The organism is Enterobacter cloacae complex sp. ECL414 (assembly GCF_021869685.1).
In the GTDB taxonomy this organism is placed as follows: domain Bacteria; phylum Pseudomonadota; class Gammaproteobacteria; order Enterobacterales; family Enterobacteriaceae; genus Enterobacter; species Enterobacter kobei.
The window spans coordinates 863,934-979,276 of sequence record NZ_CP091481.1 but is presented as its reverse complement, the minus strand read 5'-3'; the positions used below and the strand labels follow the sequence as shown (position 1 = coordinate 979,276).

Annotated in this window: 90 protein-coding genes, 5 tRNA genes, 3 rRNA genes and 3 pseudogenes (2 of these 101 cut by a window edge); 48 read left to right on the top strand and 53 right to left on the bottom strand. The window is 55.0% G+C overall.

Features of this window, described 5'->3' with window-relative positions; genetic code table 11:
• Positions 1-769 carry the 3' portion of an SAM-dependent methyltransferase gene (locus L3068_RS04490; protein ID WP_032637381.1) on the top strand. The gene continues 2 nt to the left of window position 1, outside the view, so 769 of the gene's 771 nt are visible here — the last part of the coding sequence; its start codon straddles the left edge of the window (only 1 of its three bases is visible, at position 1); it ends in the stop codon at positions 767-769.
• 120 nt (positions 770-889) lie between these two features.
• Here the strand turns inward: L3068_RS04490 and L3068_RS04485 are convergent, their stop codons facing one another.
• Complete coding sequence (locus L3068_RS04485) at positions 890-4,174, bottom strand: response regulator (protein WP_117581183.1); 3,285 nt, start codon at positions 4,172-4,174, stop codon at positions 890-892.
• Between the two features lie 4 nt (positions 4,175-4,178).
• Positions 4,179-4,802, bottom strand: coding sequence for a response regulator (locus L3068_RS04480; protein ID WP_045134698.1), 624 nt, complete (start codon positions 4,800-4,802; stop codon positions 4,179-4,181).
• A gap of 657 nt (positions 4,803-5,459) precedes the next feature.
• Here L3068_RS04480 and L3068_RS04475 point away from each other — a divergent pair.
• The 5 genes from L3068_RS04475 to L3068_RS04455 all read left to right on the top strand — a co-directional run bounded on the left by L3068_RS04475 (position 5,460) and on the right by L3068_RS04455 (position 11,393).
• Positions 5,460-5,987, top strand: coding sequence for a fimbrial protein (locus L3068_RS04475; RefSeq protein WP_045134696.1), 528 nt, complete (start codon positions 5,460-5,462; stop codon positions 5,985-5,987).
• A 73-nt stretch (positions 5,988-6,060) separates the two neighbouring features.
• Complete coding sequence (locus L3068_RS04470) at positions 6,061-6,744, top strand: fimbrial biogenesis chaperone (protein WP_087529057.1); 684 nt, start codon at positions 6,061-6,063, stop codon at positions 6,742-6,744.
• A 30-nt stretch (positions 6,745-6,774) separates the two neighbouring features.
• Positions 6,775-9,315: a fimbria/pilus outer membrane usher protein gene (locus tag L3068_RS04465; RefSeq protein ID WP_117581185.1), complete on the top strand. Its 2,541-nt coding sequence runs from the start codon at positions 6,775-6,777 to the stop codon at positions 9,313-9,315.
• Between the two features lie 24 nt (positions 9,316-9,339).
• Positions 9,340-10,365: a fimbrial protein gene (locus tag L3068_RS04460; RefSeq protein WP_087529055.1), complete on the top strand. Its 1,026-nt coding sequence runs from the start codon at positions 9,340-9,342 to the stop codon at positions 10,363-10,365.
• A 23-nt stretch (positions 10,366-10,388) separates the two neighbouring features.
• Positions 10,389-11,393 carry a fimbrial protein gene (locus tag L3068_RS04455; protein WP_232947936.1) on the top strand — a complete coding sequence of 335 codons (1,005 nt, stop codon included), beginning with the start codon at positions 10,389-10,391 and terminating at the stop codon, positions 11,391-11,393.
• A 45-nt stretch (positions 11,394-11,438) separates the two neighbouring features.
• On the opposite strand, the gene L3068_RS04450 is transcribed toward L3068_RS04455, so the two are convergent.
• The gene (locus L3068_RS04450) at positions 11,439-12,062 is read right to left on the bottom strand and encodes a response regulator transcription factor (protein WP_158236410.1); all 624 of its coding nucleotides are present in this window, start codon (positions 12,060-12,062) and stop codon (positions 11,439-11,441) included.
• Between the two features lie 15 nt (positions 12,063-12,077).
• Entirely contained in the window at positions 12,078-15,350 is a 3,273-nt protein-coding gene (locus tag L3068_RS04445; protein ID WP_117581187.1) for an ATP-binding protein, read from the bottom strand.
• 245 nt (positions 15,351-15,595) lie between these two features.
• On the opposite strand from L3068_RS04445, the gene L3068_RS04440 reads away from it, so the two are divergent.
• Positions 15,596-16,246 (top strand): helix-turn-helix domain-containing protein, encoded by a 651-nt coding sequence (locus L3068_RS04440; RefSeq protein ID WP_069601767.1) that lies wholly within the window; start codon positions 15,596-15,598, stop codon positions 16,244-16,246.
• Between the two features lie 115 nt (positions 16,247-16,361).
• On the opposite strand, the gene L3068_RS04435 is transcribed toward L3068_RS04440, so the two are convergent.
• From L3068_RS04435 to L3068_RS04425, 3 genes are all read right to left on the bottom strand, one after another.
• A protein-coding gene (locus tag L3068_RS04435; RefSeq protein WP_087451024.1) for an IS3-like element ISSen4 family transposase occupies positions 16,362-17,482 on the bottom strand; the annotation gives its coding sequence in 2 pieces (ribosomal slippage) (positions 16,362-17,224 and positions 17,224-17,482; 1,122 coding nt in all).
• Between the two features lie 49 nt (positions 17,483-17,531).
• Positions 17,532-18,104, bottom strand: coding sequence for a hypothetical protein (locus tag L3068_RS04430; RefSeq protein ID WP_117582344.1), 573 nt, complete (start codon positions 18,102-18,104; stop codon positions 17,532-17,534).
• A gap of 68 nt (positions 18,105-18,172) precedes the next feature.
• Positions 18,173-19,387, bottom strand: a complete 1,215-nt coding sequence (locus L3068_RS04425) for a tyrosine-type recombinase/integrase (RefSeq protein ID WP_117582342.1) — start codon at positions 19,385-19,387, stop codon at positions 18,173-18,175.
• Positions 19,388-19,710: 323 nt separating this feature from the next.
• Between L3068_RS04425 and L3068_RS04420 the strand changes: the two are divergent.
• The 3 genes and pseudogenes from L3068_RS04420 to L3068_RS04410 all read left to right on the top strand — a co-directional run bounded on the left by L3068_RS04420 (position 19,711) and on the right by L3068_RS04410 (position 23,832).
• Positions 19,711-21,105: pseudogene (locus L3068_RS04420) on the top strand (tyrosine-type recombinase/integrase).
• An 880-nt stretch (positions 21,106-21,985) separates the two neighbouring features.
• The gene (locus L3068_RS04415; protein WP_016246899.1) at positions 21,986-22,750 is read left to right on the top strand and encodes a YagM family protein; all 765 of its coding nucleotides are present in this window, start codon (positions 21,986-21,988) and stop codon (positions 22,748-22,750) included.
• A 461-nt stretch (positions 22,751-23,211) separates the two neighbouring features.
• The gene (locus L3068_RS04410; RefSeq protein ID WP_023305544.1) at positions 23,212-23,832 is read left to right on the top strand and encodes an inovirus Gp2 family protein; all 621 of its coding nucleotides are present in this window, start codon (positions 23,212-23,214) and stop codon (positions 23,830-23,832) included.
• A 73-nt stretch (positions 23,833-23,905) separates the two neighbouring features.
• Here the strand turns inward: L3068_RS04410 and L3068_RS04405 are convergent, their stop codons facing one another.
• From L3068_RS04405 to L3068_RS04385, 5 genes are read right to left on the bottom strand one after another with little or no spacing between them, the layout of a single operon-like run.
• Entirely contained in the window at positions 23,906-24,400 is a 495-nt protein-coding gene (locus tag L3068_RS04405) for a helix-turn-helix transcriptional regulator (RefSeq protein WP_006809979.1), read from the bottom strand.
• 34 nt (positions 24,401-24,434) lie between these two features.
• Complete coding sequence (locus L3068_RS04400; protein ID WP_023305543.1) at positions 24,435-27,566, bottom strand: type I restriction endonuclease subunit R; 3,132 nt, start codon at positions 27,564-27,566, stop codon at positions 24,435-24,437.
• The gene (locus L3068_RS04395; RefSeq protein WP_001581473.1) at positions 27,566-28,741 is read right to left on the bottom strand and encodes a DUF4268 domain-containing protein; all 1,176 of its coding nucleotides are present in this window, start codon (positions 28,739-28,741) and stop codon (positions 27,566-27,568) included. Before L3068_RS04395 ends, L3068_RS04400 begins: the two co-directional genes overlap by 1 nt.
• Positions 28,734-30,041 (bottom strand): restriction endonuclease subunit S, encoded by a 1,308-nt coding sequence (locus L3068_RS04390; RefSeq protein WP_032634419.1) that lies wholly within the window; start codon positions 30,039-30,041, stop codon positions 28,734-28,736. Before L3068_RS04390 ends, L3068_RS04395 begins: the two co-directional genes overlap by 8 nt.
• Complete coding sequence (locus tag L3068_RS04385; RefSeq protein WP_236904779.1) at positions 30,031-31,740, bottom strand: class I SAM-dependent DNA methyltransferase; 1,710 nt, start codon at positions 31,738-31,740, stop codon at positions 30,031-30,033. Before L3068_RS04385 ends, L3068_RS04390 begins: the two co-directional genes overlap by 11 nt.
• 217 nt (positions 31,741-31,957) lie before the next feature.
• Here L3068_RS04385 and L3068_RS04380 point away from each other — a divergent pair.
• The 7 genes and pseudogenes from L3068_RS04380 to L3068_RS04350 form a co-directional block, all read left to right on the top strand.
• A protein-coding gene (locus tag L3068_RS04380) for an IS1 family transposase (RefSeq protein ID WP_226856257.1) occupies positions 31,958-32,655 on the top strand; the annotation gives its coding sequence in 2 pieces (ribosomal slippage) (positions 31,958-32,207 and positions 32,207-32,655; 699 coding nt in all).
• 397 nt (positions 32,656-33,052) lie between these two features.
• Positions 33,053-45,859, top strand: a complete 12,807-nt coding sequence (locus L3068_RS04375) for a cadherin-like domain-containing protein (RefSeq protein ID WP_214575360.1) — start codon at positions 33,053-33,055, stop codon at positions 45,857-45,859.
• Positions 45,860-45,935: 76 nt separating this feature from the next.
• Positions 45,936-47,855 carry a TolC family protein gene (locus L3068_RS04370; protein WP_121909183.1) on the top strand — a complete coding sequence of 640 codons (1,920 nt, stop codon included), beginning with the start codon at positions 45,936-45,938 and terminating at the stop codon, positions 47,853-47,855.
• A 14-nt stretch (positions 47,856-47,869) separates the two neighbouring features.
• Positions 47,870-48,751 carry an efflux RND transporter periplasmic adaptor subunit gene (locus L3068_RS04365; RefSeq protein ID WP_001548177.1) on the top strand — a complete coding sequence of 294 codons (882 nt, stop codon included), beginning with the start codon at positions 47,870-47,872 and terminating at the stop codon, positions 48,749-48,751.
• Positions 48,748-50,097, top strand: coding sequence for an efflux RND transporter periplasmic adaptor subunit (locus L3068_RS04360; RefSeq protein WP_001548176.1), 1,350 nt, complete (start codon positions 48,748-48,750; stop codon positions 50,095-50,097). Before L3068_RS04365 ends, L3068_RS04360 begins: the two co-directional genes overlap by 4 nt.
• A 1-nt stretch (position 50,098) precedes the next feature.
• Entirely contained in the window at positions 50,099-52,237 is a 2,139-nt protein-coding gene (locus tag L3068_RS04355) for a site-2 protease family protein (RefSeq protein WP_214575361.1), read from the top strand.
• 378 nt (positions 52,238-52,615) lie between these two features.
• Positions 52,616-52,906, top strand: a pseudogene (locus tag L3068_RS04350) (Tn3 family transposase); the annotation flags it as partial.
• A 148-nt stretch (positions 52,907-53,054) separates the two neighbouring features.
• On the opposite strand, the gene L3068_RS04345 reads toward L3068_RS04350, so the two are convergent.
• On the bottom strand, positions 53,055-54,035 hold the full coding sequence (locus L3068_RS04345; RefSeq protein WP_000019441.1) for an IS5-like element ISKpn26 family transposase: 981 nt from the start codon (positions 54,033-54,035) through the stop codon (positions 53,055-53,057).
• A gap of 91 nt (positions 54,036-54,126) precedes the next feature.
• Here L3068_RS04345 and L3068_RS04340 point away from each other — a divergent pair.
• The 14 genes and pseudogenes from L3068_RS04340 to ykfI all read left to right on the top strand — a co-directional run bounded on the left by L3068_RS04340 (position 54,127) and on the right by ykfI (position 61,962).
• A protein-coding gene (locus L3068_RS04340; protein WP_121909194.1) for an IS3 family transposase occupies positions 54,127-55,334 on the top strand; the annotation gives its coding sequence in 2 pieces (ribosomal slippage) (positions 54,127-54,448 and positions 54,448-55,334; 1,209 coding nt in all).
• Between the two features lie 37 nt (positions 55,335-55,371).
• Positions 55,372-55,437: pseudogene (locus L3068_RS04335) on the top strand (hypothetical protein); the annotation flags it as partial.
• A gap of 328 nt (positions 55,438-55,765) precedes the next feature.
• Positions 55,766-56,629: a GTPase family protein gene (locus L3068_RS04330; protein WP_001065553.1), complete on the top strand. Its 864-nt coding sequence runs from the start codon at positions 55,766-55,768 to the stop codon at positions 56,627-56,629.
• A 91-nt stretch (positions 56,630-56,720) separates the two neighbouring features.
• On the top strand, positions 56,721-57,542 hold the full coding sequence (locus tag L3068_RS04325) for a DUF932 domain-containing protein (RefSeq protein ID WP_000197389.1): 822 nt from the start codon (positions 56,721-56,723) through the stop codon (positions 57,540-57,542).
• 216 nt (positions 57,543-57,758) lie between these two features.
• Positions 57,759-58,460, top strand: a complete 702-nt coding sequence (locus L3068_RS04320; protein WP_117582372.1) for a DeoR family transcriptional regulator — start codon at positions 57,759-57,761, stop codon at positions 58,458-58,460.
• Between the two features lie 40 nt (positions 58,461-58,500).
• Entirely contained in the window at positions 58,501-58,737 is a 237-nt protein-coding gene (ypjK, locus tag L3068_RS04315; protein ID WP_001144031.1) for a protein YpjK, read from the top strand.
• Entirely contained in the window at positions 58,737-59,180 is a 444-nt protein-coding gene (locus L3068_RS04310; protein ID WP_001547764.1) for a YfjS/YafY family lipoprotein, read from the top strand. The genes ypjK and L3068_RS04310 overlap by 1 nt, the downstream gene beginning before the upstream one ends.
• A gap of 22 nt (positions 59,181-59,202) precedes the next feature.
• Positions 59,203-59,670, top strand: a complete 468-nt coding sequence (locus L3068_RS04305) for a YfjT/YkfB family phage-associated protein (RefSeq protein WP_001547765.1) — start codon at positions 59,203-59,205, stop codon at positions 59,668-59,670.
• A 76-nt stretch (positions 59,671-59,746) separates the two neighbouring features.
• On the top strand, positions 59,747-59,986 hold the full coding sequence (locus L3068_RS04300) for a DUF905 domain-containing protein (RefSeq protein WP_180208556.1): 240 nt from the start codon (positions 59,747-59,749) through the stop codon (positions 59,984-59,986).
• Between the two features lie 97 nt (positions 59,987-60,083).
• Entirely contained in the window at positions 60,084-60,542 is a 459-nt protein-coding gene (locus L3068_RS04295; RefSeq protein WP_205920785.1) for an antirestriction protein, read from the top strand.
• A 15-nt stretch (positions 60,543-60,557) separates the two neighbouring features.
• A complete protein-coding gene (locus L3068_RS04290) occupies positions 60,558-61,034 on the top strand; it encodes a JAB domain-containing protein (RefSeq protein ID WP_000811693.1) in 477 nt (158 codons plus the stop codon).
• A gap of 8 nt (positions 61,035-61,042) precedes the next feature.
• Positions 61,043-61,264 carry a DUF987 domain-containing protein gene (locus tag L3068_RS04285; RefSeq protein WP_000691994.1) on the top strand — a complete coding sequence of 74 codons (222 nt, stop codon included), beginning with the start codon at positions 61,043-61,045 and terminating at the stop codon, positions 61,262-61,264.
• 18 nt (positions 61,265-61,282) lie between these two features.
• Positions 61,283-61,600, top strand: coding sequence for a type IV toxin-antitoxin system antitoxin YafW (gene yafW / locus L3068_RS04280; protein ID WP_000070396.1), 318 nt, complete (start codon positions 61,283-61,285; stop codon positions 61,598-61,600).
• 20 nt (positions 61,601-61,620) lie between these two features.
• On the top strand, positions 61,621-61,962 hold the full coding sequence (gene ykfI, locus L3068_RS04275; RefSeq protein ID WP_000854680.1) for a type IV toxin-antitoxin system toxin YkfI: 342 nt from the start codon (positions 61,621-61,623) through the stop codon (positions 61,960-61,962).
• 381 nt (positions 61,963-62,343) lie between these two features.
• Here the strand turns inward: ykfI and L3068_RS04270 are convergent.
• The 3 genes from L3068_RS04270 to proB all read right to left on the bottom strand — a co-directional run bounded on the left by L3068_RS04270 (position 62,344) and on the right by proB (position 64,899).
• A tRNA-Thr gene (locus L3068_RS04270) sits at positions 62,344-62,419 on the bottom strand.
• Between the two features lie 111 nt (positions 62,420-62,530).
• Positions 62,531-63,784, bottom strand: a complete 1,254-nt coding sequence (gene proA, locus L3068_RS04265; protein WP_117582234.1) for a glutamate-5-semialdehyde dehydrogenase — start codon at positions 63,782-63,784, stop codon at positions 62,531-62,533.
• Between the two features lie 11 nt (positions 63,785-63,795).
• Entirely contained in the window at positions 63,796-64,899 is a 1,104-nt protein-coding gene (proB, locus tag L3068_RS04260; protein ID WP_014882684.1) for a glutamate 5-kinase, read from the bottom strand.
• A gap of 305 nt (positions 64,900-65,204) precedes the next feature.
• Between proB and phoE the strand changes: the two genes are divergently transcribed.
• Positions 65,205-66,257 (top strand): phosphoporin PhoE, encoded by a 1,053-nt coding sequence (gene phoE / locus L3068_RS04255; RefSeq protein WP_014882683.1) that lies wholly within the window; start codon positions 65,205-65,207, stop codon positions 66,255-66,257.
• 113 nt (positions 66,258-66,370) lie between these two features.
• On the opposite strand, the gene crl is transcribed toward phoE, so the two are convergent.
• From crl to gpt, 3 genes are all read right to left on the bottom strand, one after another.
• Entirely contained in the window at positions 66,371-66,772 is a 402-nt protein-coding gene (crl, locus tag L3068_RS04250; RefSeq protein WP_117582231.1) for a sigma factor-binding protein Crl, read from the bottom strand.
• 57 nt (positions 66,773-66,829) lie between these two features.
• On the bottom strand, positions 66,830-68,074 hold the full coding sequence (gene frsA / locus L3068_RS04245) for an esterase FrsA (RefSeq protein ID WP_117582229.1): 1,245 nt from the start codon (positions 68,072-68,074) through the stop codon (positions 66,830-66,832).
• A gap of 104 nt (positions 68,075-68,178) precedes the next feature.
• Positions 68,179-68,637 carry a xanthine phosphoribosyltransferase gene (gene gpt, locus L3068_RS04240; protein ID WP_003863205.1) on the bottom strand — a complete coding sequence of 153 codons (459 nt, stop codon included), beginning with the start codon at positions 68,635-68,637 and terminating at the stop codon, positions 68,179-68,181.
• A gap of 260 nt (positions 68,638-68,897) precedes the next feature.
• Here gpt and pepD point away from each other — a divergent pair, with 260 nt between their 5' ends.
• Positions 68,898-70,355, top strand: coding sequence for a cytosol nonspecific dipeptidase (pepD, locus tag L3068_RS04235; RefSeq protein ID WP_117582228.1), 1,458 nt, complete (start codon positions 68,898-68,900; stop codon positions 70,353-70,355).
• A gap of 55 nt (positions 70,356-70,410) precedes the next feature.
• On the opposite strand, the gene dinB is transcribed toward pepD, so the two are convergent.
• From dinB to L3068_RS04195, 8 genes are all read right to left on the bottom strand, one after another.
• Entirely contained in the window at positions 70,411-71,469 is a 1,059-nt protein-coding gene (dinB, locus tag L3068_RS04230; protein WP_023332160.1) for a DNA polymerase IV, read from the bottom strand.
• 107 nt (positions 71,470-71,576) lie between these two features.
• Positions 71,577-71,777, bottom strand: a complete 201-nt coding sequence (gene nqrM, locus L3068_RS04225; protein ID WP_014882678.1) for a (Na+)-NQR maturation NqrM — start codon at positions 71,775-71,777, stop codon at positions 71,577-71,579.
• Between the two features lie 2 nt (positions 71,778-71,779).
• Complete coding sequence (gene nqrF, locus L3068_RS04220) at positions 71,780-73,003, bottom strand: NADH:ubiquinone reductase (Na(+)-transporting) subunit F (RefSeq protein WP_014882677.1); 1,224 nt, start codon at positions 73,001-73,003, stop codon at positions 71,780-71,782.
• A gap of 10 nt (positions 73,004-73,013) precedes the next feature.
• Positions 73,014-73,610, bottom strand: a complete 597-nt coding sequence (nqrE, locus tag L3068_RS04215; protein WP_236904778.1) for an NADH:ubiquinone reductase (Na(+)-transporting) subunit E — start codon at positions 73,608-73,610, stop codon at positions 73,014-73,016.
• 6 nt (positions 73,611-73,616) lie between these two features.
• Entirely contained in the window at positions 73,617-74,255 is a 639-nt protein-coding gene (locus L3068_RS04210; RefSeq protein ID WP_014882676.1) for an NADH:ubiquinone reductase (Na(+)-transporting) subunit D, read from the bottom strand.
• On the bottom strand, positions 74,248-75,042 hold the full coding sequence (locus L3068_RS04205) for a Na(+)-translocating NADH-quinone reductase subunit C (RefSeq protein WP_014882675.1): 795 nt from the start codon (positions 75,040-75,042) through the stop codon (positions 74,248-74,250). Before L3068_RS04205 ends, L3068_RS04210 begins: the two co-directional genes overlap by 8 nt.
• Positions 75,035-76,270: an NADH:ubiquinone reductase (Na(+)-transporting) subunit B gene (locus tag L3068_RS04200; RefSeq protein ID WP_014882674.1), complete on the bottom strand. Its 1,236-nt coding sequence runs from the start codon at positions 76,268-76,270 to the stop codon at positions 75,035-75,037. The genes L3068_RS04205 and L3068_RS04200 overlap by 8 nt, the downstream gene beginning before the upstream one ends.
• A 2-nt stretch (positions 76,271-76,272) precedes the next feature.
• Entirely contained in the window at positions 76,273-77,616 is a 1,344-nt protein-coding gene (locus L3068_RS04195; protein WP_117582226.1) for a Na(+)-translocating NADH-quinone reductase subunit A, read from the bottom strand.
• A 298-nt stretch (positions 77,617-77,914) separates the two neighbouring features.
• Between L3068_RS04195 and dpaA the strand changes: the two genes are divergently transcribed.
• Positions 77,915-78,655 (top strand): peptidoglycan meso-diaminopimelic acid protein amidase, encoded by a 741-nt coding sequence (gene dpaA / locus L3068_RS04190; protein ID WP_014882672.1) that lies wholly within the window; start codon positions 77,915-77,917, stop codon positions 78,653-78,655.
• Here the strand turns inward: dpaA and L3068_RS04185 are convergent.
• On the bottom strand, positions 78,626-79,393 hold the full coding sequence (locus L3068_RS04185) for a class II glutamine amidotransferase (protein WP_014882671.1): 768 nt from the start codon (positions 79,391-79,393) through the stop codon (positions 78,626-78,628). The genes dpaA and L3068_RS04185 overlap by 30 nt on opposite strands.
• Before the next feature lie 57 nt (positions 79,394-79,450).
• Positions 79,451-80,029, bottom strand: a complete 579-nt coding sequence (gene lpcA / locus L3068_RS04180; RefSeq protein WP_032637420.1) for a D-sedoheptulose 7-phosphate isomerase — start codon at positions 80,027-80,029, stop codon at positions 79,451-79,453.
• A gap of 239 nt (positions 80,030-80,268) precedes the next feature.
• Between lpcA and fadE the strand changes: the two genes are divergently transcribed.
• Both fadE and L3068_RS04170 read left to right on the top strand, forming a co-directional pair.
• Positions 80,269-82,713, top strand: a complete 2,445-nt coding sequence (gene fadE, locus L3068_RS04175; protein WP_117582224.1) for an acyl-CoA dehydrogenase FadE — start codon at positions 80,269-80,271, stop codon at positions 82,711-82,713.
• Between the two features lie 108 nt (positions 82,714-82,821).
• Positions 82,822-83,592 (top strand): amidohydrolase, encoded by a 771-nt coding sequence (locus L3068_RS04170; RefSeq protein WP_014882669.1) that lies wholly within the window; start codon positions 82,822-82,824, stop codon positions 83,590-83,592.
• A gap of 54 nt (positions 83,593-83,646) precedes the next feature.
• On the opposite strand, the gene L3068_RS04165 is transcribed toward L3068_RS04170, so the two are convergent.
• The 9 genes from L3068_RS04165 to dnaQ all read right to left on the bottom strand — a co-directional run bounded on the left by L3068_RS04165 (position 83,647) and on the right by dnaQ (position 92,741).
• The gene (locus L3068_RS04165) at positions 83,647-85,248 is read right to left on the bottom strand and encodes a gamma-glutamyltransferase family protein (RefSeq protein WP_032637421.1); all 1,602 of its coding nucleotides are present in this window, start codon (positions 85,246-85,248) and stop codon (positions 83,647-83,649) included.
• A 9-nt stretch (positions 85,249-85,257) separates the two neighbouring features.
• Positions 85,258-86,133: an ABC transporter permease gene (locus tag L3068_RS04160; RefSeq protein ID WP_032637422.1), complete on the bottom strand. Its 876-nt coding sequence runs from the start codon at positions 86,131-86,133 to the stop codon at positions 85,258-85,260.
• Between the two features lie 2 nt (positions 86,134-86,135).
• Complete coding sequence (locus L3068_RS04155) at positions 86,136-87,077, bottom strand: ABC transporter permease (RefSeq protein WP_032637423.1); 942 nt, start codon at positions 87,075-87,077, stop codon at positions 86,136-86,138.
• An 18-nt stretch (positions 87,078-87,095) separates the two neighbouring features.
• Positions 87,096-88,610, bottom strand: coding sequence for an ABC transporter substrate-binding protein (locus L3068_RS04150; RefSeq protein WP_014882665.1), 1,515 nt, complete (start codon positions 88,608-88,610; stop codon positions 87,096-87,098).
• Positions 88,611-88,612: 2 nt separating this feature from the next.
• Positions 88,613-89,695: an ABC transporter ATP-binding protein gene (locus L3068_RS04145; RefSeq protein WP_023332156.1), complete on the bottom strand. Its 1,083-nt coding sequence runs from the start codon at positions 89,693-89,695 to the stop codon at positions 88,613-88,615.
• A complete protein-coding gene (locus L3068_RS04140; protein WP_117582222.1) occupies positions 89,692-90,705 on the bottom strand; it encodes an ABC transporter ATP-binding protein in 1,014 nt (337 codons plus the stop codon). Before L3068_RS04140 ends, L3068_RS04145 begins: the two co-directional genes overlap by 4 nt.
• A complete protein-coding gene (locus tag L3068_RS04135; RefSeq protein WP_014882662.1) occupies positions 90,702-91,421 on the bottom strand; it encodes a FadR/GntR family transcriptional regulator in 720 nt (239 codons plus the stop codon). Before L3068_RS04135 ends, L3068_RS04140 begins: the two co-directional genes overlap by 4 nt.
• Before the next feature lie 379 nt (positions 91,422-91,800).
• Positions 91,801-91,877, bottom strand: a tRNA-Asp gene (locus tag L3068_RS04130).
• A 132-nt stretch (positions 91,878-92,009) separates the two neighbouring features.
• Positions 92,010-92,741 (bottom strand): DNA polymerase III subunit epsilon, encoded by a 732-nt coding sequence (gene dnaQ / locus L3068_RS04125; protein ID WP_032629739.1) that lies wholly within the window; start codon positions 92,739-92,741, stop codon positions 92,010-92,012.
• 63 nt (positions 92,742-92,804) lie between these two features.
• On the opposite strand from dnaQ, the gene rnhA reads away from it, so the two are divergent.
• Positions 92,805-93,272: a ribonuclease HI gene (rnhA, locus tag L3068_RS04120; RefSeq protein ID WP_014882660.1), complete on the top strand. Its 468-nt coding sequence runs from the start codon at positions 92,805-92,807 to the stop codon at positions 93,270-93,272.
• Here the strand turns inward: rnhA and L3068_RS04115 are convergent, their stop codons facing one another.
• Entirely contained in the window at positions 93,273-93,989 is a 717-nt protein-coding gene (locus tag L3068_RS04115; RefSeq protein WP_014882659.1) for a class I SAM-dependent methyltransferase, read from the bottom strand. It lies immediately after the preceding gene.
• Positions 93,990-94,021: 32 nt separating this feature from the next.
• Between L3068_RS04115 and gloB the strand changes: the two genes are divergently transcribed.
• Positions 94,022-94,780: a hydroxyacylglutathione hydrolase gene (gene gloB, locus L3068_RS04110; RefSeq protein ID WP_117582220.1), complete on the top strand. Its 759-nt coding sequence runs from the start codon at positions 94,022-94,024 to the stop codon at positions 94,778-94,780.
• 68 nt (positions 94,781-94,848) lie between these two features.
• Complete coding sequence (gene mltD / locus L3068_RS04105; RefSeq protein ID WP_023336785.1) at positions 94,849-96,213, top strand: murein transglycosylase D; 1,365 nt, start codon at positions 94,849-94,851, stop codon at positions 96,211-96,213.
• A gap of 52 nt (positions 96,214-96,265) precedes the next feature.
• On the opposite strand, the gene L3068_RS04100 is transcribed toward mltD, so the two are convergent.
• From L3068_RS04100 to L3068_RS04090, 3 genes are all read right to left on the bottom strand, one after another.
• Positions 96,266-97,039: a class I SAM-dependent methyltransferase gene (locus L3068_RS04100; protein WP_117582218.1), complete on the bottom strand. Its 774-nt coding sequence runs from the start codon at positions 97,037-97,039 to the stop codon at positions 96,266-96,268.
• Between the two features lie 76 nt (positions 97,040-97,115).
• Entirely contained in the window at positions 97,116-97,916 is an 801-nt protein-coding gene (locus L3068_RS04095) for an endonuclease/exonuclease/phosphatase family protein (protein ID WP_014882655.1), read from the bottom strand.
• Between the two features lie 135 nt (positions 97,917-98,051).
• Positions 98,052-99,227 (bottom strand): MFS transporter, encoded by a 1,176-nt coding sequence (locus L3068_RS04090; RefSeq protein ID WP_050863207.1) that lies wholly within the window; start codon positions 99,225-99,227, stop codon positions 98,052-98,054.
• A gap of 104 nt (positions 99,228-99,331) precedes the next feature.
• Between L3068_RS04090 and yafC the strand changes: the two genes are divergently transcribed.
• Complete coding sequence (gene yafC / locus L3068_RS04085) at positions 99,332-100,237, top strand: DNA-binding transcriptional regulator YafC (RefSeq protein ID WP_045281943.1); 906 nt, start codon at positions 99,332-99,334, stop codon at positions 100,235-100,237.
• A gap of 29 nt (positions 100,238-100,266) precedes the next feature.
• Here the strand turns inward: yafC and dkgB are convergent, their stop codons facing one another.
• The 8 genes from dkgB to gmhB all read right to left on the bottom strand — a co-directional run bounded on the left by dkgB (position 100,267) and on the right by gmhB (position 107,368).
• Complete coding sequence (dkgB, locus tag L3068_RS04080; RefSeq protein WP_023336782.1) at positions 100,267-101,070, bottom strand: 2,5-didehydrogluconate reductase DkgB; 804 nt, start codon at positions 101,068-101,070, stop codon at positions 100,267-100,269.
• Positions 101,071-101,230: 160 nt separating this feature from the next.
• Positions 101,231-101,307, bottom strand: a tRNA-Asp gene (locus L3068_RS04075).
• 56 nt (positions 101,308-101,363) lie between these two features.
• A 5S ribosomal RNA gene (gene rrf, locus L3068_RS04070) occupies positions 101,364-101,479 on the bottom strand.
• Between the two features lie 64 nt (positions 101,480-101,543).
• Positions 101,544-104,447, bottom strand: a 23S ribosomal RNA gene (locus L3068_RS04065).
• Positions 104,448-104,627: 180 nt separating this feature from the next.
• A tRNA-Ala gene (locus tag L3068_RS04060) sits at positions 104,628-104,703 on the bottom strand.
• Between the two features lie 42 nt (positions 104,704-104,745).
• A tRNA-Ile gene (locus tag L3068_RS04055) sits at positions 104,746-104,822 on the bottom strand.
• A 70-nt stretch (positions 104,823-104,892) separates the two neighbouring features.
• Positions 104,893-106,432: ribosomal RNA gene (locus L3068_RS04050) — 16S ribosomal RNA — on the bottom strand.
• Together the 16S, 23S and 5S rRNA genes with 3 tRNA genes alongside form the textbook arrangement of a ribosomal RNA operon.
• 369 nt (positions 106,433-106,801) lie before the next feature.
• Entirely contained in the window at positions 106,802-107,368 is a 567-nt protein-coding gene (gmhB, locus tag L3068_RS04045) for a D-glycero-beta-D-manno-heptose 1,7-bisphosphate 7-phosphatase (RefSeq protein WP_014882651.1), read from the bottom strand.
• A gap of 188 nt (positions 107,369-107,556) precedes the next feature.
• On the opposite strand from gmhB, the gene metN reads away from it, so the two are divergent.
• The 6 genes from metN (at position 107,557) to proS (ending at position 113,136) form a co-directional block, all read left to right on the top strand.
• Entirely contained in the window at positions 107,557-108,588 is a 1,032-nt protein-coding gene (metN, locus tag L3068_RS04040) for a methionine ABC transporter ATP-binding protein MetN (RefSeq protein ID WP_023332146.1), read from the top strand.
• On the top strand, positions 108,581-109,234 hold the full coding sequence (locus L3068_RS04035; RefSeq protein ID WP_003856130.1) for a methionine ABC transporter permease MetI: 654 nt from the start codon (positions 108,581-108,583) through the stop codon (positions 109,232-109,234). Before metN ends, L3068_RS04035 begins: the two co-directional genes overlap by 8 nt.
• A gap of 40 nt (positions 109,235-109,274) precedes the next feature.
• A complete protein-coding gene (gene metQ / locus L3068_RS04030; protein WP_047343994.1) occupies positions 109,275-110,090 on the top strand; it encodes a methionine ABC transporter substrate-binding lipoprotein MetQ in 816 nt (271 codons plus the stop codon).
• Positions 110,091-110,196: 106 nt separating this feature from the next.
• On the top strand, positions 110,197-110,601 hold the full coding sequence (gene rcsF / locus L3068_RS04025) for an envelope stress sensor lipoprotein RcsF (protein WP_008501883.1): 405 nt from the start codon (positions 110,197-110,199) through the stop codon (positions 110,599-110,601).
• Positions 110,598-111,305, top strand: coding sequence for a tRNA (N6-threonylcarbamoyladenosine(37)-N6)-methyltransferase TrmO (gene tsaA, locus L3068_RS04020; protein WP_059372484.1), 708 nt, complete (start codon positions 110,598-110,600; stop codon positions 111,303-111,305). Before rcsF ends, tsaA begins: the two co-directional genes overlap by 4 nt.
• A gap of 112 nt (positions 111,306-111,417) precedes the next feature.
• Positions 111,418-113,136 (top strand): proline--tRNA ligase, encoded by a 1,719-nt coding sequence (gene proS / locus L3068_RS04015; protein ID WP_117580937.1) that lies wholly within the window; start codon positions 111,418-111,420, stop codon positions 113,134-113,136.
• 47 nt (positions 113,137-113,183) lie between these two features.
• Here the strand turns inward: proS and nlpE are convergent, their stop codons facing one another.
• From nlpE to L3068_RS04000, 3 genes are read right to left on the bottom strand one after another with little or no spacing between them, the layout of a single operon-like run.
• Positions 113,184-113,882: an envelope stress response activation lipoprotein NlpE gene (gene nlpE / locus L3068_RS04010; protein ID WP_050861687.1), complete on the bottom strand. Its 699-nt coding sequence runs from the start codon at positions 113,880-113,882 to the stop codon at positions 113,184-113,186.
• A gap of 34 nt (positions 113,883-113,916) precedes the next feature.
• Positions 113,917-114,339 carry an alternative ribosome rescue aminoacyl-tRNA hydrolase ArfB gene (arfB, locus tag L3068_RS04005; RefSeq protein ID WP_014882646.1) on the bottom strand — a complete coding sequence of 141 codons (423 nt, stop codon included), beginning with the start codon at positions 114,337-114,339 and terminating at the stop codon, positions 113,917-113,919.
• The gene (locus L3068_RS04000) at positions 114,336-114,881 is read right to left on the bottom strand and encodes a YaeQ family protein (protein ID WP_023339027.1); all 546 of its coding nucleotides are present in this window, start codon (positions 114,879-114,881) and stop codon (positions 114,336-114,338) included. The genes arfB and L3068_RS04000 overlap by 4 nt, the downstream gene beginning before the upstream one ends.
• A 195-nt stretch (positions 114,882-115,076) precedes the next feature.
• Between L3068_RS04000 and L3068_RS03995 the strand changes: the two genes are divergently transcribed.
• Together L3068_RS03995 and rof are read left to right on the top strand one after the other, a co-directional pair.
• Positions 115,077-115,277 carry a YaeP family protein gene (locus tag L3068_RS03995; protein ID WP_008501889.1) on the top strand — a complete coding sequence of 67 codons (201 nt, stop codon included), beginning with the start codon at positions 115,077-115,079 and terminating at the stop codon, positions 115,275-115,277.
• On the top strand, positions 115,264-115,343 hold the 5' portion of the coding sequence (gene rof / locus L3068_RS03990; RefSeq protein WP_014882644.1) for a Rho-binding antiterminator. The gene runs 181 nt beyond the window's last position; the window shows 80 of its 261 coding nt (coding positions 1-80); the start codon lies at positions 115,264-115,266; the stop codon falls past the right edge of the window. Before L3068_RS03995 ends, rof begins: the two co-directional genes overlap by 14 nt.

The window sequence follows — 115,343 nt, the reverse complement described above, 5'->3', positions numbered from 1 at the left end:
GGATATCCCACGTATTTTTACCGTCAGCGAAAGCGAACACCGCATTCATAACCCCTTTACGCCAGAAAAGTACGCCACGCTGGGCCGCGTGTTACGCATGAAGCCAGACACGCGCATTCTCGATCTCGGCAGCGGCTCGGGAGAGATGCTTTGCACCTGGGCACGTGACCACGGGATTACCGGCACCGGCATCGACATGAGCCCGCTCTTTACTACGCAGGCCAAACTGCGCGCAGAGGAACTGGGCGTTGCCGAACACGTTCAATTTTTTCATAACGACGCGGCAGGTTACGTTGCGGATGAAAAATGTGACGTGGCGGCGTGTATTGGCGCCACATGGATTGCAGGTGGCGTCGCCGGAACGATGAGCCTGCTGGCACAAAGCCTTAAGCGCGGGGGAATCATGCTCATCGGCGAACCTTACTGGCGGCGGCTTCCCGCAACGGATGAGGTGGCTCGGGCCTGTGGCGCCTCGTCCATCGCAGACTTTCTCACCCTGCCCGACCTCGTCGCCTCTTTCGATCGGCAAGGCTATGACCTGGTGGAAATGGTGCTGGCCGACCAGGAAGGCTGGGACCGATACGAAGCCGCGAAATGGATGACACTGCGTCGCTGGCTGGAGCAACACCCTGACGATGACTTTGCGCAGGAGGTGCGAGCGGAGCTGAAAAGCGCGCCTGAACGCCATGTGACCTACACGCGGGAATACCTCGGCTGGGGCGTGTTTGCGTTAATGGCACGACAGGAGGACGTTTGCGGTACCGCCTAAAGGGGAAACCGGATATCTGATTAGCTTACCCGGTATCTGCGATAAATTGACCCGAACCGCGCATTTACCCTACGATCGCCCGGTAGCGCTTCGCTTACCGGGCGGAAAGGATGGAGATATTCAGGGTTCCACTTCAGCCAACCAGCCTCCCACAGCAAGGTTAAACTCCTCCACCGCGTCACAAAGCGCTGACCACAAGGCATGCAGGTGTTCCAGAGCCTGTTCCGGACAAAGACAGGCCATCTCAAGTTCACGACTCGCCCGTTCAATCCGTCTCGCGCCACAAATTTTCGCGGCTCCCGACAGACGATGCATGCAAGCGGCCAGCTCCGGCCAGTCCTGCAGCTCAACCAGGTCTGCCGCATAGCGCAGATCGTCATTATTCGTTTGAACGGTTACCCGCAGCAACTCTCCCAGCATCTGCTCATCAAAGCTGCTGAGCGCCTCCAGCTTCGGGTAATCCACCACTCGGGAGAGAGAAACGGCCTCCCCCCTGGGCGCAGCAATGTTTTTCATCACGTCATTCAACAACGTTTTGAGCTGGGACATCGGAAGAGGTTTGAACAGGCAGTCGTCCATTCCGGCTGCGAGGCATCTGGCCCGCTCTTCAGGCCAGGCATTGGCCGTTAGCCCGAGGATGATCAGGGCGTCACCGGCACGTTCCCGCAGTAGACGCGTCAATGCCAGACCATCCATCCCCGGCATACTGCAGTCGGTAATAACCACATCAAAGCGCGTCTCCTGAAACAATTCCCAGGCTTCCAGGCCATTCTGTGCCTCCTTGACATGGTGACCAAGATGCATGAGCTGGCGGCGTAACAGCATTCGGTTCGCGGGATGATCGTCCACCGCCAGAATGCTCAGAGGACGATGAGGAACCGCTATTGGTTCGACATCTGCCTCCGTTGGACTGACGGGGTTGTCCCGCTGCTGGACTGACACCGTAAAACTGACCTGCGTTCCCTTACCTTTCTCACTCGCGATGGTAATACTGCCGCCCATCATCGTGACCAGCTGCGCGCAAATCGCCAGTCCCAGCCCGGAACCACTCTGGACGGCACCATCCCTCGCCTGGACCCAGGGATCGAAGATATTCTTTTGCTCTTCCGCGGAAATCCCTCGCCCCGTATCCGAAACGCTAATGTGCAGAAGATAGTTTGCCGGTGCCGTTTCACCGTTAAAAAGGGTCATTTCAACGGTGATGCAACCTTTCTCGGTGAATTTAATGGCGTTACTCACCAGGTTTGAGAGCACCTGTCTGAACCGCAGCGGATCGAGAAAAATCTCCTCTGGCAACTCTGGAGGCACCACATATTGCAGACGTAACGCTTTCTGCCTCGCCAGGCCCTCGAAGACCCGCACCACCGGCGGCAGAAGATCCGCCGTTCGGACCCACTGCGGAGTTAATTCAAGTCGACCTGATTCAATCCGGGCCATATCCAGAATATCCCCGATAAGCCCCATTAAGGAGCGGGCAGATTCACAGGCAACCCTGACGGGATCGTCATCTTCCCATGTTTTATCTGCGGCGTTGACCGTCAGTTCAAGCAGCCCAATGATGGCGCTTACTGGCGTCCGTATTTCATGACTCATGGTTGCCAGAAACGTACTTTTTGCGCGGTTAGCCTGTTCGGCGCGTTCCGTTTCTTCTGAAAGCGCACGGGTCAGCGTTTCGTTATAGGCCAGCTGAGACTGAAGATCCTGCTGAGCCAGCTGACGGGCGCCAATTTCGCGCCGCAGGTAATAGATCCAGATAAGTGAGGTCAGAATGACAATCCCGGCCACCCCGGAAACCAGCCAGAAGCGGGTTCTGTACAGCTCCCACGTATTGAGTCTGACATCGGGTCGCGTCTGCCATTTATCGATCACATGAGTGATATCCGCCGGGGAGATATTCTCCAGTGACTTGTTAAGGATGCTCAGAAGTTCGGGCTGATCCCGCGAAACTGCAAACGCAACTTTTGCTGTCAGCTCGCCTATATGACCGCCAATTTTGAGCCGATCGCGAAAATAACGATCGATCATATAGCTGGCCCCAAACAGCGTATGTATCGCCACGTCTGCCTTACCATCGGCGACATTTTGCATCGCAATCGCGGCGTTTTCGGTTTCGATCAGCACGATCCCCGGGCGGGTGCGCCTGAGTTCAGGGATGAGGGCATTTTTCGTCACGATTGCCACGCGCGTTCCCGGCGGCAGGGCTGCGGTGTAATGTTTGTCCGAGGCCTCTACCCACACAAATGGCGACGTAAAATAGGGTCGGGAAAACCGCAGCTGCTTCGTTCGTTCCTCGCTCTGGCTGACCGCGCCCATGAAGAGCGCCTTTTTACCGGCGATCTGGTCCTCCATCCGACGGATTGAATCCGCCGGAACCGGATCAAAATGCAGGCCGGTACGCAGCCGGACCAGACGTAAAATATCGGCGGTAACCCCGTAAAAATTCCCCTTTGCATCAATCATGGTGAAGGGGGCATAGAGGGCATTAACGGAAACCGGCACCGTGGGATTGTCTGCTAACCACTTTTTCTCTGCTGCGGTAAACGCCACTTGTTCCCTGACGCGCCAGCGTGACGAGCCTTCACTCCACTGCTGCAGAATGACCTCCTTCTGGGTACGGGGTATCGAATCAAGCACCCGTCCCACGGACCGTATCAACGCATGGTCTTCCTTGCGCATGACGAAATGGCTTCCGGTATCACGTTCCGGATAGACCTGCTGAAGCACCAGAAAATGCGGGTAGTGGCGTTCAAGTAAATATGATCCTGTCACCAGGTTACCAATATAAAAGTCGTTTTCACCGAACGCCACGGAGGCCATGGCCCGATCGTCGGTGTCAAAATGAATCAGCCTGGCGCCGGGGAAATGGGCCTCTATCCAGCTGTCGTCAACATACCAGCGCGCGATGGCCAACCGCATCCCGGGTTGATAGTGAAACGGTTTTTCAGGGGATTGTTTTCGGTGGACCAGGACAGGATGATCCCGAATGAAATTCGCTGACGCTACCAGTGCAGCATTAACCCCACGGACCTTTGCCGAGGGATCCACCACGATATCCACCTTTTTCTGGGCCAGTGCAGCATAAGCCGAATCGCGATCCTCAAATGCAACGACGTGGATCCGCACGGCCAGATACTCGCCAAGAAGCGCAATATAGTCTGCAATCATGCCTTCCAGCCGACCGTCTTCCGGAAACAGTGACAGCGGAGGGATCTCAGGCTGCCAGACCGCCATCGTCAGCACTCGTTTTTTCCCTAACCAGCGCCAGTCATCGTTGGTGAGCGTAAATTCTTTTGGCGCGTAGCTCTCCCGGCTAATAATCTGCACATCCGCGGGTTCCAGCGCAAGGCTGCGCAGAGGGGCAAGCACCAGATACAATAAGCCAAGGGTAAAAAGAAATTTTTTCAATGCGTTAGTCCAGATGATGGCGACGCGCAAAATCAACCAATCCAATGGTGTGCGTTATCTCAAGCTTGTGCATCAACCGGGTTTTATAGGTGCTGACGGTTTTGTTGCTGATGAACATTTTGTTGGCGATATCATTGATTTTCATACCGCGCGCGACGTAGCGCAGAACCTGAAGCTCGCGGTTTGACAGGGTTTTGATCACATCACTCTCGCGGACAAAGCTGGCGGGTAACCGGTTGGCCTGACGACGCAGAGGAAAATAGGCGTAGCCGCGTTCTACCGCGTTGACGGCATTTCGAAGTTCATCCAGATTATTCCCTTTCCCGACAAATCCATCCGCACCAAACTGAATACATCGGTTAAGGTAATGTTCATCATCCCGACTCGTCAGTACCAGTAACCTGCCAGGAAATTCTGTTTTACGCAGTTTTTCTATTAACTCCACGCCGCTCAAACCGGGAATATCAAGATCGACCACCACGATTTCGGGCTTTATTTTCTGTATCACCTTAAATGCGTCCGTCCCATCACCACTTTCAGCAATGATGATATGGTTATCTTTTTCGAGCAGCATACGTATAGCCAGACGAACCATAGGATGGTCGTCGACAATGAGGATATTAGCCATATCAGCCTCTTTAATTTCCTTTTATTAAAGGCTGTCATAAAAGCCCAGGTAAAATCAATCCAAAAATCTATTTTTTATTTCATTGTCGCGGATATGTTTTTATTTACTGCTTTTTTTTCCGGTTACCCTACGGGGATGACATCTTTTTCCTGACAGATCAGCTTAAATTCTCGACTCAATTATCATGAGAAAACAAATATAAATCATTGATTTTAATTAACTTACAAATCAAAGGAACATTTTCACGACCAGGAGGCTTTCACCGCTTGTAGGCAAAGGACTACAGGTAATGTCGTCTTTGATGACATAAATCAACTCCCAGTCTGAGTGTTTTAATTTACTGCGAGGGTATAGTGGATTACACAAAGCGAGACCAAACAGAAATGCTTTTTGGAATAAGTTTCAAAAACTCGACTGTCACGCATAAACAGTATTCCTCATGCGCAATAGATATTTATAGCCTAATAAAAATGGGCAAATCAAATTTCATTGTCATTGTGAAATACATCGCTTTGAAAATACTTTTATTCGCAAACCCAAAAATGCGCTGTTTTTATCACCTGCAAACAGGAAGCTGCTTGCCGTTTTATCAGCATCATCCAGGCGCAATACGTAAACACAGTGTTAATTGTTACTCACTTACAGGAATAAAACCTGATGAAAAAGCAACTTCACTTTATCGCCATCGCGTCAATCATCAGCGGTGCATCACTGACTGCCGCCCACGCTGCTGACGGCACCATTCAGTTTAACGGCGAAATCATTGATGCCGCCTGTACGGTATCGGCATCCAGCGCCAACCAGACGGTCACCTTAGGCCAGATCAGCGAAAACGCCTTCTCAGCCGCGGGTGATACCGCCGGTGCGACCGCTTTCCAGATTGATCTGACGAGCTGCCCGGCAAGCGTGACCTCCGCAGCGGTGAAATTCGACGGAACGCCTTATCAGGGAGACAACAGCGCGCTCGCACTGACGCCGGTGAATGGCGTCGCAACCGGTGTAGGCATCCAGATCCGTAATGCGGACAACACCGTGCTGCCTCTGTTCACCGAATCTCAGCGCGTCACGCTTTCCCAGGCGGGGACCAATACGCTGAAATTTAACGCTGCTTACGTAGCAAAAGCCGCCACAGTGACCGCAGGTCCAGCGAACGCAACCGCCACCTTCAGCGTTGTTTACAACTGATCCAACGGCAGCGCTTTCTGCCGTTATCCGAAAGCCAGCCCCCGGCTGGCTTTTTCCCAGAGGAGAAACCACAGTGACATTCAAACTCTCATCCTTACTGGTTGCGGGCATGCTCATCGGGTGCGAAATGGCTCACGCCGGCGTAGTCGTGGGCGGCACGCGCATTATCTATGATGGTGACAAAAAAGAGGCGTCAATCAGCGTAGACAATCCCGACGCCACCCCTTATCTCATTCAGTCCTGGATAGAAAATGAACGCGGTCAGAGCGATAAACAGAGCTTTATCGTGACGCCTCCGCTTTTTCGCCTGGATGGAAGCCAGAAAAATACCCTGCGTATTCTGAAAATGGCCCCAAATTTCGCTGCAGATCGGGAGACGATGTTCTGGATGAATATTAAATCCATCCCCGCAGCCGATCCCAGCCGTTCGGACAATACCCTGCAACTGGCCGTCAATACGCGCCTGAAGTTGATTTATCGCCCGTCAGCCCTGAAGGCTTCCTCACCGGATCAGGCCAGCAACAGCCTGAAATGGACGCGTCAGGGACAGCGCCTGTCGGTAAATAACCCGACCCCATACTACATCAACTTTCAGTCAATCAGCCTGAACGGACGTCAACTTGAGAATGTGACCTACGTTGCCCCTCGCGCAACGGCCTTCTTTGACCTTCCGTCTGGTGCTCAGGGCAATCAGGTCGAATGGAAGGTGATCAGTGATTACGGCGCAACTGGCGCTGCTCACAAAGCCTCCCTTTAACGCACCTGTAACGAACCGCTGGAAAGAACCATGTCCCCATTATCACACGCTGCACAAAAACGTCCGGAGTTTCGGCCATCCCTTATGGCCGTGCTAGTCGCCCTCCTTCTGCCTTCCGTTCACGCTGAAGCCAGGGACTACTTTAATCCTGCGCTTTTACAGCAGACAGGTACAGGCGGCACCGTACCTGATCTGTCGGCTTTTGAGAATGGCGGGCAGTTACCGGGTCGTTATCCCGTTGATATCTATCTTAATGACGAACAGGTAGACAGCAGAGACGTCACCTTTTTCCAGACCTCCGAGAACGGCCTTCAGCCTTGTCTGGATGCAGAAACTCTGGCGGGATATGGCGTTCGTACAGAGTTATTTCCTGGATTACAGCCTGAAGGCGAGCAGTGCGTGGATTTTTCAACGATTCCGGACAGCGCAGCTGTCTTCGTATTCGGCGCACATCGTCTGAACATTTCGATCCCGCAGGCGGCGGTTAACCCGCGCATTCGTGGCTATGTTTCACCCACGCAGTGGGATGACGGTATTAACGCCGCACTTCTGCATTACAGCTTCAGCGGCGTGAGCCCTCTGACCGGCGAGGGCAGCAGTCAGTATCTCAATCTGCGTCCGGGTCTGAATCTGGGTGCCTGGCGTTTTCGTAACTACACCACCTGGAACCGCCCCGCCAGCAGTGATAGTGGCGGCGACAAGTGGAACACCGTCTATACCTATGCTCAGCGCAGCATCGTTCCGCTGAAAAGCCAGTTAACGCTGGGGGACAGCCTGTCCCCGTCTGACGTGTTTGACAGCGTGCCTTTCAGAGGTGCGCAGCTGGCATCCGATGACGAAATGATCCCCGACAGTCAGCGCGGCTACGCGCCGGTCGTGCGCGGCATTGCACGCGGTAACAGTGCACAAGTCACCATTCGCCAGAACGGTTACGTCATTTACCAGACAACCGTACCGGCCGGGGCATTCGAAATCACGGATATGTACCCTACCGGCGGCAGCGGCGATTTGTACGTCACCATTAAAGAGGCCGACGGCAGTGAGCAGTCGATGGTCGTGCCTTACGCCTCTCTTCCTGTCCTCCAGCGTGAGGGCAGACTGCAGTTCAGCCTGACGGCCGGTCAGTATCGTGCCTATGACAGCAGTATTGAAAAAACGCCCTTTTCACAGGGAACCCTTCTGTATGGCGTGGGTAAAGGGATGACGTTATATGGCGGCGCACAGCTGGCACAACCTTATCGCGCTTTCGCGGCGGGCGTGGGTCAGAACCTGGGGGGGCTAGGGGCGTTATCGGTAGACGTTACGCAGGCGTGGAGTACGCCACAAAACGATAAAGAACAACAGGGACAATCCTGGCGTCTGCGTTACAGCAAAAGTCTGGCGGAAACGGGAACCCACCTTGCGGTTGCAGGGTATCGCTATTCCACCGAGGGGTTTTACGATCTGGCTGATGTCCTGGAAAGCTATCGCGATAAACCCTCTTCCATGCGCACCGAACGCAAGCGTAATCGCGCGGAACTGACCCTGAGCCAGGATTTAGGCGGCGAACGCGGTTATCTGTCCGTTGGGGCAATCAGTGAAGACTACTGGGATAACCGTCGTAAAACGACCTCGTGGAATATGAGTTACAACAACAGCTGGAACGGCATCAGCTACAGCCTTAACTACGCCATGAATCGTAACACTGCGGGCGGGGGTCAATACAAAGGCGGAAAAAACAGCGAACGCGATGATGTCCTGTCCCTCAACCTGAGCATTCCTCTGGATAAGTGGCTGGGTAAATCCTTTGCCAGCTACAACGTCAGCAGCAGTCCCGCACGAGGGACCGTCAATACCGTGGGACTTAACGGTACGGCACTGGAGGATAACAGCCTTAACTGGAACCTGACGCAAAGCCATGCATCGCAGGAGCAGTCTAACAGCGGCTACGGGAGCGTTAACTATCGGGGGACTTATGGCGAGGTGAATGGTGCCTACAGCCAGAGCGCCGGTCAGCGCAATCTCAGCTACGGCCTCCAGGGCAGTATTGTCGCTCACGCCGGGGGCATAACCGCCGGTCAACCCATGGGCGAAACGTTTGGGCTGGTCAAAGTGCCGGGCGCATCGAACGTAGCTATCCAGAATCAAACCGGTATCAGAACGGATTATCGCGGTTATGCCCTCGTACCAAACCTGATGCCGTACCGCCGCAATGACGTCACGCTGAACACGTCAACGCTGGATGAGGATGTCGATCTGAAACAAACCAGCCGTAGCGTCGTTCCGACCCGGGGAGCGCTGGTGCGGGCAGAATACCGCGCGCAGGTAGGGCAGCGCGTGATGATGACGCTTATCCGCGCTGACGGTAAACCGGTGCCCTTTGGCGCAACCGTTGTGAACGACGCCGACCCGGATGCCGGCAGCAGTATTGTCGGCGATGGTGGACAGGTGTACCTCGCTGGCCTGTCTTCTGAAGGCACGCTGAAGGTGCAGTGGGGAAATGACGCGCAGCGTCAATGTCGGGTGTCCTATCGCCTGAGTAAACCGAAAACGGGCGAAAGCATCCCGGTCATCCAGGGACAGTGTCGCTGAGCGAACATCAATAGAAGGTTAGTAATGAAAACGTTAATCAAACACATATTTCGAAACCGCCTGCTCTCGGCCATCTTGCTGATGGGGGTTTCAAACGGCGCACTCGCCACCTGTAGCTTTATGGACAGTCGCTTTACACCGAATGATGCCGTTCAGCTGAATCTGGGGTCAGTGATCGTTCAACGCGACACGCCCGTCGGGACCGTCGTCTGGAGCGCCACAAACAATACTCTGGGCGGGCGAAATAATTTCATCGAATGCAACGCCACGGGATACCGTACACAGTGGGCTGCAGGTTCCGGGTATGCGCCGGTAGCCTATAGCGGCCAGACGCTGTACCAGTCCGGTGTCCCGGGTCTGGCTTTCAGGATCGTCACTCCAGGGGCAGGAACGACCAGCGGCCGGTATGGAACCGGCCCTCTTCCCCGTCAAATTTCCAACGTCCCCTGCACCAGCTCGTCGACCTGGTGGCGGTTATGCGGGGGAACCTGGGGAAGCTACCAGCTTCAGCTCGTCAAAATTGCCCCCACTACCGGATCGGGCCCCATCACGACCGGCACGATTACCCGGGCGCTGATCGTCGGAGAGACCACTATTTTTGACTATGCCATCGCCAGCGGCACGGTTCAGACGGTGGCCTGCTCGGTAACCAATCCTAATATTACGGTCAACATGGGAACGGCCAAAAACACCGATTTCCGGGGGACGGGAAGCACCAGCGGCAATACCGATTTTGCGATCGCCCTTAACTGCGATGCCTCCACCAATATCAATATGACGCTGACAGCGGGAAGTGCAGGTGCGGCCGACTCAACACAGGGCGTGCTGAACCTCGACAATGCCGGGGCGGCAGACAACGCAACCGGAGTGGGTGTTCAGGTGCTCTATAACAGCAGACCGGTTTCACTGGGCACGCGCATAAACGTAGCCAGAACCACGGCGAATGGCACCTATTCCATACCGTTGCAGGCGCGCTATTACCAGACACAGTCGACGGTAACACCGGGAAAAGCGGATGCTAATGCCACGTTTACCATGACTTATCAGTGATTATTTTAGGAAAACGCTCTCCAGTGAACATACGAATTTTATTCTGCGGCGTACTGCTCCTGACCTCTAAAATGGCGGTGGGTGCCTGCAGCTTTATGGATAACCGGTTTACGGCCAGCGACAATATTAACCTCAATTTTGGTCAGATAATCGTTCAGCGCGACACCCCCATCGGTAGCGTGGTTGCAACCGCCAGTTCTGCCACACTCGCTAACCGGAACGATTTTATCGAATGCACCACCTCCAGGTTCGTCACCCAGTGGGCGCCAGGAAGCGGTAATTTTCAGCCAGTACAGCATAATGCTGAAACTCTCTATCAGTCAGGCGTGGCGGGTCTTGCCTTCAGGGTTGTGACCCCGGGAGCAGGGTCAACGGCCGGGCGCTATGGAACGGGGCCTCTGCCCAGACGCGTCAGTAATATCTGGTGTCGCCTCTCCCCCACCTGGTGGAGGCTCTGTGGCGGCTCCTGGGGGAACTATCAGCTCCAGCTGATCAAAATTGCTCCCGTAACGGGGTCAGGCCGTCTGCAGACCGGATCTATCACGCGGGCAGGCGTTGTGGGTGAAATGGATGTCATGAACGTAAATATCGCGAGTGGAGAAGTACATACGGTGGCCTGTTCCGTAACCACTCCAAACATCTTTGTGAACATGGGAAGCATAAAAAATACCGAGTTTTCGGGGGCTGGAAGCACCTCGCGCGACGTGAGCTTTAACGTCAATTTGAACTGCGACGCGTCTGCTAATATTTACCTGACGCTGGAGGCGGGACGTGCGGGCGTAGCGGATACCAGTAAGGGTATTTTGAATATTGACACAACAGGCTCGGGTGAAACAGCCAGCGGAGTGGGGATACAGGTGCTGTTTAACCACACGCCAGTTATACCGGGAGAACGGCTTAAAATTACCACCACCGCGTCAGACGGTCTGTATGCCCTCCCGCTTGCGGCACGCTACTATCAGACTGGCACCATCCTGACGCCGGGTACGGCTAACGCCACGGCAACGTTTACGACAACGTACCAGTAAATCGCTGAGCGGTCCCCCGAAACGGGTACCGCTAATTCCCTTTAGTCACGCCAGATGATTACGTTTAGCGAATTCGACCAGCTCCAGCGTTTTACTCAGGCCCAGCTTTTCCATAATACGTCGCTTATAGGTACTGACGGATTTGTTGCTGACATGCAGTTTCTCCGCAATCTCCACCAGCAGTTCGCCCCGCGCGATATAGCCAAGAACCTGCAGCTCCCGATTAGACAGGCGGCTCAGCAGGTCCTTCTCCGGCTGTATCCCATCCGGTCGGCCTGACGATGACTGGCGCTGGGGAAAAAACTCGTATCCGTTTAACACGGCCCTGAACGCATCTGCCAGGGCGTCAAGCTGGTTGTTCTTACTGATAAAACCATTGGCGCCTGCGGCCCTGACCCTGTCTACAAAATGCTGATCGCTGTGCGTCGTCAGAACAATAATTCCGCCTGGATAATTCTCTTCGCGCAGCCGTTTTATGACCTCAAGTCCGTCAGGCGGAGGGATATCAATATCAATCACCACCAGATCGGGACGATGGTTACGCAAATAGACTAATGCATCGTGCCCGTTGTCGCAGGTGCCCACAACGTCATATCCCTTCCCGTTCGCCACGACCTGCACGGCAAGTTGAGAAACAGGATGGTCATCAACAATAAAGATTGTGCTCATAAGCATACCCTGCGTTTATTCGTCATCCGCCTTCTTCCCCTGGTGAGAAAACTGTTGGTCTTTAAGGCGATTATTCAGTTGCAGCAGATGGGCCTCCAGTGCGGTGACCAGAGACAGAATGTGAGGCAAGTCTTCTTCTTCCGCTGCGTTTTCCAGCCTCTCGCATATTCCGGCAAGTTCGTGCGCTTCAAGTAATCTCGCCCCTCCGGTCAGGCTGTGCGCCGCGCGTCGAATGCCCGTAAAATCAGCGTCCGCAATCCCCCGTTTAAATGCCGCCCAGTCCTGCGTATTTTGCGATATCGCCGCGTCGATCAGCCTGTCGAATATTTCGGGCTGCGATTGCGCCATCTCCCTCAAACCGAGACGAGTATGACGCTCCCCGGAGGGGGATGCCAGTCGCGTCGTTTCGGGGATATGCTCAAGGAGCCGCGCAAGTTCGACGGGCTTAAACAAGCAGGCCGTCATCCCGGCCTCCTCAGCCAGCGCGACGACTTTCTGCTCGGCCATGGCAGTCAATCCCAGCATCGGCCCGGGAGCCCGATTCAGCTGTTTTTCCTTTTCACGTAGTTGCCGGATGAGTTCAAAGCCGCTCATACCGGGCATATTGCAATCTGTAATCACCATATCAAACGGCGGCGTTTCCTCACCCCATAACTGCAGAGCCTGAACGCCATCTTCTGCCACAACGCACGTATGCCCGGCGACCGTCAGCTGCTGCGACAGTAGCATTCTGCTGGGAGCATGATCGTCCACCACCAGTATGTTACAGGGCGTGGAAACCGCCCCCACGTTCGTAGCCGGTGGCAAATCGGCTTCATCAATGACCGCTGGTGCAGAAAAACGAAAAATAAAGGTGGTACCTTCACCCGGTACGCTCTCTACCGCCAGCTGCCCGTCCAGTAATTCGGCGAGCTGCCGGCAAATCGTCAATCCCAACCCGGTCCCCTGCCGCGCAGAGTGGGCACTGTGAACCTGCACAAAAGGTTCGAAAATAGCGGCTTGCTGGGCTTCCGTTAATCCGGGACCTGAATCACTCACTTCCAGCACATAGCTATTACCGCGTTCAGGGGTTGAGGGGGTCTGATAGATTACAATCTCCACTTCACCGTGAGCGGTAAATTTGATGGCGTTACTCAGTAAATTGGAGGCGATCTGGCTCAGCATCAGGGGATCGCTCATGACCCGATCAACCTCGACGTCCACCTGCGTCAGCAGCGTCAAACCTTTTTTTTCTGCCGTATGATGAAATAACGTACTGACCTGATTAACAATAGCGTTGAGAGAAACCGGTACGGAGCGTACGGCATAGGTACCGGACTCGATTTTCGCCATATCCAGAATATCGCCCACGAGCATGAGCAGGAATTTCGATGATTCATAGGCAACAGCAATATTATTACGCCGTTGCGCCGGGGAGGAGTGGCCGAGATGCTCAAGTTCAAGCAGGCCGATAATGGCATTTAGCGGCGTGCGTATTTCATGGCTCATTTGCGACAGAAACACGCTCTTGGATTCACTCGCCTTTTCAACCTGTTGCTTTGCTACGGTGAGTTCATTTTGCAGTGCTTGCTGTATGGCCAGGTTCTTTTTGAGCCAGCGGTTGCGCCAGAAGTAAAAAGCCAGCATCACCGCGATGACAAACATCACGGCGCAGGCAATTAATATAGCGGTTCGGTAGCGCCCCCAGACTTCAAAGCGCTCAAGGGCATAGCGCATTTGCCAGCCCGTGAGTTCTGCGCCCATTTCACTGGATGTCTGTTCACTGAGCGTTTTGTTAATGATAGAAATCAGATCTTTATTTTCTGCGCTGGTCGCCATGGCAAGCCGAAGGGGGGCGATTGGCAGGGTTAAGGCGATCCGGAAACGATCGTTCAAATAGCTTTTCAGTACAAAACTGGCCGCGGTCTGCGGCACAATGACCCCATCGAGTCGGTGGGTAAAAAGTGAAAGCGCCGTTTCCAGCGAAAAATCATCTTCAACAAATTCCACCTGAGGGAAGCGTTCGCGCAGCTCAGGTAAATAATAAATGCCGGTAAATACCGCCACGCGTTTTCCCTTCATATCAGACAGAGAGCGAATGGCGGGGAATGCGCTACGGGTCACCAGCACCCAGTTAGATATTTGATAGGGCCGGGAGTAGATAATGTCAGGTTCGTGAGTTGCCGATGCATCTGCGGCCGCTATTAACGAGTCAGGCGCGCGTTTCAGCGCATCACGCATCTCCGGCACATTTGAAAACGGAACCCAACTGAACGTTAATCCCGTCTCTTTGGCGATGTTCTGGAGTAATGATACGGCATACCCACTCTGCTGACCGCCATCATTAATGTAAGTTACCGGAACATGCGTGTTTACCACATACACCGCAATCTTAGGATGATGCGCAATCCAGTTTCTTTCCTCAGAAGTAAGAGCGTTTTTAAGGGTCTTTTTTCCCTCTTCCGACAGGCGCGTCAAACCCCACGTCTGGGCTACTTCATTGTAAATGTGGCGGCGACGATCTCTGAGTGCCGTGTTGATGGCATCCTTAAGGGGCATCATGTCCGGACGGATGATAAATCTGGGTCCCTGTTCTGGCAAAAACGTACTGGGGGACAGCGTTAACTGGCTATTGAAATTCTGACGATTAATCTCGGCAGCCGTCACAAAGTTGGTCCAGAATACGGCATTGTCATCATTGGCCACAGACGCCATTGCGCGGTAATCATCTGTAGCGGCAGTCAATGAAGCCTTCGGAAACGCGTTTCTTAGCTGTTCGCGTAACGCATCTCCACCAATATAAAACAGCACTTTTCCACGTAATCCGTCCGCTTCCCGAACCGGTTTTTGGCTCACCAGAACAGCACGATCGGCCAGATAACGGTCGGTCAGAAGCAGGTCGGGATGACGTTCTGTATCGGTAAGGGAACGATCGTCGACGATCATGTCCACCTGTGACGCGGTTAAGGCTTCCAATGCTGCAGAACTGTCAGGGTAACGTAATACCTGGAAATCCACTCCAAGCGTGCGGGACAAACGTTCGAGGTAGTCCGCCGTAATCCCCTCAAAATCCCGATCGGCAATGCTCACCTGATAGGGTGGATGTGCGGATGCGCTCACCCCAACGCGGATTGCTGGATGCTGTTGAAGCCAGCCTTTATCGTCAGGATTAAGTTTGGGAAGGGGCTCAGAAAAATGCGTATGGGCCAGAAGATTTAGCGAAACGGGTTTGGCCGAAATAGCAAAAGCAGGTCCCAGCAGACAAATCAACGCAATAAGACAACCTGACTTATTCCATAACGTTGACATACGCCTCCATTAGCGTGTGCGTCGAAGTTTAGTCGTGAATTCAGTCGAAACACGCCGGAAGTCTGACCCTGAATGTGATGGTCATTAGGTCTCTAAACCTTACTGCTCGCTCAGGCGTGATGAACCGGCTGAACCTGTAGTCCCCTGCCTACAGGATAAGGTGGCGCGGTCTCATATTTCTCCCTGTTCTTTTCCGTTACCGTAAATATACGACAGAAATCTTTCCCAGGCGCAGTGTAAAAAACATGATGAATGACAACCCTATCTTCGATAATCCCCTTATGCCTGACACAAAAAGAGCCCCTCTCCGGCGCGTTCTTATCGGAACGGCATGCCATTTTACGTCGCAGGGGCTTTATACGGTTTTATCGGCAGACGCACAGGCATGCGGTAGGCTGCTCGTAACAAAAATCTCGTCAACTACGCTCCCGCACACCCACTGCAACGCAGATATGGTGATTCTCGACGAGGTCGCCTTAAGGGAGGACAAACTGAATATTTTGTCGGCATGTATTACGACGGACACGACGATAGTGGTCATGACAGACCGTATTTTTCGCGATACTTACAGCCTTGAGCACAATAAGAAAATCATTTTTATTGAGAAATCGGCTCCCGTAAACAGGTTAAAGCGCAGTCTGTTTCATCTTCTGCTGTCTGCTATCCCCGTCCGTAGATCTTCTCGTCCGGAGGGACATCAGCGCGCCAGAATGGTTGAACGCGAAGTGTTATACGCCTTAATGAAGGGGGAAAAACCCGGCGATGTTGCCCGGAGGATGGGAATCAGCTACAACGCGGTAAGTCGATACAAAATGCTGGCCCTAAAACGTGCCGGGTTGAAAAGCCTGAATGCACTGTTAGTAAGAAAAAACAGACATCTTTATCAAAACCTATAGTTCTCCATTGCAGCGTGAGCATTTTAGTTTGCCAGAACAAACTCCCGTTGGTACCAGAAAATCCGGGCCAGAAACCGCACTATCAGTGACCTGCCCCCACGATTAGATACAACACTCAGTTAGTAACGTCGGAATCTTCATTCTCAGAATGACCCTTTCTCCAGCCCGCTGCAAATTCAGACGGTGTCTGATAATTCAGCGTGGAGTGCGGGCGGCATTCGTTATAATCCTGCCGCCAGTCATTAATAATTTTCCTGGCATGAACGATATCGCTGAACCAGTGCTCATTCAAACATTCATCGCGAAATCGTCCGTTAAAGCTCTCAATAAATCCGTTCTGCGTTGGCTTGCCCGGCTGGATTAAGCGCAACTCAACACCATGCTCAAAGGCCCATTGATCCAGTGCACGGCAAGTGAACTCCGGCCCCTGGTCAGTTCTTATCGTCGCCGGATAGCCTCGAAACAGTGCAATGCTGTCCAGAATACGCGTGACCTGAACGCCTGAAATCCCAAAGGCAACAGTGACCGTCAGGCATTCCTTTGTGAAATCATCGACGCAGGTAAGACACTTGATCCTGCGACCGGTGGAAAGTGCGTCCATGACGAAATCCATCGACCAGGTCAGATTGGGCGCCGCCGGACGGAGCAGCGGCAGACGTTCTGTTGCCAGCCCTTTACGACGTCTTCTGCGTTTTACGCCCAGGCCACTGAGGTGATAAAGCCGGTACACGCGCTTATGATTAACATGAAGCCCTTCACGGCGCAGCAACTGCCAAATACGACGGTAGCCAAAACGCCTGCGCTCCAGTGCCAGCTCAGTGATGCGCCCTGATAAATGCGCATCAGCAGCCGGACGGTGAGCCTCATAGCGGCAGGTCGACAGGGATAAACCTGTAAGCCTGCAGGCACGACGTTGCGACAGACCGGTCGCATCACACATCAACATCACGGCTTCCCGCTTCTGGTCTGTCGTCAGTACTTTCGCCCAAGAGCCACCTGAAGCGCCTCTTTATCCAGCATGGCTTCGGCAAGCAGCTTCTTGAGTCTGGCGTTCTCTTCCTCAAGCGACTTCAGGCGCTTAACTTCAGGCACCTCCATACCGCCATACTTCTTACGCCAGGTGTAAAACGTGGCATCGGAAATGGCATGCTTGCGGCAGAGTTCACGGGCGGGTACCCCAGCTTCGGCTTCGCGGAGAATACTGATGATCTGTTCGTCGGAAAAACGCTTCTTCATGGGGATGTCCTCATGTGGCTTATGAAGACATTACTAACATCGGGGTGTACTAATCAACGGGGAGCAGGTCAAATGCCTTATCTGTCACATCGATGCCATCGCCATGTTCCAATATGCTTCTTGAAGCACTCCTAGCAACTTCGGATTTGTTCAAATTTTTACCGCGAACATATTTACCACCTGATTTTTCAAGCGCAATAGCCATTCCAGCGATCAGTTTTAACGCTGTATCTTTACCAGCAAACTCGCCCCACCCGCTTCGTAAAGGCTGGTACTTTTCGCTAGAGCTATCTGGATCACATCCAAACCAACTATCTGTAGCTGATATTTCTTTAACAGCCCAAGGCCAAATATCATTGGAATAAAAATCAGCTCCAGTGATATCTCCGCCAGGTGAGCTAGACCATGTTCTCTTGGGATGTAGTTCTTCTGCGTTTACAGCACTCAAAATTATCCTCAAGTAACTGGAAGCAATGTTGTAGATCTCAGGAGGGAATTTAGCTTTCAACTCATCTAAGCGTGAACAACTGTACACGCCAGCCATAGCCATTGCAGCCTGCTCAGCAGTGACCACACGTTGTCGGCGAAGATGATGGGGCATGTTGAGGATGTTTTCTCGCATAAAAGCTTCCTGCTAACGATAGTCTACAGAAGTCTACTACTGTCAATTAGCACTGTCTATACATACAGTTAAGCGCTTTTCCCAAACGTTCCATGCACGACATTTTCGCCGTTTTCCAACGCTTCCATATAGTCGGCATACCACTGGAGCATTTCTCGGCGACCATCCAGGTACTGCGCATGGTTGTACGTACCTCGAATAGAGTTTTTGTCGACGTGTGCCAGCTGCGTTTCTATCCACGCGGTGTTGTAGCCCTGTTCGTGCAGGATGGTACTCATGGTGTGCCGGAAACCGTGCCCGGTGACTTTTCCGTTATAGCCAATCCGCTTAAAGACTTGGTTTATGCTGGCTTCACTCATTGTTTTTCGCGGATCGTTACGGCCTGGGAACACAAGCGGGTAATTGCCTGTTAGCTCTTGGATCTGACCAATAAGCGTAAGAGCTTGCCTGGACAACGGCACCACATGAGGGCGACGCATTTTCATGCGTGAGGCGGGTATTTCCCAGACCGCCTTACTGATATTGATTTCATCCCAAAATGCCCCACGGAGTTCGCCGGGACGCAATCCGGTGATAATCAGCAGACGAGCAGCCAAAACTACTAACTTGCTTCCTGAATATCCAGACAACGCATTGAAGAAATCAGGCAATTCTTTAGGTATGAGGAAAGGAAAATGATTGGACTCGTGCCCTTGCATCGCGCTGGTGAGATCCGGAGCGGGGTTATACTCAGCACGGCCGGTGACTATTGCGTAACGGAAAACTTCCCCGCAGCGCTGCCTAACTTTTTTGGCCTTTTCTGTAGCGCCGCGCCCCTCAATGCGCCGCAGCACATTCAACAGTTCAAGCGGTTTGATATCGGCTATTGGTTTTTTGCCAATGTAAGGGAACACATCTTTGTTGAAAGCCTCCAGGATGTCTGAAGCATACCCAGCAGACCATTTTTTTAGTTTGCTGCTGTGCCACTCAAGGGCAAGATCTTTGAAGGTATTGTTTAACTGAGTTTCACGGGCAATCTTCTCTTCCCGTTTCGCTTCCATAGGATCGATACCCCCAGCGATACCCCTTTTGGCTTCTTCACGTTTTGACCGAGCATCGGCCAATGTGACTTCAGGATACACGCCAAGCGCTAAAAGCTTCTCTTTACCGGCTACACGATACTTGAGCCGCCAGTATTTGCCGCCATTAGGTTTAATCAGGAGATACAAACCACCACCATCAGCCAGCTTGTAAGGCTTATCTTTAGGTTTGGCGGCATCCACCTGCCGGGCGTTTAGTTTCACTTGGGGGTACCTCCTCTAGACCGAACAGCATATACCCCCATAAGTACCCCCAAACAACCGTAGATTTCAGGGAACTTTAGTAGACGTAGAAATACTAAAAGGGGCTGTAAAGCGCAGAGTATAAGGGGTTTCAGTGAACTTTAGTAGACTTGGGGAGATGTTAGAATGGTGCCGATAATAGGAGTCGAACCTACGACCTTCGCATTACGAATGCGAAGTTTTTATATTTTAACTGCTTGAACAACCATCAGAAATCACAAATTTATCATTTTAAATCATAATATTAAAACAAAAAACCTGTTGATGTAAATTGATGAGTGTTGATGTTTATCCTTTCAATTTACTTACACCAGCCGTTACATTACTGTAAACCGTAATCCCCAACAGGAACCCTAAAAATGGCGCTTTCAAGACAAAAACTAACCTTCGAACGAATTCGAAGATTTACTTTACCTGAAGGGAAAAACCAAGTTTTCCTTTGGGATACGGACGTAACAAGCTTGGCATGTCGAGCAACTCGTGGAGCAAAAGCCTTTGTATTCCAAAGCCTGTATGCGGGAAAAACCCTTCGCATGACCATTGGCAACATTAACGATTGGAGGATTGATGATGCGAGGGCCGAAGCCAGGCGACTGCAAACATTAATCGATACTGGGATAGATCCGCGTATAGCTAAGGCGGAAAAAATTGCTGAAGCGGAATCACAGCAGGCTGAATCTCGTAAAACGAAGGCAACCTTTTCAAGCGCTTGGGAAGATTATCTTGATGAATTGAGAACCGGAATCAGCGCAAAAACTAAACGCCCCTACTCTGCACGCTACATTGCCGATCACGTTAACTTGTCCAGTCGTGGAGGCGAAAGTAAAAAAAGAGGCCGGGGCCCAACCTCACCTGGGCCACTGGCTAGCCTGCTCGACCGACCATTATCAGAACTAACACCAGAGAACATTGCCGAATGGCTAAGTACAGAGAGACAAAATCGGCCTACCGTCACTGCTCATGCCTACCGTCTGTTGCGTGCATTCATCAAATGGGCTAATTACCAGAAAAAATATCAGGGAATAATCGATGGCGATCTTGCACAAGATCATAACGTGAGAAAAATGGTTCCAATATCAGCGAGCAAAGCGGGAGATTGCTTACAAAAAGAACAGCTCAAAAGCTGGTTCAGTGCCGTGCGTAGCCTCAATAATCCCATTGCATCAGCCTATCTCCAAGTGCTTTTGCTCACCGGTGCACGGCGTGAAGAAATTTCCTCACTTCGCTGGTCTGACATAGATTTCAAATGGTCAAGCATGAGAATTAAAGACAAGATCGAAGGCGAGCGAATTATCCCCCTCACTCCCTATGTTTCTGACTTGTTACGCTCACTGATGGAGATCCCCAATCGTGGTACAAACGAGGAGAATTGGGTTTTCAGAAGTAACAGCAAAAGTGGCAAAATTATTGAACCGCGTTCAGCACATAATAGAGCATTAACTCGCGCGGAGTTACCACATATCAGCTTGCACGGATTGCGCCGTAGTTTTGGGACCCTCGCTGAATGGGTCGAAGTACCAACAGGTATTGTTGCGCAGATTATGGGCCATAAGCCTAGCGCTCTTGCTGAAAAGCACTATCGCCGCCGTCCATTAGATTTGCTAAGAAAATGGCATGAAAAAGTTGAATTATGGATCTTAGAAGAAGCAAAAATAAAAAACAACGTTGATAAGCGTTGATTTTATCAAATATCAACAACTTACATAAAATCACATGTGTTGACAGAAATTTTTTTTCAGTTATCTTTTATTACTGCTAACTACATTCACTCACTAAGCAGGAGATTAACTACAGTGACTAACCCAATAACTGTATCAAGAGAAGACCGAAGTGCGGAAATCAGAGCGAGATGGGGTTTACATCCGACTAAAAACAAAAGTTCTAATTTTTGGGAAACAACAATTCAGCGTTTTAATAATAGTAGTACTGACCGAATACTACCTCTTTGGCACCGTGTTTCAAAACTTTTAGTTGCTATTAGGAATGTAGTCAATACTATAACATGCCCTTTTCCACCAAAGGGGAATACTTCCCGCTCACGCCGAAGTTCAACAACGTCATCAAAAAACTCATCATCATCTTCATCGGATGGTAGTAGTAGCGACCCCGATCCCGATAGAGACCCCATATTCACCCCTTTTCATTTCATTCTTTCATCTCTGTTAAAAACAATTATCGTCTTATTTGCCCACATATCAAATGTTGGGGTGATGAAATGAGCGATATCAAACATCAAAAACCCTCTCAGTCACAACTAATTTCTACCCGCGAGTTAGCTAATATTATTGGCTATGAAGTACAAACTATTCGAGCTTGGCTTTGCAAAGACAAACTGCCTAATGGTTTACCGCGACCGAAGAAAATTAAAAACCGACACTATTGGTCACGTAAAGACATTGATAGATACCTATTAACCTTCTCAGTATATAGTAACTAATAGAGGCCTCCCCCGGCTATTCTAAAGAATAGCCGGGTTAGTTAATACAAACCTTCCATTAACAATGGGGGGAGATTAATACTATTTATCACATCTCACATTAACAAAATTCAAGGTCACATATGAAAAAACGCATCACTTTCAGCGTAAACAATAGTTCTACTATTGATGCAATTGACGACTATAGCAATGCAAAAGGATACTCCAGGTCAGAGGTGATATCATTTTTATTAAACGCCACAGTCCCAGCATTGAATAAAATAACATCGCAATATCATATAGCTCAAACTTTGGAGTCAACATTAGGCTGTATTTTTGAAGAGAAGGCCCCGTCAATAGCACGGGGGGAGCCAAAATTAACTTACGAAGAGTTTTTTCATTCCGTCTGGAACACTCACATTCGACACCGGAACGAGGTTATCGACCAGAATTTTTATGCACACAAAATATCTCATGATAAGATGGGGAAGAGTGAAAAAAAATTAATTCATGAAAAGCTCACATACATTATAAAAAGCTTCAATGTAAAAAAAGCAATTTTTATTTACACAGATCGGCGCGTGAACCACAAACATCTAATTGCAGGAGGGTTGTCAAATATCATACTGATAAAGGAAACAGTTTACGATGGTTGTTTTTTTGATTTGAGCAGCATTGTGATTATGCCAATCTTTGAACTTATTACATTTGGAATTGAAGAGGTATTGAAAAGAAATAAAATCCACCATAAACAATCATGCTATTGCTGGATACCAATTTATTACACAAATGATCTAGCGGTAATGGTCCCGGTGATTGCCGAAGGCGATACACCTCAAAAGGCGATGAAAGGAGGAGATGCCATCATTATTAACCCCTTTAACGGTGAAGTAAACCATACTTTCTGATACCAATGTTAAGCATAACCACTTAGTTGCATACATCTCGACAGTATGGAGTTAGTACCTAATAGCTTGATGAGGGTAAAAGATGCCTACTAACAAAGCAAAATCAAAGAAAATTCTAGGAAGGCCTGAAGGAAGTAAATATTACCATTTAATTCAGAGTGAGAAGGCTAAGCATTACTCTCAATCCAAGGTGGCAAAGATCTTAGGAATAAGTATTTCCACGGTAAAAAGACACTGGGATAATGGCATCTTTGGGTGATTATAATTGCAGAGTTGCTTTTTAAGTATTTTACTGCATGGGTAATGGGTTGATAACAAGTTTTATTGTTGGAAAGGTATTATACAACAGTCATTACTATTAATAGTTAATTAATATAACTAACCACAGACATTCAGCTATGTCTGATCATTTTACTGTATACGGCTATCATAAGCCGTAGGGCTAACAACAGGATCGAAGCATGGAATTATATCATGGTTCCCATGGTGAGCATGTGCTCGCCTATAAAAAACATATTGAACGAGTCGTCAATGATGCTATCAGTGAATTCCCCAGAACAATGGCGTTACGTGTTGATGTTCATTATCCACCCATTTTAGACAGAGGTGACACTGTTTGCTGTTTTCCTAATCTAGAGCCTGGTGCTATATCCCGTTTCCGTAATGCGTTAAATGCAATGCTGGAGGCCAATGAGAAAGCCAGAGCAGCTAACGGTAAACGAATTTATCCAAATCGTGTTCGTCATGTTTGGGTAAGGGAGTTTTCCGAAGAGGGGAAATGTCATTTTCATATTGGTCTTTTTTTTAACAAAGATGCTTATTACCATTTAGGTGATTATGAGGCCGAAAGCAATTTAAGGATGATGATTGTAAGAGCATGGTATAGCGCACTGGGATTGGAACTGGATGATTATCCGGGATTGGTTCACTACCCTGAAAATTGTCGTTATATATTAGACGTCAATGATTTTAACTTTGAAGGAGAATACAATAAATTACTGAATCGTCTTGACTACCTGGCTAAACTTGATACAAAAGTATACGGAGATGGCGACCGTAGCTTCGGCTGCAGTCGCTGGTAATTTATTTTTTTACAGAAATGGCCTTTCTTATGGATGGAAAGGCCAAACCCATCAGTTAAAGATGGTTGTTTTACTATAATCCAACGACCTCATCCCCGATATTAGTCAAAATCATTAATTCTTTAATCTCTCGTTGTGCCAACTGTAATTCAAACTGCTCTTGAATTAACATCCACTTCGACCAACTTCCACCGACTACATGCGATAACCGGAGTGCCATAGCTTTCGTCAGTGAAACTGAACCGTTCAACAATTCAACTATCTCTTGCTCGCGACATCCCATGTAAACCGAAAATTTATTCAGTCCTATATTTGATACCGCTAGTATTTCGGCCAGTTTAATGCCGGGATGATCAGGAAGTAAGGTCATGCCGTATTCATCCTGATAAATTCCATAAATAGAACAGCCAGTTTCTCTCAGTTCTCGTAAATTCTTCCCTGCAAACTTCAGCTCGTGTGAAAGCCCGAGAAACTCACCAGTAAATTCATATTCTGCTTCAGGCCTATGGTGGCATTTGATCAATGCAAATGCCGCCCCTACTTTTTCAACTGTTACAGTAACCGACATTGAACCACCTCCGTCAAGATAATCGATGAACGTTTTAGACTGTCCAGCTGTTCGACACCACTTCTGCCTGCTTCAAAATCAGTTCCACGGCGCCCGGCGTTTTGTCCGGCGGATACTTATACTTACGCAGCGTCTGGCGCACCAGAATACGCAATCGGGCACGCACGCTTTCACGCACCTGCCAGTCCACGGTGGTGGACTGCCGCAATTTCAATGTCACTTCGATGGCCAGCTTTCTCAGCGTATCATCGCCCAGTTCACGCACTGCACTTTCATTTTCAGCCAGCGCATCATAGAAGGCGATTTCATCCGGGGTCAGCCCTAACGCATCATCACGCGCCATCGCCTCCTGGAACGCTTTCGCCATCTGGATCAGCTCTTCAATCACCTGCGCGGTCTCAATGGCGCGGTTATTGTATTTGAGCAGCACCGCTTTCAGTCGGTCGGAGTATTTCTTCTGCTGCACCACGTTATTGCCCGAACGGGCATGAATGCCGTCATTGAGCAGTTTTTCCAGCAGTTCCACTGCCAGATTACGCTGCGGCATTTCCCGCACTTCTTCCAAAAACTCATCGGACAGCAAACCTATGTTCGGTTTATCCAGCCCGGCGAGTGCGAAGACATCCTCAACCCCGGTCGCGACAACCGCGTTATCGAGGATCTTGCTCAGAAGAGAGTTTTTTTCTGACTGGCTAAACTTTGCCTTCGGATCGAGCTTGATAAGCCCCACCCTGACCGCCGAAAGAAACGCGAACTCCTCCTGTAAGGGTTTCGCCTCATCCAGCGTATTACACAGTGACCAGGCTTTACTCATCGCCAGCGAAACATCGAGGTAGCGTTTTTTACCGTCATCCAGTCCCAGAATGTAGTTCACGGCATCACGCAAGAAGGCCAGCGGATCGCGGGAGAAGCCCGTGTAATCAAATCCCGGCTTACCCGCCGAACGGGCAAACATCCCATGAATGACATCCATTTTTTCCAGCAGAATCGCAAAGGCTTCCCTGGCATCGACCGTTGTCTGTCCTTTGCCTTTTGAATCGGTATAGGTTTTCAGCGCCTGCTTCAGCTCGTTGGCAATGCCGATATAATCCACCACCAGCCCGCCGGGTTTATCCCGGAACACACGGTTAACGCGGGCAATCGCCTGCATCAAATTATGGCCGCGCATCGGTTTGTCGATATACATGGTGTGACAGCATGGGGCATCAAACCCGGTCAGCCACATATCCCGCACAATCACCAGTTTCAGCGGATCGTTCAGATCTTTAAAGCGGGCTTCCAGGCGTTTTTTGGTCTGTTTGTTGTAAATATGCGATTGCAGGTGATCTTTATCTGACGCCGATCCGGTCATGATGACTTTGATCGCCCCTTGTTCAACGTCTTCACTGTGCCATTCAGGGCGTATCGCCACGATGGCATCGTACAGTTTCACGCAGATCTCGCGGCTCATGGCGACAACCATCGCCTTGCCGTTCATGGCAGTGTTACGTGTTTCAAAATGCTGAACCAGATCGGCGGCGACCTGCTGAATACGTGGCTCTGAACCGACCAGCTTTTCCAGACGGCTCCAGTCACCTTTGGTTTTTTCTTGCTGGCCCGTTTCTTCGTCTTCTACCAGTTCATCGACCTGATCAGAGAGCGTTTCCAGCTCGTCATGGTTCAGATCGAGTTTTGCCAGCCGGGATTCGTAGTAAATCGGCACCGTCGCGCCATCATCAACCGCATCCTGAATATCGTAGATAGAGACATAATCACCGAACACGGCACGGGTATCTTTATCTTCCGAGGCAATCGGCGTACCAGTGAAGCCCATAAACGACGCATTCGGTAGCGCATCGCGCATATGCTTGGCGTAGCCGTATTTATAGGCCCCGGTTTGCCGGTCCAGCGTGGCGCTCAGGCCATATTGGCTGCGGTGCGCTTCATCGGAAATCACCACGATGTTGCTGCGGACGTTAAGTGCCGGATGGCTCTGTTCACTGTCCAGCGGCGCAAACTTCTGCACGGTGGTAAAGATAATGCCGCCGGATTCACGGGCGTTGAGCAGCTCGCGCAGTTCGTCGCGGTCGTTGGCCTGTAACGGCGTTTGCTTGAGTAAATCATGCGCCTGGCAAAACGTGGCGTAGAGCTGCCCGTCAAGATCGTTACGGTCGGTCACCACGACGATGGTCGGATTATTCATCTCTGTTTGTTGCAGCAGCTTTCCGGCGTAACAGCACATGGAGATACTTTTGCCGGAGCCCTGGGTATGCCACACCACGCCCGCTTTTTTACTGCCGGGGGTAATGTTGCTGCGCAGCGGAAGATGTTTACCGGTAGAGGCCACAATCGTTGCCGCAACCGCTTCACGCACCGCGTGGAACTGATGGTAAGCGGCAATCTTTTTGATAAGCCGTTTGCCATCGTTTTCAAACAGCACAAAGAAACGAATGTAATCGAGCAGCAGTTCGCTATTAAAGAAGCCCTGCACTACCGTTTTAAGCTGCCAGTGAAACTGCGGTTTATCATCTTCGTTCGCCACCGTTTTCCACGGCAGAAAACGCTCTTCATCAGCGGTCAGAGAGCCGATACGCGCATTTTGCCCGTCGCTCACTACCAGCGCTTCGTTACAGATAAACAGGTCGCTGAGTTCGTTTTTATAGGTCTGCAGCTGGTTAAACGCAGCCCAGATATCGGCATTGGCATCAATCGGGCTTTTCAGCTCAATCACCGCCACCGGCAGGCCGTTGATATAGCAGATAATATCCGGACGACGAACCTGTTTTATCCCCTGAATAGCCACCTGATTTACGACCATAAAGCGGTTATTGCCGGGATGGTTGAAATCCATCAGCAGGGCTTTATCGTGAACCGTTTTGTCTTCACGCTTGTACTCAACGGGTACGCCGTCGAGCAACAGGTGATGGAATGCTTTGTTGCTGACGACCAGATCCGGGCTTTCGGGGCGGGTAATACGGAGTATCACCTCTTCCAGCACGGAAACAGGGAGATGGGGGTTGATGGTTTGCAGCTGCTCCAGCATCACCGGGCGCAGAAACACATCATGAAATGAAGCACGCAGCGGGTTGTCGCCATCCGGCGCGATATCTGGCCCGTGCAGCACTTCCCAGTCCTGTTCAGCAAACCATTTCAGGCATTGCTGCTCTAAATCGTCTTCGCTCAGCATTACTCTTCCTCTCCCTCGGTGATCATACCGGTCTGTTTCAGCTCAATCGCCAGTTCCAGCAGGCTCGGGCGGATCGCTTTTTCCAGACGGTTCATGCTATCCATCATCCAGTCGATAATGACAGGCCAGATCTCTTTATTGCCGCCGTCAAACGTCTTTGAACAGACGATCTGGCAGCTTTTTCGCTCTGGCAGCAACCGCCAGTCGAGCGGCTCGCCAAACAGCGATTCAATGTGCGTTTTACGTTCCTGAAGGCGTTCAAATAACCAGGTGTTTTCCAGCGCATCTCCGCGCGAAATATTGAGCTGCACGCGAGCGTCTTTCTGGGAAAAGATAAGCTCAAACGGCACGCCGCTAACGCCCGACCCGGCAGCCAGCCAGTGATCGGTTGAGGGAGCGCGGTTGTTAAACAGTGAACAGGGGCTGGTGCGGAATTTTTCCAGCGCCATCGTCCAGAACTCGCGGCGCAGATAGTGACGCTGCTGCAGTTCGCTACTGCTGGAGGTGGACTGCTCTTCCGCCTCTTTTTGCGCCATGCCAATCATGTACGACTCCGCTTCCGGGGTTGGGATAACCTGGCGGATATCGACAAACACGTCTTCACCAAAACGGTAGGGGGTCACTTTGAAGCACTGGGCGCGGATACCAAACTGCATCAACCACAGCGCGGTATTGGTGACCTCTTTGCGGAAATTGGCCGCAACCATGATGACGCGCTGGGTGCCTTTGCGGTTGAGCACCCCTTCTTTCAGGCTTTCCCAGCCCATAAATTCGGCGATGACCTCTGCCGCCTGGCGGTTCTCGTTGGGCTCATACTGATCCAGATAAAGCTGGAAGATCTCCACCACGCTCTCCTGACGCAGGTTGGCGCAGTAGCCGGCATATTTCAGCGCCTGCCAGACGACGTCGCGCCCGGAATCATCAAGCTTATTTTCGATGATGACCAGGTTGCCTTTTTTATCGAGCGCCAGCAGATCGAGACGTTCTTTGGTGTCGTCAAAACCGGCGAACTCTTTCTGGATAATCAGCAACTCATCGTCGTTGTCGCGGGTTAACGCCTGGGGATTCTTTGCCAGCCACTCCTGCAGGTGATCGCGCTCGCGAAAGCCGAGGCTGCTGAACGACACCTCTTGCAGAGAATGCAGACTATTGGTCGGCGTATCGACTTTATACATTTTCCGCCTCACTTACCGCCTGCTCGGCTTCCGGTAGGGTGATTTCACCCGAGAGGAGTTTGGGGAGAAGGGTGTCGCGGAGTAATGCCAAAGATTGAGAGTGTTTTAAATTTACATGTGCACGCTGATGCAAAAGCAAGGCTGATGATTCAAACAAATTTACTAATGCCATAGGGGGGAGTGGATAGCTCAAACTATGTATATGATTACGGTTCAAAGAAGGAACAGCTGAACCTGCATTAAACGCTTTCATATCTAATAGTCGCAGCAACTCATAAGCGTAACAGGGTGTTGCACGTTTGAATTCCTTTACCCAAAGGGTTGTATTCAATGGCCAATAATCTTCAAGCGTTAAATAAACTTTACCAAGCACACCAGAACGACCAGTTATAACGCCCGGAGCTTTAGCCATTGCCACATTATGAGTACCGTTGGGGCCACTGGCGGCAATCAGAGGAAACTCACCATCTTTTCGTGCCGATGAAGGGAGATCAAAACCTCTCTGTAATACCAACAAATCTTGAAGCTTCCCTAACTCCCATGTCACAGGGATATTTCCCAACTCACTATCCTGCATCGCGGACGGAAACAGTTCTGCCGTGGCTTTTAACTCGGCATATTGTTCAGGGTGTTCACGCTCAAAAACCACCAGCGCATCATCATCTTTTCCGGAAATCGCTGTCATAGCGGCAAGCATCGCGTCTTCCTGCGAACCGCCCGCTTCCAGCACTGCCATTTTGGCCTTTACGGGTTCAAAATTAACAAACCAGCTTTTGAACAGGGCTTGTGCCATTTGTTCGAGGGTTTGGTTTATCTGATTATTCGTGAATACTTTCTCTTCCTGCAATTCGATGAGCTTACTAATATTACAAGCATTCTCAACAGGTAAAACACTTACTGGAATATTATTAATAAGGTCTTTGCTAACATTAGGAAAAGTTGATCCTGTCGCAGCTGCCAGCAATTTAGGAAGATAAGTCTCTAATACAGCTTTAACGTAAGGTGTCGGATATCCGTTTCGACCTCTTATTGCAGCAAGACCTCGACCTATACAATATTTTTGATCAGAATAGTTCATCCTGCCGGTTGTTGAACCACGAACACAAAATAAAATATCTCCTGGTAGCGATATTTTTTTTGCATATGCAGTATGCTGCACAGGTGCAGGGTAACGGTCAGTAAACTCTGTAGGTCCATTCAATAAGGGGAGTCCTATCCCCTCATTATTAACCTCTTCGCCTTTAGGGGATTGCCCCATAATAATCTCTGCAATATGAGAGAATGGGATCTCAAAACTCATAACCCAGCCCCCCCAGATTCGCCTTAATCTGTGCTTCTAGGTTCGCGCTCTCTTCCAACTGATCTTTCAGTTGCGTCGTCAATCGTGCCATTTTCTCGGCAAAGGGTTCATCATCTTCGTCTTGCTCGGTAGCACCAACATAGCGCCCAGGGGTCAACACAAAGTCGTTTTTCTGAATATCTTCCAGCGTTGCAGAGAAGCAGAATCCGGCTTCGTCTTCGTACTCTTTATCTGCCTGCCATTTGTGGAAGGTGTCGGCAATTCTGGCGATATCTTCACGAGTAAAGTCACGCAGCACGCGGTCTTTCATAAAGCCAATCTTGCGGGCGTCGATAAACAGCACTTCGCCTTTGCGGTGCGCTTTGCCGTTGCCGCTGGATTTGTCTTTGGTCAGGAACCAGATACAGGCCGGGATTTGGGTGTTGGTAAAGAGCTGGCCCGGTAGCGCCACCATGCACTCGACCAAATCGGCTTTGATCAGGTTACGGCGGATTTCGCCTTCGTTGTTGGTGTTGGAGCTCATCGAACCGTTCGCCAGCAGCAGCGCCATCGAACCTTTTGGCGCAAGGTGATGGATCATGTGCTGCATCCACGCAAAGTTGGCGTTGCCCTGCGGCGGTGTGCCGTATTTCCAGCGCACGTCGTTTTCCAGCTTGGCGTTCCACCACTCCTTCATGTTGAACGGCGGGTTCGCTATCACGAAGTCAGCTCGCAGATCCGGGTGCTGGTCGTCCAGCAGGGTGTCGGCGTTTTTGCTGCCGAAGTTAAAGTCGATACCCCGGATCGCCATATTCATTGCCGCCAGCTTCCAGGTGGTCGGGTTCGACTCCTGGCCGTAAACAGAGATATTGCGCTTCTGCTCGGCGGCGTTGTACTGCTTCTCGCCCACGTGCTCTTCGATAAAACGGTCGCTGGAAACAAAGAACCCGCCGGAACCCATCGCCGGGTCATACACGCGCCCGTTATACGGTTGCAGCATTTCAACAATCAGGGTGACGATACTTTTTGGCGTGTAATACTGGCCGCCCTGCTTACCTTCCGCCAGCGCGAACTGGCCGAGGAAATATTCGTACACGTGACCGAGAATATCTTTGCTCTTTAAGTTGAGCTTCTTGCCGTTATATTCCGGGTTGCTGAAGTTGGCGTCAGAGAAAGTATTAATCAGCCCGGTCAACACTTCGTTGCCCAATTGATACTGGCTGATACGGTTCAGAATACCTTTCAGCTTCGGGTTGGTTTTTTCGATTTCATCGAGCGCGTTATCCACCAGCCAGGACACAGAGCGCAGCGTCACATCCTTGCCGGTGGTTTCATCCACCCACAGCACGGTGCCGGTCGGCAACATGGCTTTGTTTTTCAGCGTGTCCCAGCGCGCGGCTTTCGGCACCCAGAAGATGTTCTTTTCGGTGTAGTAATCTTCCACCTCCAGTTCATCCACAATCGCCTGTGCGTACTCTTCATCAGAGTCGTAACCGTCGCGCGACATGGCATAGATGTTGTCCGGGTTGCCGACATCGCGGAACAAGGTGATTAGCTCCTGCTGACGCGCCTCGAAGGCATCGGACACATACTTGAGGAAGATAAGCCCCAGCACCACGTGCTTGTAGTTGGCGGCATCCATGTTGGCGCGTAGCTTGTCGGCGGCTTTCCAGAATTTGTTATCCAGCTCGTTCAGGAACTGTTGTTCGGCGTTGTTCATGAAAATCCTCAGGGGCGATCGCAGCGATAGTGCAAACATGCCTATCTTAAATTTGGTTTTGGAATGCTAATCGCAAAATGATACCCGGAATGACTAGGTTCATAAACGAGATAGCGCAAAGAAGTGGAAGATGGGCTATGGCTAAGTTGACATTAAGTTCCGGGTAATGGTGCCAACTTACTGATTTAGTGTATGATGGTGTTTTTGAGGTGCTCCCGTGGCTTCCATCTCCATCAGTTGTCCCTCCTGCTCAGCTACTGAAGGCGTGGTGCGTAACGGTAAAAGTACTGCCGGACATCAGCGCTATCTCTGCTCTCACTGCCGTAAAACATGGCAACTGCAGTTCACTTACACCGCTTCTCAACCCGGTACGCACCAGAAAATCATTGATATGGCCATGAATGGCGTTGGATGCCGGGCAACCGCCCGCATTATGGGCGTTGGCCTCAACACGATTTTACGTCACTTAAAAAACTCAGGCCGCAGTCGGTAACCTCGCGCATACAGCCGGGCAGTGATGTGATTGTCTGCGCTGAAATGGACGAACAGTGGGGCTACGTCGGTGCTAAATCACGTCAGCGCTGGCTGTTTTACGCGTATGACAGGATACGGAGGACGGTTGTGGCGCACGTCTTCGGTGAACGCACTCTGGCCACACTGGAGCGTCTTCTGAGCCTGCTGTCGGCCTTTGAGGTCGTGGTATGGATGACGGATGGCTGGCCGCTGTATGAATCCCGCCTGAAGGGAAAGCTGCACGTAATCAGCAAGCGTTACACTCAGCGCATTGAGCGACATAACCTGAATCTGAGACAACATCTGGCAAGGCTGGGACGGAAGTCACTGTCGTTCTCAAAATCGGTGGAGCTGCATGACAAAGTCATCGGGCATTATCTGAACATAAAACGCCATCAGTAAGTTGGAGTCATTACCTAAATACTACTAATATTGAGAGGCCAAGCAGATTTTGCTCTTTTTTTTGCGCAATTTATAAAAATCATAATTCACTAATGCGGTAACGGTAATTAATAAAATAATAACCCGAATTTTTCATAAAGTTAGTATTTAATTCTAATGCGCCGAACTTTTGCTTTACCTTTTCGGTTTTCAGCGTTGCTTAATTGTTACTAAAAGCGAGTTGTTTTAAAAGTATTCAAATGCTAATAATGAAATTAATTATAAAATTTTGCTTACGGTTAAGCCTTTCGTCGTATTGGTTTTTTCAGGGCTGGCGGGGCGACATGGTGTACGCTCCTGGCAACGCTGAACTCAGAATATTTATCCAGTCACTCTATTTTTTAAGAGCAGTAAACCTATGACTACAATAAAGAACCGTCGTTTACGTCCGCGTGCGCATCGCTTTGCTCTTGAGTCTCGCCAGCTTTTTGATGGAGCCGCTCTGGCTGAAACCGCCATCCATGAGGCATCGGCAAGCGATCTGGTGCACCATGAAAGCGCCACCGAACCCGCGAAGGCGCTGGATATTCCCCACGCCGCCACAGCCGACGCCGCAAGCGAAAAACCGGGCAGCGCCGCCAGCGAAGTCTATGTAATAGACCAGCATATCTCCGGCTGGCAGTCGCTGGTGGACCAGGTGCCGCAGGGCAGCCAGGTGGTGATTATCGATGAAAACAGCTCGGGTCTGAGCCAGCTTGCCGACGCGCTGAAAGGCGAAACCAATATTTCCGCCATTCATATTCTGAGCCACGGCGCGTCCGACACCATTACGCTTGGCACCGATGTGCTGACGGCGGACAACCTCTCGGCGTGGTCTTCACAGCTCAGCGCTATCGGCGCAAGCCTTAGCGACAGCGGCGAGATCCTGCTTTATGGCTGCGACGTCTCCGCCCAGGATAACGCCTTTATCACCCGCTTCGCCGAAGTGACTCAGGCGGACGTGGCGGCCTCCAGCGACATGACCGGCAGCGCGGCGCTTTCCGGCGACTGGGTGCTGGAAAACCATACCGGCAGCATTGAAGCGAAAACCTTCGCCTTTGATTACGACGGTCTGCTGGCCGGGCCGGAAGTCACCGCGCCGGAAAAAGGCATCACCGTCGCCGAGCCGAGCAGCCTTAACGCCGCAGGCGCCGATACCGCCACGCTCAGCGGCTGGCAGGTCAGCACCACGGACGCCAGCGAAACCGTCACCGTCACGGTGAGCCTGAGCAACAGCGCCATCGGCAAACTCAGCGACAGCCAGACCAGCAACGCTTCGCTGACCATGACCGGCACTGCCAGCGAAGCGCAGGCCTGGCTTAACAGCATCACCTTTACCTCCGCTGACGTCGAGCTTGGCAACACCGCCGCCAGCGGCAAGCTGGACGTCACGGTGCGCGACAGCGCGGGCGTCAGCACCAGCAAATCCATCGATGTGACCGTGACCCCGTCGAACGACCCGGTAAGCGTGGCCGACGCCACCCAGAACGTGCCGGAGATCGAATCGGGCGGCAGCGTCATCACCACCGTGACCCTTAACGCCATCGATGCGGAAGTAACGGCGGGCACCCAGCAGCCCGTGCAGATTGTCTATGGTCTGACCGACCTGCCGCAGTATGGCTATCTGACGCTGAACGGCGACCGGATGGGCGTCGGCTCTATCTTTACCCAGCAGGATTTGATCGACGGCAAGGTGAAGTATGTCCACACCGCCACGGGCGCAGACCAGAACGCCGCCGACGGCTTTACGGCGGTCATCAACGACGGCGCGACGCCGAAGGCGCAGTCCGATACCGTCCACGTCACGCTGAACATTACCCCGCAGAACCAGGCGCCGACCCTTAGCGGCAGCGGCGTGGTCTTTGAAGGCCAGCCCAACAATGCGGTCAACACCGGCAACGTCGGCCAGTATATAGAGGCGGACGGCGGCGGCGATCCGGGCGACACAACGCTGACTCTCACCATTACCGCCCTGCCGACCCACGGCACGCTCTGGTTTAACGGCGTCGCCGTCACCGTCGGCCAGACCTTTGACTATGCCGATCGCAATCTGCTGACCTATGCTAACGACGGCAGTGAAAACCAGGGCACCGACAGCTTTGGCGTACGCGTCACCGACCAGGGCGGCGGTACCGGCGTGCCGGCCAGCACCGACGGCACCATTACCCTGACCGTGCGCCCGGTGGATGACGACCCGACTCTGGACAACGTAACGCTGCACGCGCAGGTGGACGATCTGGCGAACGCCGTCACCCTTACGTCTGCGATGATCGGCGCAAGCGACGTGGATTCCACCGATAACCACCTCAGCTTTATCGTTGACGACAGCAAGCTCACCCACGGTTACCTGACGCTGGACGGCTACCGCCTGCAAAACGGCGGCACCTTCACCATGCAGGATATCGTCGACGGCAAAGTGCAGTACGTGCAGTACGCCAGCGCCAGCGCGTCGGGTGACACCGACAGCTTCAACTTTGTGGTGGTGGACAACACCGCTGCGCTGCGCTGGAACGCCGACGGCACGACCTACAGCCGCATCGGCGGGGTGTACACGCCGGGCACCGAAACGCTGACCAGCTTTACCTTTACCATCGGCCTTGCGGTGGTCACGGGCGGCGGTCCCGGCACGATCCCGGATCGCGTCACCACCATCACCAACCGCGACTCCACCTGGGCGGGCGTGGACTTCACCTCCGGCAACGCCCGCGGCGAAGTAGAAGAAGGCGGCACCCTCGTGCTGAACGGCACCAGCGGCGACTTCTCCAGCGTGCCGGGCCTGAGCTACACCGCCACGGGCGTGGACGCCTCGCAGGTGGTCTATACCTTCCTCGGTTTCTCGAACGGCGCAAGAGGCGGCGAGCTGCAAAAAAATGTCGGCGGCAGCTGGGTGACGCTCGGCGAATATGCCACCTTTACGCAGGCCGACCTCGACAGCGGCAATATTCGCTTCCAGCACGACGGCGGAGAGACCTTTGTCTACGCCGCGGCGTTCTCTGTCTCGGCGGGTCTGACCACGCTCGATGCCAACGGCAACCCGGTGACCAATATCTGGACGCCGACGCTGAACATCTACGTCACGCCAGTGAACGATCTGCCGGTGGTGACCGGCTCCGGCTCCTCCTCCACCGTCATCGCCGAAGGCGAAACCGCTTACCTGACCACCGGCCAGATAGCGATAAGCGACCCGGACGACGCCAACAGCGGCAACGGGCTGGAAGAGAGCGCGACGATCAAAGACGGCAGCGCCAGCGCCAACAATTACGCCTATAACAACGACGCGACCGGCGCCAACGCCCTGACGTTCACCATCAAAACGCTGCCGGACGGCTGCACGCTGCAATACTACAACGGCTCGCAGTGGGTTGACGTTACCGTCGGCCAGACGCTCAACGCCTCGCTGCTTACCGCCAGCGCCTCGACCACCGGGCTGCGCTTCGTCAGCGACGGCTCGGAAGTGCGCTCCACCACCTTTACCGTATCGGCCACCGACCGCTGGGGCGCCACCTCCGCCAGCGACGCGACGGTGAAAATCCAGATAACTAACGTCAACGACGCGCCGCAGATCGCCAAAGACCCGACCCAGGCCGACCCGACGGTGACCGCAGGCTCGCCGAACCTGATTGGCGGCACGCCAGTCAACAACCCGCTGTACGTCACCGAAGGAAGCTATGGCCAGATAACCAGCGCCATGCTGCAAGCCTACGATTCCGACAGCAGCTCAATGCAGCTGCAGTACACCATCACCGGCGCGCCGACCCACGGCACCCTGGCCTATTCCAAAGATGGTGTGAACTTCAGCCCCATCGGCAAAGGCTCCTCCTTCACCCAGCAGGATGTGGCGAACGGGTACATTTACTACCTGAACGACGGCACCGAAGGCAGCGGCAACAGCGAACCCGCCACCCCGGACGATAAGTTCACCTTCACGATTTCTGACGGCGACAAAGAGCAGACCGGCAACGCGTTCTGGATCTACACCCGCCCGACCGACGACGCGCCGGAAGTGACCGCGCCGTCGGGCATCAAGAACATCGCCAGCGCCACGGCGACGAGCAACGCCCTGCCGGGCTTCTCGGTCAAAGATGGGGATCTGACAGACGGCGTGACCGATGGCGAGAGCGATTATTTGCAGGTGACCGTGCGTCTGCTGCATGCGGACGGCAGCGCCTTCGTGGCCAGCGAATACAGCGACGTGACCCTGGGTTACGCGACCGGCAGCGGCGCGAAGATCTCTACCGCCCACGGCGGCCAGCACGACTATCTGGTCTTGAGCGGCACCCGCGCCCAGGTGAACGCGGCGCTGGCGGGCCTGACGGTGACCTTCAGAACCGACCGCAACGCCACCTATCAGGTGCAGACTATCGCCGATGACCGCCTGCGCGACGCAAGCGGCACGCTGACGGCAGGCGCTAACGGCGGCACGCTGAACCAGCCCGCGACGCCTGGCAGAGGCGCGGCGGCCACCGCCGTCGACGCCACCGAGTACAACTGGTACAGCGCCTCCGTACCGGAAAAAAGCGGCAACCTGAGCGCGGCGTCCGTCACCATTCGCGCCTCGGAAATCAACGATCCGGGCACGCTGACCGTGACCAACCTGGACCGTACCGTTTATGAAGATCAGGCAAGCTTTATCGGCGGCAATATCGTGGTGCAGGACACCGAATCCGCCGCCTTCGGCACGCCGGTGACCGTCACCATCACCGCGCCGTCCGGCACCCTCGGCATCGGCGGCGCGGACGTGAACACCAGCGCCACCGCAAGCGCCGCCGGCAGCCAGCCGGTTACGATTTCCGGCGACAACTCCGGCACGCTGACGCTGGCCGGTCGCGCCAGCGACATTGAAGCGCTGCTGAACGACGCGGCGCTCGGCCTCACCTGGCAGAGCGGCGCCAACGTCAACCACGACCTGAACGGCGCAGCGGCGGGCGATGTCACCATCACCCTGCATCTGGACGACGGCGACTCGCATATCGGCGACACCGTGCAGGCCGACCCGGCCGACCAGACGCTGAACCTCACCATTGTGCCGGTGAACGACGCGCCGGTTGTCTCTGCAACGGGCGGTACGGTTTACCTCAACAGCGATCCGGCGGTAGTCGACGGCACCAAAGTCGGCGGCTTTGTAATTTCCGACCCGGATTACACCGACGGCGGCAATATCGCCGACGGCGAAACCGATTTTATGCAGGTGACGGTGCGCATCACCGACGCCAGCGGCGTGCCGCTGACCGCCGCGCAGTACAGTAACGCCGGCGTATCCGACATCACCATTAGCTCCAGCAACACAACGTCCGGCGTGACGATTGACAGCGTCTATAACGGCAGCGAGTCCGCACTGGTGATCCGCGGCACGCTGAGCCAGGTGAACGCGTACCTGGCGGCGCTGACCGTCTCCATGACCGGCTCCGCCCTGTCGAACGCCGATAACGCCTGGCGTGTGGAAGTGATTGCCGACGATCGCCTGCGCGACGCCTCTGGCAACCTGACAAGCGCCAACAGCGCCAACGGCGGCCAGAACGATGCCGTCACCGGCGTCGCGGCGGTGCCGACCACGGCTATCGACCCTTACGGCGCGCTGCCTTCCGGCCTGAGCCAGAACGTCAGTACCGCATGGCGCAGCGTCTTCCCAAGCGACGTCAACGATCCGGCGACCATCACGGTGACGGACAAGTCAGTCAACGAAGGCTCAACGACCGTCGACCTGCCCGCCATTACCGTGGCGGACCCGGACGCCGACAGCGCCAGCCTGACGGTGACGGTCACTCTGCCGGGCGGCTTTACCTTTAAAACGATTGGCGGGACGGGCGGCACCGTTGATGCGGGCGGCGTCAACACCACCAGCTTCACACTTACCGGCACGCTTTCGCAGATCAACAGCCGCCTCGCTAACCTGACGGTGAACCTGCCGACCAACGCGGGCGTCACCGCCGCCGACTGGAACGGCACCTTTAACGTCACCGTAGTGGTGAACGATAACGCCAACCACGGCAGCCGCCCGACCACGCTTACCGGCGACAGCAATAACCCGAACGCGAACCCGGGCGACATCAGCTACGCCGATGACACCTCCGCCGCGCTGGTCACCACCCGTACCTTTAGCGTGACCGTGAAACCGTCGAACGATGCCCCGGTCGTGCTGGGCGGCGCTACCCAGACGCTGGCCCCGGTGAGCGAAGACACCAGCGCCGCAGCGATTACCGGCGACACCATTGCCAACCTGTTTGCCGGTAACTTCTCGGACCCGAACGATCAGGTCAACAATGCGTCCATTACGGCAACCGGCGGCACCAGCGCTGACAGTTTCTGGGGCGTGGCTATCACTAACCTGTCAGTCAACAGCGCGCAGGGCGAATGGCAATACTCCACCGATGGCGGCACGACCTGGGCTGCCATTGGCAGCCGCACCGACGCCAACGCCCTGCTGCTGGATGCAACGGCCAAAGTCCGCTTTGTACCTGCCGCTGACTTCTTCGGGACGCCTGCTGCCTTGAAAGTACGTCTGGTGGAAACCAACAACAACGGCGACACCACCGCAACGACAGGGTCGCTGACCAGCGGCCAGACTGTATCAACGGCAACCAACGGCAGTAGTTCACGCTATAGCGCAGCGATGGTCACCCTCTCAACCAGCGTCACTAACGTCAACGACCGTCCGACGATTAGCGCGACGCCGCTGACCATGCAGGAAGATACGCCAGTTGGCAAAACGCTGAGCTCTATTCTTGGCAGCTACAGCGACGCCGCCGACAACCAGACGGGAATTGCTGGCGGCGACAAGGCCAGCGGCGCTATCGGCTATGTGGCGATCGTCGGCAACACCACCGACGCAAGCCTCGGCCACTGGGAGTACTCTACCAACGGCACGACCTGGACTGCGCTTGGCACAAGCTACAGCGAAACCAACGCGCTGGTGCTGCTCGCCTCGACCCAGCTGCGCTTTGTGCCGCTGGCCGACTACAACGGCGCGGTGCCGGGCGGCCTGGCGGTGCGCGTCTCCGACAGCACCAGTTCCGCCGATACCGGCGTCAGCGCCGCGGGCAGCACGCAGGATCTGCAAAGCGCCTTCAACAGCGGCCAGACCAGCCACTGGAGCACGGCGCAGAGCATCAGCATGAGCATTACAGCGGTGGCGGACGCGGTGAGCGACACCGCCGCCACCCATTCAGGCGAGGCGAAAACCATCGACGTGCTGGGCAACGACAGCTTCAGCAACAGCGATAAAGCGATCACGGCGGTCACCCGGGGCGTTTATGGTTCCGTGGTTATCGACAACGGCAAGGTGATTTATACCCCTAACACCACGAGCTACGTCGGCAGCGATACGTTCACCTATACCGTCACCAGCGGCGGCGTGACCGAAACCGCGACGGTCACGATTCAGATGAATAACGCCGCCCCGGTCACCCAGGGTGAAAACGTCAGCACGCCGGAAGATACGACGCTGACCAGCTCCGCCGCGCAAAACCTGCTGCTGAACGATTCCGACCCTGATGGCGATACGCTGAGCATTCTTAACTACTCCGTCAGCGGCGTCGGCACGGTGTTTACCGCAGGCCAGACCGCCGACCTCACCGGGTATGGCAAACTGACCATCAACGCCGACGGCAGCTATACTTTTGTCCCGGTCGCCGACTGGAACGGTACGGTGCCGACGGTGACCTACCGGGTGGTTGATGGCCGCACCAACGGCGCGACCACGGCGCAGTTGAAGATAACCGTCACGCCGGTAAAAGACGCCTTTGACGACAGCCTGACGACCCACGCGGGTACGCCGGTGACCATCGACGTTTTCGCCAACGATAAATTCAGCAACGGCGATAAAGCGATTACCGGCAAGACCAACGGCGCTTACGGTACGGTTAGCATCAGCAACGGCCAGGTGATTTACACGCCGACCAGCGGCTATGTCGGCACCGATACCTTCACCTATACCGTCACCAGCGGCGGCAAAACCGAAACCGCGACGGTCACCCTCACTCTGGTCAACGACGCGCCGCAGGTCGGCCTGGCTAAAACCGGCAGCACGGCGGAAGACACAACGCTTACCAACGGCGAAAATCTGCTGACGGGCGCCAGCGACCTGAACGGCGACGCGCTGACGGTGAAATCGTTTACGGTGGGCAATACCACCTGGGCCGCCGGCCAGACCGCCACGCTTGCGGGCTACGGCGCGCTGACCCTCAACGCCGACGGCAGCTATACCTTTGTTCCGGTCGCCGACTGGAACGGCAACGTGCCGCAGGTGACCTACACCATCACCGACGGTCGCACCAACGGCGACGTCACCTCGAGGCTCGATATCTCCGTTACGCCGGTGCAGGATGCGTTTAACGACAGCCAGACCGGCCACGGGCGCGACCCGCTGGTGATTGATGTCTTTAATAACGACAGCTTCGCCAACAGCGACAAAGCCATTACCGCCACCACCAACGGCGCGCACGGTACGGTGACCGTCAGCAACGGCAAGGTGGTTTACACCCTGAACGACGGCTATGTCGGCACCGATAGTTTCACTTATACCGTTACCAGCGGCGGCAAAACCGAAACCGCGAACGTCACCGTAACGTTAACGAACGGTGCGCCGACCGGGGTTGTCGGCAAAACCGCCAGCACAGCGGAAGACCAGACGCTGACCAGCACGGCTTTGCAGAATCTGCTGAACGGCGCCAGCGACCCGGACGGCGATACGCTGAAAGTCAGCGCATTTACGGTGGGCGCAACGACGTGGGCCGCAGGCCAGACCGCGACGCTTGCGGGCTATGGCGCGCTGACCATCAACGCCGACGGCAGCTATACCTTTGTTCCGGTCGCCGACTGGAACGGCAGCGTGCCGCAGGTCACTTATGAGGTCACCGACGGGCGCGACAACGGCGTGCAAACCGCCGCCCTCGATATTACCGTCACGCCGGTGCAGGACGCCCATGACGACAGCCGGACAGCCCATGCGGGCGCCCCGGTCACGGTCGATGTCCTGACCAACGACGGCTTCACCAACGGCGACAAAGCGATTACCGGCGTCACCGACGGCGCGCACGGTACGGTTAGCATCAGCAACGGCCAGGTGGTTTACACCCCGACCAGCGGCTACGTCGGCAACGACAGCTTCACCTATACCGTCACCAGCGGCGGTATCGAGGAGACCGCCACGGTTTATCTGACGTTGACCAACAGCGCGCCGACGCTGCCCCACTGGACAGTGATTAACCGTGAAGACTCGCCGATCGGTATCCCTGGCCTTTTATTAGATACCAGCAGCGACGCCGACGGCGACACCCTGACGGTGACCGATTTTACCGTCAACGGTACCACCTGGCAGTCAGGCGAGACGGCCAATCTGGCGGGGTACGGAAGCCTGACTATTACTTCTGACGGCAGCGTGACGTTTATTCCGGTGGCTGACTGGAACGGCAACGTACCGGTGGTGACCTACACGGCAACGGACGGCCGGGATAACGGCAGCGTCACATCGACGCTCACCATTCAGTACGATGCGATCCCTGACGCCGTTGACGACAACGCCACCACCCACGCGGGCGTGGCGAAAGTCATCGACGTGCTGGCGAACGACAGATTCAGCAACAGCGACAAAGCCATTACCGGCGTGACCCAGGGCGCGCACGGCTCGGTGGCGATTGAAAACGGCAAGGTGCGCTATACCCCGAACGCGGGCTTTAACGGCACTGACAGCTTTACCTATACCGTCACCAGCGGCGGCGTAACGGAAACCGCGACCGTTAATGTCACCATCGCCAACATTGCGCCGGTGGCGCACGATGATTTTACGTGGACTGCGGAAGACACTACCCTGACGCGCAGCGCCGCCACCGGGTTGCTGGCTAACGACAGCGATGATGACAATGATGCTCTTGCCATCACGCAGTTCAGTACCGGTACGCAGATTTACGCGGCGGGCCAGACCGCGACGCTTGCAGGCATGGGCGACCTGACCATTAACGCCGACGGCAGCTATACCTTTGTGCCAGTCGCCGACTGGAACGGCGCCGTGCAGCCGATCCTTTACCAGGTAAGCGACGGCAACGGCGGATTTAGCGTGGCGACGCTCTTACTTACCGTCAACCCGATCGCGGATGCGGTCAACGACAGCGTCAGCACCCATGCCGATGTGCCGGTGGTGATCGACGCGCTCGACAACGACAGCTTCAGCAACAGCGACCAGACGATTACCGGCGTCACCGCTGCCGCCCACGGCACGGTGACGATTGAGAACAACACGCTCGTCTACCGCCCGAACGCGGGCTATGTCGGCAGCGACACCTTCGACTACACCGTCACCAGCGGCGGCAAAACCGAAACCGCGACCGTTACCGTGGACGTCACCAACGTGGCGCCGCGTCTGACCAGCGTACCGACGATTTCCACGCCGGAAGACACCACGCTTAACAGCACTGCGGCGCAGAACCTGCTGACTAACGCCCACGATGACGATGGCGACGCCCTCGCCGTGACGGAGTTTACCGTCGGCGGCACCCGCTACCTCGCGGGCGACACCGCGACGCTGGCAGGCTATGGCGATTTGACGATCCGCGCCGACGGCAGCTTCACCTTTGTGCCAGTGGCCGACTGGAACGGCGTGCCGCCTGCCGCGACCTACACCATCAGCGACGGCAAAGACGGCGGCGTCTCCACCGCCACGCTCGCCTTTAGCGTAACGCCGGTGGCGGACGCGAAGGACGATACGGCCAGCACCCATGCGGGTGTTGCGGTCACTATCGATGCGCTGCATAACGACAGTTTCAGCAATGCCGACAAAGCGATTATCGATGTGGATCAGGGCCAGCACGGCTCGGTGACCATTGAAAACGGCCAGCTGGTTTATCGTCCTGTGGCAGGCTATGTCGGCCAGGATACCTTCACCTACACCGTGGAGAGCGGCGGCGTTCGCGAAACCGCCAACGTCACCGTCACCCTGACCAACAGCGTGCCGGTCGCAACGGGCGAGACAGTGGCTTCGCCGGAAGATTACGAGGCGCGCGGCGACCTGCTGCTCAACGACCGTGACGCGGACGGCGACCCGCTGCACATTGCGGGCTTTACCGTCGGCGGCCAGACTGCTCAGCCGGGCGACACCGTCCAGCTGGCGGGCGTCGGCGCGCTGACCGTTAACCGCGACGGCAGCTACCGCTTCACGCCAGTCGCCGACTGGAACGGCACGGCGCCAGTAGTAACCTACACGGTCAGCGACGGCAACGACGGCGGCACCGCTACCGCGACGCTCGCCATCACCGTCACCCCGGTAGCGGACGTGAAAGATGACAGCGCCACCACCCACGCAGGCGTGCCGGTGACGATTGATGCGATCGGCAACGACCGCTTCGTTAACCCGGACCAGGCCATTACCGGCGTGACCCAGGGCGCGCACGGCTCCGTCGCTATTGAAAACGGGCAGCTGGTTTATACGCCAAACGCGGGCTACGTCGGCCAGGACACCTTCACCTATACCGTCACCAGCGGCGGCGTCACCGAAACCGCCCAGGTCACGCTTGAGGTCACCAACACCCCGCCGGTCGCGGTGGCGGATAAAGCGAGCACCCTGCCGGAAACGCCGGTCAGCGGCAATCTGCTGACCAACGACCGCGACGCGGACAGCGACCCGCTGCACGTGGCGGAGATCACCGTCGGCGGCGCGACCTACGCGCCGGGGGACATCATTACGATCCCGGGCCAGGGCACGCTGGTGGTTAACCGCGACGGCAGCTATCTGTTTACCCCGGCAAGCGGCTGGTCCGGCTTTACGCCAGTGTTGAACTACACCCTGAGCGACGGCAACGACGGCGGCACCGCCACGGGCGAACTGCGCCTGCTGGTGAACCCCGTAGCCGAGGCGTGGGTGAAAGAGGCAGGTCTGGTCGATACGGCCAGCGGCGCGCAAACCACCACGGGCGCGATGGCCGTACTGTCGCTGGAGCCGGTGGAAAGCCTGACCATTGGCGGCCAGACCCTGACGCTTGCGCAGCTCCAGGCGCTGAGCGCCCAGGCGCCAGTGGATATCGCAACGCCGGACGGCGTGCTGTCGCTCACCGGTTTCCAGGTGGACGGCGAAGGCCGCGCGACGCTGCAATACCGCTTCACGCTGACCCAGGCGGTTAACCAGCCGGGCGAATCCACCACCCGCGAAGAGATTCGGTTCTCCGTCAACGGCCAGCAGACCCGCGCGCCGGGCCTGCTGCGCGTCAATATTCTCAACGACGCGCCGGTCGCGGCAGCGGACGACAACAGCATCGACCAGGATCGCGGCCAGCAGGCGGCGTCGGGCAACGTCTTTAGCAACGACGCTATCGGCGCAGACGGCGCCGCGGCGGGCGGCCCGGTGAGCGCGATTTCCTCCGTGAACCTCAACCGCGCGGGCGCGGTCGGCGGCGTAAGCCTGGGCGAGTTCGGCGCCCTGACGCTCGACGCCCGCGGCAACTACAGCTATGTGCTGAACCGCAGCAACAGCCGCGTGGCGTCGCTGGACGCCAACGCCACCCTGAGCGAGGTGTTCACTTACACCATTACCGACGCCGACGGCAATACCAGCCAGGCGCAGCTGACCATCGTTATTCACGGCGTGACGCCGCCGCAGTCGGTACGCACAGGCGATCAGCACTTCCCGAGCTACTACACCAACTACGAGCTGTCGCTCGATCAGCCGTATTCGCCGGGTCTGTTTATCCTGCCCGCCATCTACGGCGTGTACAGCGACCAGTTCTCTCGCAAGGTGGAGCTGAACCGCAAAATTACCGAGCTGGGCCGCGGCATGAATGACAACGGCACGCCGGTGCTGGAAGACGGCATTCTCTTTACCCGCTGGGTAAACACCACGCTGCAACGCAGCGTGGTGAACACCTTCGCCGCCACCGGTATCGGTTCGCAGCTGCTGGGCGATCACTTCAGCCACTTCTCGCTGAATAAATCCGTACAGCCTGCGCCCGTGCTGGAAAACGCGCCGGAACGTCCGCCGCTTAACGAGCGCATCAACGAAAGAACCACCGTGCAGCAGGAGCGCGGCGAGAAAACCCCTGATGCGAAGCAGGCTCACGCCGCCGCGCCGGGCGTGGTGATCGTGCCGCAAGCCGCCGCCCGACCAGGCGCGCCGTCACTGGCGGCGCAGGTCGACGCGCTGGCCCGTAACCGCGTCGCCGCGCCGGAACCGGTCACCGTGGGAGGCGCCACACCGCATCGTTAATCGCGCAACTCCAAAAACCTTTTACACCGGCGGCGCCGCGCCGCCGGATTGTTAACTCAACACTTTAAGCATAACAATGATGACGACTTTAACTGCCGTAACCCCGACTGCCGTACGTTCTGCGCCTCTGCTCGCCCCTGTCGCCGCACTGGTTTCCGCGCTGCTGTTAAGCGGTTGCGGCACCATTAAACCTGAACCGCTGACCCAGGATGAAATCGGCGCGCGCGTCAGCGCCGACCGCGCCGCCATGTACCGCGACCAGCAGCCGGTCTCTGGTCCGCTGACCCTGTCAGACGCCATGGCCCGCGCGCTGAAATACAACCTCGACTACCGCCTGAAGATGATGGAAATCGCCCTGTCGCGCGGCATCCTGGATATCTCCCAGCAGGATATGCTGCCGAAGTTGATGACCGATGCCGGCTACCGCTGGCGCGACAACGATTCCGGCGGCACCAGCGTCGGTATCGAAGACCGGGTCGTCAGCCTGCGTCCGTCCACCTCTGAAGAGCGCGAGCACCTGCTGGCCGACGCCACCTTCTCCTGGGACGTGCTCGATTTCGGCATGAGCTACTACCGCGCGAAGCAGCAGGCGGATAACGTCAACATCGCCGAAGAGCGTCGCCGCAAGGTATTGCAGAATATTGTCCAGGAGGTGCGCGACGCGTACTGGCGCGCGCTGGGCGCACAGCGTCTGCTGAGCGAAGCGCAGCCGCTGGCCGAAGAGATCCAGACCGCGCTTGAGAAAACCCGCGAAGCGGAGCGCGCAGGCATTCTGCCGCCGGTCGAGGGCCTGGAGTACCAGCGCGCCCTGCTCGACGCGGTGGCGCTGCTGAACCAGAAGCGCCAGGAGATGCAGATGGCGAAAAGCGAGCTGGCCGCCCTGCTGAACCTGCCGTCCACCACCGACTTCACCTTACAGGACGTCGCCAATCCGGCGCTTTCCGGCGTGCCAAGCCAGCTTGATACGCTTGAGCAGATGGCGCTGGAACGCCGCCCAGAGCTGCGTGAAGAAGATTACAAAACCCGCATCGACGTGCTGGAAACTAAACGCCAGATCGCCTCGCTGTTCCCGAACCTGAATCTGTTCGGCGGCATCAGCTACGACTCCAACAGCTACCTCTACAACAACAGCTGGGTGCAGGGCGGCGTGGGCGTTTCCATGAACCTGTTCAAGCTGCTGAGCGCGCCGGCCATCAGCCGCACCAACGACGCGCGCCTGGCCACCGACAATGCCCGCCGTATGGCGCTGAGCATGGCGGTGCTGACTCAGGTGCGCGTCTCGGTTGAGCGCTACAAGCTCGCGGTGTACGACTACCAGATAGCCCAGGAGTCCGCCCGCGTCGACCAGCGTCTGGCGAGCATCTCCCGCGCCGGTTCCGACAACTCGCTCTCAAGCGACCTGGAATCCCTGCGCACCCAGGCGCGCTCCATCGTCTCCCGCTTCCAGGAAGCCGCCTCCTACGCGCAGGCGCAGTCCGCCTATGGCCGCGTGCTGAACTCGGTAGGCATCGACCTGCTGCCGGAAAAGGTGACCAGCAGCGATCTGCCGACCCTGTCGCGTGAAATCAACCAGAGCCTGGTGGCGGGCGAGAAGCAGGTCTTCACCCAGAGCGCCGACGCGGTAGTTTCCCGCCATCCGGTCAGCGTCACCCTGGGCCGCCTGCCAGCGGGCGTCAACAAGAGCGCGATTTATCAGTCGGTCACCCATGTGCTGGCCGCCAACCAGCTGGTGCAGGGCAACGGCGCCGACAGCGTGAAACTGCAAATGAACCTCAACCTTGAACGCGCGTCAGGCTCGCAGCGCGGCGTGTGGGAAATGGCGGTCTATAACGCCCAGGGCGCGCAGGTCGCCTACCAGAAATACACCAGCTATCTGCCGAATGACGTCAACACCCGTTCGGTCAGCGCGCTGGCAGAAGCCGCCGCGCTCTCCGTGGTGTCCGACCTGCATAAAGCGGCAGGCGACACCGGCGTGATGACGGCAAGTAACCCTTAATAACAGGAACAGGTATGAACAACGTGAACGAAGGCTGGCGCAGCGTCCGCGCGCTCATGCCGCTGACGGGCCTGGCGCTGTGCGCCAGCGCCTTCGCCGCCGACCCAACCCCCGCTGCGGCGGGGGCAGTCGCAACGCCGGATGCGGCCGTTGCCGCAGCGCCTGAGAGCGCGCCTGACGCCACCGCCGACAACGGCGCCGCGCCGGTGCGTTTTCTGGTGATGGCCAACCAGGAAAGCCCGCTATCAAGCGTGGTGGCCGGGCGCGTGTCGCAGGTCAACGTTGAGCTGGGCGATACGGTCAAGGCAGGCAAACTGCTGGTGACGCTGGACTGTAGCGAGCTGAAAGCCCGTCGCGACGCGGCAGACGCCGAGTACAGCGCCGCGCAGATCAAATATGAAGCGAAGGCGAAATTGCAGGGTCTGCATTCCGCAGGCGCGCTGGAGGTTGGCCTTGCCGCCGCCGACGTGAACCGCACCCGCAGCCAGATCAAAATCTTTGAAGCGCAGCTGGCGCAGTGCCGCTTTACCGCGCCGTTCGACGGCCGCGTGGCGCGTATTTACGTCAAAGAGGGCCAGGGCGTCGGCGCAGGCGCGCAGGTTATCGATCTTGTAAGCAACGGCACCCGCAAGGCGCGCCTCAACGTGCCGTCAGGCTGGACCACCTGGCTTGCGCCCGGCGCGCAGCTTGACGCGGTGGTGGGTGAAACCGGCAAGCATTACCCGATGACCGTCACCCACATCAGCGGCCGCGTGGACGCCGTGAGCCAGACGATTGAGATTGAAGCGGAATTTGGCAGCGACGCCCAGGACGTACTGCCCGGCATGAGCGGCCGCGCGACGCCAGTCTGCCCGAAAGCGGCGGCGCAGTGCCAGAGCGGGACGACCAACTCGTGAGCATCGCCCTGTTCTATTCTCTCGCGGCGCGCGTGAAAGCGGCGCGCAGCCCCGAAGAGCTGGGTTTTGTGATGTGTAACGATACCCGCTCGCTGGTGGAGTATCGCCAGGCGGCGCTGCTCGCCGTTTCCGCCACCGGGCGCGCCCAGCTTGCGGCGCACTCCGGCCTGAGCGACACCGACCGCAATACCCCCTACGCGCTGTGGCTTGCCGCCGTTGCCTGCGACATCGCGCCGCGCTGCGCCGCGCTGCCGGAAACCGCCCGCGTGATGCCGCTGTCGCCGGAAATGCTGAGCGAGTCGCTGGCGCGCGAGTGGGACGAATGGCTGCCGGGCCACGTCTGGGTGCTGGCACTGACCGGCCCGGACGGCAAGCTGCACGCCCTGCTGCTGCTGGCCCGCGATACCCCGTGGCCGACGCAGCTTGGCGTCGAAAGCCCCGAATACGCCCTGCTCCAGCTGGCGAACCTGTACGGCTACGCCTGGTGGGCGCTGGTGGCGCGGCCTTCTCGCCTGCAACGGCTGCTGCCCGCCACGGTGCGCCGACGCGCGGGTCTCGTGTTGCTGCTTCTGCTGCTGGTTATGCTGATCCCGATTCGGGAATACACGCTGGTGCCCGCCGAGGTGATTTCGCTTAACAGCGAAGTGATCGCCGCGCCGAGCGACGGGGTGATTCACCAGATGAAGGTGCCGCCGAACACGCCGGTCGTGGCCGGACAGGTGCTGGCGGAGCTGGATGATACGACTCTAAAAAACCGTCTCGCCATTGCTCAGGCGGAGCTGGCGACCGCCACCGTCAATATGCATCAGGCGTCTCAGCAGGCGATTGAAGACCCGAACGCCCGTGCGGAACTGGCTCTGACCGAAGGCAAATGGCGCGAGCAAAAGGTGCAGGTTGCCTCGTTGCAGCGCGAGCTGGAGAAGCTGTCGATCCGCGCCCGCAGCAGCGGCGTGTTTGTCTACACCGACCCGGACGACTGGGCGGGCCGTCCGGTACAGACCGGCGAGCGCATCGGCCTGCTGGCGGACCCGACGAAGCTCGGCGTGCGCGCCTGGGCGCCTGCGGCGGAATCCACCAACCTGAACCCGCACGCGGCGATGACCGTATTTCTTAAGGTCGCCCCGCTGCACCCGCTGACCGCGCGGCTGGATTACGCCGGTTACGAGACGGTGGAAGCGCCGAACGGCGTCGCGAGCTACCTGCTGCGCGGCACCGTAACCGACCCGTCCAGCGCCGCCCGTATCGGCTTGCAGGGCACGGCCCGCGTCTCCGGCGACTGGAGCCTGCTCGGTTATCTGATTTTCCGTCGTCCGCTGGCGACGCTGCGCGCCTGGTGTGGATTCTGATATGCAAACAGCCGCGACGCTCCCGCCTGCGGGCGGGACAGCTCTTGCGCAGCCGCAGCCGCTGCCGCTGCCGCCGCTGCGCGACGAGCTAAAAATTCACCCGGCGGGCAACAACCGCGACGGCTCGCCCGCCTGGCATCTGGCCGACCCGGTGCGCAACCTCTATTTCCGCCTGGGCTGGCTGGAGCTGGAGATGCTGCGCCGCTGGCCGCTCGGCGCGCCGCAGGCGATTGCCGACAGCATCAGCCAGGAGACCACCATGACGGTGGACGAACAGGATGTGTTGCAGTTCCTGGGCTTTTTACAGCAGCAACAGCTGCTGCGCCGCGGCGCGTTCAAAGCGCGCGGCTCGCTCTGGCGGCGTATTCTGCACGGCTACCTGTTTATCCGCCTGCCGCTGGTGCGCCCGGAGAAAGCCCTGCGCCGCATGCTGCCGTGGGTGGAGTGGCTTTTCAGCGCGCCGTTTCTACTGCTGACCGCCGTCGCCGCGCTGGCAGGCGTCGTTCTGGCCGCGCGCCAGTGGGATAACGTCGAGGCCGCGCTGCACGGCGCCCTGAGCTGGAACGGGGCGCTGGCCTTCGCGGTGGCGCTGATCCTCTCCAAATGCTGGCACGAACTGGGGCACGCCTTTATGGCGACCCGCTACGGCGTACGCGTCGGCCATATGGGGGTGGCGCTGCTGGTGATGTGGCCGATGGCCTACACCGATACCGGAGAGAGCTGGAAGCTGTCGCAGTCCCGCCACCGGCTCTCCATCGCCAGCGCGGGCATTATGGCCGAGCTGATGCTGGCGGCCTGGGCGACGCTGTTCTGGAGCTTCGCGCCGGAAGGCAACGTTAAAGGCGCGCTGTTCTTTCTCGCCACCACCGCCTGGGTGCTGACGGTGGCGGTGAACGCCAGCCCGTTTATGCGCTTTGACGGCTACTTTATTCTCAGCGATACGCTGGACTACCCTGGCCTGCACGAACGGGCGGGCAACTGGGCGAAGCGCTGGCTGCGCTGGCACCTGCTGGGGCTTGAGGATCCGATCCCGGATAACGTCTCGCCCGCCTTTGCCCGCTTCCTCACCCTTTTCGCCTTCGCCACCTGGGTTTACCGGCTACTGCTGTTCGTCGGCATCGCGCTGGTGGTCTACAACGCCTTTTTTAAGGCGCTCGGGCTGGTGCTGTTTTTTATTGAGATAGTCACTTTTGTGGTGCAACCGATGTTTCGCGAACTCAAAATCTGGCGCGCGCGCCGCCGGGAAATCGCTCCGGCGCGCCTGCTGCGCCTTGTCGCCGTCGCACTCGCGCTGGGGCTTTCGGTCTTTCTGCCCTGGTCCGGGCAGGTCTCCCTGCACGGCGTGATGGAGGCGGGCGTGGCGCAGCCGGTTTACACGCCCTATGCCGCCCAGCTTGACAAGGTGCTGGTGCAGGAAGGCCAGCAGGTCAAGGCGGGCCAGAAGCTGTTTGAACTGGTGGCCCCCGTCCCGGCGGACGAGCAGGATAAGGCGCTGGCGCTAAGCCAGGCGTGGCAGACCAGCGCCCGCGGCGCGATGGCGCTCGATAAAAACGGCGCGGCGAAGCAGGTGGTCGCCGACCAGATGGCGCGCCAGTACGCCATTCAACAGCGGGCCAGCGCCGTTGAGCTTCAGCGGCTCCAGCTGGTGGCGCTGGAGGATGGCGTGGTGCATGACGTTGAGCAGACCCTGCGCCCCGGCAGTTGGGTCTCGCCTGGCACCCGCATCGCAAGCGTGATCGACACCCACCGCTGGCGCGTGAAGGCGCTGGTCAGCGAAACCGACCTGGCCCGCCTGCGCGACGGCGCGACGGCGCGGGTTTATCAGCAGGGCCGCTGGCAGCCGCTCGCAGGCGCGGTAGTGACCATCGACCACGACGCCATCCGCCGTCTGCCTAATCTGATGCTGGCGCAGAGTCACGGCGGCCCGGTGGCGCTGAACCCGGTTGCGCCCGCCAACGAACTCCGTCCCGCCGCCGTCTGGTACCGGGTAGTGATCGAAGGCATCTCCGCCGCGCCGGTCAGCAAAGAGCAACTGGTACGTGTTGACGTGGCGAGTGACCGCCAGAGCCTGGCTCACGGCTGGGTCAACAGCGTTATGCTGATGCTTATCCAGCAAACTGGCTTTGGTAAAGAGGGTTAGCGTGCGATTTTCGCGCCAGGCCGCCTGGCCTGGCGCGGGTTTTCTCCCAACCGCGGTTTTAGGTTAAACCCCGTTTCGCCAGAGCAAACTGGCACCTACGTTTTGTTAGTCTGTTCGGTGTTCTGCAACTGGACCCGGAGGTTATATTACTTGCAGGCGTGCAGCTGATGCTCGCAAGACTCGTTGGTTTCTGTTTCCGGAGGTGTGGTTATGCAAAAAATTGTCTGCAAAACGCCACGATTGTCATCACTGGCATGTCGAGTTGTTTCGGCCACGAGGCCGCCCTGCGGCTGGCGGAGATAGGTGCCAACGCCATGCTGGCAGCCAGACGGAACTGGAGGCGCTCGCCGCCGATATTGTCACGGCGGGCGGCAATGCGAAAGTGATCTGAAAATTACCGAACATTACACCGATACAGCGGGCTTCACTGAGCATGTTTTCACCCTGATGCATCTGCTGGGATTCGCTTTTTCGCCAAGGATCCGGGATATTCATGAGAAGCGGCTGGTTATTCATCAAAAGGCCGAGCGTTATTCCGGGAAACAGTCCGTCATATCAACAACCAGCCTAAATCTCAAAGACATTGAGGCGCGCAGGGATAAAATATTGTACCTGGCAGCCTCAATTAAACAGGGGATTGTCACCGCATCGCTGATAATGAAAATGTTAGGGAAGGTGCGAATAAGCAGGTCATTTCTTCCCAAGCTGACTCGCTGATTAAAATTTCGCGGATCTGGGCCGATTTTTTTCCCGCAAACACATCGAATCAGCCTATTTAGGCTATTTTTTCCACCATTTCTGGCGTTATTTCAGGTTTTTACTGAGATCTCTCCCACTGACGTATCATTTGGTCCACCCGAAACAGGTTGGCCAGGGTGAATAACATCGCCAGTTGGTTATCGTTTTTCAGCAGCCCCTTGTATCTGGCTTTCACGAAGCCGAACTGCCGCTTGATGATGCGAAACGGGTGCTCCACCTTGGCACGGATGCTGGCTTTCATGTATTCGATGTTGATGGCCGTTTTGTTCTTGCGCGGATGCTGCTTCAAGGTTTTTACCTTGCCGGGACGCTCGGCGATCAGCCAGTCCACATCCACCTCGGCCAGCTCCTCGCGCTGTGGCGCTCCTTGGTAGCCGGCATCGGCTGAGACAAATTGCTCCTCTCCATGAAGCAGATTACCCAGCTGATTGAGGTCATGCTCGTTGGCCGCGGTGGTGACTAGGCTGTGGGTCAGGCCACTCTTGGCATCGACACCAATGTGGGCCTTCATGCCAAAGTGCCACTGATTGCCTTTCTTGGTCTGATGCATCTCCGGATCGCGTTGCTGCTCTTTGTTCTTGGTAGAGCTGGGTGCCTCAATGATGGTGGCATCCACCAAAGTGCCTTGGGTCATCATGACGCCTGCTTCGGCCAGCCAGCGATTGATGGTCTTGAACAATTGACGGGCCAGTTGATGCTGCTCGAGCAGGTGGCGGAAATTCATGATGGTGGTGCGATCCGGCAGGGCGCTATCCAGGGATAATCGGGCAAACAGGCGCATGGAGGCGATTTCGTACAGGGCATCTTCCATGGCACCGTCGCTCAGGTTGTACCAATGCTGCATGCAGTGAATACGCAGCATGGTCTCCAGCGGATAGGGCCGTCGGCCATTGCCCGCCTTGGGATAAAACGGCTCGATGACAGCGGTCATATTCTGCCATGGCAGAATCTGCTCCATGCGGGAGAGGAAAATCTCTTTTCGGGTCTGACGGCGCTTAGTGCTGAATTCACTATCGGCGAAGGTGAGTTGATGGCTCATGATGTCCCTCTGGGATGCGCTCCGGATGAATATGATGATCTCATATCAGGAACTTGTTCGCACCTTCCCTAACACTAACGCCAATTTTGAGATGACCGGGATCCTGTTAGGGCAAGAAGTCCGTAAACGTAAAACTCCTCAGGAGAAGATCGCCATTATCCAGCAGACGATGGAGCCGGGTATGAATGTCTCCCATGTCGCCCGCCTGCATGGTATCCAGCCCAGCCTGCTGTTTAAGTGGAAGAAGCAATATCAGGAAGGCAGCCTCACCGCCGTTGCGGCTGGAGAGGAAGTCGTTCCTGCTTCTGAGCTTACTGCTGCTCTGAAGCAGGTCCGGGAGCTTCAGCGCCTTCTGGGCAAGAAGACGATGGAAGTTGAGATCCTGAAAGAAGCCGTGGAGTACGGTCAGTCGCGAAAATGGATAGCGCACGCGCCCTTGTTGCCAAAGGACGGGGAATAGCCATGGTCTGCCGGACCATGGGCGTGTCGCGTGCGCAACTGTCACTGCGGATTAACCGTTCTGCCGACTGGCAGGACAGGCGCTGTAACCGGCGTAATGAAGAAGCAGACGCAGAAATACTGTCGGCTATCCTCAACATTATCAGCGATATGCCGAGTTATGGTTATCGACGCGTGTGGGGCATCCTGCGCAAGCAACGTCGCACAGAGGGACAGCCACCTGTGAATGCCAAACGGCTTTACAGGATAATGCGTGAGCATAACCTGTTGTTGTTGCATCACAAACCAGAGCGACCGAAGCGTGAACATAAGGGCAAGATAGCGGTGGCAGAAAGCGATATGCGCTGGTGTTCAGATGGCTTCGAGTTCGGCTGCGACAACGGCGAAAAACTGCGGGTAACGTTCGCGCTGGACTGCTGCGACCGTGAGGCCATAGACTGGGCAGCAAGCACGGGAGGCTATGACAGTTCGACCGTGCAGGATGTGATGCTGAGGTCGGTGGAAAAGCGCTTCGACGACAGGTTGCCCGACACAGCGGTGCAGTGGCTGACGGATAACGGTTCAGCGTATACCGCGTATGAAACGCGGAGGTTCGCGAGAGAGCTGAATCTGGAGCCCTGCACAACAGCGGTGAGCAGCCCGCAGAGTAATGGCATGGCCGAACGGTTCGTGAAAACGATGAAAGAAGACTATATCGCGTTCATGCCAAAACCGGATGTGAGAACAGCACTGCGAAACCTTGCAGTAGCGTTCACGCATTACAATGAAAACCACCCGCACAGCGCGCTGGGATATCACTCCCCGAGGGAATACCGGCGGCAGCGGACATCGTTAACTTAAGATACAAAAGCTGTTCGGAGATGGAGGGTCAAGATCACATTCTGCGCTTGATGTGTTCAAAACCTGGCTACTGAATGAACTCAATCTGGGTAAAATTCGTTGATCATGTTCACATTAATCGGGGCTCTGAATTCAAAGTAACTTTATTACTAAGCATTATTTTGTGAAGGCTCTCACTTTTGCTCGCGGCTCCGAAACTTTGCTGGGTTGAGATTTTAAGGTGTATCACGGCGGCTCATACTCTCAATAAATCCCTGTTAGTAAATGCTGCTATTATAACTCATTCATTGCCTGAGCCAGCAGTCGCGCAGCTGCCTCAAGCGCAGAGGATTGAAAAAATCTTCAGATATATATCATCACTCTGAACATACGCAATTAACGGCGGAATCTCACGATTCTACCGTTTTTTATTATTTTTCAGAGGAGTAGTGATGAATAATTCTGAAGGTTTGAAGTCGTTTCAGCAATCGCTTGCTGATCTGCCGCAATGGGTATCAGAGCGGCTTCTGCAGCAAATTAACCAGTTAACTAACTACGAGCCAGTGATCGGCATTATGGGTAAAACCGGTGTTGGGAAGAGCAGTCTGTGCAATGCCCTGTTTGCCGGAGATATATCACCGGTCAGCGATGTGGCGGCCTGTACACGTGAGCCACTGCGCTTTCGCCTGCAAGTCGGCGACCGCTATATAACGCTGATGGATCTGCCCGGCGTGGGCGAAAGTGGCGCTCGCGATACCGAGTATGCTGCGCTGTACCGCGAACAGCTTCCTCGCCTCGACCTGGTACTGTGGCTGATTAAGGCCGATGACCGGGCGCTGACGGTGGATGAACATTTTTATCATCAGGTGATTGGAGAGGTATACCGGCATAAGGTGCTGTTTGTTATCAGCCAGTCGGATAAGGCCGAACCTACCAGCGGTGGGGGACAGTTGTCCACGGCGCAGAAGCAGAATATCAGCCGCAAAATCTGCCTGCTGCATGAGCTGTTCCAGCCCGTCCATCCGGTGTGTGCTGTGTCGGTCCGTCTACAATGGGGGCTTAAGGTGATGGCCGAGCGGATGATTAAGTGCCTGCCACGTGAGGCCACCAGCCCGGTGGTGTCGCAACTCCATCCTTCCTTTCGCACGACGGTAGTCCGGGAACAGGCTCGTAGCGATTTTGGTGAAACCGTCGGGGCCGTACTCGATAGCATCAGTGCCTTTCCCCTGATACCCGCCCCGGTGCGGGCCGTCATTCAGGCCGTGCGCACCACGGTGGTGTCAGTGGCCCGCGCCGTCTGGGATTTCTTCTTCTGAGTATTTAACCCATCCCTGTTACTTCCCTGCCCCTGTCGCCGATGCGACGGGGATCCCTTTTATTTGTTTTCCCGTTATGAGGAGTCTGCTTATGACCCGTCTGGCTTCGCGCTTTGGCGCAGCAAACCTTATCCGTCGCGACCGTCCGTTAACCCGTGAAGAGCTGTTTCGCGTAGTGCCCAGTGTATTCAGTGAGGACAAACACGAGTCCCGTAGTGAGCGTTATACCTATATACCCACCATCTCCCTGCTCGACAGCCTACAGCGAGAAGGCTTCCAGCCATTCTTTGCCTGTCAGACCCGCGTGCGTGACCCGGGTCGTCGTGAACATACAAAGCATATGCTGCGTCTGCGGCGGGAAGGGCAGATTACCGGTAAACAGGTACCAGAAATTATCCTGCTCAACTCCCACGATGGCACCAGTTCGTATCAGATGTTGCCGGGACTATTTCGTGCGGTTTGTCAGAACGGGCTCGTCTGCGGTGAGTCGTTTGGCGAGGTGCGGGTGCCACACAAGGGGGACGTGGTGAGTCAGGTGATTGAAGGCGCGTATGAGGTGCTGGGGATTTTTGACCGGGTGGAGGAGAAACGGGATGCCATGCAGTCGTTGCTGTTGCCACCCCCGGCACAGCAGGCACTGGCAAAAGCCGCCCTCACATACCGCTTTGGTGAAGACCACCAGCCGGTGACTGAATCGCAGATCCTCTCCCCTCGCCGCTGGCAGGATGAGAGCAATGACCTGTGGACCACGTACCAGCGTATTCAGGAGAACCTGATTAAGGGCGGGCTCAGTGGCCGTAATGCCAAAGGAGGACGGTCACATACCCGTGCCGTTCGCGGTATCGACGGGGACGTGAAACTTAACCGGGCACTGTGGGTGATGGCGGAAGCCCTGCTCACGCAACTGCAGTGACCGTTTAATGTTGCTGCTTTGTTAATATCGGACACCACCTGTCCGCATCGCACCGTGCTGACGGTCCTCACTCACCGAGGGAAGGCCTGTAACCCCCGCTGCCTCTGGCTTTTGCAGAAATGAAAAATAGTTTCTGTGGTGTCCATACCCTGTCCGACCCCCTCTTTAAAGTAATCACATCATTTTCAGTCAGTTAACTTTCACGGAGAACGTCTCATGACACAGGCAGAACGCCGCCATGACCGGCTGGCTGTCAGGCTGTCACTGATAATCAGCCGTCTGGTGGAAGGGGAAACGCTGAGTGTGCGTAAGCTTGCCGCTGAGTTTGGTGTGTCGGTGCGCACGCTGCGGCGTGATTTTCGTGAGCGGCTGATGTATCTGGACCTGGAGTATCAGTCCGGATATTGCCGCTTACGCACTGCGGGCAGTGAGACGCAGATGGTGCCCGACGTGCTTATCTTTGCCCACCGCAGCGGGATGGCCGGTCTTTTCCCTGGCTTTGACCGTCGTCTGGTAAACGCACTGCTGATGTGCGATGAGTCTCCCTGCGTAATCGCACCCGCCAGTCCGGCTCCTTCGCCATCAGGCGCATTGTCTTTCTGGCGACTGATTCAGGCCATTACCGGGCGCAGGCGGGTGACTCTGATTGCCGAGGGGCAGCGCTGTGAGCGGCTGGCTCCCTGCCGGTTACTTATCCACCAGCAGGCCTGGTATCTGGTGGCAGAGCACGACGGACATATCGCCGTATTCTCCCTGGATGAAATCCATCTGGTTCAGCCCCTGCAGGAGACTTTCCGGCGTAACGACAGTCTGTGTCGTCTTGTTGAAGACCCGGGCTTTATTCAGTCCTTACCCCATTTTCGCTTTATCCAGCAGTCACTGCTTACGTTTGTTCCGGCCGACAGCCCACCAGAATAGCGTAAGCGTTGTTATCAACCCGGCAACAGGGAGGAGCCCTATGCCCGTTATTGCCATTATCGCCATTGTTGTCATCGTCATCATTCTGAACAAAACCGGGGTGTCCGACAGTCTCGCGGCCCTGACCCTTGCCACTGTTGCCGCACTGCTGACGGGAGGTGGCGCAGCCGGTGCTGCCAGTGTCGCGCTGACACCGTTCGTCGGCGTGCCGGTGGGTATTTTCGTGGGCATTTATGTCTTTGCCAAAGTGGTTCGTCTGATTTCAGGAAAAAAATAATGAAACGTAAAACACTGCCTCTGCTGGCGCTGGTTGCCACCACTCTGTTTCTCATCGCATGCGATGACAGAAGTGATGACCTGAAGGCCATCAGTAAATTTAAGGACCTCACCCCACCGCGTTTCAGTGATGTGGTCAGCCACCAGGATGATGTCAGCGAAGAATGGTCACAGGTTGACTACTTATCCGGTCCCACCTTGCAGGTTTTACGTACCCGCCAGTCGCCCGATGGCTGCGAGGATGGCAGTTACTACTACCTCGTGGATATGCAGGAAAAAACCGTCCAGCCACTGATGAATGCGCTGTGTATTGCCGATAACATCAAACTGGAATACCAGGAGGTGACGGACCCGTATACCAAAGAAAAATACTTTGAGTACGCCCATGACGGCAAACTGATGGGGCGACTGCTGATACCCTCAAACCCTGAGAACCAGGAATAAAACAACGACAAAGGAGACAAGAATGACAATACTTTCACTAAGTCGGTTTATGCTGGCGGGTGTACTGCTCGCGAGCTTTAATGCCTCTGCTATCCCGGGGTTCTGGCAGCAGGGTTACGGTCAGGGCAATACGGAATACAGCGTGACCGAAGCCAGCGGAAAGACGTTTACCATCAACTGCACAGGGAACCCGGACCAGAATGGTTTCTATCAGCATTCAGTCTTTCTTACCCTTGCCGATGACAAGATGGTCAGTTCGCACGATGACGACACTACTATCACCGTAGTGATGGATCACCAGCAGTACATTATTCCGTCCAGCCTGGGCTGGCGTAACGGCGATAACGCCTGGTTTGACTTCATCAGCAATATCTCTGAGGCCGGGCAGTTCGACGTCTACGTCAATGACCACAAAGCAGGGACCTTCACTGCGGACCGGAAGAACGCTGAGAAAGTTCTGTCCACTCTCGGAGACTGCAGCAACGACTGATAGTAGTATCTTCCCCAGCAAATCCACCCCGACAGCTAGCAGGCTGCCGGGGTTTTCTTTTATCAGGAGCCCGAAAATGACCCAATCCGTGTTGCTGCCACCGGGGCCTTTCACCCGGAGACAAGCGCAAGCGGTCACTACCACGTACAGCAATATCACACTCGAAGACGACCAGGGCAGTCACTTCCGTCTGGTGGTTCGTGATACTGAAGGCCGGATAGTCTGGCGGGCATGGAACTTTGAGCCGGATGCCGGTGAAGGTCTTAACCGCTATATCCGCACCTCAGGCATCCGTACAGACACGGCCACCCGCTGATCGCGAAGCATTTACCCGCATTCACCTCCCCGAACACACTTTATATCCCCATACGCCAGCCATCGCCGCTGGCGTTTTTATTGACGGAGACATACCCATGACAACACAGACGCAGCACGACCTCGCACCCGCTAACCAACCCGAATTTGAACTGACCGTCACGCCGGTCCCCGATGAACAGCGTATCGATTTCTGGCCACAGTACTTTGGCGCTATCCCGCAGTGGCTACTCCTGGAGCCGCATATCTTCGCCTGGATGGACCGCTTCTGTGAGGGCTACAGCGGTGGTATCTGGTCGTTCTACACCCTCAGCAATGGCGGCGCATTTATGTCCCCCGAGCCTGACAACGATGAGACATGGCGTCTGTTTAACTGCCTGAACGGTAACGATGCCCAAATGAGTGCAGAAGCAGCAGGTATTGCTGTCTGCCTGATTGCGTATAGCCACCATGCCTGCCGTACAGAATGTGACGCGATGACCGCACACTATTACCGCCTGCGGGAGTATGCCATGCAACATCCAGAGGCTCACGCCATTCTGCGTATTACCGACTGACCGAAGGAGCAACAGATGAAACAGCTTTCCTTTTTACCCGGCGAGATGACGCCACAGGACCGGCGTCTCATTCAGCGGGCGCTCAGGGCTCTGGACCGCCACCTGCATGAGCCCGGCGTAGCCTTCACCTCTACCCACGCCGTACGTGAATGGCTGCGACTGCATATGGCCGCGCTTGAGCGGGAAGAGTTCCGGGTGTTGTATCTGGACAACCAGAATCAGTTGATTGCCCATGAAACGCTCTTCACCGGCACGATTAACCGCACCGAGGTGCATCCCCGGGAGGTGGTCAAACGTGCTCTGCACTTCAACGCGGCGGCGGTGATACTCGCGCATAACCATCCTTCCGGCGAGACGACACCTAGCCAGGCCGACAAAACCCTCACGCAGCGACTGGTTCAGGTGCTTCAGCTGGTGGATATCCGTGTCCCTGACCATCTGATTGTCGGTGGCAGGCAAATCTATTCGTTCGCAGAACACGGTCTGCTTTGAGGTATTACATGAAAATTATCAGTAAACGCAGGGCAATGACGATATACCGCCAGCATCCTGAGTCCCGAATCTTTCGCTACTGCACCGGCAAATACCAGTGGCACGGTAGCGTCTGTCATTACACCGGCAGGGACGTTCCGGATATCGCCGGAGTCCTCGCGGTATACGCCGAACGCCGCCAGGACCGCAATGGGCCCTATACCTGCCTGATGAGCATCACCCTGAACTGACAATAGTGGAGAACTGTAATGAGCAACCCTACCAGGGGCCTGCAGCGGGAGATTACACTGCGCCTGGGAGCCCGTCTGGTGCAGGAAGGCAACCGACTGCATTATCTGGCTGACCGGGCCAGCATCACCGGCAAGTTCAGTGACATCGAATGCCGGAAGCTGGATGAAACATTCCCGCACTTTATCCGCCAGATGGAATCGATGCTGACCACCGGTGAACTCAGCCCCCACCATGCCCACTGCGTTACCCTGTACCACAACGATTTAACCTGCGAAGCCGACACCCTTGGCAGTTGCGGCTACGTATACATCGCCATTTACCCCACTCAGCGTTAATTACCTACACGAGAGCAAACATGAAAACTTTACCTGCAACAACTCAGCGGGCGGTGAAGCCCTGCCTGTCACCCGTGGCTGTCTGGCAAATGTTACTGACACGTCTGCTGGAACAGCACTATGGTCTGACAATAAACGACACGCCATTCTGCAATGAGGCTGTGATTAAGGAACACATCGATGCCGGTATCACCCTAGCCGATGCCGTGAATTTTCTGGTAGAAAAATACGAGCTGGTTCGTATCGACAGGAAGGGATTTAGCTGGCAGGAACAATCTCCTTATCTCCGGGCTGCAGACATTCTGCGAGCGCGGCAGGCAACTGGCTTGTTGCGGCAAAGCCGTAACAACGTAGTACGATGAACATTGCGTACAACCTTCCCGATTTACATTTCTGAACTTCCTCCCTTGTTTACCTATTGCGTAATGCGCCTGCTACTACCCGGCAGGCACGTTATCTTTTTACGGACAAACAATCATGCAACCAGAAGTTGAAGTATTAACCGATCATAATGAGCTAATTTGTTCGAGCTTTATTGAACACATTGCCAACACATTAAATTTAGGAGTGGTGTACAACTAAACCTGCAGCCAAGGATGTATAGTGAGCGAAGCCCTATCAGGCCTTTTTGGTCAGTAGATAAGATTGATCTTCGTTGATAGAATTTACTTACACCAGCTGTTACATTAAGATAATTTTTTGGTGGGAGAATGATAAGATCTTACGTAACAATTTGATTTTAATGGTGCCGATAATAGGAGTCGAACCTACGACCTTCGCATTACGAATGCGCTGCTCTACCAACTGAGCTATATCGGCCCTGAGAGGCCGGTTACGAGTGTAACCACGGGGCAAAAGGTTAGATCTAACCGGGTGATGCGTCAATGCCCTTTTGAATCAAACGGCTATTTTTGCATCACCCGTGATTATTTACGCACGAATTGTATCGTCACCGAAGCCAATCCACTTGTACGTAGTCAGTGCTTCGAGGCCCATAGGGCCGCGCGCGTGCAGTTTCTGCGTGCTGACCGCCACTTCTGCGCCAAGTCCAAACTGGCCACCGTCGGTGAAGCGCGTTGAGGCGTTGACATACACCGCAGAGGAGTCCACTTCGTTCACGAAGCGATCGGCATTGCGCAGCGTACGCGTCAGGATCGCGTCAGAATGCTGGGTACCATGCTCACGGATGTGGGCAATCGCGTCATCGAGATCGCTAACAATCTTCACGTTCAGATCCAGCGACAGGAACTCGTCATCGTACTGCTCCGCTTTGACTGGCACTACCTTAGCCGGGCCATCCTGGAGCAGTGTGAGCGCATTGGCATCCGCGTGCAGCGTTACGCCGCTCTCCGCCATCTGTTTGCTCAGCGCCGGGAGGAAGGTATTTGCAATACCCTGATGCACCAGCAGCGTTTCCACGGTGTTACAGGTACTTGGACGCTGAGTTTTGGCGTTAACGATAATCTTCAGCGTCGGGGCAATATCTGCGCTGTCATCGACAACGATATGGCATACGCCGATACCGCCTGTAATGACCGGAATAGTGGACTGTTCACGGCACAGCTTGTGCAGACCTGCGCCACCGCGTGGGATTAACATGTCGATGTATTTATCCATGCGCAGCATTTCGTTGACCAGCGCACGGTCTGGGCTCTCGATCGCCTGCACGGCTCCCGCCGGTAAGCCACACTCTTCCAGCGCCTGCTGAATTACGTTTACCGTCGCGGCGTTGGTGCGCCAGGTCTCTTTTCCGCCGCGCAGAATGGCAGCGTTACCGGTTTTCAGGCACAGAGAGGCAACGTCAACCGTCACGTTTGGACGGGCTTCATAAATCACACCAATGACGCCAAGCGGCACGCGGCGACGCTCCAGACGCAAACCGCTGTCAAGCAGCCCACCGTCAATCACCTGCCCTACCGGGTCAGCCAGATTACAAACCTGACGGACATCATCAGCGATGCCTTTCAGGCGCGTTGGCGTCAGCGCCAGGCGGTCGAGCATCGCTTCGCTCAGGCCGTTTTCACGCGCCTCAGCTAAATCTTGTTCGTTGGCTCGCAGGATCTCAGCGGATTGCGATTCCAGATAATCAGCGATTTTTTCCAGCACGCGGTTTTTCTCACGGCTGGAAAGGAGCGCCAGTTTGTAAGAGGCGGCTTTCGCGGCTGCGCCCATTTGTTCCAGCATGTTCTGGCTCCTTAACGAATAATCATGTCATCGCGGTGAACGGCAACCGGGCCATATTCATAGCCCAGAATGGCGTCGATCTGCTGCGAATGGTGGCCCGCAATGCGGCGCAGCGCGTCGCTGTTATAGCGGCTTACGCCATGGGCGATATCGCGGCCTTCAAGGTTACGGATGCGGATCACTTCACCACGGGAGAAGTTGCCTGTCACGCTTTTAATTCCTTTAGGAAGCAATGAACTCCCTCGTTCCAGAATCGCCGCCGTCGCACCTTCATCAACGGTGAGCTCACCGGCAGGAGGCGCGCCAAATATCCAGCGCTTGCGGTTTTCCAGCGGGGATTCCTGCGCGTGGAAGCGGGTGCCGACAGAGATGCCTTCCATCACGTCACCAATCACGCCCGGGCGGCTGCCCGCCGCAATAATGGTGTCGATACCGGCACGGCACGCCACGTCAGCAGCCTGCAGCTTGGTTCCCATGCCACCGGTTCCCAGCCCTGAAACGCTGTCACCGGCGATGGCACGCAGCGCATCGTCGATGCCATGAACGTCGGTGATCAGTTCGGCTTCCGGGTTGGAACGCGGATCGGCGGTAAACAGCCCTTGCTGATCGGTCAGAAGCAGGAGTTTATCAGCTCCGGCCAGAATGGCGGCCAGCGCAGAGAGATTATCGTTATCCCCCACTTTGATTTCAGCGGTGGCAACGGCATCGTTTTCGTTGATGACGGGAACAATGTTGTTGTCCAGCAGCGCGCGCAGGGTATCGCGCGCGTTCAGGAAGCGCTCTCTGTCTTCCATATCCGCGCGCGTCAGCAGCATCTGCCCGACGTGAATACCGTAGATGGAGAACAGCTGTTCCCAGAGTTGAATGAGTCGGCTTTGTCCCACAGCGGCCAGCAGCTGTTTAGAGGCGATCGTCGCGGGGAGTTCGGGGTAACCCAGATGTTCACGCCCGGCGGCAATCGCCCCGGAAGTCACAATCACAATACGATGCCCTGCGGCATGCAGTTGAGCGCACTGACGTACAAGCTCAACAATGTGGGCGCGATTTAGGCGGCGCGATCCGCCTGTTAACACACTGGTACCGAGTTTTACCACCAGCGTCTGGCTGTCACTCATGATTCTCTGCCGTTCAACGATAAGGGAAAGTAATGTCGAACGAACGTTTTAACAGGAGTCAGCCCGGTTGCCAACTGCCTTAGTACATCACAAAGCACTTTGTTGCGCGGGATCAGGAAGCGTAGCGGCAAAATTTGACGGATTTATTACCGAAATAATAAATCACAGTTTTTTAAAATTATTCTTAGTTTGTCATAAAAGTTTCATTCCAGAACGATAAAACCCTTCCTGTTTTTTCACGGGACTTAAGCATGAGCTTATCGTCCAGCGAATTTTTTTAGCGCGTTTATAAGACAGGATCGAAAATGAAAAAGAGCACTCTGGCATTAGTGGTTATGGGCGTGGTGGCTTCTGCATCCGTTCACGCAGCTGAAGTTTATAATAAAAACGGTAATAAACTGGACGTGTACGGCAAAGTTAAAGCGATGCACTATATCAGCGATGATGACACCAAAGATGGTGACCAGACGTACGTTCGCTTCGGTTTTAAAGGTGAAACCCAGATTAACGATCAGCTGACGGGCTATGGCCGTTGGGAAGCCGAATTTGCCGGTAACAAAGCCGAAAGCGACTCTTCTCAGAAAACACGCCTGGCGTTTGCGGGTCTGAAACTGAAAGACTTTGGTTCCCTGGATTATGGTCGTAACCTGGGTGCGCTTTACGACGTCGAAGCGTGGACCGATATGTTCCCTGAGTTCGGCGGCGACTCTTCCGCACAGACCGACAATTTTATGACCAAGCGTGCCAGCGGTCTTGCAACCTACCGTAACACCGATTTCTTCGGTGCGATTGATGGCCTGGACATGACGCTGCAGTACCAGGGCAAAAACGAAAACCGTGACGCCAAAAAACAGAACGGTGACGGTTTCGGTACCTCTCTGACCTATGACTTCGGCGGCAGCGATTTCGCCGTCAGCGGCGCGTACACCAACTCTGACCGCACCAACGCGCAGAACCTGCTGGCGCGTGGTCAGGGCCAGAAAGCGGAAGCCTGGGCTACCGGTCTGAAATACGACGCGAACGATATTTATCTGGCAGCCATGTATTCCGAAACCCGCAATATGACGCCAATTTCCGGCGGCTTTGCTAATAAAGCGCAGAACTTTGAAGTTGTTGCACAATATCAGTTCGATTTCGGCCTGCGCCCGTCTCTGGGCTATGTCCAGTCTAAAGGCAAGGATATAGAAGGGATTGGTGACGAAGACCTGGTGAAATATATCGATGTCGGCGCGACCTATTACTTCAACAAAAATATGTCCGCATTTGTTGATTATAAAATCAACCAGATTGACGACGATAATAAACTGGGCGTAAGCAGCGATGATATTGTTGCGCTGGGTATGACGTACCAGTTCTAAGATTATCCGAATAAGAAAATCCCGGCAGATGTGCCGGGATTTTTTTTGCCCGAAATGAATGCGGTCTGATGCCCTCACCCCGGCCCTCTCCCACAGGGAGAGGGAGAAAAGCATTACGCGGTCAGCCTCACCGCTTCGCTGGAAAAGTTATCCGCGGGTTCGAACTTCAGCTCCAGAGAGGCCAGCAGTGCGCTCGCTTTGTCATGGAACTCTTTGAGGGTATATTCCAGGCGATCAATCACTTCCTGATCGTTGATGGTGGTGGCCTGCCAGTTGCCGTCTTTATTAAACAGGCCAAACTGGTAGCTATAGGTAAAACGTTTCTCCTCAGCTTCCATTTCCATCCACCAGCCCCAGAATTCACGTTTTTCGGGTGCAGGCTTCACGTTGACGCAAACAGCCAGGCAGTCGAAAAAAAAGCGATTCTTTTCACACTGCTCTTCTCGAATATACGGGCCGAGAGCCATAAATTTCTTAATCAGCCTACTTTTCGGGTGTCCACTCGGTAACGTCATTGCGATCTCCTTTTGTGAAGCCACTGTTTTACCAAACCAGCAAAATTTAGCAATCTATTAACACAATCTCTGAGCGATCCAGCGCGTAATCTCTTTCAGTGCTTTGTCGAAATTCTGATATACCGGGCTGAACGGCACCTCAAGCAATTTGCCATCCGCAGATGACGAAGTGATTAAGCGTGACTCTGCCTCCGGGCTGAACGGATCGTTTTTCCAGAAACCGGACAACATCGGCGTCGGGCAACGGCGTCCCAGCAAACCTTGCGTTTTTAACGAGTAACGATTGAGCTCAACGCGCAGCGTTTCATCTGATGCATCATGCATGCCAAGGCGGCTGGCCAGCACGTCAAGGTACATTTCCGGCACGCTGCCCTGACGGGCAGGATCGCTAAGCAGGGCGTGGACTACCGGGCCCAGGCACGCGACGGCCTTCAGGCGCGATGATTCAAGGTAAGCCAGACGCACTGCGACGTTCGCCCCAAAGCGGAAGCCGAATGCCGCCACGCGGGTGTGGTCAACCCAAGGAATGTTTTCCAGCGCTTTTAGCGCATGCTGGTGCAGCAGACTGGAATCCTGAGTCAGCTTCCATTTGGATGAGAAACCAATTGAAGGCATATCAAGCGTCAACATCGCGATCCCTTTTGGTGCGAAGTAACGCTCATACAGGCTGTAATAGTCGATTTGCAGCGAATCCAGCCCGCCGCACATCAGGACGGTCGGGAACGGGCCGTCTCCTTCAGGCATATGAAGGAACCCGGTGACGGGCGCACCGCCGGGAATGGTGAACTCCAGTTCGCGCATCTGGCCCGGAAGGCGCTGAGCCGCTTCTTCATATGCTCGGTTCGCCAGCGCCTGAGCCTGCTCAGCCAGCTCATCACCTTTTAAATGCGGGTAGGCGGCAATGGCGTAGAGATTGGCCGCATGGAGCCAGTGCTTGCCGCTCCGCGTAGCATCTTCCTCCTGGCTGGCTTTTTGCTGCCAGAGCATCGCCTGTTTAGACCATTCATAGATCCAGTTGCCGCCGCGATAGCCGACCACCGTGTCGTAGAGTTCGCTGTCGGTGCGCTCCGACTCGCTCATGACGATACGCGCCTGCACATCCAGGATTTCACGCGGATCAATACCGCGCCAGATCCACATCAGGCGGTTAATCATGCGATACCAGTGGGGGACGTTTTTGCCGTCTAAGGCAGACTGGACGGCAGGCTGGATACCCGGATTGAACCGACGGACCAGCGTCGACGTTTCAGGGTGTTTGAAACGGGGTTTGAAGAGTGTCTCGGTGAGATTCGCCTGCGTCATTGCGTTGCCTCCATGGATACGTCATATAACGTCCATTGTAACGCGTGGCAGGATAAAAAGAACAACGCCCGACATAGCCGGGCGTGTAAAGTTACGTGCGGAAATTAACGGCCTGAAATAGGCGGTACAAAGACCACGCCCATATCCCATGGCTGTTCAATCCAGGTATCCTGAGGGATATCAATCACGTAATCGTCAACCAGTGGGCGACCCGCCGGTTTCGCGAAGATAGTGACGAAATGCGCTTTTGGATACATTTCGCGGATAGCCACCGCGGTACCACCGGTGTCCACCAGATCGTCGATGACGATAAAGCCTTCACCGTCGCCTTCAGCGCGTTTCAGCACTTTCAGCTCACGCTGGTTGTCGTGGTCATAGCTGGAGATGCAAACGGTATCGACATGACGAATACCCAGCTCACGTGCCAGCAGCGCCCCCGGTACCAGACCGCCACGGCTGACGGCAATAATGCCTTTCCACTGTTCGGAAGGCATCAGACGCGCAGCCAGTTTGCGGGCGTGAATCTGCAACATGTCCCAGGTGACGACGTATTTTTCGCTCATGTGAAGTGTCCCAGCCTGTTTTTATACGGCTTAAAAAGTGTTCGAGGGGGAAATAGGTTGCGCGAGATTATAGAGATCTGACGCACTAAAAACCAGTGTTTAGCGCCCTCTGCCTGAGTTTTTACATGCTTTATGCTACCAGCCCGCAGAGAAAGTGGTATTCTCAGTTGCATCTCGCAAGCCTGTCTTGTGGTAACTATTAACCTGCTAACCCTGTGACCTGCAACCTTGTTTGCAGAGCATCGACAAGGAGACTTATCGTGTCTGAACTGTCTCAATTATCTCCGCAGCCGCTGTGGGATATTTTTGCCAAAATCTGTTCCATTCCACACCCTTCCTACCATGAAGAACAGCTTGCCGAACATATTATGGGTTGGGCGAAGGAAAAAGGTCTGCACGCTGAACGCGACCAGGTTGGTAACATTCTTATCCGTAAACCGGCCACCGCAGGCATGGAAAACCGCAAACCGGTTGTCCTGCAGGCGCACCTGGACATGGTGCCACAGAAAAACAACGACACCGTTCACGATTTCACTAAAGACCCGATCCAGCCCTACATCGACGGCGACTGGGTGAAAGCGCGCGGCACCACCCTGGGTGCAGATAACGGCATCGGCATGGCCTCTGCGCTGGCCGTGCTGGCGGATGACAGCGTTGAGCACGGTCCGCTGGAAGTGCTGCTGACCATGACCGAAGAAGCGGGCATGGACGGCGCATTCGGTCTGCAGGCGAACTGGCTGCAGGCTGATATCCTGATCAACACCGACTCCGAAGAAGAAGGTGAGATCTACATGGGCTGCGCGGGCGGGATTGATTTCATCTCTACCCTGCCACTGTCACGCGAAGCGGTGCCTGCGGGTTACCAGACCTTCAAGCTGACGCTGAAAGGGCTGAAAGGCGGCCACTCCGGCGGCGATATTCACCTGGGCCTGGGCAACGCCAACAAACTGCTGGCACGCTTCCTGGCGGGCCACGCGGCTGAGCTGGATCTGCGCCTGGTAGACTTCAACGGCGGTACCCTGCGCAACGCGATCCCACGCGAAGCCTTCGCCACCGTTGCAGTACCAGCAGCAAAAGCGGACGAGCTGAAAAAACTCTCCAGCGTCTACCTGGATATCCTGAAAAACGAACTGTCAGCGAATGAGAAAAACCTGACCGTGGTGCTGGAGTCTGTTACTACCGACAAAGCCGCGCTGACCGTGCAGTCTCGTGACACCTTTGTCCAGTTGCTGAACGCGACGCCAAACGGCGTGATCCGCAACTCTGACGTGGCGAAAGGCGTGGTAGAAACCTCACTGAACGTGGGCGTGGTCACCATGAGCGACGACAGTGCAGAAATTATCTGCCTGATCCGTTCCCTGATCGACAGCGGTAAAGAGTACGTGGTGAGCATGCTGGAATCTTTGGGGACGCTGGCGGGTGCCAAAACCTCCGCTAAAGGCAGCTACCCGGGCTGGCAGCCGGATGCCAGTTCTCCGGTGATGGCGCTGGTGCGCGAAACCTATCAGCGTCTGTTCAACAGCACGCCGAACATTCAGGTGATCCACGCGGGTCTGGAGTGTGGTCTGTTCAAGAAACCGTATCCGAACATGGACATGGTCTCTATCGGGCCAACCATTACCGGGCCGCACTCGCCGGATGAGCAAGTTCATATCGAAAGCGTGGGCCATTACTGGACCCTGCTGACCGAGTTGCTAAAGGCGATTCCTGCTAAGTAATTCGTCGTCTGTTGCCCGGTGGCGCTACGCTTACCGGGCCTACGATTGGCGTAATCTACAATCCCAAAACCAACTGACGCTCTAACTGTGGATCCAACAGTGTGACGTGCAGCCCCACCAGTCGTACTCCGCGCCCTGCCCGCCGTTCTTCCCATGCTTTTTTTGCCGTCGCGATAAGATCGTCTCTGTTCAGACGCGGCCAGACGTGCTCCTGCGTAGTCTGCTGGAAGTCGTTAAACTTGAGCTTCACGCCCTGCCGGGCGATGAGCAGATCGGGCTTAACCTTCGCTAAGCGCCTTTCCAGCTCAGGATAAAGCTGTTCAGTGATGATGAATTCACATTCGGACCAGTCGTGAATATCTTCCATCAGCGTGCGTTCAACACCAACCGATTTACGCAACCGCTCGCTGCTTACGCTGCGTTCATCAATGCCCTGACTGCGTTCCCACAGCACGCGACCAAACTTTCCGAAACGCTTGAGTAGCATAGCCAGATCGCTTCGCTGCACATCTTCGCAGGTGCGTAATCCCATACTTTCCAGCTTCGCGGCGGAGACTTTGCCTACGCCGGGGATTTTGCCAAGCGGAAGCGTTTTCAAAAACGCAGGCACCTCTTCGGGGGTAATGACGTACTGACCGTTGGGTTTATTTAAATCGGAGGCGATTTTAGCGAGAAATTTTACCGGCGCGACCCCTGCCGATGCGGTGAGATTCAGCTCGCTGGAAATAGTCTGGCGGATCTCCTGCGCCATCAGGGTGGCGGAGCCGTGACAGTGAAGGCTGTCGGTGACGTCAAGATAGGCTTCGTCCAGGGATAGCGGCTCAATCAGTGAGGTATAGCGTGAGAAGATTTCCCGTATATGGTTCGACGCTTCTTTATAGGCTTCAAAGCGCCCAGGCAAAAGGGTGAGGTGCGGGCAGAGTTTTAACGCCATCGCCGTCGGCATGGCGCTGCGCACGCCAAATTTGCGCGCAGGGTAGTTGGCGGTGCTGATCACCCCACGCTGTACGCGGCTGCCGCCAATGGCGATGGGGATATCCCGCAGCGCCGGGTTGTCACGCATCTCCACTGCGGCAAAAAAGCAGTCCATATCGACATGGATTATTTTGCGCATAGTAAGCCCTCACTCATCACTGGATAAGTATACAGTAAACAAATGAGGGTTGAGAAGTGTACGTGGGAATTGTCGGGTGGCAGCTTCGCCTTACCCGACTAACAAGACTAAATAATGCGCTGCTGTTCGCGGGCCATTCTTTTTTTCCGCGCATCGCACGGTTCCGGGCAGTCGCAGACCTTTTCCATTCCGAGAGAAGAGATCCCGCCGCAGCTGCCCTGAATGCTTTTACGCTTGATGATCCAGCCTAATGACATGCCGAATACCACCAGCACAAACACCGCAAAGGTCGCCAGAAAGGTCAACATGATCAGCCTCCGAAATCATCAAGGAGGATGTTCTCATCTTCCACGCCGAGATCTTTCAGCATCTTGATCACAGCGGCGTTCATCATTGGCGGACCACACATGTAGAACTCGCAGTCTTCTGGTGCCGGGTGCTGTTTGAGGTAATTTTCATAGAGCACGTTGTGGATGAAGCCCGTATAGCCTGTCCAGTTATCTTCCGGCTGCGGGTCGGAAAGCGCCACGTGGAAGGTAAAGTTAGGGTTCTCACGCGCCAGCTGTTCGAACTCATCGTCATAGAACATTTCGCGCAGGGAACGTGCCCCATACCAGAAGCTGATCTTACGCGTGCTCCCAAGACGCTTGAGCTGGTCAAAGATGTGTGAGCGCATCGGCGCCATACCCGCGCCCCCGCCGATAAAGACCATTTCTGCGTCGGTATCTTTGGCAAAGAACTCCCCGAACGGACCGGAGATGGTGACTTTGTCGCCAGGCTTGAGGGACCAGATGTACGACGACATCACGCCCGGCGGGGCATGTGGCACGTTTGGCGGCGGGGTGGCGATACGCACGTTGAGCATAATGATGCCCTTCTCTTCCGGGTAGTTAGCCATGGAATAGGCGCGAAGCGCGGGCTCTTTGACCTCGGAAACAAAGCGGAAGAGATTAAATTTATCCCAGTCGGCACGGTACTCTTCAGGCACGTCGAAGTCGGCATACGCCACGGTGTGTGCCGGACAATCAATCTGGATATAGCCCCCCGCACGGAACGGGACGCTCTCCCCTTCAGGCACACGCAGCTTAAGCTCTTTAATGAAGGTGGCTTTGTTATCGTTAGAGATAACCTCGCACTCCCATTTTTTCACGCCGAAGATCTCTTCCGGCAGCTCAATCTTCATGTTCTGACGCACCGCGACCTGGCATGCCAGACGACAACCCTCTTTCGCTTCACGTTTCGTAATATGCGACAGTTCTGTGGGCAGAATATCACCGCCACCCTCTTTCACCGTCACACGGCACTGCCCGCATGAGCCGCCGCCACCGCAGGCTGACGAGACAAAGATCCCGTTTCCGGAGAGCGTATTAAGCAGTTTATCCCCTGCCGGGGTACGGATCTGATTCTGGGGATCGTCATTGATATCAATGACCACATCACCGGAATTGACCAGCTTCGCGCGCGCCGCCAGAATCAGCCCTGAGAGCACCAGTACTATCAGCGTGAACATCACCACGCCAAGAATAATTTCCATCTTTTAGCCCTTATAGCTGCACACCGGAGAAGGACATAAAGCCCAACGCCATCAGGCCGGTGGTGATAAAGGTGATCCCTAAGCCACGCAGCCCGGCAGGGACGTTGGCATATTTCATTTTTTCGCGGATCCCCGCCATGGTAACAATCGCCAGCATCCAGCCGATACCGGATCCAAAGCCATACACCACGGATTCACTGAAGTTGTAATCACGCTGAACCATGAATGAGACGCCACCAAAGATGGCACAGTTTACGGCGATGAGCGGCAGGAAGATCCCCAGCGCGTTGTACAGCGACGGGAAATACTTATCGAGGATCATCTCCAGGATTTGCACCAGCGCCGCAATTACCCCGATAAAGGTGATGAAGTTCAGGAAGCTGAGATTAATCCCCTCCACCAGCGCACTGTCCCGCAGCACAAAGTTGAACACCAGGTTGTTAATCGGAACGGAAAGCCCCAACACCACGGTGACCGCCACGCCCAGACCAAATGCCGTCGAGACCTTTTTGGAAACGGCAAGGAACGTACACATGCCCAGGAAGAAGGCGAGCGCCATGTTTTCAACAAACACCGCGCGCACAAATAAACTCAGGTAATGAGCCATTGTCGGTTACTCCTTTTCCTGCTGTTCGGGCTTCAACGTACGAATCAGCCAGATCAGCAAACCGATAATGAAAAATGCGCTTGGGGCCAGCAGGAACAGTCCGTTTGGCAGATACCAGCCGCCGTTCTGTACCGTGTCCAGCACCGTGATGCCAAACAGCTTGCCGCTGCCAATAAGCTCGCGCAGGAAACCGACCGTCAGCAGGATCACGCCGTAGCCCAGACCGTTGCCGATCCCATCCATAAAGCTCGCCAGCGGCGGCATTTTCATGGCGTAGGCTTCAGCGCGCCCCATCACGATACAGTTGGTGATAATCAGGCCGACAAACACCGAAAGCTGCTTCGAGGTTTCATAAGCAAACGCGCGCAGCAGCTGATCAACGACGATCACCAGCGAAGCGATGATCGCCATCTGGACGATGATCCTTACGCTGTTGGGTATGTGGTGGCGGATCATTGAGATAAACATGCTGGAGAACGCTGTCACCAGCGTAACTGCCAGCGTCATCACTACCGCCGTTTCCAGTTTGGTCGTCACCGCCAGGGCAGAGCAGACGCCCAGCACCTGCAGCGTTATCGGGTTATTGGCTAAAAGTGGGCCAATCAGCACCTTTTTAACTTCTTTCAGTTCACCCGTATCAGCCATTGTTTAGCGCTCCTTCACGTACGTTTTTCAGGAAGGGACCAAAGCCCAGTTCACCCATCCAGAAATCAAAACTGTGCTGCACCCCGTTAGAGGTGAGCGTGGCCCCGGAAAGACCGTCAACGGCGAAGTCATCACCGGGACGCGCGCCCCCTTTCACCACCTTAAGCGCAGGCTGACCGTTATCGTCGAGTACTTTTTTACCGACAAACTGCGCACGCCAGTTAGGGTTCTCAACTTCGCCACCCAGCCCCGGCGTTTCGCCCTGATCATAATAAGTAATGCCTTTGACCGTGCGGCCATCGGTGTCCAGCGCCACAAAGGCGTACATCATTGACCACAAGCCGTTACCATAGATGGGCAAAACCACTTCCTGCACGCGTTTTTGCTCGTCACGAACGAGATAAATCTCCGCAATATTGCTGCGGCGCTTAATCCCTGCCGGATCCTGAGAGGCATCAAGCGAAGTGCTCATCTGCGGATCTTTCAGCGCCAGCGCCTGGTTATATTTCGCCGGGTCTTTATCCATCAGTTCACCGGTTTTTAAATTCACCAGCCGTGCGGTAATGCGTTCAGCAAACACGGCTGAGACGTCGTCCTTCGTCATGCCTTCCTGCATCAGCCCGGCCACGGCCAGGATGTTACGCTGTTTATCCAGCGCCCGTTGCTCCTGCTGCAGCGGTTTTAACCCGACGGCAGAACCGGCGACGACAATGGAACAGACCAGGCAAAGCACCAGAACCACCAGCAATGTTTTGCTGATGCTGTCGTTATTTTTGACTTCAGCCACGCGCCTTCCTCCGCTTAATGTTGGCGCGCACGACCAGATAGTCGAACAGCGGCGCAAACAGATTGGCAAACAGAATGGCCAACATCATCCCTTCCGGATAGGCCGGGTTGACCACGCGAATCAATACACACATCACCCCAATGAGCGCGCCGTAACACCATTTACCTCTGTCGGTAAACGAGGCCGAGACGGGATCGGTGGCCATGAACATCATGCCAAACGCAAAACCGCCCAGCACAAGGTGCCAGTACCACGGCATAGAGAACATCGGGTTCGTGTTTGAACCAATGAGATTGAACAGGGTGGCAGTAAGCACCATCCCGAGCATCACGCCTGCGACGATGCGCCAGGAGGCCACGCGACCAAAGAGAATGATCGCCCCGCCGAGCAAAATCATCAGGGTAGACACTTCCCCGATGGAGCCCGGGATGTTGCCAATAAACGCATCAAACCAGGTCACCGGCTGGCCGGTCGCATTATTGACCAGCGTTTCACCGCCGCCTGCCGCCCACTGGGAAAGGGGTGTCGCACCGGAGAAACCGTCAGCAGCCGTCCACACCAGGTCACCTGAGATCTGCGCCGGGTAGGCAAAGAACAGGAACGCACGCCCCGCCAGCGCCGGGTTCAGGAAGTTACGCCCGGTCCCGCCGAAGATCTCTTTGGCAATCACGACGCCAAAGCTTATCCCCAACGCCGCCTGCCAGAGTGGCAGCGTTGGTGGCACAATCAGCGCAAACAGGATAGAGGTAACAAAGAAGCCCTCGTTAATCTCGTGTTTGCGGATGATGGCGAACAGCACTTCCCAGAAACCGCCCACGATAAAGACAGTCATATAAATCGGCAGGAAGAATACCGCCCCCAGCGTCATCATGCTGAGCCAGCCCGCGTCCGCCGCGAAGCTCACGCCTAACGACTGTGCCAGGCGGTAGTGCCAGTCAGACTGAATGACCTGCGCCAGCTGCTGTGCATCATAGAGATGATGCAGCGCCGGAATGGTTTGCAGCCCCACGTTGTACATGCCCCAGAACATAGCCGGGAAGACCGCAAACCACACCAGGATCATCATGCGTTTCAGGTCGATGGCATCGCGAACGTGCGCCGCCCCTTTCGTCACCAGACCCGGCGTGTAGAAAATGGTCGTCGTCGCTTCGTACAGCGGGTAGTACTTCTTCAGTTTACCCTCGGTAAAATGCGGCTCTATTTTTTCAAAGAGGTGTTTTAAGCCCATCGTTATCCTTCCTGCTCAATGCGGGTTAACACCTCGCGCAATACGGGTCCATATTCGTATTTACCTGGACACACATAAGTACACAGCGCCAAATCTTCTTCATCCAGCTCGAGACAGCCCAGCGCCTGCGCGCCGTCGGTATCACCGGCAAGGAGATCGCGCAGCAGCACGGTGGGCAGAATGTCCAGCGGCATCACGCGTTCGTAGTTGCCAATCGGGACCATTGCGCGCTCCCCGCCGTTCGTGCTGGTGGAGAAATTAAAGAGCTTATGACGCAGGAAGTGACCCAGCGTAGTGCGGGTCACGGAGTATTTCTCTGCACCCGGCAGCACCCAGCCGAACAGCTCTTTCTCACGCCCTTCCTGCACAACGCTCACCTGAAGATGGAAACGGCCCAGGTACGCATGCGCATCAACTGCACGGCGCCCACTGAGTACTGAACCGGAAATCATGCGGTTTTCACCCTCTTTCGTTTCCCCGGAAAGCAGGTCATTAAGATCGGCTCCCAGAAGCGTTTTTACCAGGCGCGGGTTTGCAGCCTGCGGACCGCCGATAGCGATGACCCGTTCAGCGCAGAGAACGCCAGTGGTAAAGAGCTTACCAATGGCAATGACGTCCTGATAATTAAGATGCCAGACCTGTTTTTTCAGACTCACCGGCTCAAGGAAATGAATATGGGTGCCGACCAGCCCAGCCGGATGTGGACCCGAAAATTCATTAAACGTGACCTGCCCCTGCGGATGGCCGCCAAGCTTGCCACCGCCGGCCTGGCAGACGTGAACTTTTCCGGGCGTCAGGCGCGTTAAAACCGTCAGCCCGGCATCGAAGGCTTTACGCTGCGCCAGAATAACGGGCTGCGGGTCTGCGCTGAGCGGGTTGGTGTCGATGGCCGTCACGAATATGGCAGCCGGGGCCGTATCAGGAGCGGGGGATTTGCTGAAAGGACGCGTGCGAAGTGCCGTCCACAAACCGGATGCCAGCAGTTGAGCCTGCACAGTTTCCCGACTAAGCGACGCGAGTTCTGCGGCGTCGTAATGGGCAAACTCACGCTGTTCATCGCCTTCAATGCGGATCACCACCGACTGAAGGACACGGCGCTCGCCACGATTGATCGCCACAACGGTGCCGCTGGCGGGAGCTGTGAACAGCACGCCGGGATTTTTTTTATCCTCAAAGAGCGCCTGCCCTTTGATAACGCGATCGCCTTCCTGAACCAGCATCGAGGGACGCATTCCCAGATAATCGTCGCCTACGATGGCGACATGACGGACACTTGCACCGGGCGAAACGTGCTGCTCGGGCACGCCTGCAATCGGCAGATTAAGTCCTTTTTTTATTTTAAACATGTGGTTAGCAGGTTTCCATAAACAACAATCCAGTGGGCGCGAAGTGTACCATTTTCCCCTTCTCACGGGCAGGGGATCCGCCTGCGGGTGCGCCAAATTGCGAGCTAATACGCAAAGTTCCTGGAGCCAGCGTGATTTTGATGGTTTATAAAGTAAAACTAATTTGTAAACTCATCGCCCGACTCTTGCGAAAATCTATAGCGGTGCTAATGTGAGCGCTCCTAACAGAATAATCTGATTTCGGGTCTCTTTTGCCGCCCTGGCAAGTTGGTCTACGTTTTATCAAGGAACTTGTAGTATGCGTAAAATCGCATTGTTCATTGCGATGCTTCTGATTCCGTGCATGTCGTTTGCCGGGCTGCTCAGCAGCAACAGCTCCACGACGCCGATCAGCAAAGAATATAAACAGCAGTTAATGGGATCGCCGGTTTATATTCAAATCTTCAAGGAAGAACGCACGCTCGATCTATTTGTGAAAATGGGCGAGACATATCAGCTGCTTGATAGCTACAAAATTTGTAATTACTCCGGCGGGCTGGGGCCAAAACAGCGCCAGGGTGATTTTAAAAGTCCGGAAGGGTTTTATAACGTTCAGCGTAGCCAGCTCAAACCGGACAGCCGCTTCTATAAAGCCATTAACATCGGTTTCCCCAATGCCTATGACCGTGCTCACGGTTATGAAGGGAAATACCTGATGATCCACGGTGCCTGCGTGTCTATCGGCTGTTATGCGATGACCGATGCCGGCATTGATGAAATTTTCCAGTTCGTAACAGGCGCGCTGGTGTTCGGGCAGCCTAACGTTCAGGTCAGCATTTATCCGTTCCGTATGACGGATGCCAACATGGCCCGCCATAAGTACTCCTATTACGCCGATTTCTGGAAACAGCTGAAGCCGGGTTACGACTACTTTGAGCAGACCCACAAGCCGCCTGTGGTTTCTATCGTAGATGGCCGTTACGTGGTCAGCAAACCGCTGAGCCACGAAGTCGTCCATCCACAGCTGGCGTCAAATTACACGGTCCCCGAGACAAAATAGCACCCACTCGCCTGGCATGATCTTTTGCCAGGCTTCGTTGCCCGTCAGCGGCTGCGTCGCAATGACTGTGACCACATCGTTCGGTGTGGTCTCTTTCTGAAAGTCTATCTCCACATCCTGATCGAGCAGCTTTGCAACGCCAAACGGCGCACGGCGCGTGATCCAGAACAGGTTCGTCGAACAGAACGCCATGACATAGCGTCCGTCTGACAGCAGCATGTTAAACACGCCTTTTTCACGTAGCTCGGATGCCAGCGTCGCGATGTATTTAAACACGGCGGTCATGTTGCCGGGCGTACGAGGATAACGTTCCGTCAGCTTGTGCAGTAGCCAGCAGAAGGCTTTTTCGCTATCCGTTTCGCCGACCGGGCGGAAATTCCCCGTCTCCAGCGACTTATAGCCCGTCAGTTGCCCGTTGTGCGCGTAGGTCCAGTTTCGCCCCCACAGTTCACGGGTAAACGGATGGGTATTTTCCAGCGCCACTTCGCCGCGGTTAGCCTGACGGATGTGCGCAATCACCGAGCGGGACTTGATGGGATAGTCCTGCACCAGTTTGGCAATCGGTGAGTTATAGCTGGGCTGTGGATCTTTGAACGTGCGACACCCTTTGCCTTCGTAGAAGGTAATGCCCCAGCCGTCTTTATGCGGCCCGGTTCCTCCACCGCGCTGCACCAGCCCGGTGAAACTAAAGCAGATATCGGTTGGCACATTGGCGCTCATCCCGAGCAGTTCGCACATACATCACCTCCACAACAGCGGGGGCAACGCCCCAATGGCTATGCCCCCCGCGAAGTCTTACTTAGCCATCTCTTTTTCGATCAGCTGGATCAGGATATGGATCACTTTGATGTGAATTTCCTGAACGCGGTCAGCATAACCAAAGTGCGGAACGCGAATTTCGATATCCGCGGTACCGTCCATCTTACCGCCATCTTTACCGGTCAGGGTGATGACTTTCATCCCTTTTTCACGCGCGGCAGCGATCGCTTTGATCACGTTAGCGGAGTTACCGGAGGTCGAAATGCCCAGCAGCACGTCGCCTTCACGACCTACCGCTTCAACGTAGCGGGAAAAGATGTGGTCGTAACCGAAGTCATTGCCTACGCAGGAGATGTGGCTGACGTCGGAAATCGCAATCGCCGGGTAGCCCGGACGGTTTTCGCGATAGCGTCCGGTCAGCTCTTCTGCAAAGTGCATGGCATCACAGTGGGAACCACCGTTACCGCAGGAGAGCACTTTGCCGCCCGCTTTAAAGCTGTCGGCCAGCAGGACCGCCGCGCGCTGAATAGCGTGAATGTTGGCATCATCTTTCAGAAAGTTAGCCAGCGTTTCCGCCGCTTCGTTCAGTTCGTTACGAATAAGATCCTGGTACATGAGGATAATCCTTCAGTATTGATGAAATAACACAGTGGAGTGTACCGGATAGCGGGAAAAGCGAGAAGCTAAAGCCATGCGAATCCTCCGGCGTTTTGCTTTTTCGTGCCGGCGAAAACACGAACAATGTGAGCCCGGTTGTAATTATTTTGTAAACACATTGCTAAAGGAAATAACATCAACTACAACCATATCATCACAAGTGGTCAGACCTCCTACAAGCAAGGGAGCTTTTCTTTATGATGATTTTGAGCATTCTCGCAACTGTTGTACTGCTCGGTGTGTTGTTCTATCACCGCGTCAGTTTATTCCTGAGTAGTGTGATTCTGCTGGCCTGGACGGCTGCACTTGGCGTCGCTGGTCTGTGGAATATCTGGCTTTTAGTTCCGCTGGCCATCATTCTTCTGCCGTTTAACTTTACCCCGATGCGTAAGTCGATGATCTCCGCGCCGGTGTTCAAAGGCTTCCGCAAAGTGATGCCGCCAATGTCGCGGACTGAGAAAGAAGCGATTGATGCCGGTACCACCTGGTGGGAAGGCGACCTGTTCCAGGGCAACCCGGACTGGAAAAAGCTGCATAACTATCCGCAGCCGCGTCTGACCGCTGAAGAACAGGCTTTTATTGACGGCCCGGTGGAAGAAGCGTGCCGCATGGCAAACGACTTTGCCATCACCCATGAAATGGCCGATCTGCCGCCAGAGCTGTGGGCGTATCTGAAAGAACATCGCTTCTTCGCGATGATCATCAAGAAAGAGTATGGCGGTCTGGAATTCTCCGCTTACGCTCAGGCTCGCGTCCTGCAAAAGCTGGCGGGCGTCTCCGGGATCCTGGCGATTACCGTTGGCGTGCCTAACTCCTTAGGCCCGGGTGAACTGCTGCAGCATTACGGTACGGAAGAGCAGAAAGATCACTACCTGCCGCGTCTTGCGCGTGGTCAGGAAATCCCTTGCTTCGCGCTGACCAGCCCTGAAGCGGGTTCCGATGCAGGCGCGATCCCGGATACCGGCGTGGTCTGCATGGGCGAGTGGCAGGGCGAGCAGGTGCTGGGCATGCGCCTGACCTGGAACAAGCGTTATATCACCCTGGCGCCAATCGCCACCGTGCTGGGTCTGGCCTTTAAGCTCTCTGACCCGGAAAAACTGCTGGGCGGCGAAGAAGATCTGGGCATTACCTGTGCGCTGATCCCAACCTCTACCCCGGGCGTTGAAATTGGTCGCCGTCACTTCCCGCTGAACGTGCCGTTCCAGAACGGTCCGACCCGCGGTCAGGACATCTTTGTGCCGATTGATTACATTATCGGTGGTCCGAAAATGGCCGGTCAGGGCTGGCGTATGCTGGTGGAATGTCTGTCGGTTGGCCGCGGCATTACCCTGCCGTCGAACTCTACTGGTGGCCTGAAATCTGTGGCGATGGGGATTGGTGCATACGCCCACATCCGCCGTCAGTTCAAAATCTCCATCGGCAAGATGGAAGGTATCGAAGAGCCGCTGGCGCGTATCGCAGGTAATGCCTACGTGATGGATGCCGCCGCATCTTTGATTACCTACGGCATTATGCTGGGCGAAAAACCGGCCGTGCTGTCCGCGATTGTGAAATACCACTGTACCCACCGCGCGCAGCAGTCGATCATTGACGCGATGGATATCGCAGGCGGTAAAGGCATTATGCTCGGCGAAGGCAACTTCCTGGCGCGCGGCTATCAGGGCGCACCGATTGCCATCACCGTTGAAGGTGCCAACATCCTGACCCGCAGCATGATGATCTTCGGTCAGGGGGCGATTCGCTGCCATCCGTACGTGCTGGAAGAGATGGCCGCTGCGCAGAATAATGACGTGGATGCCTTCGATAAGCTGCTGTTCAAACATATCGGTCATGTGGGTAGCAACAAGGTGCGTAGTTTCTGGCTCGGCCTGACGCGCGGTCTTACCAGCGCGACGCCAACCGGTGATGCGACCAAACGCTATTACCAGCATCTGAACCGTCTGAGCGCCAACCTGGCTCTGCTGTCGGATGTTTCCATGGCCGTTCTCGGCGGTAGCCTGAAGCGTCGCGAGCGTATATCTGCCCGTCTGGGGGATGTGCTGAGCCAGATCTTCCTGGCGTCTGCGGTCCTGAAGCGTTACGACGACGAAGGGCGTCAGGAAGCGGATCTGCCGCTGGTACACTGGGGCGTTCAGGATGCGATGTATCAGGCAGAACAGGCGATTGACGATCTGCTGGCGAACTTCCCGAACCGCTTTGTTGCGGGCGCCCTGCGCGTGGCGATCTTCCCGACCGGTCGTCACCACCTGGCACCGTCCGACAAGCTGGACCACAAAGTGGCGAAAATCCTGCAGGTACCGAGCGCGACACGCTCCCGTATCGGCCGTGGTCAGTACCTGGCCCCTACGCCACATAACCCGGTGGGTCTGCTGGAAGAGGCGCTGCTTGATGTAATGGCCGCCGACCCAATTCATCAGAAGATCTGCAAACAACTGGGCAAAAACCTGCCGTTCACCCGTCTGGATGAACTGGCGAAACAGGCGCTGTCAGGTGGCATTATCGATAATGCTGAAGCAGCAATTCTGGTAAAAGCCGAAGAGAGCCGTCTGCGCAGTATTAACGTCGATGATTTCGAACCGGACGAGCTGGCAACACAGCCGGTAAAGCTGCCAGAGAAGCACCGTAAACCTGAAGCGGCATAACCCGTTTCGTTCTGACAAACCCCGCCGCGCGCGGGGTTTTTTATTGCCACATTTTCTCGTAATGACGTGCTACAGTGTCAAAAAGGGGTCGTTTGAGGAGTCTGTATCGTGCCGGGTTTGAAGATTTCGATTTTGCAGCAACCTTTAGTGTGGATGGATGGCCCTGCCAACCTGCGCCACTTTGATCGTCAACTGGAAGAGATTACCGGACGAGATGTGATTGTCCTGCCGGAGATGTTCACCACCGGCTTCGCCATGGAAGCAGCTAAGCAATCAATGCCTCAGGATGACGTGGTCGCCTGGATGCATACCAAAGCGCAGCAAACAAACGCGCTGATCGCGGGTAGTGCCGCCCTGCAAACCGAGCGCGGGCCAGTGAACCGTTTTCTGCTGGTTGAGCCGGAAGGGAAAGTGCATTTTTACGATAAACGCCACCTGTTCCGCATGGCGGATGAGCATCATCACTATGAAGCGGGTAATGAGCGCGTGGTATTCGAGTGGCGCGGCTGGCGCATTCTGCCGCTGGTCTGCTACGACCTGCGCTTCCCGGTGTGGTCGCGCAACCGCAACGATTATGACCTGGCGCTGTATGTCGCCAACTGGCCAGCACCGCGCTCGCTGCACTGGCAGTCGCTGCTGGTGGCGCGCGCCATTGAGAACCAGGCGTATGTGGTGGGCTGTAACCGTGTGGGGACGGATGGCAACGGGCATCACTACCGCGGCGACAGCCGGGTGGTAAATCCGCAGGGCGAGATTATTGCGACTGCCGAGCCGCATCAGGCAACGCGAATTGATGCGGAGCTATCGTTGACCGCGCTGAAGGAGTATCGGGAGAAGTTTCCGGCCTGGCAGGATGCGGATCCGTTTAGCATCGGGTAAAAAAAGCCGGGTGGCGGCTACGCTTTACCCGGCCTACAAATGTTGCTCGAGCGTTTAACTCACCAACGCCTGTCCGTCTTTACGGCTCTCCGTTGCCGCCACGTAATGCCCTTCCGGAAGGCGATAAATCACCTGAGCACCGCCGAAGTTATAATCCTGCAGCGGATCTTCCACCACGATCTGGTGTCCGCGTTCGCGCAGCGCGGCGATAGTATTGCGATCGAACGTTGATTCGACGATCACTTCCCTGCCCTGCACCACGCGCCAGCGCGGAGCGTCAATCGCCGCCTGCGGGTTTTGCCCGTGAAGCATAATGCGCAGCGCCATCTGCATGTGTCCTTGCGCCTGCATCGGGCCGCCCATCACGCCGAAGGACATCAACGGCTTGCCGCTGCCGTCCATCGCAAAGCCCGGAATGATGGTGTGGAACGGACGCTTGCTGCCCGCCAGCGCGTTCGGATGATTAGGATCCAGCGAAAAACCACAGCCCCGGTTTTGCAGGCTAATCCCGGTGTCTGGCACCACAATCCCTGAACCAAACCCCATATAGTTGGACTGAATAAAGGAGACCATCATCCCGCTGGCATCCGCAGTGCTGATGTAGACCGTACCGCTCTGGGTGGGTGAACCGTAGACAAAATCAGAGGCGCTTTCGTGGTTGATCAGCGCCGCACGCGATTTCAGGTAATGATCGCTCAGCAGCTCTTTGGCCGCGAACGCCATATGATCTTCATCCGCCACGTAGCGGTCGAGATCCGCCAGCGCCAGCTTCATCGCTTCAATGGACAAATGCAGAGACTGCACGGAGTCCGGATGATGCTGCTCGATGCCGCACTGCTCCAGAATACCCAGCGCAATCAGCGTGGCGATCCCCTGGCCGTTTGGCGGCAGCTCCTGCACCGAACCACCCGCGAAGTCGCGTGACAGCAGGTCTACCCAGTCCACGCGGTGGCTGGCGAGATCTTCAGCCGTCAAATGCGCGCCGTGTTCTTTGGCGAAGGCGGCAATTTTCTGCGCCAGCTCGCCGCGGTAAAACGCGTCGCCGTTGGTTTTCGCTATCAGTTCCAGCGAATTCGCCTGCGCCGGATTACGGAAGATCTCCCCCACTCGCGGCGCGCGGCCTTCCGGCGCGAAGCAGGCGCTGAAGCCAGGCTGATCTTTCAGCTTGTTGTAGCCGCGCTGCCAGAGATGGCCAATCAGCGGCGAAACCGGGAAACCGTTTCGCGCATAGTCAATGGCTGGCTGCGCCAGCGTGGTCAGCGGCAGCGTGCCGAAACGCTCTGCCAGTGCGACCCAGCCGGATACCGCACCGGGCACGGTCACGGCGTCCCAGCCGATTTCGGGTACCGCCGTTTTTCCGGCAAAGAGATCCGCATGCCAGCTGGCCGGTGAGCGCCCCGACGCGTTCAGACCGTGAAGTTTTTCACCGTCCCAGACGATGGCAAAGGCATCACTGCCGATCCCGTTACCGGTCGGCTCGACTACTGTCAGCGCCATCGCGGTGGCGATCGCCGCATCAACGGCATTACCGCCCAGCTGCAGCATTTTCATTCCTGCCTGCGCCGCCAGCGGTTGCGAAGTGGCAACGGCGTTATGGCCCATCATCGGCGGGCGTCGTGATTCGTAACCGGACGTAAAATCAAGCGCTTTAGTCATCATGACTCCTTAGTCGTGGCGCGGATCGAGCGCATCGCGCAGCCCGTCGCCAAGTAAATTGAAGCCCTGCACGGCAAGGAAAATTGCCACGCCGGGGAAAACGGACATCCACGGCGCCTGCTCAAGAAAACCTTTCGCGGTGTTGAGCATTGACCCCCAGGACGGATTGGGCGGCTGCTGCCCCAACCCTAAAAACGACAGGCTGGCTTCGGCGATAATCGCCGAGGCAATCGCCAGCGTGGCCTGTACCAGGATCGGTGACATCACGTTGGGCAGCACGTATTTGATGATGATCCAGCGATCCGGCAGGCCAATCGCCCGCGCGCCGTCGATGTACTCTTCGTTGCGGATGGCGATCACCTGCCCACGCGTCAGACGGGCGAATATCGGCATCGCGGAAAGGCCAATGGCGATCATCGCGTTGGTCAGGCTTGGGCCTAAAAATGCCCCCAGCGCGATCGCCATGATCAGAAACGGGCAGGCCAGCAGCGCTTCAATGAAGCGCGAGATCACCCCATCCCACATCTTCTGGAAATACCCCGCTACCAGCCCCAGCGGCACGCCGATCGCTACCGCGATAACGACCGACATACAGCCCGCCATCAGCGAGGTTCGCGCCCCCCAGATAATGCGGGATAAAATGTCGCGCCCCAGCTCGTCGGTTCCGAACCAGTACATTGCCGACGGCGCTTTACGCACCGCCAGGAAGTTGGCTTTGACCGGGTCGAACGGGGCAATCCACGGCGCCAGCAGCGCCACCAGCACAAAGAAGCCCACCACCACCGCGCCAATCACCGCGCTTTTATTGGCGAGGAATTTCTTTAGCACCCGGTTTTGCGCGCGCGGCAGCGCGGGCACAGCGGTTTGCGTCGTCAGTTCCGCCATGGTTAACCTCGCATTTTCGGGTTGATAAGAACGTAGAGCACGTCAGCCAGCAGGTTGAGCAACAGGAAGCCGATCGCCACGATCAGCACCACGCCCTGCACCACCGCGTAGTCTCGGTTAAATACCGAATCGACGATCATCTTGCCGAAGCCGGGAATGGTGAAGACCTGCTCGGTCAGCACCGCACCGCCCAGCAGCTCACCAAACAGCAGCGTCGTAAGGGTGATCACCGGCACCAGCGCATTGCGAAACGCGTGCTTTAAGATCACCGCTTTCGGCAGTAATCCTTTCGCGCGCGCGGTGCGGATGTAATCCGCTTTCAGGACCGCAATCATCGATGCTCGGGTATGGCGCATCAGCGTCGCCGCCAGCCCTGTTCCGAGAACGGCTGCGGGCAGCAGCAGCGTGCGCAGGTTTTGCACCGGATCCTCACTGAACGGTACATAGCCGGACGCGGGAAGCCACTGCAGGTTCACCGAGAAGACCAGAATCAGCAGGATCCCCAGCCAGAAATGGGGGATCGAGATCCCCGAGATCGCCACGAAGTTCGCCCCGTGATCGACCCAGCTGTTTTTGTTCACTGCCGCGAGGATCCCCATGCTAATGCCAAATACCAGCGCGATAATCATCGCCAGCAGCGACAGCTCCAGCGTCACAGGCAGCTTACTGGCAATCAGCTGCGTCACCGGTTCGTGCGTGCGTAAGGAGATCCCCAGGTCGCCCTGCAATGCGCGCGTTAACCAGTTGAAATACTGCACAGGAATGGGCGCATCCAGATTGAGCTCAGCACGCAGCTGGGCGATAACCGCCGGATCGCGCTCCTCCCCGGCCATGGCGATCAGCGGGTCGCCGGGCAGCAGTTTTTGCAGGCCAAACACCATCATGCTCACCAGCAGCAAGGTCGGGATGGCCAGCAGCAGACGTTTGCAAATCAGTTCCAGCATGGGTTCTCCTCAGGACGTTTATTTCGCCAGCGTCAAACCCGCCAGACGCACGATGCCGTCCGGGTAAGGCTTAAAGCCCTGCACGCGCTTGTTCAGACCAAAAATGCGCGGCTCGAAGTAGAGGTAGGCAATCGGCATGTCGGTTTGCAGCTGTTTCACCACCTTGTCATACAGCGGCTGGCGTGCGGCCTGATCGGTGCTCTGGCGCGCCTGAGTCAGCCATTCGTCGACCTGCGCGTTGCTGTAGCGTCCGTCATTCAGAGTGCCTTTGCTATGGACAAAGCCGTAGATGCTGCCGTCCGGGTCCGGGCGGCCCGACCAGCCGGAGAAACTGAGCTGATAATCACCACTCTGCTGACGATCCAGCAGCGTCGCGAATTCGGTCATCTGCAGGTTGAGCGTGAAGCCGGCCTCGGCAACCATTGCCTGCAGAACCTGACCCACCTGCTGCGAGGTCGGGTTGTTCGGCACCAGCAGGTTGACGGTCAGCGGCGTGGTGACGCCTGCCGCTTTGAGCAGCGCTTTGGCTTTATCGACGTCACGGGGCGGAACCGGCAGATTGACGTGATACGGGCTCACCGTGGAAAACGCCTGGTTTGCCGGCGTGTATAGCCCTTCAAAGACCACCTGATTTAGCGCATCACGGTCGATGGCCTGCGAAAATGCCTCGCGTACGCGGGCATCTCTGAACGGATCGTTCGCCGGGACCTTGCCGTTATTGATGTTGAAGGTAATGCCCTGGTAACCCAGACCCGTTACCTTCGCCAGCGCCAGCTTGCTGTCAGCTTCAACGGTTTTAACGTCGCTGGCCGCAATGCCTTCGGTCAGGTCGAGATCGCCTGCCCGCAGGTTCGCGAGGCGCACGGAGGCGTCCGGGATCGGCAGATAAATAATTTTGTCGAAGTGGTAGGCGTCTTTATTCCAGTAATTGTCGAAGCGAGTCAGAACAATGCGGTCCTGGGACACGCGGCTGTCAAACTTATAAGGACCGGAACAGACCGGATGGGCGGCAAAGTCAGGCTTTTTCGCCGCATCGGGTGCCATCATCGCGCCCGCGCGGTCAGTCAGCTGCATCAGCAGCGCGGCGTCAGGGGTTTTCAGGTGCAGCGCAATCTGCATCGGACCGGTGACCTCTACCGATTCCACCGAGGAGATCTCGCTTTTGCGCAGGGAACCTTTTAGGGTCAACGCACGGTCGAGGTTGTATTTCGCAGCAGCGGCGTCGAATTTCTCGCCGTCATGGAAGGTCACCCCCTCACGGAGATCCATGGTCAGCGTTTTGCCGTCATCGCTCCAGGCCCACGACTTCGCCAGACCTGGCACCACTTTCAGATGCTCGTCGACATCCACCAGCCTGTCGCACAGGGAAGCAAAGACAAAGCGGCCATAGTAGGTGCGCGCCAGATGCGGGTCGAGCATGTCCGGGTCAGCTCCCAGACCAATTCGCAGCACGCTTTCAGAATGGGCGGGCAGCGCCGCGCCAAGCAACATAACACTTCCCAGTACGGTCAAAAGAGAATTACGCATTGTCATTATCATGAGTTCCTTGAAGGAAGGGAGGAGTGAGTGGCCGCGTGTTCAAACAGCGCGCGGCGGCGCAGAAAAGCTGCGGATGGCGGTGCTATCTGAATAACACTGCGATCGCGATTGATGTCCTGCCAGCGGTGACAGGCAACCTGACGTCCACCGTCCAGCACCTGATTAATCGGCTCAACCTGACGGCATTCATCGGTAACATACGGGCAGCGGGTATGGAAACGGCAGCCGGATGGAGGGCTCGCCGGGTTCGGCAGATCCCCCTGCAGCAGCGGTGCGTCGCGTTCAATGCCCGGCTGCATCTGTGGTGCCGAGGCGATCAGTGCCTGGGTATAAGGGTGCAGCGGGGCGTCAAAGATCTCGTCGACGGTCGCAAGTTCAACGATTTGCCCGAGATACATGACCGCCACGCGGTCGCTCATATGGCGAATCACCGCCAGGCCGTGGGCAACGATCACCATCGTCAGCCCCAGCTGGTGCTTCAGGCTTTCCAGCAAATTGACGACCTGGGCCTGGACGGAAACATCCAGCGCAGAGACGGGTTCATCGCCAAGCAACAGTTTTGGTCCCGAGGCCAGCGCGCGCGCAATGCCGATACGCTGGCGCTGGCCGCCGGAAAACTCATGCGGATAGCGCCCGGACCAGGCGGCAGGCAGGCCAACGGTTTTGAGGAGTTCGGCGACGCGGTACTGACGATCGGCTTTCTTCATGTTCTGGTGCAGCCACAGCGGCTCACCGACGATCTGCTCCACCGTCATGCGCGGGTTCAGCGAGGCAAACGGATCCTGGAAAATAATTTGCAGCTCACGCCGGAGCTGGTTCAGACGGGCGCCCGAGGCGTCGGTAATCTCCTCCCCCTGGTAAAACACTCGCCCTTCACTGGCGGCGAGCAGGCGCAGCAGCAGACGCCCAAGGGTGGATTTGCCGGAGCCAGACTCGCCGACAATTGCCAGCGTTTCACCCGGCATCACGGCAAGCGAAACGCGATCGACCGCCGTAACAAACCGGGCCGGTGAAAAGAGTTTTTTCGGACCAGGGAAGCGCTTGCTGAGGTCGCGGGCTTCAAGAATTGGCGTAGTCATGCGGTCTCTCCCAGGGCAATGTGGTGTTCGAGCGGCACGCGGAAGCAGGCGACCTGATGACCCGCGCCGAGCGTGTTGAGCGGCGGTTTTTCATCATGGCAGCGAGACTGCGCAAACGGGCAGCGCGTCGCAAAACGACAGCCTTTCGGCATGGATTCCGGGAGCGGGACCGACCCGGGAATGGTGGAGAGCTGGCCTTTACGTGCGCCCAGCGAAGGGATTGAGCCCATCAGGCCGATGGTGTACGGGTGCTGCGGGTCGGCAAAGATGGCCTCGACGCTCCCCTGCTCCACCACCTGCCCGGCATACATTACCGCCACCTGCTGGGCGACTTCGGCCACCACGCCTAAATCGTGGGTGATCATCAGGACCGCCGTGCCGGTTTCTTCTTTGAGGGTGTTGAGCAAGGTGAGGATTTGCGCCTGGATGGTGACGTCGAGCGCGGTAGTCGGTTCATCGGCAATCAGTAATTTAGGATGGTTGATCAGCGCCATGGCAATCATCACACGCTGGCGCATACCGCCGGAAAGCTGATGCGGGTAAGCCTTGAGGCGCATCTCCGCCGCGGGGATCTGCACCTTCTCGAGGATCTGCAGCGCGACCTTCATCGCCTCTGTGCGGGAAACGCTCTGGTGACGCATGACCGCTTCACTGAGCTGATCGCCTAATGTGAAAGCGGGATTGAGCGAGGTCATCGGCTCCTGGAAAATCATCGCCAGCTCGCTGCCACGCAAATCGGCATAGTCCCGCAGCGAGAGCTTTCGCAGATCGTGACGGCGAAACTGCATTTCTCCGCTGACAATCTTCGCGCTGGCGGGCAGTAACCCCATCAGCGCCAGTGAGGTGATACTTTTCCCGCAGCCGGACTCTCCCACCAGCGCCAGCGTCTCGCCTGCTTTGACCGTCAGGGAAATACCGTCCAGTACGCTAACCGGCGAGCCGGAAAATTTAACGTTGAGATTATTCAGCCGAAGTACAGGCGTGGTGTCCTTAAACGGGATCGTCGTCATAGCGTGAAGTCGTCCTCAAGGTGGATCGCCTGAATCAGGGCGGTTTGCAGGCTAAGCAGGTGTTCGCGCATGGCGGCAGCTGCTTCATTAGGCTGGCGATGGATAATCGCAGACATGATCTTGTGATGGTGGTCGTTATAGCTGTCGACACGTTCGGGCGTGCGGGCTAATTCGCGCAGATGCTGCCAGCCCGGTTCGCGCCGCACGGCATCAATCGCGTCAAACAGGCCGAGCATCAGGCGGTTGCCCGCAGCCTCGGCAATAGCGCGGTGAAAGGCGCTATCCCACAGTTCGTTGAGATCGCGGTCATCCGGGCTGACCTTGTCGATGCGTTCCAGCATGCGCTGCATGAGCGCGAGGTTTTCCCTGGTGGCACGCAGTGCCGCAAGCCGGGCTAAGCCGGGTTCGAGCTGTAGACGAGCTTCCATAACTTCCAGCAGGTTGGTTTGCTGAACCAATCCCTGAAGCGCCAGCGGTTCAACAGGGGCTGCGGGACCAATAAAGGTGCCTTTACCCTGTTTACGCCAGATCCGTCCTTCCTCTTCCAGCACATCCAGCGCGCGACGCACCTCGCGTCGTCCTACGCCGAGAGTTTCCGACAGCTCACGTTCCGTGGGCAGCGGAGTGCCTGGTGTTGACTCATGCTGGTTGATAAGCCCGCGCAACTGCTCAAGCGCGGTACTGGAATTGGCCAGAAACCGTGACGGTTTTTCCATATTGGTTCGCTCGCTATCATCATTATTTTCTTTTTATTAACGATAAGTTATTGATATGGCATGAACCTTATCGTGCTAATGATTAAGCAATAACCGAACCAATTATTTATTGGTTCAAAAACTTTCACGATATCCACTGTAAGCGAATGATTTCATGAAAATTATTTTTACAAAGCGACACAGTCTGATGAAGGCCAAAAAGTGGCTGGGCGAAAGAATGCACAAACACAGTGCAAATAACGCACTAATGCTGTGCAAATGTTAATTAATTGCACCACGCAAATTAACATTTTGTTAATGAAAAGAAAGGGGGATAAAAGACAAAGGCTGTTGAAACGACGAAGGCCTGAATCATTTCTGATTCAGGCCTTCTGAATAGTGGCGGAACGGACGGGACTCGAACCCGCGACCCCCTGCGTGACAGGCAGGTATTCTAACCGACTGAACTACCGCTCCACTGTTCCCGTTTGGGGAACGAGGCGCATATTACGGTGTGCCTCCGATCTCGTCAACGCTTTTTCTCACGTTTTGAATCGTTTGCTGCAAAAATCGCCCAACCGATGATTTTACAGACATTATGGCGTTTTTTCAGGCGCGCCACATACAGCTGCCGCCCTTCTTCTGTACCAGATCGAGACGGGATTCATGGTTAAGTAACTCTTCATCACTGGCTAAAACAACCCGTAAACGACTTGCCTGACGGACCACGCGCTGGATGCCCGCTTCGCCCTGCGCCTGCTGCGACTCATTTTCCATGCTGAATTTCATCGACGTCTGACCGCCGGTCATCGCCAGATAGACATCAGCCAGAATCTGGGCATCGAGAAGTGCCCCGTGCAGCGTTCGCTTGGTGTTGTCTATTTCATAACGTGAACAGAGTGCATCGAGGCTGTTACGCTTGCCGGGAAACATCTTCCTCGCCAGCGCCAGGCTATCGGTCACTTTGCAGAAGGTATTGGTTTTCGGAATATCGCGATGGAGCTTACTAAACTCATAGTCCATAAAGCCGATATCGAACGACGCGTTATGGATGATTAACTCAGCGCCTTTGATGTAGTCGAGAAACTCGTCAGCCACCTCGGCGAAGGTCGGTTTATCCAGCAAGAACTCATCGGCAATACCGTGAACGCCAAACGCTTCTGGATCCACCAGCCGATCGGGTTTGAGGTAGACGTGGAAGTTGTTCCCCGTGAGACGACGGTTCACCACTTCAACGGCACCGATCTCAATGATCTTGTGCCCTTCGTAGTGCGCGCCGATCTGGTTCATACCGGTGGTTTCGGTATCGAGGACAATCTGGCGAGTAATTGCAGTGCTCATAGCGGTCATTTATGTCAGACTTATCGTTTAACTGAACGTTTCAATACAGGAAGTCTACCAGAGATGCGTAAACAGGTAGAAATTTTCACCGATGGATCTTGTCTCGGGAACCCAGGCCCCGGCGGCTACGGCGCGATTATGCGCTATCGTCAGCATGAGAAAACTTTTAGCGAAGGGTATTTCCTGACCACCAACAACCGTATGGAGTTGATGGCGGCCATTGTGGCGCTGGAAGCCTTAAAAGAACACTGCGACGTGGTGTTGAGTACGGATAGCCAGTACGTGCGACAGGGTATCACCCAGTGGATCCACAACTGGAAAAAACGCGGCTGGAAAACTGCAGATAAGAAGCCCGTGAAGAACGTCGATCTCTGGAAGCGCCTTGATGCGGCACTGGGCCAGCACGAGATTAAGTGGGAGTGGGTTAAAGGCCACGCCGGCCACCCGGAAAACGAGCGCTGCGATGAACTGGCGCGCGCGGCGGCCTCAAATCCGGCCCATGAGGATACTGGCTACCAGCCTGAATCCTGATCAGGGTTTTCTGTACTGCCGCGTTGCGCCAACGGTCTGGCGGATGGGCGTTTTCGATTTGCTCTGCTTCATGGGGTTAAGCGTCAGAGGGATGGTTCGCTTACGCGCGACGATAAACTGCATGCAGCCTAATGCGGGCAAATGCGTACTCAATAAAACTCCCCCCTGACGTGCCCACGGCAGTACCTGAAAACCGCCATAGTTGAGCACTTCAAAGTTGAGCAGTGACAGCCAGTCGAGCTGGCGCATCATGGTGAACATCCGGCTGTTATAGGGTGGCGTTCGGCGCAATACAGGCACCAGCTTACGTAACCCCATCAGACTCAGCGGATTAAAACCGCTGAGTATCAGCCAGCCGTCATCAATCAGCACGCGATCGGCTTCACGCAGCATACGATGAGGATCGCTGCACCAGGGCAGCGCGTGGGCAAGAAGACACGCATCTACGGATTTTTCCGCAAACGGCAGATGCAATGGGTCAGCCTTCACCTGAACCGGCGATCCGCCGAGAGAGACATTGACCTGATGTGAGATGGCGCAGCTTTCGGTATTGATTTCTGCGCTGAGATTGCCAATCTTAAGCAGGTGAAAGCCATACATTTTCGCGAGCCAGGGCTTCAGCTGTTGCTCAAGCGCCTCGCGATAGTATTCACCCCAGGGCAATTCCGCCCAACGTTCCGGTGCTGCGACAGTCTGAGGTATCCTTGCCGGTTTCATCAAAACACCCGCCACGCTATAAGAGGTAATGTATGAATCTTATCAGTATTCCTGCTTTTCAGGACAATTACATCTGGGTTTTGGTCGATAACGATCGTCGATGCGTCATTGTCGATCCCGGCGAATCCGCCCCTGTGCTTGATGCAATAAAGGAGAACGCCTGGCAGCCAGAAGCCATTCTGTTGACGCACCATCATAACGATCACACTGGCGGCGTGCCGGAACTGCGCGCTCATTTTCCGCATCTTGTGGTTTACGGACCGGCTGAGACACAAGATAAGGGAACGACGCAAGTAGTCCAGGAGGGCGAAAATATCCACATCCGTGAGTGGGAGTTTTCCGTATTTGCTACGCCAGGTCACACTTTGGGACATCTGTGTTTCTACAGTAAACCTTATCTTTTTTGTGGCGACACCCTCTTCTCAGGCGGTTGCGGAAGACTTTTTGAAGGCACACCAGAACAGATGTATCAGTCTTTACAAAAGATTAGTGCTTTACCCGATGACACACTTATTTGTTGTGCCCATGAGTATACATTAGGGAATATGAAGTTTGCGGAGAGCCTCTTACCCGAGGATCGGGCGATTCAGGATTATTATCACAAAGTGAAGGAGTTACGTGCAAAAAACCAAAATACACTACCCGCAATTCTGAAAAATGAGCGCCGAATTAATTTATTTCTGCGAACAAATGATATTGATTTAATTAATAAAATTAACCAAGAAACAAATTTGCAACAACCAGAACAGCGATTTGCATGGTTAAGGTCAAAGAAAGATAACTTCAGATAAATGCGGGTTGCCTTTTCAAAATTTCGCCGTTATCATCGCTCGTCTTTTAAGCAACTATTGACACACACATGAAGGCAAAAGCGATATTACTCGCCTCTGTCCTGCTTGTAGGTTGCCAGTCGCAGAACGGCAGCAACGTACAACAGCATGCACAGAGCCTTTCTGCAGCTGGTCAAGGGGAAGCAGGGAAGTTTACAAGTTCGGCGCGCTGGATGGACGATGGGACATCTTTCGCGCAGGAGCAAGACTTGTGGACCTCTATTGGCGACGAGCTAAAGATGGGAATTCCGGAAAACAGCCGGATTCGCGAACAGAAGCAGAAGTATTTAAGAAATAAGAGCTATCTCCACGATGTAACGTTACGGGCAGAGCCGTATATGTACTGGATAGCCGGGCAAGTTAAGAAACGTAACATGCCTATGGAGCTGGTACTCCTACCCATAGTGGAGAGCGCTTTTGACCCACACGCGACGTCTGGCGCCAATGCCGCAGGCATTTGGCAGATCATTCCGAGCACCGGGCGAAACTATGGTCTGAAACAGACCCGCAACTATGATGCGCGTCGGGATGTTGTCGCTTCAACGACAGCCGCTCTCGACATGATGCAACGTCTGAATAAGATGTTTGACGGCGACTGGCTGTTAACGGTCGCAGCGTATAATAGTGGCGAGGGTCGTGTACTGAAGGCAATGAAAGCGAATAAAGCACGGGGTAAATCCACCGATTTTTGGTCGCTCTCACTGCCACAGGAAACGAAGATTTACGTACCGAAGATGCTGGCCTTGAGCGATATTCTCAAGAACAGCAAGCGTTACGGTGTACAACTGCCAACACCAGACGAAAGTCGTGCACTGGCGCGCGTTCGCCTCAGCAACCCTGTGGATATTCAACAGGTTGCTGATATGACGGGTATGTCGGTAAGTAAACTTAAAACCTTTAATGCAGGCGTTAAAGGCTCAACGCTGGGGGCTAGCGGCCCGCAGTATGTGATGGTTCCGCAGAAACATGCTGAGCAATTGCGTGAGTCTTTAGCATCGGGTGAGATTGCCGCCGTTCAGTCAACGCTGATCGCCGATGCTTCATCCGTTAACAGCCGCAGCTATAAGGTGCGTTCAGGTGATACGCTTTCTGGCATTGCATCACGTCTTGGCGTGACGGCGAAAGATCTGCAGCAGTGGAATAATCTGCGCAGCTCAGGTCTGAAAGTGGGTCAAACTCTGACGGTAGGCGCAGGTAGCAGCGCACAGCGTCTCGCCAGCAACAGCGATAGCATCACTTATCGCGTACGTAAAGGCGATTCACTGTCCAGTATCGCAAAACGACATGGCGTGAACATCAAAGATGTAATGCGCTGGAATAATGATACTGACAATCTGAAACCAGGCGACCAGTTGACGTTGTTTGTGAAGAACAGCGCTACGCCAGACTCCTGATTACACGATCGAAAGATAAAAAGGCACCGATTCCCCTCGGTGCCTTTTTTGTTTATCCCGCTTTTTGCGCTTCAGCCATGATGGTATCGCTGGTAAACGATCCATCCTCCTGCAATTCAAAGTACGCTTTTACCTCAGCAGAGGCACTCTCCTGATAGAGGCGAATCGCCTGACTTAATGCTTCCGGGGTACGCATACGGGCAATCCACGAAGGGTATTCCAGCGGCAAACGATCTGTTGTTAACATCCGGGTAATCAACCCCGCTTCAGTGATAAGCGATAACCACTCTCCGCTGGAGTAGTTTTGTACGTGGGAAGTATCACGCAGCGCTTCTACTGTCTGCAGCCAGATATCGCGCACCGGATGCCCGGGAGACATCACATCCATAATAATGAAGATCCCGCCCGGCTTCAGGACTCGTTTGACTTCACGTAATGCCTGGCCGACATCATGCCAGTGGTGCGCGGAATAACGGCTAATCACCACCTCAAACGAGGCATCATCAAACGGTAAGGACTCGGCGTACCCCTGGCGCGTATCCACGTTGCTCAGCCCTTTCTCTCTCGCCGCCTCAGCAACAACATCCAGCATCTGACTGGATAAGTCATACGCGGTGACCTTCGCCACCTGCTGCGCAGCCGTAAAGCTGGCATGCCCTGCCCCACAGCCTAAATCCAGCACGTGCGCCTGCGGGAATGCTGCCAGACGTTCGCCGAGACGCAGCAGGTCACGACCTGAAGCATGCACGGCGCTGGTCAGATAGGCATTTGCCTGGGAGCCAAACTGTTTTTCTACGTTGTCATGATGGGAGTGTGTTGTTGTCATCGTACTGTCCTTTGTTGGTTAAAAATAAAAGGGCAGCACCCGCGCAGGCCTGCCCCACGGCAGACCTGACACACCATTATTTATCAGGTTTGCCGGGACTGAATTCGACTAGTAGAGGGTTGTGATCGGAGGCGCGCGTGACCAGAACAGAGGCATCATGCACGCTCAGACCACGATAGAAGACAAAATCGAGAGGTCGACCAAAGGCTTTTTTACGCTGATCGTCACTAAAACGGACTTCACGCAGAGACATTTCACGCGCAAAGCGATACAGCGCATTCATGCGCGGACGACTCCAGGCATTGAAATCACCGGCCATAATGATAGGCCCGCTGTGGTGGGCAATTTGATCGCCAATGGGAAGTAACTGCTTACTGTACACATCCACGCCCAGGCTGAAATTTACCGCGTGGATGTTCACCACCATCAGCATCCGGGTATCCGGCAGCGGATAGACGGTCACCAGCGCCGATTTCGCCAGACGCAGTATAGGCTCGCGCTCACGCAGCGGGCAGCAGTAAACCGGGTGTGCTGAAGAGAGGGTCATCACGCCTGAAGGATGTTGCGGCAGGACAAACGCCGGCACCTGGTCGGCAGCAAGATAGTTCGTTGTGGCAAACCGAACCAGTTCAGGTGTGGTTTGCGCCTCCTGAAGCAGAACCAGATGAGCATCTTTACCAAAATTCTTGAGTACCGATAACCACTCCGCACGCTGCTGCTTAAAGATATTCCAGACCAGTACCCGAATTTTGTCATCGCTGCTTAACGGTGTCCCTGCGGGTAATGCCTGGCTTATGCTCGCAAACGACCCCGGAGGCAAGATCCTCTCCGCGGGCATTCCGGCAACATAACGCATGGCATAGGTATTTTTTCGCACTTTTGGAAACGGCCTCTGTAACATGAACCAGCCCGAAAACGGACTGGTTCTAATGTTATAGGGACTTTAGGTCACACTTTCAACGCAATTTCTGAGAAACCGCTTTCCAGTTTTGTAAGCAAGCACTTACTGATGTTATCCCAGTGCTACGCGAGTAGGTTTATCGAGGCGGCCACTCAGCCCTATCAGCAGGAAAGCGACAAGGACGATCACCGCACCAATCCAGGGAGTCTGGGTTAATCCAAAGTGTTCGACGGTTTGTCCGCCAATAATGGAGCCCAGCGCGATCCCAATATTGAACGCGGCAATGTTCAGTCCGGATGCCACATCCACGGCGTTTGGCGTATAGAGCTCCGCTTTCTGAACAACATAAACCTGAAGCCCGGGCACGTTGCCAAAAGCGAAGACACCCATTACCAGTACCGTGATCAGTGCGGCGTATTGCATGGACGCCGTGAACTGGAATATCAACAGCAGAACCACCAGGGCGGCGAAGATAAATTTCAGCGCCGGAACCGCACCATGTTTATCTGCAAGCTTGCCGCCCCAGATATTGCCAATCGCCACGGAAATACCGTATCCCAGCAAAATCCAGCTCACGGCACTCGGGGAGAAGCCTGCCAGGTCCTGCATCATCGGTGCCAGGAAGGTGAAGGCGGTAAATACGCCTCCATAGCCCAGAGCCGTGACCGCGTAGATGATCAGCAAACGCGGATGGGTAAGCACCTTTAGCTGATCGCTCAGGCTGGCGCTGGCCCGGCCTGGAATAGTCGACGGTACCAGCAGCAGGCTAGCAACAAGGGCAATAACCCCCAATAAGGAGACGGCCAGAAACGTCTCACGCCAGCCGAAGTGCTGTCCGATAAACGTGCCTAGCGGCACACCCGTAACGAGTGCGACGGTCAGTCCACCAAACATGATCGCAATAGCTGAGGCTGCTTTCTCTTTGGGGACCAGGCTGGTTGCAATAGTGGAACCAATTGAGAAGAACACGCCGTGTGCAAGGCCGGTCAACAGACGGGCAACCACCAGGGTGGTGTAGTCCGGTGCCTGCCAGGCCAGAATGTTACCGGCGGTGAACAACACCATCAACGCAACTAACAGCTGCTTACGCGGAAAACGTCCGGTCAGAGCCGTCAGCACAGGCGCACCGACGGCGACGCCCAGGGCGTAGATTGACACCAGCAATCCGGCGGAAGGCAGCGAGATCGCAAGCTGGTTAGCAATGGTGGGAACCAGTCCCACGATAACAAATTCGGTCGTGCCAATTGCAAAGGCACTGATCGTCAGGGCAAGTAGCGCCAGTGGCATAAAATACTCCGTATCATCAGGATTAAGATGACAGGCAGTATGTGCCAGTGCTTAAATAACAAAAATGGTCAAAATATCAATAGAATTTTGCAGGTGGTGCAACAATGAAAGCAACGTCAGAAGAGCTGACAATCTTTGTCGCCGTTGTTGAAAGCGGTAGCTTTAGCCGTGCAGCCGAACAGCTGGGACAGGCTAACTCGGCCATCAGCCGCTCAGTGAAAAAGCTGGAGATGAAGCTTGGGGTGAGCCTGCTCAACCGGACGACGCGGCAACTGAGCCTGACGGAAGAAGGAGAGCGTTATTTCCGCCGCGTGCAGTCGGTGCTGCAGGAGATGGCTGCAGCAGAGACAGAAATTATGGAAAGCCGCAGCACGCCGCGGGGATTGCTGCGCATTGATGCGGCCACGCCGGTAGTACTGCACTTTCTGATGCCGCTGATCAAACCTTTTCGTGAACGCTATCCGGAGATGACGCTTTCTTTGGTCTCATCAGAGACGTTTATCAACCTCATCGAGCGTAAAGTGGATGTGGCTATCCGGGCCGGTACACTGACCGATTCAAGCTTGCGCGCCCGCCCGCTGTTTGCCAGCTACCGCAAAATTATCGCGTCGCCGCAGTACATTGCTGAGCACGGTAAACCGGAGACCGTTGAAGAGTTGAAGCAGCATCTTTGTCTGGGCTTTACGGAACCGGTATCACTGAACACCTGGCCTGTCGCCTGTCGTGATGGTCAGCTTCATGAAATTACCAGTGGGTTATCGTCAAACAGTGGAGAAACGCTAAAGCAACTGTGTCTTGAAGGGAACGGCATCGCGTGCCTGTCTGACTATATGATAGATAAGGAGATTGAACGAGGTGAACTGGTGGAACTGATGGCGGATAAACGTTTGCCGGTCGAGATGCCTTTTAGCGCAGTGTATTACAGTGACAGAGCGGTGAGTACGCGGATTCGTGCTTTTATTGACTTCCTGAGTGAACATATAAAGACAGCTCCCGGAGGAGCTGTATGAGGGTTAAGGCGACAGAGGGTTAGTGAAACTTAATCCCAGTCAGGCGCTAAACCTTCCGGGCTGACCAGGCGATCGTTGCACTCCAGTGCTGCGATCGCTTTTTTATCGTCATCATCCAGATGAAGGTCGACCGCTGACAGGTTGCTGGCCAGGTTTACACGTTTGGTTGACGATGGGATCACGGCATAACCTTCGCCCATTGCCCATGCCAGAATGACCTGTGCCGGAGTCGCGTTATGTTTTTCTGCAATACGTATAATCGCCTCATCTTTCAGCGCCTTACCATAAGCCAGCGTCATGTATGACGTGATGTGGATACCGTGCTGCGTTGCCCAGTCCACGACTTTATGGTTTTGCAGATAAGGTGAAAGTTCAATCTGGTTGGTCGCGATATTTTCTGCACCTACTGCGGCAATGGCTTTTTCCATCAGCGGAATGGTGAAGTTTGAAATACCGATTTCACGCGTTAATCCCTGCTTTTTCGCTTCCATCAGCGCCTGCATGAACTCTTCTACAGAAACGGCATCGTTTGGTGATGGCCAGTGGATCAGCGTCAGGTCCACGTAGTCAGTACGCAGCTTTTTCAGACTCTCTTTCAGGCTAGGGAGCAGTTTGTCTTTGCTGAGGTTTTCAATCCAGATTTTGGTGGTGATAAATATCTCGTTACGCGGTACACCACTCTCTTCAATGGCCTGTCCAACGGCAGCTTCATTTTCATAGATCTGTGCCGTATCAATTGCGCGATAGCCTAACTCGAGTGCCGTTTTAACAGATGCGATAACAACGTCGTCTTTCAGGCGGAAAGTGCCCAGACCAAATGCAGGGAGAGTCATAGTATTCCTCAATCATTATGTTCGTAAACTGAGGAGGATTATCGCTGGCGTTGTTATATTGAAAAAGATCGTAAAACGCAGAGGATTTTTGCTCATTTCGCAATAATTAAACAGCAGATAAGAAAAAAGCCCTGAGCGTTAACTCAGGGCTTTCAATAAGTGGCGGAACGGACGGGACTCGAACCCGCGACCCCCTGCGTGACAGGCAGGTATTCTAACCGACTGAACTACCGCTCCACCGAAGACTGCTTGTAACCACCGGATTTATGCACCGGCTTACTACTTAATTTGATGCCTGGCAGTTCCCTACTCTCACATGGGGAGACCCCACACTACCATCGGCGCTACGGCGTTTCACTTCTGAGTTCGGCATGGGGTCAGGTGGGACCACCGCGCTAAAGCCGCCAGGCAAATTCTGTTATCTGTATCAGGCTGAAAATCGTCTCTCACCGCCAAAACAGCTTCGGCGTTGTAAGGTTAAGCCTCACGGTTCATTAGTATCGGTTAGCTCAACGCATCGCTGCGCTTACACACCCGACCTATCAACGTCGTCGTCTTCAACGTTCCTTCAGGAGACTTATAGTCTCAGGGAGAACTCATCTCGGGGCAAGTTTCGTGCTTAGATGCTTTCAGCACTTATCTCTTCCGCATTTAGCTACCGGGCAGTGCCATTGGCATGACAACCCGAACACCAGTGATGCGTCCACTCCGGTCCTCTCGTACTAGGAGCAGCCCCCCTCAATTCTCCAGCGCCCACGGCAGATAGGGACCGAACTGTCTCACGACGTTCTAAACCCAGCTCGCGTACCACTTTAAATGGCGAACAGCCATACCCTTGGGACCTACTTCAGCCCCAGGATGTGATGAGCCGACATCGAGGTGCCAAACACCGCCGTCGATATGAACTCTTGGGCGGTATCAGCCTGTTATCCCCGGAGTACCTTTTATCCGTTGAGCGATGGCCCTTCCATTCAGAACCACCGGATCACTATGACCTGCTTTCGCACCTGCTCGAGCCGTCACTCTCGCAGTCAAGCTAGCTTATGCCATTGCACTAACCTCCTGATGTCCGACCAGGATTAGCTAACCTTCGTGCTCCTCCGTTACTCTTTGGGAGGAGACCGCCCCAGTCAAACTACCCACCAGACACTGTCCGCAACCCGGATCACGGGTCTACGTTAGAACACCAGCCATTAAAGGGTGGTATTTCAAGGTTGGCTCCACGCAGACTGGCGTCCACGCTTCAAAGCCTCCCACCTATCCTACACATCAAGGACCAGTGTTCAGTGTCAAGCTATAGTAAAGGTTCACGGGGTCTTTCCGTCTTGCCGCGGGTACACTGCATCTTCACAGCGAGTTCAATTTCACTGAGTCTCGGGTGGAGACAGCCTGGCCATCATTACGCCATTCGTGCAGGTCGGAACTTACCCGACAAGGAATTTCGCTACCTTAGGACCGTTATAGTTACGGCCGCCGTTTACCGGGGCTTCGATCAAGAGCTTCGCGTTACCGCTAACCCCATCAATTAACCTTCCGGCACCGGGCAGGCGTCACACCGTATACGTCCACTTTCGTGTTTGCACAGTGCTGTGTTTTTAATAAACAGTTGCAGCCAGCTGGTATCTTCGACTGATTTCAGCTCCACCCGCAGGGGCTTCACCTACATATCAGCGTGCCTTCTCCCGAAGTTACGGCACCATTTTGCCTAGTTCCTTCACCCGAGTTCTCTCAAGCGCCTTGGTATTCTCTACCTGACCACCTGTGTCGGTTTGGGGTACGATTTGATGTTACCTGATGCTTAGAGGCTTTTCCTGGAAGCAGGGCATTTGTTACTTCAGCACCGTAGTGCCTCGTCATCACACCTCAGCGTTAAAAGGTACCGGATTTACCTGGAACCTCCGCCTACATGCTTAAACCGGGACAACCGTCGCCCGGCTAACATAGCCTTCTCCGTCCCCCCTTCGCAGTAACACCAAGTACAGGAATATTAACCTGTTTCCCATCGACTACGCCTTTCGGCCTCGCCTTAGGGGTCGACTCACCCTGCCCCGATTAACGTTGGACAGGAACCCTTGGTCTTCCGGCGAGCGGGCTTTTCACCCGCTTTATCGTTACTTATGTCAGCATTCGCACTTCTGATACCTCCAGCAACCCTCACAGGCCACCTTCAACGGCTTACAGAACGCTCCCCTACCCAACAACACATAGTGTCGCTGCCGCAGCTTCGGTGCATGGTTTAGCCCCGTTACATCTTCCGCGCAGGCCGACTCGACCAGTGAGCTATTACGCTTTCTTTAAATGATGGCTGCTTCTAAGCCAACATCCTGGCTGTCTGTGCCTTCCCACATCGTTTCCCACTTAACCATGACTTTGGGACCTTAGCTGGCGGTCTGGGTTGTTTCCCTCTTCACGACGGACGTTAGCACCCGCCGTGTGTCTCCCGTGATAACATTCTTCGGTATTCGTAGTTTGCATCGGGTTGGTAAGCCGGGATGGCCCCCTAGCCGAAACAGTGCTCTACCCCCGAAGATGAGTTCACGAGGCGCTACCTAAATAGCTTTCGGGGAGAACCAGCTATCTCCCGGTTTGATTGGCCTTTCACCCCCAGCCACAGGTCATCCGCTAATTTTTCAACATTAGTCGGTTCGGTCCTCCAGTTAGTGTTACCCAACCTTCAACCTGCCCATGGCTAGATCACCGGGTTTCGGGTCTATACCCTGCAACTTAACGCCCAGTTAAGACTCGGTTTCCCTTCGGCTCCCCTATACGGTTAACCTTGCTACAGAATATAAGTCGCTGACCCATTATACAAAAGGTACGCAGTCACCCCATAAAGAGGCTCCCACTGCTTGTACGTACACGGTTTCAGGTTCTTTTTCACTCCCCTCGCCGGGGTTCTTTTCGCCTTTCCCTCACGGTACTGGTTCACTATCGGTCAGTCAGGAGTATTTAGCCTTGGAGGATGGTCCCCCCATATTCAGACAGGATACCACGTGTCCCGCCCTACTCTTCGAGTTCACAACCTGTGCATTTTCGTGTACGGGACTATCACCCTGTACCGTCGGACTTTCCAGACCGTTCCACTAACACACAAGCTGATTCAGACTCCGGGCTGCTCCCCGTTCGCTCGCCGCTACTGGGGGAATCTCGGTTGATTTCTTTTCCTCGGGGTACTTAGATGTTTCAGTTCCCCCGGTTCGCCTCGTTAACCTATGTATTCAGTTAACGATAGTGTGTCGGAACACACTGGGTTTCCCCATTCGGACATCGCCGGGTCAAAGGTTCATATCACCTCGCCGGCGCTTTTCGCAGATTAGCACGTCCTTCATCGCCTCTGACTGCCAGGGCATCCACCGTGTACGCTTAGTCGCTTAACCTCACAACCCGAAGATGTTTCTTTCGATTCATCATCGGCTTGCGAAAATTTGAGAGACTCGAACACACATAACATGTGTGTCGTTTCAATTTTCAGCTTGATCCAGATTTTTAAAGAGCAAAACTTCGCAGTGCACCTTTTCAGGTTCACTCTGAAGTTTTCTTGTGTTCGCAGTAAAAGATGGTGGAGCTATGCGGGATCGAACCGCAGACCTCCTGCGTGCAAAGCAGGCGCTCTCCCAGCTGAGCTATAGCCCCATCGTTTGTAATCTCTGTACCGCTCATCCTTTAAAAGGAGTTTGGTAGGCCTGAGTGGACTTGAACCACCGACCTCACCCTTATCAGGGGTGCGCTCTAACCACCTGAGCTACAAGCCTGCAGAGATTTTTACTGCTGTTTTTTCATCAGACAATCTGTGTGAGCACTGCAAAGGCAGGTTCTTTAAGGTAAGGAGGTGATCCAACCGCAGGTTCCCCTACGGTTACCTTGTTACGACTTCACCCCAGTCATGAATCACAAAGTGGTAAGCGCCCTCCCGAAGGTTAAGCTACCTACTTCTTTTGCAACCCACTCCCATGGTGTGACGGGCGGTGTGTACAAGGCCCGGGAACGTATTCACCGTAGCATTCTGATCTACGATTACTAGCGATTCCGACTTCATGGAGTCGAGTTGCAGACTCCAATCCGGACTACGACGCACTTTATGAGGTCCGCTTGCTCTCGCGAGGTCGCTTCTCTTTGTATGCGCCATTGTAGCACGTGTGTAGCCCTACTCGTAAGGGCCATGATGACTTGACGTCATCCCCACCTTCCTCCAGTTTATCACTGGCAGTCTCCTTTGAGTTCCCGGCCGGACCGCTGGCAACAAAGGATAAGGGTTGCGCTCGTTGCGGGACTTAACCCAACATTTCACAACACGAGCTGACGACAGCCATGCAGCACCTGTCTCAGAGTTCCCGAAGGCACCAATCCATCTCTGGAAAGTTCTCTGGATGTCAAGAGTAGGTAAGGTTCTTCGCGTTGCATCGAATTAAACCACATGCTCCACCGCTTGTGCGGGCCCCCGTCAATTCATTTGAGTTTTAACCTTGCGGCCGTACTCCCCAGGCGGTCGACTTAACGCGTTAGCTCCGGAAGCCACGCCTCAAGGGCACAACCTCCAAGTCGACATCGTTTACGGCGTGGACTACCAGGGTATCTAATCCTGTTTGCTCCCCACGCTTTCGCACCTGAGCGTCAGTCTTTGTCCAGGGGGCCGCCTTCGCCACCGGTATTCCTCCAGATCTCTACGCATTTCACCGCTACACCTGGAATTCTACCCCCCTCTACAAGACTCTAGCCTGCCAGTTTCGAATGCAGTTCCCAGGTTGAGCCCGGGGATTTCACATCCGACTTGACAGACCGCCTGCGTGCGCTTTACGCCCAGTAATTCCGATTAACGCTTGCACCCTCCGTATTACCGCGGCTGCTGGCACGGAGTTAGCCGGTGCTTCTTCTGCGGGTAACGTCAATTGCTGCGGTTATTAACCACAACACCTTCCTCCCCGCTGAAAGTACTTTACAACCCGAAGGCCTTCTTCATACACGCGGCATGGCTGCATCAGGCTTGCGCCCATTGTGCAATATTCCCCACTGCTGCCTCCCGTAGGAGTCTGGACCGTGTCTCAGTTCCAGTGTGGCTGGTCATCCTCTCAGACCAGCTAGGGATCGTCGCCTAGGTGAGCCGTTACCCCACCTACTAGCTAATCCCATCTGGGCACATCTGATGGCAAGAGGCCCGAAGGTCCCCCTCTTTGGTCTTGCGACGTTATGCGGTATTAGCTACCGTTTCCAGTAGTTATCCCCCTCCATCAGGCAGTTTCCCAGACATTACTCACCCGTCCGCCACTCGTCACCCGAGAGCAAGCTCTCTGTGCTACCGTTCGACTTGCATGTGTTAGGCCTGCCGCCAGCGTTCAATCTGAGCCATGATCAAACTCTTCAATTTAAGTTTGATGCTCGTGAATTAAACTTCGTAATGAATTACGTATGTTCACTCAGAGACTTGGTATTCATTTTTCGTCTTGCGACGTTAAGAATCCATGTCACTTTGAGTGCCCACACAGATTGTCTGATAAATTGTTAAAGAGCAGTTGCAACGCGGCTTTCGCTCACCGTTGCGAGGTGGCGTATATTACGCTTTCCTCTTTCAGAGTCAACCCGTTATTTCAGGATTTTTTCTCTTCAACCGACCGGGTTGTCTGTGAAGTGATTCACATCTGCCGTGTCGATGGAGGCGCATTATAGGGAGCTGCCGAGGAATGACAAGTGGAAATATGCATTTTTATTTCGACCGCTCACCTTTTCACCAGAACGGCTATTTTTGGTGCTTTTTAATCTCTTTTGGCAGATCGGCCAGGCTATTAATCACCCAATCCGCGGCATTTTCAGCTTCTGGCGTAACAGGCTTACCCGTGCGCACTAATATTTTGGTCCCCACACCTGCAGCTGCAGCTGCCTGCATATCTTCCAGTTTATCGCCCACCATATAAGAAGCGGCCATATCGATGTGCAGAAACTCTTGCGCGGAGATAAACATTCCCGGATGCGGTTTACGGCAATCACAGGTCTGGCGATACGCTTCTACGGTTCCCTGAGGGTGGTGTGGGCAATAATAAATGCCATCAAGATCGACCCCGCGATCCGCCAGCGACCAGTCCATCCATTCTGTCAGCGTCTCGAATTGCGCTTCGGTGAATTTACCGCGCGCAATACCAGACTGGTTCGTTACGACCACCAGCGCGTAGCCCATCTCTTTCAGCTGGCGCATTGCCTCTATAACGCCTTCGATAAATTCGAACTCATCAATCTCATGGACATAACCGTGATCCACATTAATAGTGCCATCACGATCGAGAAAAATTGCGGGTACTGATTTTGCCACCGGTTTGCTCCTGAAAAAGGCCTGTTGAGCTAGTATCTCATGAAACGCAGCGCAATAAAGTGCTCATCGTACAGAGTTGGATTGATTTAGACGTCTGGATGCCTTAACATCCGTTTTGTTTACGGTCATCACCCGTATCTGGCAGAACAAAATGCCACGGCTAACTTACATACGATAAAAATAATCTAATGATTAAACTTTCCAATATCACCAAAGTGTTCCAGCAGGGGAACCGAACCATTCAGGCGCTGAACAATGTCAGCCTGCATGTTCCTGCTGGTCAAATTTATGGCGTCATTGGCGCATCGGGTGCAGGTAAAAGCACGCTGATCCGTTGTGTTAACCTGCTTGAGCGTCCAACCCAGGGTAACGTAGAAGTTGGCGGCCAGGAACTTACCGCTCTTTCAGAGAAAGAACTCACCAAAGCGCGTCGTCAGATTGGCATGATCTTCCAGCACTTCAACCTGCTGGCTTCCCGCACCGTTTTCGGCAACGTCGCCTTGCCGCTGGAGCTGGACAACACACCGAAAGAAGAAGTGAAGCGTCGCGTTACCGAACTGCTCGACCTCGTGGGTCTGGGTGACAAACATGACAGCTACCCGGCAAATCTGTCTGGTGGTCAAAAGCAGCGTGTGGCGATTGCCCGCGCACTGGCTAGCAATCCTAAGGTATTGCTGTGTGATGAAGCGACCAGCGCACTGGATCCGGCTACCACGCGTTCTATTCTGGAACTGCTGAAAGACATTAACCGTCGCCTCGGCCTGACGATCCTCCTTATTACGCACGAGATGGATGTGGTGAAACGCATCTGCGACTGCGTGGCGGTCATCAGCAACGGTGAACTGATTGAGCAGGATACCGTCAGCGAAGTGTTCTCCCATCCGAAGACCCCGCTGGCGCAGCAGTTCATTCAGTCGACGCTGCACCTGGATATTCCGGAAGATTATCTGGAGCGTTTGAAAACTGAACCCGCGGCAGACAGTGTCCCAATGCTGCGCATGGAGTTCACCGGTCAGTCCGTTGATGCCCCTCTGCTTTCCGAAACCGCGCGTCGCTTTAACGTGAACAACAACATTATCAGCGCCCAGATGGATTACGCCGGTGGCGTGAAGTTCGGCATCATGCTGACGGAAATGCACGGCACACAAGAAGAAACCCAGGCGGCAATCGCCTGGCTGCAAGAACACCACGTAAAAGTAGAGGTACTGGGTTATGTCTGAGCCGATGATGTGGCTGCTGGTTCGCGGCGTTTGGGAAACGCTGGCAATGACCTTCGTATCGGGTTTCTTTGGTTTTGTGATTGGCCTGCCGGTCGGCGTACTGCTGTATGTCACGCGTCCGGGTCAAATCATTGAGAACGCGAAGCTCTACCGTACGCTCTCTGCACTGGTTAACATCTTCCGTTCCATCCCGTTCATTATTCTGCTGGTGTGGATGATTCCATTTACCCGCGTGATCGTTGGTACGTCAATCGGTCTGCAGGCGGCCATTGTTCCGTTGACGGTAGGCGCTGCGCCGTTTATCGCCCGTATGGTGGAAAACGCCCTGCTGGAGATCCCGACGGGTTTGATCGAGGCCTCTCGTGCGATGGGCGCAACACCTATGCAGATCGTCCGCAAGGTACTGCTGCCTGAAGCACTGCCTGGCCTGGTGAATGCGGCCACGATTACGCTTATTACTCTGGTGGGGTATTCCGCGATGGGCGGTGCCGTAGGTGCCGGCGGTTTAGGCCAGATTGGCTACCAGTACGGCTATATTGGTTATAACGCTACCGTAATGAATACCGTTCTGGTATTGCTGGTTGTGCTGGTTTACTTAATCCAGTTCTCTGGCGATCGCATCGTCCGGGCTGTTACTCACAAATAACGTTACACACAACACAAACTCGACGAGTTAAGGATAAAACATGGCGTTTAAATTAAAGACCTTTGCAGCAGTAGGCGCGCTTATTGGCTCTCTGGCACTGGTGGGTTGCGGTCAGGACGAAAAAGATCCAAACCACATCAAAGTGGGCGTTATCGTAGGTGCAGAACAGCAGGTTGCTGAAGTTGCCCAAAAAGTGGCGAAAGAGAAATACGGCCTGGACGTTGAGCTGGTGACCTTCAACGATTACGTTCTGCCAAACGAAGCGCTGAGCAAAGGCGATATCGACGCTAACGCCTTCCAGCATAAGCCTTACCTGGATCAGCAGATCAAAGATCGTGGCTATAAACTGGTGGGTGTCGGTAACACCTTCGTTTATCCGATTGCCGGTTACTCCAAGAAGATTAAATCACTGGATGAACTGCAGCCGGGCTCTCAGGTTGCGGTGCCTAACGACCCAACCAACCTCGGTCGTTCCCTGCTGCTGCTGCAGAAAGTGGGCCTGATCAAACTGAAAGACGGTGTTGGCCTGCTGCCAACCGTTCTGGATGTCACCGAGAACCCGAAAAATCTGAAAATTGTTGAGCTGGAAGCCCCACAGCTGCCACGTTCTCTGGACGATGCGCAGATTGCTCTGGCCGTTATCAACACCACTTACGCCAGCCAGATTGGCCTGACGCCAACGAAAGACGGTATCTTCGTTGAAGATAAAGACTCCCCGTACGTTAACCTGATCGTGACTCGCGAAGACAACAAAGACGCGGAAAACGTGAAGAAGTTCGTACAGGCTTATCAGTCTGACGAAGTTTACCAGGAAGCCAACAAAGTGTTTAACGGTGGCGCGGTTAAAGGCTGGTAATCTCACCTCAGTGTAATATCATCAGGACGGGCTTATGCCCGTCTTGTCATTTGTGCAGTCAACTGATTCAATATCTGACGTTTTGATTATCCATTGAGGAATTATTATGCGTGCTTTACCGATCTGTCTTTTAGCACTCATGCTGAGCGGCTGTTCTATGCTAAGCAGATCTCCTGTTGAACCTGTTCAAAGCACGGCAACCCCGCCAAAAACAGAGCCTGCGAAACCGAAAGTGGTTCGCCCTGCGCCGGTTCGCATTATCACGAAAGCTGACGAACTCGTCGGTAAACCGTTCCGTGAACTGGGTGAAGTAAGCGGTGAATCCTGTCAGGCAACCAATCAGGACTCTCCGCCGAATATCCCGACAGCGCGTAAACGCATGCAAATTAACGCTGCCAAAATGAAAGCCAACGCGGTTCTGCTGCACAGCTGTGAAGTCACCAGCGGCACGCCGGGCTGCTATCGTCAGGCGGTTTGCATCGGTTCTGCGCTGAACATTACGGCGAAATGAGTGCATTTCAGTTTGAGCAGATAGGCGTTATCCACTCTCCCTATAAAGAGAAGTTCGCCGTGCCTCGCCAGCCGGGTCTGGTGACCAGCGGCGGGGGCGAGCTTCATCTTCTGGCGCCTTACAACCAGGCCGATGCGGTACGCGGGCTTGAGGCATTTAGCCATTTATGGGTGGTATTTGTCTTTCATCAGACGATGGAAGGCGGCTGGCGACCAACCGTGCGCCCTCCTCGTCTGGGTGGAAATGCGCGAATGGGCGTATTTGCGACTCGCTCGACCTTCCGTCCAAACCCGATCGGGATGTCGCTGGTTGAACTGAAAGGCATACGTTGTCAGAAAGATCGGGTGATACTGGAATTAGGCAGTCTGGACCTGGTGGACGGCACGCCGGTTATCGACATCAAACCCTATTTGCCCTTCGCGGAAGCGCTCCCGGACGCGCGCGCAAGTTATGCTCAGGATGCACCGCAGGCGGATATGCCTGTCTCTTTTACCCCTGAGATAGCCTCGCAGCTTATCCAGATGGAGAAACGCTATCCTCGTTTGCGGAATTTCATCACCGAAGTGCTGGCACAGGACCCCCGTCCAGCCTACCGTAAAGAAGAGGAAGCAGGAAAAACATACGCCGTCTGGCTGCTGGATTTTAACGTGCGCTGGCGCGTCACCGGGGCAGGTTTTGAAGTGTTTGCCCTTGAACCCAGGTAATTTTGTTCTCCTCTCTTTTGGCATCTTTGCCACACTGGTAAACTAAACCACTTTTTTTGTGTCAGGCTGGTGTTTCAGCCTGTTCCAATCGTCGAAATGGAACCGTAACAACATGCGTACTAGCCAATATCTGCTCTCCACTCTGAAGGAGACGCCTGCCGACGCCGAAGTGATCAGCCATCAGCTGATGCTGCGCGCCGGGATGATCCGCAAGCTGGCCTCCGGGTTATATACCTGGCTGCCGACCGGCGTGCGCGTCCTGAAAAAAGTCGAAAACATCGTGCGTGAAGAGATGAACAACGCCGGTGCAATCGAGGTGTCCATGCCTGTGGTTCAGCCCGCTGACCTGTGGCAGGAGAGCGGCCGTTGGGAACAATATGGCCCAGAGCTGCTGCGCTTCGTCGATCGCGGCGAGCGTCCATTCGTTCTCGGCCCAACGCATGAAGAGGTCATTACCGACCTGATCCGTAACGAGCTGAGCTCTTACAAACAGCTGCCGCTGAACTTCTTCCAGATTCAGACCAAGTTCCGTGATGAAGTTCGTCCTCGTTTCGGGGTGATGCGCTCTCGCGAATTCCTGATGAAAGATGCTTACTCTTTCCATACCTCTCAGGAATCGCTGCAAGAGACCTACGACAAAATGTACGAGGCATACAGCAAAATCTTCTCCCGCATGGGTCTGGATTTCCGCGCTGTGCAGGCTGATACCGGCTCCATCGGTGGCAGCGCATCCCATGAGTTCCAGGTACTGGCGCAGAGCGGTGAAGACGATGTGATCTTCTCGGACTCTTCAGATTACGCCGCGAACATCGAATTTGCAGAAGCGCTGGCACCAAAAGAACCACGCGGCGCTGCAACGCAGGAGATGACGCTGGTTGATACGCCAAACGCGAAAACCATTGCTGAGCTGGTTGAGCAGTTCGGTCTGCCGATTGAAAAAACCGTCAAAACGCTGCTGGTGAAATCTACCGAAGGCAGCGCTTACCCGCTGGTTGCCCTGCTGGTGCGTGGCGATCACGAGCTGAACGAAGTGAAAGCAGAGAAGCTGCCGCAGGTCGCGAGCCCGCTGACGTTTGCAACAGAAGCGGAAATCCGTGCCGTGGTCAATGCAGGTCCTGGCTCTCTCGGCCCGGTTAATATGCCGGTTCCGGTTGTTATTGACCGCACTGTTGCTGCGATGAGCGACTTCTCCGCCGGCGCTAACATCGACGGTAAACATTTCTTCGGTATTAACTGGGATCGCGACGTGGCGACGCCTGAAGTGGCAGACATCCGTAACGTGGTCGCAGGCGATCCAAGTCCGGACGGTCAGGGCACCCTGATGATTAAGCGCGGTATCGAAGTCGGTCACATCTTCCAGCTGGGTGACAAATACTCTCGCGCACTGAACGCCGCCGTTCAGGGTGAAGATGGCCGTAACCAGATCCTGACCATGGGCTGCTACGGTATCGGGGTCACTCGTGTGGTCGCGGCGGCCATTGAACAGAACTACGACGAGCGCGGCATCGTCTGGCCGGACAATATCGCTCCGTTCCAGGTTGCGATTCTGCCAATGAACATGCACAAATCCTACCGTGTGCAGGAACTGGCTGAGAAGCTGTACGCCGAGCTGCGTGCTCAGGGTATCGAAGTGCTGATGGATGACCGTAAAGAGCGTCCGGGCGTGATGTTCGCCGATATGGAACTGATTGGTATTCCACACACGGTGGTCATCGGTGACCGTAACCTCGACAGCGATGAGATCGAATACAAATACCGTCGTAGCGGCGAGAAACAGATGATCAAGACAGGCGATATTCTTGATTACCTGGTGAAAGCCATCAAAGCCTAAACAAAAAACCCCGCTCAGGCGGGGTTTTTTAATGGATAATCGTCAGCTTATTGACTGTTACAGTCTTTGCCTGCGATAAATTTCGCCTCTTTATCCACCACCAGCGTTTTCACGCTCTCTCCGCTATCCGGGTTTGGCTCCAGCGTAAAGTGACCATCTACGGTCAGCAATACCGGCTTGCTGTCATTGCCACGCGCCACGGCGTAATCACGTTCAAGCTGCGCGTTGTTCGCCACGCTGACTTTCTTACCCGTTGCACAGTCGGTAAAGATCGCCGCATCCGCCATATAGAAATACATACCCCGCATTGGCATCGGCGTAGCAGGCAGGGCCGCTTTCACCGGCGCAAGCGTATAATTGAACTGGGATTCAATCGGGTTGCCCTCGCGGTCGAGCATCTCCATCCCCTCACCTTTGGCGCGGAAATACGTTTTCTCACCCGTGGAATCCGTCAGGACCAGCTTTTCCGCTGTACGCGCCCAGGTTCCGTAGGTCGCAAACGAAGAGGGTTCTTTAGCGCCCTGATAACGCTGGTTCATAACCCAGGTGCCGTCTTTTTGCAGGAACAGGGACGTTTCGATGCCTTCACAGTCTGCACAAGGCAATACGCCGCGCCAGCTCTGCTGCATAGGCTTTAACGCTTCATTCTGCGAGGACTGCAAAACCTGCGTTTCAGAACGGTTGTTACACCCGAAAAGCGCAAACAGCGTACTCACTGCCAGCGCTGAAAATAATGCTTTTTTCACAATGAATTCCTTATGAAAAGTGTGTTCCCTTTCGTCACTCCATCGGGCGACGAACTTTACCGCGTAGTGCTTTCACTGTGGATTTTTGGGCTTTCGAGGACAACCGACGCTCTTTCGATGCGCGGGTTGGCCGCGTTGCCCGGCGGCTTTTTTGTACTGCTGTTAATTCTTTAATAACGGCCACCAGCCTGGCTATCGCCGCTTCCCGGTTTAACTCCTGGCTGCGGTACTCCTGGGCTTTAATCACAATCACACCTTCGCTGGTGATCAGATGATGGCTGGCAGCAAGCAGACTCTCTTTATAATACTCTGGCAGGCTTGATGCCCGAATGTCAAAACGCAAATGGATCGCCGTTGACGCCTTATTGACGTGCTGTCCACCCGCCCCCTGAGCACGGATGGCGGTGATCTCCAGCTCATTATCAGGGATGCTGACGTTTCGGGACAAAACAATCATGACGCAGGCTGCCAGGCCGCCAGATGAATTTCCAGATTATTCTGAGAATCAGAGAGCCAGATGGCGCCGTCCTGAATGGTTGCCTGCAGCACCATCGTCCGGCCGGCAAACTCACTGAGCTGCGCCAGCTGTTCATCATCCAGATACCAGACGGTGAGATTTTTATACTGCGCACATTTATTCTTGTTTTGTTGCCACCAGATCTCCGCCGCGCGCTGGTTATAGGCGAATAACGCCACTTCAGCGGACTGGGTACAGGCCTTTTTAATCCGACGCTCGTCCGGCAGACCGAGCTCGATCCACAGGTCGATGCCCAGGTGATCGTTTCGCAGCCAGGCTTCTGGCTCGTCCTCTGCGCTTAAGCCGCGGGTAAACTGCAGCCGCTCGTTGGCATATTTAATCCACGCCAGCAGGCGCAGCATCATACGCTCCTGGGTTTCGGAGGGGTGGCGCGCCAGCGTCAGCGACGCATCCAGAAACTGGTTGCGATCAAGATCGGCCACATTGACCACTGCTTTATAAATTGTCGCTTTAAGCGCCATGAGAGAACTCCATTCGAATCAGGGGCACATTGTAGCGAAAACAGAGGCAAAAGGCTGTCACGCGGTGATAAATCACACCTGTCAAGGCGCTGATATTGCTTAAATGAGTATGGTATAGTCACCTTGCTAAACCGAGTTTATCTTCGTAGGCTTAATGATATCTCACAGTAAGTCAGTGCGCTGGCGGGAGGGGATGTGAATAATTATTGTGAGTTAATTCGCAAACGGTATGCGGAAATCGCCAGCGGAGATCTGGGGTATGTCCCGGACGCGTTGGGCTGTGTATTGAAAGTGCTTAATGAAGTGGCCTCTGATGAGAGCCTTTCAGAGTCGGTCAGGGAAAAAGCAGCGTACGCTGCGGCGAATTTACTGGTGAGCGATTATGTCGATGAATGATACTTATCAACCCATCAATTGTGATGACTATGACAACCTCGAACTCGCCTGCCAGCATCATTTAAT

What these genes read in the sequence shown, in the direction of transcription:
- nqrF (WP_014882677.1), bottom strand. Translation starts at nt 73,003, where the DNA reads ATGGAAATTATTCTTGGCGTGGTGATGTTCACGCTGATAGTACTGGTG.
- proB (WP_014882684.1), bottom strand. Translation starts at nt 64,899, where the DNA reads ATGAGTGACAGCCAGACGCTGGTGGTAAAACTCGGTACCAGTGTGTTA.
- L3068_RS04200 (WP_014882674.1), bottom strand. Translation starts at nt 76,270, where the DNA reads ATGGGCTTAAAACACCTCTTTGAAAAAATAGAGCCGCATTTTACCGAG.
- L3068_RS04390 (WP_032634419.1), bottom strand. Translation starts at nt 30,041, where the DNA reads ATGAGTTTTGAGATCCCATTCTCTCATATTGCAGAGATTATTATGGGG.
- nqrM (WP_014882678.1), bottom strand. Translation starts at nt 71,777, where the DNA reads ATGTTGACCTTTCTGGCGACCTTTGCGGTGTTTGTGCTGGTGGTATTC.
- L3068_RS04375 (WP_214575360.1), top strand. Translation starts at nt 33,053, where the DNA reads ATGACTACAATAAAGAACCGTCGTTTACGTCCGCGTGCGCATCGCTTT.
- L3068_RS04365 (WP_001548177.1), top strand. Translation starts at nt 47,870, where the DNA reads ATGAACAACGTGAACGAAGGCTGGCGCAGCGTCCGCGCGCTCATGCCG.
- L3068_RS04295 (WP_205920785.1), top strand. Translation starts at nt 60,084, where the DNA reads ATGACAACACAGACGCAGCACGACCTCGCACCCGCTAACCAACCCGAA.
- L3068_RS04400 (WP_023305543.1), bottom strand. Translation starts at nt 27,566, where the DNA reads ATGCTGAGCGAAGACGATTTAGAGCAGCAATGCCTGAAATGGTTTGCT.
- dnaQ (WP_032629739.1), bottom strand. Translation starts at nt 92,741, where the DNA reads ATGAGCACTGCAATTACTCGCCAGATTGTCCTCGATACCGAAACCACC.
- L3068_RS04450 (WP_158236410.1), bottom strand. Translation starts at nt 12,062, where the DNA reads ATGAGCACAATCTTTATTGTTGATGACCATCCTGTTTCTCAACTTGCC.
- L3068_RS04330 (WP_001065553.1), top strand. Translation starts at nt 55,766, where the DNA reads ATGAATAATTCTGAAGGTTTGAAGTCGTTTCAGCAATCGCTTGCTGAT.
- L3068_RS04135 (WP_014882662.1), bottom strand. Translation starts at nt 91,421, where the DNA reads ATGGAAAAACCGTCACGGTTTCTGGCCAATTCCAGTACCGCGCTTGAG.
- fadE (WP_117582224.1), top strand. Translation starts at nt 80,269, where the DNA reads ATGATGATTTTGAGCATTCTCGCAACTGTTGTACTGCTCGGTGTGTTG.
- gpt (WP_003863205.1), bottom strand. Translation starts at nt 68,637, where the DNA reads ATGAGCGAAAAATACGTCGTCACCTGGGACATGTTGCAGATTCACGCC.
- L3068_RS04290 (WP_000811693.1), top strand. Translation starts at nt 60,558, where the DNA reads ATGAAACAGCTTTCCTTTTTACCCGGCGAGATGACGCCACAGGACCGG.
- gloB (WP_117582220.1), top strand. Translation starts at nt 94,022, where the DNA reads ATGAATCTTATCAGTATTCCTGCTTTTCAGGACAATTACATCTGGGTT.
- L3068_RS04385 (WP_236904779.1), bottom strand. Translation starts at nt 31,740, where the DNA reads ATGAACAACGCCGAACAACAGTTCCTGAACGAGCTGGATAACAAATTC.
- ypjK (WP_001144031.1), top strand. Translation starts at nt 58,501, where the DNA reads ATGCCCGTTATTGCCATTATCGCCATTGTTGTCATCGTCATCATTCTG.
- L3068_RS04305 (WP_001547765.1), top strand. Translation starts at nt 59,203, where the DNA reads ATGACAATACTTTCACTAAGTCGGTTTATGCTGGCGGGTGTACTGCTC.
- ykfI (WP_000854680.1), top strand. Translation starts at nt 61,621, where the DNA reads ATGAAAACTTTACCTGCAACAACTCAGCGGGCGGTGAAGCCCTGCCTG.
- L3068_RS04410 (WP_023305544.1), top strand. Translation starts at nt 23,212, where the DNA reads ATGGAATTATATCATGGTTCCCATGGTGAGCATGTGCTCGCCTATAAA.
- L3068_RS04155 (WP_032637423.1), bottom strand. Translation starts at nt 87,077, where the DNA reads ATGCTGGAACTGATTTGCAAACGTCTGCTGCTGGCCATCCCGACCTTG.
- rcsF (WP_008501883.1), top strand. Translation starts at nt 110,197, where the DNA reads ATGCGTGCTTTACCGATCTGTCTTTTAGCACTCATGCTGAGCGGCTGT.
- L3068_RS04090 (WP_050863207.1), bottom strand. Translation starts at nt 99,227, where the DNA reads ATGCCACTGGCGCTACTTGCCCTGACGATCAGTGCCTTTGCAATTGGC.
- mltD (WP_023336785.1), top strand. Translation starts at nt 94,849, where the DNA reads ATGAAGGCAAAAGCGATATTACTCGCCTCTGTCCTGCTTGTAGGTTGC.
- tsaA (WP_059372484.1), top strand. Translation starts at nt 110,598, where the DNA reads ATGAGTGCATTTCAGTTTGAGCAGATAGGCGTTATCCACTCTCCCTAT.
- L3068_RS04480 (WP_045134698.1), bottom strand. Translation starts at nt 4,802, where the DNA reads ATGGCTAATATCCTCATTGTCGACGACCATCCTATGGTTCGTCTGGCT.
- yafC (WP_045281943.1), top strand. Translation starts at nt 99,332, where the DNA reads ATGAAAGCAACGTCAGAAGAGCTGACAATCTTTGTCGCCGTTGTTGAA.
- metQ (WP_047343994.1), top strand. Translation starts at nt 109,275, where the DNA reads ATGGCGTTTAAATTAAAGACCTTTGCAGCAGTAGGCGCGCTTATTGGC.
- L3068_RS04325 (WP_000197389.1), top strand. Translation starts at nt 56,721, where the DNA reads ATGACCCGTCTGGCTTCGCGCTTTGGCGCAGCAAACCTTATCCGTCGC.
- L3068_RS04445 (WP_117581187.1), bottom strand. Translation starts at nt 15,350, where the DNA reads ATGTCAACGTTATGGAATAAGTCAGGTTGTCTTATTGCGTTGATTTGT.
- L3068_RS04475 (WP_045134696.1), top strand. Translation starts at nt 5,460, where the DNA reads ATGAAAAAGCAACTTCACTTTATCGCCATCGCGTCAATCATCAGCGGT.
- L3068_RS04320 (WP_117582372.1), top strand. Translation starts at nt 57,759, where the DNA reads ATGACACAGGCAGAACGCCGCCATGACCGGCTGGCTGTCAGGCTGTCA.
- dkgB (WP_023336782.1), bottom strand. Translation starts at nt 101,070, where the DNA reads ATGACTCTCCCTGCATTTGGTCTGGGCACTTTCCGCCTGAAAGACGAC.
- L3068_RS04000 (WP_023339027.1), bottom strand. Translation starts at nt 114,881, where the DNA reads ATGGCGCTTAAAGCGACAATTTATAAAGCAGTGGTCAATGTGGCCGAT.
- L3068_RS04140 (WP_117582222.1), bottom strand. Translation starts at nt 90,705, where the DNA reads ATGACGACGATCCCGTTTAAGGACACCACGCCTGTACTTCGGCTGAAT.
- L3068_RS04145 (WP_023332156.1), bottom strand. Translation starts at nt 89,695, where the DNA reads ATGACTACGCCAATTCTTGAAGCCCGCGACCTCAGCAAGCGCTTCCCT.
- L3068_RS04185 (WP_014882671.1), bottom strand. Translation starts at nt 79,393, where the DNA reads ATGTGCGAACTGCTCGGGATGAGCGCCAATGTGCCAACCGATATCTGC.
- L3068_RS04355 (WP_214575361.1), top strand. Translation starts at nt 50,099, where the DNA reads ATGCAAACAGCCGCGACGCTCCCGCCTGCGGGCGGGACAGCTCTTGCG.
- L3068_RS04100 (WP_117582218.1), bottom strand. Translation starts at nt 97,039, where the DNA reads ATGACAACAACACACTCCCATCATGACAACGTAGAAAAACAGTTTGGC.
- L3068_RS04160 (WP_032637422.1), bottom strand. Translation starts at nt 86,133, where the DNA reads ATGGCGGAACTGACGACGCAAACCGCTGTGCCCGCGCTGCCGCGCGCG.
- dinB (WP_023332160.1), bottom strand. Translation starts at nt 71,469, where the DNA reads ATGCGCAAAATAATCCATGTCGATATGGACTGCTTTTTTGCCGCAGTG.
- L3068_RS04115 (WP_014882659.1), bottom strand. Translation starts at nt 93,989, where the DNA reads ATGAAACCGGCAAGGATACCTCAGACTGTCGCAGCACCGGAACGTTGG.
- metN (WP_023332146.1), top strand. Translation starts at nt 107,557, where the DNA reads ATGATTAAACTTTCCAATATCACCAAAGTGTTCCAGCAGGGGAACCGA.
- L3068_RS04430 (WP_117582344.1), bottom strand. Translation starts at nt 18,104, where the DNA reads ATGCGAGAAAACATCCTCAACATGCCCCATCATCTTCGCCGACAACGT.
- proA (WP_117582234.1), bottom strand. Translation starts at nt 63,784, where the DNA reads ATGCTGGAACAAATGGGCGCAGCCGCGAAAGCCGCCTCTTACAAACTG.
- yafW (WP_000070396.1), top strand. Translation starts at nt 61,283, where the DNA reads ATGAGCAACCCTACCAGGGGCCTGCAGCGGGAGATTACACTGCGCCTG.
- L3068_RS04150 (WP_014882665.1), bottom strand. Translation starts at nt 88,610, where the DNA reads ATGACAATGCGTAATTCTCTTTTGACCGTACTGGGAAGTGTTATGTTG.
- L3068_RS04405 (WP_006809979.1), bottom strand. Translation starts at nt 24,400, where the DNA reads ATGTCGGTTACTGTAACAGTTGAAAAAGTAGGGGCGGCATTTGCATTG.
- L3068_RS04300 (WP_180208556.1), top strand. Translation starts at nt 59,747, where the DNA reads ATGACCCAATCCGTGTTGCTGCCACCGGGGCCTTTCACCCGGAGACAA.
- phoE (WP_014882683.1), top strand. Translation starts at nt 65,205, where the DNA reads ATGAAAAAGAGCACTCTGGCATTAGTGGTTATGGGCGTGGTGGCTTCT.
- rnhA (WP_014882660.1), top strand. Translation starts at nt 92,805, where the DNA reads ATGCGTAAACAGGTAGAAATTTTCACCGATGGATCTTGTCTCGGGAAC.
- frsA (WP_117582229.1), bottom strand. Translation starts at nt 68,074, where the DNA reads ATGACGCAGGCGAATCTCACCGAGACACTCTTCAAACCCCGTTTCAAA.
- arfB (WP_014882646.1), bottom strand. Translation starts at nt 114,339, where the DNA reads ATGATTGTTTTGTCCCGAAACGTCAGCATCCCTGATAATGAGCTGGAG.
- crl (WP_117582231.1), bottom strand. Translation starts at nt 66,772, where the DNA reads ATGACGTTACCGAGTGGACACCCGAAAAGTAGGCTGATTAAGAAATTT.
- L3068_RS04195 (WP_117582226.1), bottom strand. Translation starts at nt 77,616, where the DNA reads ATGTTTAAAATAAAAAAAGGACTTAATCTGCCGATTGCAGGCGTGCCC.
- L3068_RS04465 (WP_117581185.1), top strand. Translation starts at nt 6,775, where the DNA reads ATGTCCCCATTATCACACGCTGCACAAAAACGTCCGGAGTTTCGGCCA.
- L3068_RS04345 (WP_000019441.1), bottom strand. Translation starts at nt 54,035, where the DNA reads ATGAGCCATCAACTCACCTTCGCCGATAGTGAATTCAGCACTAAGCGC.
- nqrE (WP_236904778.1), bottom strand. Translation starts at nt 73,610, where the DNA reads ATGGCTCATTACCTGAGTTTATTTGTGCGCGCGGTGTTTGTTGAAAAC.
- L3068_RS04035 (WP_003856130.1), top strand. Translation starts at nt 108,581, where the DNA reads ATGTCTGAGCCGATGATGTGGCTGCTGGTTCGCGGCGTTTGGGAAACG.
- L3068_RS04370 (WP_121909183.1), top strand. Translation starts at nt 45,936, where the DNA reads ATGATGACGACTTTAACTGCCGTAACCCCGACTGCCGTACGTTCTGCG.
- L3068_RS04285 (WP_000691994.1), top strand. Translation starts at nt 61,043, where the DNA reads ATGAAAATTATCAGTAAACGCAGGGCAATGACGATATACCGCCAGCAT.
- L3068_RS04395 (WP_001581473.1), bottom strand. Translation starts at nt 28,741, where the DNA reads ATGTATAAAGTCGATACGCCGACCAATAGTCTGCATTCTCTGCAAGAG.
- lpcA (WP_032637420.1), bottom strand. Translation starts at nt 80,029, where the DNA reads ATGTACCAGGATCTTATTCGTAACGAACTGAACGAAGCGGCGGAAACG.
- proS (WP_117580937.1), top strand. Translation starts at nt 111,418, where the DNA reads ATGCGTACTAGCCAATATCTGCTCTCCACTCTGAAGGAGACGCCTGCC.
- L3068_RS04165 (WP_032637421.1), bottom strand. Translation starts at nt 85,248, where the DNA reads ATGACTAAAGCGCTTGATTTTACGTCCGGTTACGAATCACGACGCCCG.
- L3068_RS04440 (WP_069601767.1), top strand. Translation starts at nt 15,596, where the DNA reads ATGATGAATGACAACCCTATCTTCGATAATCCCCTTATGCCTGACACA.
- L3068_RS04310 (WP_001547764.1), top strand. Translation starts at nt 58,737, where the DNA reads ATGAAACGTAAAACACTGCCTCTGCTGGCGCTGGTTGCCACCACTCTG.
- dpaA (WP_014882672.1), top strand. Translation starts at nt 77,915, where the DNA reads ATGCGTAAAATCGCATTGTTCATTGCGATGCTTCTGATTCCGTGCATG.
- L3068_RS04210 (WP_014882676.1), bottom strand. Translation starts at nt 74,255, where the DNA reads ATGGCTGATACGGGTGAACTGAAAGAAGTTAAAAAGGTGCTGATTGGC.
- L3068_RS04415 (WP_016246899.1), top strand. Translation starts at nt 21,986, where the DNA reads ATGAAAAAACGCATCACTTTCAGCGTAAACAATAGTTCTACTATTGAT.
- L3068_RS04460 (WP_087529055.1), top strand. Translation starts at nt 9,340, where the DNA reads ATGAAAACGTTAATCAAACACATATTTCGAAACCGCCTGCTCTCGGCC.